Genomic DNA, 112,261 nt, shown 5'->3' with positions numbered 1-112,261 from the left:
GGAGCGGCCGCGGGCACTGGGCAACACGGTCGCCCGGGTGGCGGGCCTCGGCAAGGGGCCTTCGTCGGCCATGAGGGTGAATCCCTACGCGGATCCCCGTATTTCTTGTCCGGAGACGCGCGAACGGCTGGTGTCCGACGCTGGACACCAGCCGTTCGGCCCATCCACGGGGTCCTACAGGCGCGTCGCCAGCAGGCGCCCGTTCCCGTCCAGGAGCTCGCTGCTGGTGCCCGCCGGCGCGCTGCCGCTGCGGACGTTCACGTCCATGCAGGCGTAGAACGCCATCGCGGTGTCGTAGACGTTCCACCGGGCGAGGATCGTGTGGTTGCCGCTCGGCAGGCCGGACAGCGTGTGCCTGACGGTGGGTGCCGGGGTGGCGCCGCCGTCGTTCACCGTCTTGAACAGCCGCCCGTCCACGAAGTACTCCCAGGTGGCCGTGCGGTGGAAGGCCGTCAGCGTCCACTGGAACGTGTGGGTGCTGCTGATGCCCGTGCGCGGCCAGGCGAGCGATCCGTTGTCGAGAGTGGTGAAGCGGCTGCCTCCCGAGCAGAGCATCGAACCCTTCGGGGCCTCGACGCTCTGCGGCTCCCACTCGACGCCGTTGCAGGACCAGCTCACGGTCCGCTTGGCGCAGTGGTCCTGGCGGCTGGGCGGCGACACGACCCAGCCGTGGGCCTCGGCCCGGGGCAACATGGAGCTCGGTGCGGCGACCAGCGCCGTCAGGGTCAGGGCCAGGACGGCCAAGACGCCGAGCAGGACTCTGGCGGCGGGCGTTCTCAGTGCGGTGACTCTCATCGGGCTCACCTCGTGGTGTGTGAAGTTGGAAATCTCCTGAAGTACTCCTGTGTGCTGGGGTGCGACACCACGACGCTAGAAAGCGGGCAGCCCAGGAACAAGTAGGGCTACTACGTAGACGACCCGTACCGGTCAGGCGAGAACGGGGTTATGGCGGATCCGGCGTCGGACCGAACACAACCCCGTTCTCACCTGACCTCAGTACGCGTCAGTACGCGTCAGTACGCGTCGCAGACCTCGAGCAGGCGGAGGCGGAGGGCGTTCGACCGCTGGGTGTACTCGCGCTGCCGGCGGATGTACTCCGCCTTGCCGTGCGGCGTCTCGATCTCGACCGCGGCGACGCCGTACTCCGACACGTCGTACGGGGAGGCGGCCATGTCGGTCCAGCGGATGTCGCGGGCCAGCTCGAACGCGTCGAGCAGCAGGTCACCGGGCACGGCCGGGCCGAGCTTCAGGCACCATTTGTAGAGGTCCATGTTGGCGTGCAGGCAGCCCGGCTGCTCCAGGCCGACCTGCGTGGCACGCGTAGGCCGGAGCTGGTTGCGCCCTGTCGCCTCCGGCGTGAAGAACCGGTACGCGTCGAAGTGGGAGCAGCGCACGGGGTTCGCCTCGACGACGGCGTCCGTCCCGGCATGCCCGAGCCGCAGCGGCAGCGGATGGCGCTGGTCGCGGCCCGCCTCCCGGTCGCGGTAGACCATCGCCCACTCGTGCAGCCCGAAACAGCCGAACGTCCCGGGGCGCGACGCCGTCGCCGACAGCAGCTTGCGCACGTACCGCACGGTGTCGCCGCGGTCGGCGAGGAAGGCGTCGCGGTCGAGCGTGACGATCCGGGGCGCCGCGCGACCGTCCGTCGTCGCGTCGCCCGGGACCGTCGTGTGCCACCGCCACGTGCTGCGGTCCTCGGGGTCGGGCGCGGCGTCACCGGCGTCCGGTTCGGGGGAGCCCGCCCCGCCGTCGGGCAGCACGAGGGCGACACCCGCACCCGGGTGCCAGCGCCGCAGGTGCGTGAGGCGGGTGGGGTAGTACGTGAAGAGGAAGTCCTCGATCGCGTGCTTGCGTCCCGCGTCGCGGGCCGCGCGCCAGACGGCGGTGAGGGCGTCCGCCCGTGCGGCATGCGCGGCCGCGAGCGGCAGCCACTCCTCGGGGAGCAGCACCCGGGCCGGACCCGCTCCGGCGCCGCGCACGACGGTCCGGTGCCCGACGGCGTCGGGCGCACCGGGCGCGATCGGCGCGCCGAGGACTGTGCTCACCGGTCCAGGGTAAGTCCGGCGCGGCACCCTACGAGTGCGGCTGAACGGCCCCCGCCGCCGTCGTAGGGTGCCAACATGTCCGATCTTCCTCTGCGCCGCCTCGGGCGCTCCGGCCTGTCCGTTCCCGTCGTCGGCCTGGGGTGCAACAACCTCGGCCGCACCGGCACCGTCACCGAGACCGCGGAGGGTGCGACCGCCCTGATCGACGCCGCGATCGACGTAGGCGTGACCTTCTTCGACACTGCCGACGCGTACGGCGCCCGCCGCGGCCTGTCCGAGGAGCTGCTCGGCGCCGCGCTGAAGGGCCGCCGCGACGACGTGCTCGTCGCCACGAAGTTCGGCCTCGACATGCAGGGCGCCAACGGGAACGACTTCGGCGCTCGCGGCTCGCGCCGGTACATCGTGCGCGCCGCGGAGGCGTCGCTGCGCCGGCTCGGCACCGACTGGATCGACCTCTACCAGCTGCACACGCCCGACCCGGCGACCCCGATCGACGAGACGCTGGCCGCGCTCGACGACCTGGTCAGCTCCGGCAAGGTGCGGTACGTGGGCCACTCGAACTTCAAGGGCTGGCAGGTGGCCGACGCCGAGCACGTGGCCCGGTCGCTCGGCGGCACCCGGTTCGTGTCCGCGCAGAACGAGTACTCGCTGCTGTCCCGCGGCGTCGAGCGCGAGGTGCTGCCCGCCGCGGAGGCGTTCGGCGTCGGCGTCCTGCCGTACTTCCCGCTGGCGAACGGCCTGCTCACGGGCAAGTACTCGGGTGGGGTCCGGCCGGACGGCTCGCGCCTCGTCGTCGCGAAGCCCCACCTGCTGGAGTCCGCGCCGTGGGAGGCGCTGGACCGGTTCGGCGCGTTCTGCCGCGAGCGGGGCGTGGCCGAGATCGACGTCGCGTTCTCGTGGCTGCTGTCGCGGCCGGAGGTGACGTCGGTGATCGCCGGGGCCACGCGGCCCGAGCAGGTCCGCCGCAACGCCGAGGCCTGGTCGTGGACGCCGACGCCAGAGGACCTGGCGGAGCTGGACGCGATCTTCCCGGCCTGAGCACCTGTCAGACCCCGGCGCACGTGTCAGACGTACAGGTCACTCCGCTGACCTGTACGTCTGACACGTGCCGGTGGGTAGCGTGGGCTCCATGAGGCTCTCGTTTCGGCAGGTCAATGTGTTCTCCCCGACCGCGACCGGCGGCAACCCCGTCGCCGTCGTGCACGACGCCGACGGGCTCACCGACGACCAGATGGCCGCCTTCGCCCGCTGGACCAACCTGTCGGAGACCACGTTCCTGCTCACGCCGACCGGCGCCGGGCGCGACGGCGGGGCCGACTACCGCGTGCGGATCTGGACCCCGGGCGGCGAGCTGCCCTTCGCCGGGCACCCGACGCTCGGCACGGCGCACGCCTGGCTGGAGGCCGGCGGCGAGCCCTCCGGTGAGGGCGTGGTCCAGGAGTGCGGCGTCGGCCTGGTGCGGCTGCGGCGCGACCCCGTCGGCGACGGGCACCGCCTGGCGTTCGCGGCCCCGCCCCTGATCCGCTCGGGCGCGGTCGACGACGCCGACCTCGCGCAGATCGCCCGGTCGCTGCGCATCGACGTGTCCGACGTCGTCCGCTCGGCCTGGGTCGACAACGGGCCCGGCTGGGTGGCGGTCCAGCTGCAGGACGCGGACGCCGTGCTCGCGCTGGAGCCCGACCTCGCGGTGATGGGGGACCTGAAGGTCGGCGTCGTCGGCGAGCTCGGCATCGGAGTGGTGGGGGAGTACGCGACCGGTGAGCCCGCCGTCGAGGTGCGCGCGTTCGTGCCGGGGATCGGCGTGGCGGAGGACCCGGTGACCGGCAGCCTCAACGCCGGCCTGGGGCAGTGGCTCGCCGGTGACGTGCTGCCGACGTCCTACATCGCGTCGCAGGGGACGGCGCTGGGCCGCGAGGGCCGCGTCCACGTCGACAAGCTGCCGGACGGCGAGGTGTGGGTCGGCGGCGACACCGTCACGACGATCGTCGGTCAGGTGGCGTTCTGAGCGGGGGCTGACGTCGGTGCGTCCGGCGCTGCGTCGGGCGCGGTGTCCGGCGTGGTGTCCGGCGCACGGACCGGCGTCGGGAACGTCTTCCGTGCGATCCCCGTGAACACCCGCTCCAGCGGGCCGCGCCCGAACAGCGCCCGCCACAGTGTCGCCCCGGCCAGCGCGCAGAGCACCATCACGCCGAGCGGCCCGTTGTCCGGGTAGACGAGCAGGTCCACGCCGGTGAGGCCCCACCACCAGATGACGACGACCTGCGCGGAGTAGACCGTCAGCGCCATGGCGCCGACGGCGGCCAGCGGGGCGGTCACCACGAGCGCCACCCGTCGCCCGACCTGCCGCACCCGATCGCCGTCGGCGCCTGTGCGGGCCTGCGCTCCGACGAGCAGGCACAGGCCGAGCACGCCGAGCGCGAAGCCCCCGGAGCCCAGGGCCTCGAACATCGTGTCGTCGTGCGGCCCTTCCAGGTACAGGCCCGCCAGGGGCGGCCAGGGGTCGGACAACGTGGGCGGCGTCGACGACGCGTACTCGAACGCGGTCCTCATGAACTCCTGCTCGATGGCATCGGCGCCTCCCGCACCGGCCACCAGGGTGGACGAGACGAGCGAGCTGACGGCGGCGAGCCCGAACCCGCCGGCGACCAGACCCAGGCGCAGCGCCGGCGACCGCAGGTCGCAGCGCCCCACCGCGAGGCCGGCGAACACGTACGCCATCCAGACCACCGCCGGGTAGTGGCCGGTGAGGAGGAAGTCGGTGGCGGCGCCCGAACCGTCGTGCGGCGCGCGCAGGCCCGCCCGCGCCAGGGCCTCCGGCCCGTAGTACGCGAGGAACGGCCCGACCACCGCGATGATCACCGCCATCGTGGCGAGCCGTGCCGGCGACATGCGCAGGAACGGCAGCGCCAGCACGAAGTAGGCGGCGTAGAAACCGAGGATGAGCAGCACGTGCGGGCCGAGCAGGTCGAGCGCCGCGACCAGCGCCAGCAGCAGCACGGCCCGCACCAGGATCCGGGCCCGCGCGGTGCGCATCAGCTCGCCCGTGAACGGCTTGTCGCCGCCCGTGAACAGCGCCAGGGACAGCCCGGCCACGGTGGCGAACAGGATCGACGAGCGGCCGTGCGCCAGGCTCAGCCAGCCCTCCAGCGTGCTGATGTCGTCGGAGGTGACGCCCATGTGCGCCGTGAACATCCCGAGCACGGCGATCCCGCGGGCGATGTCGGCCCCGGGCACCCGGCCGGGACCGCCGAGCAGGTTGCGGCTCATCCGGTCGAGGGCGCCCCGGAACGGTCCGCGGGACACCGCGGACCGCGTGGCGGAGGGCTGGTCAGACGTCGGCATGCGGGCATCCTTGCGTGACGGAGGCGCTGACGCGCGCGGGCCACGCCGTCGGGCCGAATACCGTCGAAAAGCCGCGGGGCCTCGGGACGGGCCGTCCGAGGGATGAGAACGCAGATGTGCCCCACCGCCCGGCGCACATACAGTGCGGCCATGACTGGCAGCGCCAACGAGCACGACATCGCTCGCAGCGATACCTCCCACAGCGACACGTCCCGACACCGGACTCAGCCCGCGGGAACCGACCCCATCGACGCGGTCGACGCCCCCAGCAGCCTGTCGCGGCTGGCCGGCGGCCAGGACAGCCCGGTCGCCGGCACGGACCTGACCAAGGAGTCCGAGTCGTACACGCACGGGCACCACGAGTCCGTGCTGCGCTCCCACCGGCGCCGGACGGCGGCGAACTCCGCCGCGTTCCTGCTCCCGCACCTGCTCTCCGACATGACGCTGCTCGACGTCGGCTGCGGCCCCGGCACGGTCACGGTCGACCTGGCCGAGCGGCTGACGCAGGGCAGCGTCGTCGGCGTGGACGCCTCCGACGACGTGCTCGAGTCCGCCCGCGGCCTCGCCGACGCGCACGGCACCAAGAACATCAGCTTCGAGCACGCCAACGCGTACGAGCTGCCGTTCGAGGACGGCTCGTTCGACGTCGTCTTCGCGCACCAGCTCCTGCAGCACCTGTCCGACCCGGTCGCCGCGCTGCGCGAGATGAAGCGCGTCGCCAAGCCCGGCGGGTTCGTCGCGGTACGCGACGCCGACTACGAGGCCATGACCTGGTTCCCGGAGTCCCCCGAGCTCACCGAGTGGAACATGCTCTACCACGAGGTCACCCACACCTACGGGTTCGAGCCGGACGCCGGACGCCGCCTCGCCTCCTGGGTGCGCGACGCCGGATTCGACCCCGCCACCATCGAACCCGGCGCCAGCGTCTGGTGCTACGCCACCCCCGACGACCGCACCTGGTGGGGCGGCCTGTGGGCCGAACGCTGCACCCAGTCGAACTTCGCGGTGCAGGCCAAGGACTCGGCGCTCGCGGACGACGTCGCGCTGGAGCAGCTCGCCCAGGGCTGGCGGGAGTGGGCCGCGGCCCCGGACGGCTGGTTCGCGGTGCTCAACGGTGAGGTGCTGGCGCGCGCCTGACCGTCGCCTTCTGGGCTGTCGCGGTCCGGAGCCGGACCAGCCGCGCGGTGAGCCCACCGCCGGCGGCCAGGAAGATCGCCAGGCCGAGCAGCACCACCGCCGGGTACAGCCAGAGCACCACGCGGTAGGCCGCCACGGGTTCGGCCAGGCCCATGAGCTGGGCGCCGAGCCAGGGCAGCAAGGCGCCGAGCACGGTGAGCACCGCGAGCGGGACCAGTCGCAGCACGCGCCAGCGCGGTGCACCGGCGGCGCGGCGCACCGCCCACGTCCTCGATCGCACGACGACGACCACCCCGGCCAGCAGCACGAGCGCCGCGATCCCGAGGACGACGGCGTTGAACGGGTCGAACGGGTTGGACGTCGACCGCGGCGTACCGCCGTCCACCGCCACGACGGCGTTGTGCGTCAGCGCCATGGGTTCCCCGGCGGCGTTGCTGAGCACCACGGCGCCCGTCCCCGTGACCGGGGAGAACTCGATCCCGGAGGCGAAGGTCGCGAGCGTGCCGCCGTGCCCGATCAGCGGCGCGGTCTCGTCCTCCGTGGTGGTCCGGTGCCAGCCGTAGCCGTACTCCGCGGCGTCGGCCGGCACGTCGTGGAAGGCGCGGAAGGTCTCGGCGTCCAGCAGGCGCTCGCCCGACGGCGACGCGCCGTCCCCTACCTGGAACCGCAGCCAGGACGTCATGTCCCGAGCCGTGGAGACGATGCCGCCGTTCCCGGCGCAGCCCTGGGGCAGCTCCGGTACCGCCACCAGCAGCGGGCCGAGCCCTGAGAACCCCCGGGCGAGGCCGGGCGAGGGCGCGTCGCACAGCTCGGTCGCCGTGCTGGAGTCCATGCCGAGCGGCGCGAAGACCCGCTGCTCCAGGTACTCGCCGAAGCCCATGCCCGAGGTGTGCTCGACGAGCCGGGCCAGCACCGTGTAGCCCGCGTTGCTGTACATCGCGGTGGTGCCCGGGTCGGCGGCCAGGTCCTCGTCGGCCAGGCGTACGACGGTCGTCGCGGGCGCGGAGGCCGGGTCGGACGAGTACTCCAGCGCCGTCACGGCCAGGCCCGAGCGGTGGTCCAGGAGGTCCTCCACCGTGATCTGCCGGTAGCGGTCGTCGGCCATGCGGAACTCCGGGAGCACCTCCGCGACCGGGTCGTCGAGGTCGAACCGCCCGGCGTCCGCCTGCTGCAGCACGGCCAGCGCGGTGAACGCCTTGCTCATCGAGCCGATCCGCATCGGGGTGTCCTCGCCGACCGGGTCGCCGTCGCCGGTCACGCCGTGCACCCGTACGCGCACGTCGCCGTCGGCGAGCGTCACGAGGGCCACGCCCGGCGCGCGGTGGACGCGTATGTACTCGGCCAGGTAGCCGTCGACCTGGGCCGCGACGTCGTCGGCGGCGTCGTTCGCGACGGCGGTGCCCGCGGCGGCACTCGCGGCGGGTGCCGCTCCTGCCGCCGGCGCCGTCGCCACGAGGGCCGTCATCGCCGCCACCGCCCAGGCCGCCCGCAGAGCTGTGCGCCGCCGCACCCCGGCCCGATAGTTCCTCATGCTCGCTCCTCGTCAGGGCCCGGTGTCTCGACCTGCCGGACCGTCCGTCCGACACGCTATGGACCGGCCAGGGCCCGCGGCATCGGGGATGACCTGGGTCGGAGCCCTTGGCCGACCCTGAACGGACCCCGAGCGCCCGGGTCCGCGGGGCAGGCTTACGCTGGCCCCGTGCGTATAGCTAGATTCACCAACGGAGACGACCCCCGCTTCGCCCTCGTGCAGCAGGAGGGCGACAAGACCTTCCTCGCCGTCCTGGGTGGCGACCCCCTGTACATGCCGGCGATGCCGACCGGCGAGCGCGTCGAGCTGGGCGACGGCGTCCGGCTGCTCGCCCCGGTGATCCCGCGCTCCAAGGTGGTGGCCGTGGGCAAGAACTACGTCGACCACGCCAAGGAGATGGGCGGCGAGGTCCCGTCCAGCCCGCTGCTGTTCTTCAAGCCGAACACGTCGGTGGTCGGTCCGGACGACCCGATCGTGCTGCCGGACTTCACGCAGGAGGTCTCGTACGAGGCCGAGCTGGCCGTCGTCATCTCCAAGGTCTGCAAGGACGTCACGCCGGAGAGGGCGTCGTCGTACATCCTCGGCTACACGGTCGCGAACGACGTCACCGCACGTGACGCGCAGCGCACCGACGGGCAGTGGGCGCGCGCCAAGGGCTTCGACACCTCGTGCCCGCTGGGCCCGTGGATCGACACCGACCTGAACCCGGAGGACGTCGGCGTGCGCTCGCGCGTCAACGGCGAGCCGCGCCAGGACGGCCGCACCCGGGACATGGTGTTCGACGTGCCGTTCCTCGTGTCGTACATCTCCGAGGCCATGACCCTGCTGCCCGGCGACGTCATCCTGACCGGGACACCCGCGGGTGTCGGGCGGATCGACCACGGCGACCGCGTCGAGTGCGAGGTCGAGGGCCTGGGCGTCCTGGCCAACCCGGTGATGCGGCGTCGCTGACGTGACGTCGGACCACGGCGCGTCGCTGCACGACGACGCGTCCCGGGTGCTGCGTGCCTGGACCGGGCCGACGGCGGAGCAGGAGCGGCTCAGGGCGCGGTATGTGCGGCACCTCGACGTGCACGGTCCTTCGGCGGGCATGGAATCCGGCGTGTTCCGTGGCTGCGTGCCCGACCACCTCACGGCCTCCACGCTCGTGCTCTCGCACGACGGCGCGCGCGTGCTGCTGACCCTGCACGGCAAGGCGAAACGGTGGTTCCAGTTCGGCGGGCACCTGGAGGCCGCGGACCGGACGCTGGCCGGAGCCGCCGAACGGGAGGCGCGCGAGGAGTCGGGGCTGATGGCGCTGTCGCTGGATCCGGTGCCGGTGCACCTGGACGAGCACGTGGTGCCGTTCTGCCGCCCCGGCACCGGGGACGCCGCACGTCCGGTACATCACCTGGACGTGCGGTTCCTCGCGGTGGCCGAGCCGGGCGCGGAGCCCGTCGTCTCGGACGAGTCGCTGGACGTGCGCTGGTGGGACGTCGACGCGCTGCCCGACCCCGAGCTGGCCGAGCTGGTGGTCCTGTCGCGGGCGCGGTGGGGTGAAGCGTCGGTACGAGGCGGCGGAAATCGTGGATCTTCCGGCGCGCTTCCGTCACCATGAGCCATGGCGATCATGCGGCGGTTCCTCCTGCTGTCCCCGGTGGCGGTCGTCGTCGGCGCCGTGGTGTTCCTGGTTCTCTACGTCTTCGCGGGCAGCGGTCAGTTCGGCCTGCTGGAGATCGGCCTCGGCCTCCTGATCGCGCTCCTGGCGACCGCGACGGTGCTCGCGGTGATCCTCGTCGCGATCGGTCTGGTCCGCCTCGTAAGGGTGCGGAGCGCCTGGGCCGCCCTCGGCCTGGCGTTCGGCCTGGCCCTCGCCGTCGTGCTGATCATCTACGCGGGCATCGCCGCGTCCATGCAGCCCGGCGACCCGGGGTTCAACATGTCGGCGCTCCTGACGGCCGCCGGCGTGCAGATCCCCACCTGGCTGACGTTCGCCGTCGGCCTCCTGATCACCGGTCGGCGCAGCCGGACGGCGGGGGACAGCACCCTCACTCCCGCCGCCTAGGGTCTGCTTCGCTCCGTGCCCGGCAGGTTCCTCTTGTGAGCCGCTGACCCGTGACATGCGGTGGCCGGGTCCTCGGCCACCGCACGTCGCGGTCCGCGGTACGTTCCGGTCAGCGGTACGTCAGCAGTTGCGGATGGACCACACCGGGTCCCAGCTGGCGCCCTGGTTCCCCGCCGGCGCGGTCGAGGTCCAGAGCGTCCCACCGGCCTGGTCGTAGAACCGGGCGACCGTCCCCCTCGTCTGCTGGTTGGCGTAGAAGCCCTGCCCGGTCCATCCGGACAGGCTGTACCGGGCGCAGTTGTACAGATGGAACACCGCGAACGCGTTGCGGCTGGAGTCCCAGGCCAGGGCGCAGAGCTCGCCGGTGTTGCACGGGTAGTCGCTTCCGGCCGGGACGTAGGTGACCCGCGTGGACGGCGAGATCGAGGGCACCGCGGTGACGCCGAACTCCGCGCCACCCGTTGCGCCGGTGACCGAAGCCGGCGCCGCGGGCGCCGTGTGGATCACCGTCTTCGTGGCTCCCTCTGACGAGGCAGCGGCGGACGTCGTTGCGGCGGTCGCCCCGGTGAGGGTCATCAGCAGCGCAGCGGCCGCGGCCACCACCGGCCGGAGCCGGGATACCCGCGATGAGGCCGTCGATCCAGACATGATGGTCTCCTTCTCGTCGTCTCGGCAGCCGGCCGGTGGGCCGGCGCCGGGATGAAATTTGGCATGGGCGCCGTCGTCCGTGGATGAATTTCGGCCACAACCGAAAGGTGCCGGAGTCCCTGGACACCCCGTCGCCGCGCCGGACGACCTCGGCCACTCCCAGGGGACGCTGCCCGGGGACGCGGCGCCGTAGGCTGGGGCCCGTGACTTCAGTAACCGACACCTCGACCGACCCGGCGGCGAACGCGCCCGTCCGCGTCCGCTTCGCGCCCTCCCCGACCGGCATGTTCCACGTGGGCGGCGCCCGCTCCGCGCTGTTCAACTGGGCAGTGGCGAAGCAGCAGGGCGGCACGTTCGTGCTGCGCATCGAGGACACGGACGCCTCGCGGAACCAGCCCGAGTGGGTGGACGGCATCCTGTCGGCCATGGAGGCCCTGGGCATCCGCAAGGAGGACCCGGCGTTCGAGGGTCCGTACTTCCAGTCGGCGAACGCCGGCATCCAGAAGGACGCCGCCCAGCGGCTCTTCGCCGAGGGCAAGGCGTACTACTGCGACTGCACGCGCGACGCCGTCATGGCGCGCACCGGCAACCAGCAGACCGGCTACGACGGCTTCTGCAGCGCCCGCGGCCTGGAGTACGCCGAGGGCCGCGCGCTGCGCTTCCGCACGCCCGCCGACGGCGAGACGAAGGTCGTCGACCTCATCCGCGGCACCCCGACGTTCCCGAACAAGAACCTCGAGGACTTCGTCATCGCGCGGGGCAACGGCTCGCCGGTCTTCCTGCTGGCCAACGTCGTGGACGACATCGACGAGAACATCACCCTCGTCATGCGCGCCGAGGAGCACCTGCCCAACACGCCCAAGCAGCAGCTGCTGTGGGAGGCCCTGGGCCAGACCCCGCCGCAGTGGGCGCACATGCCCGTGATCGTCAACGAGAAGCGGCAGAAGCTCTCCAAGCGCCGCGACAAGGTGGCGCTCGAGGACTACCTCGCCGAGGGCGTCCTGCCCGACGCGATGGTCAACTACCTGATGCTGCTCGGCTGGGCGCCGGGCAACGACGAGGAGATCCTCCCGTTCGAGGAGCTCGTGCGCCGGTTCCGCGTCGAGGACATCAACTCCTCGTCGGCGTTCTTCGACATCAAGAAGCTCACGGCGTTCAACGGCGAGTACATCCGCGCCCTGAGCGTGCCCGAGTTCACCGAGGCCTGCGGCCCCTGGCTGCACGCACCCCGCGCCCCGTGGAGCGAGGAGCAGTTCGACAGCAAGGTGTTCGACGCCGTCGCGCCGCTCGCCCACTCCCGGGTGGCCCTGCTGTCCGAGATCACGAACAACGTCGACTTCCTGTTCCTCGACGAGCCGGTCATCGACGAGGACTCGTGGAACAAGGCGATGAAGGCGGGCGCCGCCGAGCTGCTCGCCGACGTCCGCGTCGCGTTCGCGGACGTGGCCTGGGAGGCCGAGGTGCTCAAGGACACCGTCACGACGGCGGGGGAGGCGCACGGCATGAAGCTCGGCAAGGCGCAGGCCCCGGTGCGCGTGGCGGTGACGGGCCGCCGGATCGGTCTGCCGCTGTTCGAGTCGCTCGAGGTGCTCGGCCGGGAGCGGACGCTCACCCGGATCGACGCGGCGCAGGCCCGCCTGGCCGAGCTCGCGGCCCAGGCTCCGGGAGAGGTGCCCGCCGCCGCGGAGTGAGGTCGCGGGGTGAGTGCCGAACGAGTTCTGTACGGTGGCGGGCGTGACCGACGCCATGCCGCCTGCCGCCGTACAGAACTCGACAGCGCCGACCTCGCCGGGGACGACCCCGGCTGAGCCGGTGCCGCCGACGCCGACCAGCTCGACGGAGATGACTCCCGCGCCGCGTGAGTACCCGCAGGCCCTGCGCGGGCCGAAGCACCGGTGGTGGCGGCCCCTGATCGGGCTGGGGGTCATCATTGCCGGCCTCGCCGTGGTGACCGGGGCGCTGCTGCTCTTCGTGCTCGCCTTCGTCATCGCCGAGTCGATGGGCGCGGAGCTGCCGGACCCGGCGTCGGACGCCTTCCTCGTCTCGCCGACGGGCATGCTCGTCACCAACCTCGGCCTCGCCCTCGGCATCCCGCTCGCGCTGGCGGCGACCTGGGCGCAGGCCGGCCGCCCGGGCCTGGTGTCGTCGGTGCTGGGACGCGTGCGCTGGCGCCTTCTGCTCGGCGGGCTGGGCCTCGCGCTGCTGCTCCTGGTGCCGCTCAGCGTGGGCGCTGACCTCCTCCTGACGCAGCTCGGCTTTCCCGCCGGCGGCGAGGACGCCGGCGCCGGTTCGAGCACCGACGAGACCGGTCCGTGGCCGCTCACCCCGGCATCCGGCTGGATCGCGCTCTCGATAGTGATCCTGCTGACCACGCCGCTGCAGTCCGCGGGCGAGGAGTACTTCTTCCGCGGCTGGCTGTCGCAGTGGATCGGCAGCTGGCTGCGGTGGCGGTGGCTCGCCGTCGTCGTACCCGCCGTCGTGACGGCACTCCTGTTCGCGCTGGCGCACGGCGCGCAGAGCCCGTGGCTGTTCGCCGACCGGCTGGTGTTCGGCCTGCTCGCGAGCCTGCTCGTCTGGCGTACCGGCGGCCTGGAGATCGCCGTCGCGATGCACGCGGCGAACAACCTGCTGGCGTTCGGCCTCGCCATCGCCTACGACAGGCTGGAGGAATCGCTCTTGATCACCGAGGTGCCGCCCCTCGACGGAGCGGTGAGCCTCGCCATCACGCTCCTCACCGGAGCGGTGCTGCTGTGGTGGGCCCGGCGACACGATCCGGACCTGGTGGTGACCGACCCCGCGCCGCCTGAGCCGATGCTGCCCAGGCCCGGGGCCCTCGCCTACGCGGCGTCTGGTCCTGTTGTGCCCGGCCCTGTGGCATCCGATCTCGTCGCACCCCATCAGACCGCGCCCGGGACAGCGGAAGCCGGCCCGGCGAACGGAGAGACCACATGACGATCGACGGCATCCTGTTCGACGTCGACGACACCCTCGTCGACACCAAGGGGGCCTTCGCGGCGGCGCTCGCGGCCGTGCGGGCCGAGTACCTGCCGCACGTCCCGCCCGAGCGGGAGCCGGAGATCCTGGCGCACTGGCGCACCGACCCCGGCGGCTACTACAGCAGCTACACGCGCGGCGAGACGGACCACGTGACGCAGCGCCGGCTCCGCGCGGCGCTGCTGCACGAGACGTACGGCGGCGCGCCCGTCACGGAGGCTTCCTTCCCCGCCTGGGACGCGCTGTTCTGGGGCACCTTCGAGAAGTCGTGGTCGGCACACGAGGACGCCCGAGCCGCCGTGGACGCGGTGGTCGCCGCGGGGATCCGGGTGGGCGTGGTGACGAACGCCGCCACCGAGCTGCAGGAGCACAAGCTGCGGATGGCCGGTCTGGCGGACCTGCCCGTGCTGGTCGGGGTCGACACCCTCGGCTTCGGCAAGCCCGACCCCCGCGTCTTCCTCGAGGGGGCGCGGCTGCTGGGCACCGACCCGGCCCGGACGGCGTACGTGGGCGACGAGCCCACGGTGGACGCGCTGGCGGCCCACCAGGCGCGCCTGACGGGCGTCTGGCTGGACCGGGTGGGACACCGGCGCGGCCCGGGCTACGGAGGCTCTCCCGCGCCCGACGGCGGCTTCCGCGACGTGCAGGACCCGGACGCCCTGCGCGCGGCGGGTGTCCTGGTGATCGAGACGCTCGCGGAGCTGCCGGCCGCCCTCGGCTACGGCCCCGAACGGCGCCGAACAGGCCCGGAACAGCCCTGAGCCGGACCTGGATCGGTACGCGTGACGGACAGCACGCCCTTTCCGTTTTGACCACCGTCCGAGGTCAGGTAGTGTTCTCCAGCGGTAGGGCCCACACGGAAAGCCTGTCGGAAACAGGTGTATCCAGAAGGTCATTACCCCCATGGGGTATGGTGTAATTGGCAGCACGAGTGATTCTGGTTCACTTAGTCTAGGTTCGAGTCCTGGTACCCCAGCGCAGAGCGCAGCGCACACGTAGCCGATGCGAGTCGGCCTCATGGTGCGCTACGGTTCTCACCGGCAAACCGGTCCGTATCCGGTAGTTCAGGCCCCCATCGTCTAGCGGCCTAGGACGCCGCCCTCTCACGGCGGTAACGCGGGTTCAAATCCCGCTGGGGGTACGCAGGTCCGTCGGCTTCGGCCGGTGGATCCGTTCAGGCCCCCATCGTCTAGCGGCCTAGGACGCCGCCCTCTCACGGCGGTAGCGCGGGTTCAAATCCCACTGGGGGTACAGCAGAAAGGCCCGGTCCATGCGGACCGGGCCTTTCGCCGTCTGCGGGGAGCGTTCCCCTACCGAATCGGGCTGGGGGCCTTCAGCGGATCTTCGGGTCCTTGCCACCCTCGATGAACGGCTCGGGCCGCACCTCGGAGTCCGGGTCGGCGGTGGCCCCACCGGGCACGTGGCCACCGTGGTGCGCGCCGCCGCTGCCGGTAGCGCTGCCGCCCGACGTCGCGGGCGCCGTCGCGCCGCCCGTCGACGACCAGCTGGGGCGGATCGGCTCTCCGCTCGCGGGGGGCGTGCCGTCCTTGGTGGCGCCCTCGTCGGCAGCACCGGCCGGGATCGTGCTGCCCGGGACGGCGCCGGCCTGGCCGGCGTCGCTCCGGGCGATCGGAAGCTCGATGCGCTGCGTCGGCGGGTTGATGCGCCGTCCGATCCGGGGCATGAGTGCGGGCGGCGGCGGGCCGGACGGCGATTCGGCCGACGGCGGGGCCTGCGGCCGGATGTCCGGGTTGGCCTGCGCGGCCGCCTCGGCGTCGGCGGCGTCCGGGTGGAAGAGCGACGCGATGATGAGCCGGTACCGGGAGTCGGGCTGGGGTATCCAGGTGACCCGGTCGAGGGACTGGTCCTGCCCCGCGGTCTCGAAGATGAAGGTGCCGTAGCCGAGCAGCTGACCCATCGGGGTGCGCTCGTACCCGAGGTCGGTCACCTTCTCGGTCGGCATCATCGCCACCCGGTGGATGAGGAAGCCGTCGAGAACGAGCAGCCGGCGGTCGGTCAGGACGAACCAGCGGGCCCGCCACTCCAGCCACTTGTACAGCAGGCGCCCGCCGAGGACGACGAACGGCAGCCATACCCAGCCCATGTCGTTCCGGACGTCGGGGTCCACAGCGACGAGCAGGGTCAGCGCCAGCACGAACGCTCCGGCCGTCGTGAGGAGCGGCTCCCAGAGCATCGACCAGTGCCGGTGTGTGGCGATGATGATCTTCTCGTCCGCCAGGATGTACCGCTGCAGGGCGCGGTTGGGGACGACGAAGTCCGCTGTTGCGCTCATGCGGGTCTCCCCGGGGGTGCGGTCGGATGCGGTGCGCGAGCCGGGACGCGGACGGCCGGTGGATCGATCCGACAGGTTCGATCCGACGGCCCGGTCCGGTGGTCGGGTCTCGCCGCTGACCCTACGTGGTCAGCGGCCGATCGACCCGGTGAAGAGCTCCTCGAAGAACCTGCCGATGTTCGCGATGGCACCCCAGATGACGTCCCAGAGGGCAAGCACGACGTCGGCGGAGCGCTCGGGATCGTTGACGACCGAGTACAGCAAGAAGATCACCACGACCCAGATGATGATGAGCCTCACCTTAGGTGGCATCAGATTCCTCACGACGTAGGGGTGTGTGCCCTGGTGTGCACACGTCCCTCAAGAGGGTACTGACACGACCGGGACCTGGGGAATCACCTGGCTCGGCGTGGCGGGCCAACACTCACCGACCGCTCACCTGCCGCACACGCCGTGCGCACCGCGGAGCCCTGCGAGTGCTGGGCTCCGCGGGGGACGGCTCCGCGAACGAGGGTTACTCGCCCGACCGGTGCAGCACCTCGGTGAGCTTGTTCGCCGCGGCGACGACCGCAGCGGAGTGCAGCCGGCCGGGCTGCCGGGAGAGGCGCTCCACGGGTCCGGACACGCTCACGGCGGCCACCACGCGACCGGACGGACCGCGCACGGGGGCCGAGACGGACGCCACGCCCAGCTCACGTTCTGAGACGGACTGTGCCCACCCGCGGCGTCGGACGCCGGAGAGGATGGTTGCCGTGAAGGTCGCGTCACGCAGGCCGCGGTGGAGGCGATCAGGCTCCTCCCACGCGAGCAGGACGTGCGCCGCGGAGCCGGCGCTCATGCTGAGCGTCGCACCCACGGGGATGGAGTCGCGCAGGCCTACCGGGCGTTCGGCGGCGGCGACGCACACGCGGTGATCGCCCTGCCTGCGGTAGAGTTGGGCACTTTCGCCTGTGTGGTCCCGCAGCGCGATGAGCACGGGGTTCGCAGCCGCCAGGAGGCGGTCCTCGCCGGCGGCCGTGGCCAGCTCGTTGAGGCGCGGACCCAGCACAAAACGGCCCTGCATGTCGCGGGCCACGAGGCGGTGGTGCTCGAGTGCAACGGCCAGGCGGTGCGCCGTCGGGCGGGCCAGACCGGTCGAGGAGACGAGCTGCGCCAGGGTGGCCGGTCCGGCCTCGAGTGCCCCGAGGACGGACGCCGCCTTGTCCAAGACGCCGACTCCGCTAGTATCGTCCATACCGCGATATTGCCGTCTCGGAACGTGAGATTGCAAGTCGAGGCCCAAAGTTGTTTCTGACAGAGGTAGTTACAGGGAGGCGAACCGCAATGGCCGGCACGCTGGCGGAGAAGGTTTGGGAAGCGCACCTCGTGCGTCGAGGCGAGGACGGCTCACCCGATCTTCTCTACATCGACCTGCACCTGGTGCACGAGGTCACGAGCCCGCAGGCGTTCGAGGGGCTGCGGCTCGCCGGACGGCAGGTGAGGCGCCCTGACCTCACCATCGCTACCGAGGACCACAACACCCCCACGCTCGACATCGATCGGCCCATCGCCGACCTGACGAGCCGCACGCAGATCGACACGCTGCGCGCCAACGCCAAGGAGTTCGGCGTCCGGCTGCACAGCCTCGGCGACGCGGACCAGGGCATCGTGCACCAGGTCGGCCCGCAGCTCGGGCTGACGATGCCCGGCCTCACCGTCGTGTGCGGCGACTCGCACACCTCGACGCACGGCGCGTTCGGCGCGCTCGCGTTCGGCATCGGCACGTCCGAGGTGGAGCACGTGCTCGCCACGCAGACGCTCCCGCTGGCGCCGTTCAAGACGATGGCGATCACGGTGAACGGGACGCTGCCCGCCGGCACGACGTCCAAGGACATCATCCTGGCGATCATCGCCAAGATCGGCACCGGCGGCGGGCAGGGCTACGTGCTCGAGTACCGCGGCGAGGCCATCCGGGCGCTGTCCATGGAAGCTCGCATGACCGTCTGCAACATGTCGATCGAGGCGGGTGCCCGCGCCGGCATGATCGCGCCGGACGAGACCACCTTCGAGTACCTCAAGGGCCGTCCCCACGCGCCGGAGGGCGAGGACTGGGACGCCGCCGTCGAGTACTGGAAGACCCTGCGGTCCGACGATGACGCGGAGTTCGACGTCGAGGTCGTGCTCGAAGCGGCCGACCTCGAGCCGTTCGTCACCTGGGGCACCAACCCGGGGCAGGGCCTGCCGCTCTCGGCGACCGTACCCGTCCCGGCGGAGATCGCCGACGAGGGCGAGCGCGAGACCGCCGCCAAGGCCCTGGAGTACATGGGTCTCACCGGCGGCACGCCGCTGCGCGACATCCCTGTCGACACGGTGTTCATCGGTTCCTGCACCAACGGCCGCATCGAGGACCTGCGGTCCGTCGCGAAGGTCATCAAGGGCCGCACGAAGGCCGACTCCCTGCGTGTCCTGGTGGTCCCGGCCTCTGCGCGCGTGCGGCTGCAGGCCGAGGCCGAGGGCCTCGACGTGATCTTCAAGGAGTTCGGCGCCGAGTGGCGCAACGCCGGCTGCTCGATGTGTCTGGGTATGAACCCGGACCAGCTCGCACCGGGGGAGCGGTCGGCGTCCACGTCGAACCGCAACTTCGAGGGGCGGCAGGGCAAGGGCGGGCGCACCCACCTGGTCTCACCGCTGGTCGCCGCCGCGACGGCGATCCGGGGCACCCTGTCGAGCGTCGGTGACCTCGACCTGCCGTACGACGTCGACATCACCACTTTCGACGGCACGCCGCTCGACGGCGTGGGCGCGTCCCCGCTGGGCGAGTCCGTCGTCGACCTGCCCATTCCCGTGGCGATCGGGGCCGCTCCGAGCGGGTCCGCTGCCGGCCAGCCCGCGCTGCGCTGAGAGGAGCACAGACCATGGAGAAGATCCACACCCACACCGGCGTCGGCGTCCCGCTGCGACGCAGCAATGTCGACACCGACCAGATCATCCCCGCCGTGTACCTCAAGCGGGTCACGCGCACCGGGTTCGAGGACGCGCTGTTCGCCGCATGGCGGGGCGACCCCTCGTTCGTGCTGAACCAGGAGGCGTACTCGGCGGGCTCCGTGCTCGTGGCCGGGCCCGACTTCGGCACCGGCTCCTCGCGTGAGCACGCCGTCTGGGCGCTCAAGGACTACGGCTTCCGGGTAGTGCTGTCCTCCCGGTTCGCCGACATCTTCCGCGGCAACTCGGGCAAGCAGGGCCTCGTCGCGGGCGTCGTCTCGCCCGAGGACATCGAGATCCTCTGGAAGATCCTCGAGACCAAGCCGGGCACCGAGGTGACCGTGGACCTCGAGGCCAAGACCGCGACGGCCGACGACGTCACCGTGCCGTTCCAGATCGACGACTACACGCGGTGGCGGCTGATGGAGGGGCTCGACGACATCGGGCTCACCCTGCAGCAGGAGGACAAGATCACCGCGTTCGAGGCGACCCGGGCGTCGTGGCGCCCGAAGACGCTGCCTGCGCGGCACCTGCCGTCCGTCGAGATCGAGGCGGCCCGCCCGGTCTGACCGGGCTCCGTTGGTCGAGCTCGTCGAGACCCGGGTCTCGACAAGCTCGACCAACGTCGTTTCGCCAACGGCCGTTCTAGATGGTCGGCGGGCCCTGGCGCACCTTCTCCAGGAGCAGCTCCGGCGTGACCGTGGCCGGGTCCCACCACGAGTCGATCCACCAGGTGACGCCCGCGTCGGCCATGACGCGGGCCTGCTCGGCAGCCTCGGCAGGATCGGGCGAGAGCTTGCCCTGCAGGATGACCTCGAACGGCCGGTCACTCCGGGCGCCGCCCGTGCCATTCCCCTCGGTCGCGTCCGACCGGTGCGCCGTGAGCCAGTCGACCAGTCCGGTGATGTGCTCCGTCGTCAGATCGTCCGCCGTGCCGCGCAGCTGCGGGACGATCCCGTCCCAGCGCAGCGTGCGCCTCAGGTTCTTGGCGGGCGGTCGCTCGGCGTCCCAGACGCCGACCGGCCACACCGGGATCCGGCCGTTGACCGGCTGCTCGGGGAAGCGGAACGGGCCGGTGCTGATGTGTTCCCCGTGGAACTCGAAGCCCTCTCCGGACCAGGACTGCTCGAGCCAGGCCAGCGTCTCGTCCAGCAGCGCTGCCCGCTCCTTCAGGCCCGTCGCCTGACCCGGTGCAGAGGTGAAGCCGCGGTCGTCACCCACCCCGACGCCCACGGGCAGGACCAGCCGGCCGCCGGACAGACGGTCCACGGTGAGTGCGCGCTGCGCGAGCTCCCACGGGCGGTGTCGCGGTACGGCGAACACCATCGCGCCGAGCGTGATGCGCTCCGTCACCGTGGCAGCGGCGGCGAGGACGGCGAACGGGTCGTAGACCGGCATTGCCCACTCGCCGTCGAGGCTGATCGCGTCCCAGGTGAAGAAGCCGTCCCAACCGTGCTCCTCGCTCTCGCGCGCCAGAGCGATGTGCTGGTCGATCGTGCCGAAGCTGCTGATGAATCCGAACTTCATACCGTTCCTCCGGGTGGCCCAGGTGGTTGTCCGACGTCACCCAGCACGCTACGCCGAGCCTCTGACACTCCCTCAGATGTGAGTGGGGCGCTCGAAGAACGTCTCCAGGACCACTATCGCGTCGGTCCCGGTGACGCCGTCGACGCCGAAGATCTGGCGCAGTGCCTGCTGCAGCTCCTCGGTGGACGCGGTGCGCACCTTGACGAGGACCGAGGCCGCTCCGGCGACGATGTGCGCCTCCTCGATCTCCGCGATCCGGGCCAGCGCCTCGCGGGTGGACGGGTCGCCCATCCAGGCGTTCGCGTCGACCATGACAAAGGCGAGCACGCCGCGGCCGACGGCTCTGGGGTCGATCTCGATGGTCGTCCGCCGGATCACTCCGCGTTCCCGGAGCTTGCGCACCCGGTCGTGAGCCGCCCCGGCGGAGAGCCCTACGGCCTTGCCCAGCGCTGTGTACGGCATACCCGCGTCCTGCTGCAGCAGCTTCAGGAGCTCCCGGTCGACGTCATCCATGGCAGGGACTATACCGACGGTACTGGCTGTACAGGAATCGGTCATTCGGACTAATCTCCGAATCGTGTCTACTTCTGAGACGATTCCTGCCGAGTTCGTCGCGCTGGACGAGCGGTTCGCCGGATGCGATGGCGACTACGTCGTCAAGCGCCACTTCTCCGATGCGAGAAAGACCGAGGGCCCCGCGTACTTCGCGGGCGGGCAGTACCTCGTCTTCAGCGACATCCCGAACGACCGGCTGCTGCGCTACGACGAGACGACGGGCGCTGTCGGCGTCCTGCGGCACGGCTCCGGATACGCCAACGGGAACACCGTGGACCGCCAGGGACGCCTCGTCACCTGCGAGCAGGGCGGCCGGCGCGTGACGCGCACCGAGCACGACGGCTCGGTGACGGTCCTCGCGGACAGCTATCGCGGCAAGCGCCTGAACAGCCCGAACGACGTAGTGGTGCGCGCGGACGGTTCGGTGTGGTTCACGGACCCCACGTACGGCATCACTGGGGACTACGAGGGCAACAAGGGCGACTCCGACTTCGGCGGCGCCTGCTACGTGTTCCGCATCGACCCTGCCGACGGGGAGGTCACCGTCGTCGCGGACGACTTCGTCCGCCCCAACGGGCTGGCGTTCTCGTCGGACGAGCAGCGGCTGTTCGTCGTCGACACCCGTCAGGACCCGAGCCACATCCGCGTCTTCGACGTCACGGACGACGGGCGCCTGACCGGCGGCACGATCCACGCCACGTGCGACGCCGGCCGCTTCGACGGGCTGCGCCTCGACACCGAGGGTCGCATCTGGGCCGCGGCCTGGGACGGCGTGCACTGCTTCGCTCCCGACGGCGACCTGATCGGCAAGCTGCTCCTGCCCGAGTCGGCCGCGAACCTCACCTTCGGCGGGCACAAGCGGAACCACCTCTACATCACGGCGGGCACCTCGCTGTACTCGCTGCGGGTCACCTTCAACGGTGCCGCGTACCCCCGCTGACCACCGGCGAAGCTAGGGTTGCGCCGTGATGCAGACGCGACCCGTGGTGGAGATGTGGACCGATGGCGCCTGCAAGGGCAACCCCGGGCTGGGCGGCTGGGGTGCGCTCCTGAAGGCGGGGGAGCACTCCAAGGAGCTGTTCGGCGGGGAGAAGCTCACCACGAACAACCGTATGGAGCTCAAAGCCGTGGTCGAGGCGCTGCGGGCGCTCAAGCAGCCGAGCGACGTCACCATCCACGTGGACTCGTCGTACGTGATGAACGGTATGAAGACCTGGATCGTGGGCTGGAAGCGCAACGGGTGGAAGACCGCGAGCAAGCAGCCGGTGAAGAACGTCGACCTGTGGCAGGAGCTCGACGCCGAGGTCGCCAAGCACACGGTGCGCTGGGTCTGGGTCAAGGGCCATGCCGGCGACCCGGGCAACGAGGCGGCGGACGCGCTGGCGAACAAGGGCGTCGACAGCGTGCGCTGAGGGCTTGCGCCGACGGCCTGTCGGAAGCCGTAGCGGTAACGAGACCGATGTCACGTCACCACGATTCGCGCACCCTAATACCCTTGTCCCATGGCTTCCCACTACGACGTCGTACTCCTCGGTGCGGGCCCCGGCGGCTACGTCGCCGCGATCCGCGCTGCCCAGCTCGGTAAGTCCGTTGCGATCATCGAGGAGAAGTATTGGGGTGGTGTCTGCCTCAACGTGGGCTGCATCCCTTCCAAGGCTCTGCTCCGCAACGCCGAGCTGGCCCACATCTTCAACCACCAGAAGGACCTCTTCGGCATGACCGGGGACGTCACCTTCGACTTCGGCAAGGCGTTCGACCGCTCGCGCGACGTGGCCGGCGGCCGCGTCAAGGGCGTGCACTTCCTGATGAAGAAGAACAAGATCGCGGAGCTCGACGGCCGCGGCACGTTCCGCGACGCGAACACCATCGAGGTGGCCCTGAACAAGGGCGGCACCGAGACCGTGACCTTCGACAACGCGATCATCGCGACCGGCTCCGAGGTGCGCCTGCTGCCGGGCGTCGAGCTGTCCTCGAACGTCGTGACCTACGAGGAGCAGATCCTCACGCGCGAGCTGCCCAAGTCGATCGCGATCGTCGGCGCCGGCGCCATCGGCATGGAGTTCGGCTACGTCCTGAAGAACTACGGCGTGGACGTCACGATCATCGAGTTCCTCGACCGTGCGCTGCCGAACGAGGACGCCGACGTCTCCAAGGAGATCGCCAAGCAGTACAAGAAGCTGGGCGTCAACCTGCTGACCTCGACCGCCGTCCAGACCGTCAAGGACGACGGCTCGTCGGTCACCGTCACCTACAAGGGCGTCAAGGACGACAAGCCCGGCGAGCTCGTCGTCGACAAGGTCCTCATGGCGGTCGGCTTCGCGCCCAACGTCAGCGGGTTCGGCCTCGAGAACACGGGTGTGCAGCTCACCGAGCGCGGCGCCATCGCGATCGACGACCACATGCGCACCAACGTGCCGCACATCTACGCCATCGGTGACGTCACCGCCAAGCTCATGCTGGCGCACGTCGCCGAGGCGCAGGGCGTCGTCGCGTCGGAGACCATCGCCGGGGCCGAGACCCAGACCCTCGGCGACTACCGGATGATGCCGCGTGCCACGTTCTGCTCCCCGCAGGTCGCGTCCTTCGGCCTCACCGAGCAGCAGGCTCGCGACGAGGGCTACGACGTCAAGGTGTCGTCGTTCCCGACGATGGCGAACGGTAAGGCGCACGGCCTCGGCGACACGACGGGCTTCGTCAAGCTCGTCGCCGATGCGAAGTACAACGAGCTGCTCGGCGCGCACATGATCGGGCCGGACGTGTCCGAGCTGCTGCCGGAGCTGACGCTCGCGCAGAAGTGGGACCTGACGGCTGACGAGGTGGCGCGGAACGTGCACACGCACCCGACGCTGTCGGAGTCGGTGCAGGAGACGGTGCACGGTATTGCTGGGCACATGATCAACTTCTAGTTGGTCGCTCGGCCGCCCTGGGGCGGCCGGCCTGGTCAGAGGCCCGGATCCGCGGAATTCCGCGGGTTCGGGCCTCTTCGCGTGCCGGGGTGTCGTGGACACCTATGGACGTGAGGTGCCCCGAATTGCCCCCCGCAGGGGCACGCAGGGGGCACGCCGAAACGACCAGGAGGGCCGGCAAGACGACGGTACCGGGCTCACATACCACCGCTCTCGCTACTACCAGCCGGCAACGGGGCGATTCATCTCCGAGGACCCCATCGGTTTCGCGGGTGGCTCCAACCTCTACACCTACGGAGCCAACGCACCAACCACGTATACCGACCCCACCGGGAACAACCCGCTCCTGATCGGCTGCCTCGCCGGTGCGGCGATCGACGGCGGAATCGACTACACGGTCCAGCGACTGTCCGGCCGAAAGGTTCAATGGGGACAGGTCGGGGCCGCGGCCGCTCAAGGGTGCGCGCTCGGCATGCTGGGCCCTGTGGCCGGAAGCATCATGAAGACCGGCCGGATCGGAGCGGACGCAAGCGCGGCCGCGCGAGTGGCAGACGAGTACACGACCCTTCCACTTCAGAACATCGCCAACGGCGGCGACACGGTGCTGGGCCACGTTCCTTTCATCGAGAAGGCTCAGTCGCGTGGCGCCAGCTACTTCGATATCGGCAACCAGTGGTATGTCATCGAGGGGCGCGGTGGAAACCCCTGGGTGCTGAACGAAGCATTCCTTCGCGACCGGGTCGCCGCTGGGGATCGAATTCTGCTGTCGGTCCCCAAGGGTAAGATTCGGGAAGGGACTTACCTGCAGAAGGAGATCGAGTACCTGTTGGACAACGGTTATCAGTGTGTCAATCAGTGGGCCCTCAAGCCGAAGGGGTAAGTGGTGGAGCAGATCCTCTAGTTCATCGTGTCGCACATGGGGTACTTGTGGCGCGAGGCGCGATTTCGAATCACGGGGTCGGAGGTCAGTATGTCCAACGGTGGTAACTCGACAGTCGTGATTGAGTCTGGGCTGCTCCGCATTAGGCTGGAGACGGACCGTCGTCAACTTCTTCTGGACTTCCAACCGGTGCACACAAACAGGCTGACTGACTGGTATTCAGTGGACATCGTTCGTCGGTTATACCGTGGTGAGCGAGAGGCCTCCGGAGTAATGGACGAATCCTACGCGGCGTTTGTCGGCGATAATCTGCATGATATCGAATCTCGCTTTTCGCCTGAGCGGTGGGAAGGCACCCGCGAGGAACTGAAAAAGCTCGAAAGAAAGCGATCCAAGGAGATGTGGGGCTGACCGGAGATCTATAGCGGCCGCTGTGTTCAGCGATAGTCTCCACTGCTCTCCCAAGGCCCGTCGCCGGCGTGATGCTGACGCCGGGCTGCCCACAGGTGTCAGCGGTGCAGGGCTGCGTTAGGTAGCGCCGCCGAGACCACGCTGATCTGACTCTGCGCTCGATGTCCCGTTGGCAGTCCGGCAATGTTGACGAGGATGTCGTGACGTTGGCCTCGCCTCGTACTGATGGAGGACGTGTCTAGCGGCTGGCCGGCCGTCGTCGTGCTGGTACCTGAGGTCGGTCAAGTGCGCCGCGATCCGGTCCAGGGGTAGCTCGCCAGCGGGCGTGACAGCCGCGTACGCAAGAACGAGCAGGTCGGCGTCGATGACGAACCGCCTGCGCTCTTGTGGCGGGGTCGCTCCGGTGCGATGGTCGAAGAGCACCGCTGGCTCGTCGCGGGCGGTCGCGCCCGCACGGGTGAGGTGCAGCGCTCCCTTGTACTTGCGCAGCAGTCCGAGGCGCTCGACCATCGCCTCCCGAAGCTCAGCAAGGTCGGAAGGTTGCCGCGGCATCGCTTCGGAGGGCGGTGCGGTGTCGGGGTGATCGCTCACCTGGCCACCGTACCGACCGTATGGCGGGGCAGTGTTCACGGCCGGTGGGACGGGCGCTCCTAGCGTGACGTGGTGACGCGGCCGTCTCCGTCGATGGCCGCGCGGCAAAGAAGGGTTACTCGTTTTCGTCCGACACGGAGTCAGCCACATCGAAGAGGGTCTGGTCGCTACCGGTATCGCGTGCCGGCCGGTTCGCCTTCCGTGCTGCCTGAGCTCGCCGGGCGAAGGCATTCGATTCCGCGAGCACCTCGCGGAAGGTGGTCCAGTCGGTCTCGGAGGCGCTCGTGGCGATGACCGTGGGGTCGTACTGTGTGGTCCAGCCTTTGAGGCTGGACCAGATCGTGGCCCACTGCCGCAGGCTGGAAGCTGAGACAGCACGTCGCGTGCTGTCGGCCTGACTGTTCTCACGATCCCCGACCCTGTCGTTGCTCGGGGCGTGAGGGCGATTCTCGTTCTTCCTGACTGTGCCCAGGAGCTCCTGGACGTCGGAGGCGGTCACGGGTTCGATGGTCTGCTGGTCGGGATCACTTGCGGCCAGAGCTGACCGTACGGCCTCGTACTCGGGATAGACCGCGTTCCCGTCCTCGATCCGTGACAGGGCCTCGGCGGCGAGGCTACGGATGTGGTCCGGTTGGGTAGCGTCTTGGGTGAGGTCGACGAGCATGCTGAGGCGTTCAAGGGTGTTCTGCGACTTGCGGCCGGTGACGATCAGCGCCGCCTGCTCGCGGACCTTGCCCTGCCCAGCGTGATCCTGCGTGACCTCCATCGGGTTGTCGGGTCGTACCGGTGAGGTCCGGTGGACTCCACCAGCGGCGTCTGTCTTGCCGATTTTCTTGTCCTCGTTGCGCCGTGCACCCCCGAACCGGGTCTCGGCCTGGCGACGTGCGGCGTCTTGGCGGAGTAGCTCCTTGATCTCGCGGTAGAGGGCTTCCCTCTCCAACGGGGTGTAGTCCTTGCGTTGGGTGTTCTCGTCGCGCTCGGCCAGCAGAGCTGTGACCGGGTCGGAGATCCCGGAGCGCACCCAGACCTTGATCGACTGCCAGCCCAGGCGCTTGACGGCTTCCAGACGACGCCACCCGCAAACCAGCACGCGGTCCGGTGTGACGGTCACGGGCTGCAGTAGCCCGAGCTGGTCGATCGATGCGGCCAACGCATCCAGATCGCCGGCGTCCTTGCGGTGCCGGGCACCGACGACGATCGAGTCGACAGTCACAGTGAGAGCCCCTGCCGGGGTGCTGGCTTCGTCAGGCATTACGCACCATCCTGGTCGTGATCGGTCGATCTGCTGCAGGGACCGCAGCCCCGTGTCCTGGACGCGCTGAGCGGATGATCTGGTTCACGAGCCGCTGATCCGCCAGCAGAGTGGAGATCGGTTCGCCGGACAGGACGCGGCGAAGGAGACCGGTGACGTGACCGAGGCCGTCGTCTGGTCCCAGAACCAAGCGGCACAGAGCCGTCCACGAGCGGTGCGGAATGTCGAGCAGGGTCAGCGGCGTCAGGTCGCGGCGCAGGTACTCGAACGCGGTGGCAGGGTTGCCGGCCTCGGCCAGGCGGCAGCAGACGTAGTCCAGGCCGTTGGTGGCGACGGAGCGGGGCCAGCCGAGCGTGACGAGCAGCTCGACGATGTTCGCCACGGCCACCGGAACCTCCCCGGGAGCAACACCGTTCACCGAGCTCGCGCGGGTGGGTGAGTCATCGGGCGGTCGACGTCCAACAGCAGTGACCGTGTCGAGGTGGTCCGTCCATGAGCGGTCCCCGTCGTCACGTTCGCCGAACCGGACCACGTCGCGGTGCCCGCCGGACATCAGGCGCCGAGCCTTGCCGGTGGAGCACAGCAGGGCGTCTGCGCGTTCGTTCGCCTGCACGGTCAGCTCCACCGCTCTGGTCACCACCGCCCACGGGTCGACGGCACGCACAGTCGCGGGAGCGCGCAGCACCTCGAACGCAGCCACGGCTGCGTCGTGCGAGGTCTGTCGGTAGCGACGGGCCAGCGCGCCGAACCGGTGGGCGCAGTGGTCGAGCAAAGCCTCGGCCTCCGGGTCGGTGGCCCAGGCATCCGGACCTGCATCACGCAGCCGGAACAGGAGCTGACGTAGGCCTTCCGGCGAAGCGAATTCCCGTGGCCCGGCTGGTCGATCCGGTGGGACCGTCGGCGTCGTGAGATCGGTGGCGTTCATGTCGTGCACCGTGACATGCGCCTGTACCTGTCGAGGTACCCCGTGACGTCCACCCGAGCGCGAATTCTGCGGCTCCGACGACCGGGGGAGATGACGTTTGCGCAGGTCGGTGCACGGGTCATTGATGTCCCCCAACTCGTGGAAATTGGTTGCGGAGGCCGGCGACCGTGGGCCGTGCGGAGTGCCCGGGTTACAGCGCAGAGCGGGACCGCTAAGGGAGCGCGCGGTTTCTGGTTCATAAGGGCGACTGTGTCGATCGGCCGCACGCTTTCCGCACACCTTGGAGCGCACACCAGGCCGCACACCTGCCGGTGTGCGGCACATACGCCCTGGTCAGCTGCTGCACACCAGTTCGTAGGCGGACGCTCCCGAAAAGCCTCGCAGGCACGGGCAATCGGGTGCCATCGTGAGCCGATGAGCGAGCCCCAGGTGCGACCCGCGGTCCTCGACGACGCCGAGGCGATCGCCACCGTGCACCACACCTCCTGGGTGCAGACGTACTCCGATTTGCTCCCGGCCGAGCACTGGGAGAGCGACACGGTCGAGCGACGCGCGCAGCGGTGGCACGAACGGCTGTCCGACGGTCCAGGGAACCTCGCGGTCGCCGTGGTCGACGAGCAAGTGGTGGGCTTCGCCAAGGCTGGCCCCACGCGGAGGAAGAAGAACGTCCCGCCGCCAGTCCGGTCCGAGGAGCTTTGGGCGCTCTACGTGCTCGGCGAGCGTCACGGGACCGGGATCGGCGCGCTCTTGCTCGAGACCATCCTACCGCCCACGGTGCCCGCCGAACTTTGGGTCGCCGATGCCAACCCACGTGCCCGACGGTGCTACGAGAAACACGGCTTCACGCCGGACGGTGCCCGGTTCACGGATGACCTCAACTTCGCCTTGATCCGCATGGTGCGATGACCCCGCGCCGCGGCGCAGGGCAGTCGCTGCGGGCCGTGAGGATGACGCCGAGCGCAACCACGGCCGCAACGGCGTCGCAGAGACTTGGCAGCGAGCACGGGCCTGACAGCGTGAACCGGTGAAAGACTCGTGCGATGGACTCTCTCCACTGGCATGCGTCGATGGACCGTGAGGCGTACGCAGACCCGTTTCTCGCGAGGGTCGACGCGATCGCCGACGCTGCGCGCGCCGGGCGGTGGCGTGACGTGTTCGCCGCGTTGGATACGCAGCCCTCGGACGGAGCCATGTTCCATCCGAATGTCTGGCGGATCGGTGGGGACTCCGGATTCACGCCGCTGCACCAGGCCGCGTGGCACGGGGCTTCGGTCGAGGTCGTCAGGGAGCTCGTTCGGCGAGGTGCGTGGCGGACGCTTCGTGCCGCGGACGGCCTGGACGCAGCGGGTATCGCGCGTGAGCGGGGGCACGAGGAGCTCGTACCAGAACTGCAGTCACCAGGTCCCGCGAGTGACCTTCGGTTCTCCGTGCTGGACGGGCACCTCATGGGTCTGATCGAGGCGCGCGTGCGCCCGGCGCTCGGAATCAAGTTGCGGTACCCGCAGGCCGCCGTCGTCCATGAGGCTGGCACGATCTGGTACCCGGTCCCCGGGATGTACGGCGGGTTCGTGTTCAAGGCGATTCCGGAAGGCGTGGAGGCGGAAAGCTGGATCCGGGTCGTGGGCGGCTCCGGTCAGCGGCACGTCATCAGCCGCAACGGTTGTCACCTGGTGGAGGAGGGGTTCGTGTGAGCCTCTTGGTGTGGCTTTTCAGCCTGTGAACTGGTCGCCGTCCGCTCTACCGTGTGCTGATGACGGCAGATTCCGCCGGGCGTACGATGCCGGCGATCCTCGAGCCCGAGTTCGCGCCGCTGGCCGCCGAACTGCTGCGCGACTACTACACCGGTACCAAGAGCAACGGCCAGCCCTTGTTCACCGGGGCACGGTTCGAGTCCTTGGGCGGGCCGTGGAACGACCCGGCGAACGCGGGCCGGTTCACTGCGGGGGACCTCCTGGCAGTGTCATGCCTGTCGATCGATCTGCCTGGCGCCGCTGCCATTCGGATCCTGGAGACACAGACCGGCCCCATGGGTGAGCGGCTTGCCGCGATGCCTCGGCTCGGCGTTCCCCTCTGGGAGGCCTCCGACTCAGAGATCGGCGGGGATTCTGCCGCTGCCGAGCTCTGGTGGTTGCTGCGCGGGGGACGGGATGGCATCGGCAGGGTGACAGCGAGCAAGCTCATGGCCCGCAAGCGAGCCGACCTGATCCCGGTCTACGACCGCGTCATCGGATCGGCCCTGGGCCTGACGAGCGCTGAGGGCCACTGGGAGACGATGCGCCAGCTGATGCTGACCAGCGTCGACGGAGTGCCTCTCCACCAACGACTCGGCACGATGGCGGTCGATACCGGACTCGCCCCGCTCGTCACCCCTCTGCGAGTCTTCGACGTGCTGGTCTGGTATGCCTACAACCCGAACAGCACGGTCAGGGCCGGGGCGCAACGGCTCGCGGACGAGCTCAGCGAGTCGGGCGCGCTCTCGCAAATCTGGGATGCGCGGGCGTGATCCTGTGCGAGACGCTGGGCCAAGGCTCGGCCTGTAGGCACAGGCGCAGCCGTCCTCGCCTGTGGCGGGTGCAGCCCCGCAGAACGCCAGCTGACAGCGATGCTGCTCAGCACTTCCGGCACTACGGCGACTGCAGGAACATGGGCACCGACCGGTAGGGTCACGCTCCGTGACGCAGCGACCGATGGTGTTTCTGGACATCGACGGGACACTCCTGCCCCTCGGCCCTGGTGACCGGTCGCACGCTGTCGACGACCCTCGCGCGTGGCGGGCACAGTCCAACCCATTGCTGGGCAAGCTGCACAGGGCGCCCAGCATTGGGTTGCTCCGGCTCGGGGCCGAATTGGTGTGGGCCACGGCATGGGGGCAGGACGCGAACGACGTCGTCGCGCCGATCCTGGCGCTGGGGCGCCTGCCGGTCGTCGACTTCGACGCGGACGACGGGCTCGCGGTTCCGGGCGGGCTCCACTGGAAGACAGCATCGCTGGTCCGATACGCGGCAGGCCGCCCCTTTGTCTGGCTCGACGACGAGATCCGCGACCTCGACCGGCAGTGGGTCGAAGTGGCGCACCCAGGTCCGGCGCTTCTGCACAGGGTGAGCCCGACATCCGGCCTGACCGAGGACGACCTCGCCGTGGTCAAGGCCTGGGTGCAGGAGACTGCAGGCCCGCCCCTTCCCGACGTCGTGCCGCCGCACCTGCGGGCGATCATGGACGCCCGGTATGACTACCACGACGGCAGAGGCGTCGCCTTCGAGCCCTATCAGGAGCTAGAACCGGTCCCTGAGACCGGCTGGTGGTTACGGCACTGGACGGGGAATCCGCACATGACCGGGGAGGAGTTCCGTCCGTTCGGGACTGACGGCGGGGGCGGGTATGTGTGCTCGTGGATGATTCGCGAGGATGCGGGCCTGGTGGATCAGCCCGTGGTGTATCTCGGATCGGACGGCGACGTGGCGGTCCTGGCTGCTGACGCCTGGGACGCGCTGTGGTTCTTCGCCCACGGGTTCGGGCCGCACGATGTTCCGACTGAGCTCGAGCCGGGGGAGCGTTGCTTCACACCTGAACCGGATCGGGTCGTGCAGCCGCACGCCGAGCTCACTTCGTCCGCAGTCCGGCTCGCACCGGGACGCCGTCGGCCCATGGAGCAGATCGTCGCCGAGGCAGCGGTTGACGTGCCCGACCTGCGTGTCTGGGTCGATGAGCTCTGTCGTTGAGCGCTGACCACGGATAGCGCAGCGGGAGGTCCGCTACCGTGCGCTGGTGTCTTGGTACTCGTGGAGCGATGACCAGCAGATCTTCATCGCAGATCTTGCCCGGAGCCCAGCCGATGGGAGCCCGCTCGTCGGGCACGTGACCATCCCGCTGCCGGCAGAGCATCGTGGGGCGTCGCTGGTGGATGAGCTCGTGACCATTGGTGACGGTGACCCAGTGTTCACGGCGCAGGATGTGGTAGTCCGTATGGGCGCCGGAGGTGCGGTGGCGTGGTCCCATGATCTCGGGCCCAGTGGACCCCAGCGCGGACTGTCCCACTCGGGCATTGTCGTCAGCCGCGATGACGCCATCGTGTGGGTGTACGCGGCCGACGCCATGGCCGACCGCGGCGACGACGATCGCCTGCTCGTCCTGGACGCGGGCACGGGGGAACTGCTCGCCTCAGCGGCTCTGGACTCGGTGGGGCACGGCGCCGAGCTGCTGGCGCACGCCGACGGGAGCCTGCTCGTCGGCGTCGCACAGGGGCAGGACGGCGGGATCCTCTACCTCGCGGGCTTCGACGACGGCGAACTCACGGTGCAGGAGCTGGACGGCGCGCTGGACGGTGACCGGGTGCCGTGCGCGTTCTCACCCGACGGCACGCGTCTGCTGACGTGCGACTACGACGGGCCTGACGACGTCGCGGTGCACTCCTGGCCGGACGGTGCGGTCCTGGCGACGTTCACGGCCGAAGATCTGGTGCCCGAGTCGCTCGACGGTGAGATGCCAGTCCTGGAGTACGGAGCCGGGTTCCTCGACGATGGTCGGGTACTCGTGACGGTCAAGGGCGAGGTCGAGTCGGAGGAGAACTTTGTCGAATGGGCGGTGCCGGTGGTGATCGACCTGGCGTCCAGTACAGCGGGGGCTGTGGCGGCCCCTGGGCCGGCGCAGAGGCAGGGGCCGGTCGCGCTCGGCGACGGGACTTGGGTCGCCGTCGACCGTCGGCCTGAGGGAAGCCAAGCACCCCTGGTTCACCGTCGGTACTCGACCAGTGACGGACGTTCCGCGAGCGACCGGCAGTGAGCGACGTCGACCTGCTGCTGGCGCAGCGTCGTTGGCTCGCACAAGACAGTGTCTATGCGGGCTCACCCGAGCCCCATCAACTTGTTGAACTCACGGGTATGCCTGTCATGTCACGGCTACTTACCTCAGCGACCGTCACGCCGGTCCGGATCAACGGCGTCGATCATGAGCTGCTCGCGTGGGGACAGGCCACGGACCGCCGCGGATGGTTGTGCCGCCTTCCGGAGCCTCGTGACGACGACGGAGCGATTCCGAAGGTGCTGCGGACCGTCTTGGCCGCCACTGGCGGGATCGTCGAGCACTTCGGGGGTGTCTCCGACTCCTGGTGGTGGCTCAACTGCACCGACGTCCTGACTCGCGAGGCGGCAGGATGGCCGGTGGAACAGATGCTCGGCGCCTACGAGTGGATATGGACCGACGAAGGGCTCCGCATGCCGATAGCGGCCGCGGACTATGTGCCGGTCGCCCGAGAGGCAAACGGCAACCTCACCCTCACGCACCGGCGTACAGGGCAGGTCGTCTGGTTCGCGCCGGACCACGCGGCGTCAGGTGTCACAGTGTTGCCGGGTTGCCCCGAGTACTCCCTGTATACGTTCGACGGTGCGCCGGATCTGGCCTCGTGGATCGAGACGGGCGCTCTCCAGTGGGCGCAGTGAGCTCGTCCCTGATGGTGGGCGATCCGCATGTCGTGCCGGCTCGACAGGACCCCACACGACGGGAAATACGGCGAGAGGTGAGGCAATCGCTATCAGCTCATGCGAAGGAACCACATCTCAGCGCTTGCTGTACTGCGGTGCGTGCGCCCGGATGAGGTCGCCTGCTGGACCGATGTCCTCGGGTTGCAGAGCGCGTTTGGGCACCAGGATCGGTGTCGACAGGACAGCGGGCGATACGTGAAACACGAAAGCGCGCTTGCCCTCGATCGCTAGGACCACCGAAGCCCACGTGAACATGGACGATGCGACAGCCTGTTCGACCGTGATGCCGTCGACGGCGATCCGGACGCTCGTGGGACGCCGGGCTGCGCTGTTAGCGCGCCAGATCAGCCGCGGGACAAAGATGGGGGCAAGCAAGGTGGCCCAGAGCAGTACCGCCGTCGATGCCAACACAAGCGTGAAGGAGAAAGACCTTCCCACGGGGTCGTTCCGCCAGCCGATCGACAGCACTATCCCGATCGCCCAGAGTGCGATGAAGAACAGAAGGAACGAACGGGGTACGCCGGCCAGTCTGATGAGCACGACGATGTCTCGCCGTTCGGGTGTCTCGCCCCGGGTCTGATGGAGGCCCTCATTCCAGGGAAGGATGAGAGCTATGGCTGCACCGAGGAAGTACCCCGAGGAGCTTCGGGAGCGAGCGATCCGGATGGCGGTGGATCTGCGGAAGGACCCGGCCACGAAGCCTGGTGCGCTACGTCGGGTGGGTGAGCAGCTCGGGATCCACCCGGAGACGCTGCGGAACTGGGTCAACCAGGCCGAGATCGATGCTGGTGACCGGCCGGGCACGAGCAGCGACGATGCTCAGCGCCTGGCGGAGCTGGAACGCGAGGTGCGCGAGCTGCGGCGGGCGAACGCGATCCTGCGTAGCGCGTCGGCTTTCTTCGCGGCGGAGCTCGACCGCCCACAAAGATGATCGTCGACTACATCCGGGCCCACCGGCAGGAGTTCGGGGTCGAGCCGATCTGCGCGGTGTTGCAGGTCGCCCCGTCGACGTACTACGCGGCCATCTCCCGCCCGCCCTCGGCCCGATCGGTCACCGACGCGGCCAGGACCGCGGTGATCGAGCAGATCCACGGCGCCAACTACGGTGTTTACGGCGCCCGCAAGGTGCACGCCGAACTGCGCCGGCAAGGCCACCAGATCGCGCGCTGCACCGTCGAACGGCTGATGCGATCCGCGGGGTTGCGGGGCATCACCCGGGCCAAAGGGCCTCGCACCACGGTGGCCGGCACAGGCCCGGAGACACGCCCGGATCTGGTCGAGCGTGACTTCACCGCCACTGGCCCGAACCGGTTGTGGGTCGCGGACATCACCTACTGCCGGACGTTCTCCGGCTGGGCGTATGCCTCGTTCGTGATCGACGTGTTCTCCCGCCGGGTGGTCGGCTGGCAGGTCTCGAGGTCGCTGCGCACCGACCTCGCGTTGGACGCGTTGGAGATGGGGCTGTGGAACCGCACCCGGGCCGGTCAGGACGTGACCGGGCTGACGCACCACAGCGACAAGGGCGTGCAATACGTCGCTGTTCGCTATACCCAGTGGCTGGCCGAGGCCGGCGCGGTCGCCTCGGTCGGCTCGACCGGCGACTCCTACGACAACGCCCTGGCCGAGGCGTTCAACTCTTTGTTCAAGGCCGAGCTCGTGCGCAACAAGGGACCGTGGAAGAACATCGACGACCTTGAGCTCGCAACCGCCGAATACATCGACTGGTTCAACCACCATCGCCTGCACGGCGAGATCGGCCTGGTCCCACCGGCCGAGTCCGAAGAGGCTTATTACCGAAACAACAGCGCCCCGACTACCGTCGGAGCGTCAGAACCGAGCCTCCACTAAACCCGGGGCGAGACAGCCCGGATCCGCGGAATTCCGCGGGTTCGGGCCTCTACGCATATCAGGTGTCGTGACCACGTTCAGGTCGATCGGCCTGGTTCCTCCGGCCAGACGATTTGGCGTGCTCGCGGAGCTACGCCCGATTCGTGGAGACTGCCATCCGCACGTCGTTCCCAGCCGAATCCGTGAGCGTCGCGGAACGTTGCATGTGACACGCTGCTCGACCCGACATGACGAAAAAGGTGAGTCACCGATTCGTTGGGATTCAGGATGTGGACCTGCGGTCCGCGGTTCGGTTGGGATGATCGGTGCGGGCAGAACAGGGTCAGGTCAAACACCGGCATGTCGGAGTAGTTGCTGACGGTTACCTCAACCTCGTTCGTGCCGAAGCGGCCTTCCACAACGGTCATGACGTCCTGGAGTACGATGCGTCGCGCCTGCGCCTCGCGCTGCCTAGTGATCGCTGTCTGTTCAGCCTTGTCGCGCTCCTGCCGAGCCTCATCGCGTTCTTGACGAAGCCGTTCGAGTTCGGCGCGCTGCGCTTCAGCACGATCTCGTGCCTCCCGCCGTCCCAACATGAGCGCGACCACGACAGCGCCGACAGTTGCTCCCGATCCGACAATGGATGCGACTGCAGCGACAACCTCCCATGCGTCGTGCCATCGTTCGACGTATTTGATCAGAATCGACATGTCCGGAATGTATCGCCGTGTCTATTCTCCGGCCCGGTGTGATGTGATGCGCCGTCAGGGGCGCCGCTCAAGCGCCAACGGTTCTGCGGCACCGACGCTCGACAACTACAAAGTGACGCGGGCCCAGGCGCCGGCGCGCTCACCAGGGCGGGGTTGTCGACACTGGTCGAAGGTCTCTCGCCCCGGCGCTGATGAGGTCAGGAGCGATCGAGCGGGGACAGCTCGCGGTGTTCGCGCCAGTGGTTGTCGAGCCACTCGACCTGCTCGGTTCGGAGCTGGGTCGCGAGAGGTTGGTCGTGAAGTCCGGCGTACTGGGGGTACTCGGCCAGGTCGGAGGCGACGTCGATCCGGAGCCTCGTGGGGTCTACCGAGAGCAGGCCGTCGTCGAAGAGCCGATGGATGTCCCTGCGTAGCATCAACCCACCGTGCTCGAAGTGCTCCCCGAGCTGGGCGTAGCTGTACAGGTGTCCCGCTTCAAGAACGCGCGGGGGAGCGGAGCCGGTAAAGGCGCAGTTGCTCCCCTGGCTGGCGAGGATGTGTTCCCGGAACTTCCGTTGTCCCCGGCGGACACGAACGATCGAGTGCTTGAAGCCGTGGACGAGTTCGATGTGCGGTTCGGTCGTCGTCGGCCACGACAGGTCTGGCACGCGCGCGAGCACTCGGTCGAGTGCCCGGTGGGCGTTCTTGTTCGCCAGAGCCTGTTGAAAGGCGGGCCACTCGATCTCCCGGATGGAGTTGAAGCTGCCGCTCTTGAGGATGAACGGCCGGATCTCGCCCTCGTCGAGGAGCCCGTCCAGCGCAGTCCAAGCAGCGTCGTAGCGAGCCGTGTACATCGTCACGTCGACCTTCTCAAGGTGCGGCGTGTCGAACTCCGACCTGCATGCGGTGTTCGAGCACCGGAACCGTGGTTTAGCCTTCGACGGCGGATTCGGGCGGGTCTTCCCGCACCTGGGACACCGCTGCATCGTCTTGGTGCCAGGAATTTCCTTGATCTGCTCGATCACCGAGATCCCGAGGAGCCTTTCACCGTCCCACAGGGCGATCGGGTCGCCCACCTGCAGACGCTTGTGGTTCTGGACCTTGCTGTCGTACAGATACTCGATGCCGAGCTGGTCGTCATAGCGCGACCCGCCGTCGGTGGTCATCAGCAACCAGGCGCGTCGGGGCCCAGGAGCGTCCATGCGCACAGCTTTGCACGAGCGGACTCGTTGTGGCCGTCAGGTGGGTTCGGGGATCGGGGAATCACCCGGGACTGCTGCACCTTCTGGTGTGCGGCGCGTACGTTCTGGTCGGGAGCGCACACATGTCCATCGTCGCGGAGCCCGCTTCGCAGACGCAGCCCCTTGAGCTTCGCCTCGTGGCTGCCACATTCTCCTGGGCTGTATGCGTCCTTGCGCATCGTGCGCCTTCCCGCCGGGTCTGGAAGGCAGGCGCGCGCGCTCGTCGTACGAGTGTGCTTGGACGGCCTGTGCCCGGATCTGCGTCCATCATTGCTCGAGGAGGACCTGCCGACCCGGATGCCCCGGATGTTCCGGACTCCCCGGACGCTCCCAGTCAGCCTGCGCGGCGGCGATGTCTAGCAGGCATAGCACCTGGTGTAGCCCGCATTGCGTCGATGAAAGGCCCAAGATGTCCGGTCCCCACCACACTGTGCCGCCGCAGCACAAATTGCACCTGGCGCTCGCCTGTACTCGAGGCGCTTCGTAGCCTCAAGCCCGGTGAAAGGAGCCGTACATGACCGATACATCGGGCACCGATGGAGATGCGCAGCCCGTGACGCTTCTGGGCACAGCGGACGAGGTCAACGGCGGCATGTCGCTGGATCAGTCTTCCGAATCCGGACCTTTGGATCATGTCGCGGAAGCGGAACCACCAGTTGCTAAGCCCGCCAGGAGAGCTGCCCGTAAGCCCGCGAAGGGCCGCGGCCGAAAGGCACCGGCGCGCAAGGCGGCCGTACGCAGATCGACGGCTACCGCGAAGCAGGCAATATTCCCGAGGCATGCCGTCGAACGGGCTTTACGCATTCCGAAGGCAATTATCGATCAGAATGCAGGCAGGCCAACGTCGGTCGCGGATGCGGCGAAGTATGCGACGGGCGGATCAGCGAATGGCGCCTTCCGTACCGAGGTGTCATCGGCAAAAAAATACGGATTCCTCAAGAGTGACAATGGTGTCCTCACGCCACAGGACCGAGCGCGCAGGATTCTCTATCCGCAATCTGAGAACGATCGGATAAATGGACTCCGCGAGGCTGTTCTGGATGCCCCGAACATTGCGGAAGTGTACTCCCACTATCGAGGCGAGAATCTCCCGGACCGGGAGTTTTTCACGAACGCGCTGCGGGATAATTTCAAGATTCCGGCGGAGAAGATTCAGGAATTTCTCGCCGTCTTCGACGAGTCGATGAGATCAGCCCAGTTAGTCGATGCGAGCGGTGAACGTCAACGGTTGATCGATGTTGGAAGGGACGAGCGTGTTCCAGGTGCGGTAGCAGCCGCTCCACCGAAGGTCTCCGTGGCCAGTGGAACAACCTGCTTCGTGATGCAACCCTTCGGCGGGCATCTTGGCACCTACTACGAAGCCATATTCAAGCCTGCGATCGAGCAGGCCGAGTTAACCGCAGTGCGGGCTGACGATGACATCTTCGCAACGGGCAACATAATGGATCAGGTCTGGCGTGGGATCTTGCATGCCAAAGTCCTTGTGGCCGAACTGACGTCGAAAAATCCGAACGTTCTCTATGAACTCGGGCTCGCGCACGCATTGGAGAAGCCGGTGATCCTTGTTTCCTCCAACGAAGAGGATGTCCCCTTCGACCTCCGGCATATTCGAACGATCCTGTACGACAAGAACGACCCGTTCTGGGGTCAAAAACTGATCGATAAGATCGCGGACAACATCCGATCTGCACTCTCTAATCCTGAGGAAGCTATCTTCCAGTGGAGGGCAAGAGCCAACCGTTGATTTCGGAGCGGAGTCTGCTGCAGGCCCATCCAGGCCGTCGATGCCGCGCGTCGGCGGTATTGCGTCGAGCGGCACGCCCCCAAAGCGGCGCATGCTTGGCGGTCGGACGGCACACCCCCGGGGATGGCCGCTGTATGTGAAGCGGCCAGGAATTGGTGCGCCCGGCCGTCTGATCAGTAGCGGCTACGTCTGTGGCCTGCTACTGATCGACTGCTTGTCCCAGTAGCCGCCGAGGCGGCTGCGGGACACGGAACTCGCGACCGGCTCGTTCGATGAAGTGTGCGCCGCAGTGGTCCAACGCGCACGGCGCGCACGCGCCCCTCGCTGGCGCACGGCCCCTACGCTTTCTAGTTGGTCGCTCGGCCGCCTGGGCGCGGCCGGCCTCTTCGCGTACCAGGCCCAGATCACGACACAGCGAGGGCGCGGACCGCACGCTCGATCGCCGGCCGCAGGTCAAGACCGGGGTCGACCGTGAGCCGGTGCAGGAGCAGTCCGTCGCAGAGCGCCATGATGGCCCGGGCCGCCGGCGCAGGGTCGGTGATGCCGACGGCAGCCACTATCCGCTCGGTCCACCGCTCGAACTCGCGGCGCTGTCGCCGCAGTGGCTCGCCGAGCTCGGTGTCGCCCGCGAGCTCGAGGAAGAGGGCGTAGCGCGCGCGGGTACGCGCGGCGAACGGCCCGGTCTGCACCTCGGCCATGACACACAGGCCCTCGATCAGCCCGTCGAGCCCCGTGATCACCGGCATCGCGGCCGGGTCGAAGTCGGCGCGCTCGCGCTCGGCGATCCAGTCGACCACGCCGCCGAGCAGCGCCCGCCGGGTGCGGAACCAGTTCGACGTCGACCCGGGCGGCAGGCCCGCCCGTTCATCGACCCGCGCATGGGTCAACGCGCGCACGCCCTCCGCGCCGAGCAGCTCCACGGCCGCCTCGAGTCCGCGTTCGCGGGTAGCCGCAGGCATGGACACCCCTTTCCGAGAGATCTACTATGAACATAGTATTTCCACCCCAGCAAAGAGGGTCGCCATGCCCGCGCCTGAGCCCCGCAGCACACGTTGCGCCGATGCCGCGGTCTGGTCCCCGCCGCTGCCGGAGGCCCCCGGCTTCGACCATCTCGTCGTCGAGACGCCCGGCCTGCACACCCATGTCGCCGTCGTCGGAAAGGGCGATCCGGTCGTCCTGCTGCACGGATTTCCCGAGCACTGGTGGCAGTGGCACGCCATAGCTCCGGTGATTACTGCGGCTGGATACCGCGTCATCTGCCCTGACCTGCGCGGGGCCGGCTGGACCGTGGCCGACGACCCGCACATCGAACGTAAGACCCGGCTCCGCGACCTGCTCGCGCTCCTCGACGTCCTCGACATCGAGCGTGCCCACGTCGTCTCCCACGACATGGGCACGATCACCGCGATGCAGCTGACCTACGAGCACCCCGAGCGCGTTCGCGCGGCGGTGCAACTCTCGGTGCCGCCGGGCTTCATGAGTTTCAGCCCGAAGCTCCTCCCCGGCTTCGAGCATCTGCCCGCGTTCATCTGGCACCGCCCGGGTGCCTCGGTGCGCGGAACGTTCTCTGAGCGGTACGCCGCCCGCCCGATGTCGGAGGCAACCGTCGACGCGCACCTTGCCCCGATGCGTCTGCCCGAGATCGACAGCGCGGTGCGGCCACTCTGCCGCCGCATGATCCTGCCAGAAGCCCTGCGCATCATGCGCGGCATCTATCGCCGTAGGCGGCTAACCGTGCCCACCCTCGCCGTGTTCGGCCGCCGCGACCGCCCCTGGACCGAGGAGAACATGGGGCGCGCCTGCCGGGATCCGGAGCGATACGCCGATCGCTTCGAGCTCGCCTATGTGGACGACGCAGCGCACTTCATCACCGACGACGCCCCGGCCGCCGTCGCCGACGTCACGCTCGACTGGTTCGAGCGGGCAGCATGACGAATGACCTGGCTGTCCTTGAGTACCGTTCGGACCGCGAAGAACGAAGGCGGGCCCTGACCAACGCCAGGACCCGCCTCCACCAGACCTACCCCAGGATCAGGGCTGGATCGTAGGAACGAAGTTGTTCAGCAGGAACTTGCCCTTCTTCCCCGGCGGCAGCTCACCCATGAACCGAGTGACGACGCCCGTGCGCTCCGACTTGACCCACAGCTGGAAGTCGATCGTCTTGACCGAAGGGTCGCCCCAGTGGTCGGTCTGCGCGGCCACGAGCACAGCCTTCGTTGCGCCCTCGACCTTGACGTACGAGGCGTAGTAGCCGAGCTTGTTCAGCTCCTTCGGCTTCGGCATCGTCTGGTCCACGAAGGGCGACTGGACGAGGATCCGCCAGTGCTGGTCGGACCCCTCGGAGGTGGCCTGGGGGGAGGTCCACTCGTGGCCCTTGCCGCCGTCGCCCACGATCTTCTCGCCGGTCCACTTGGCCGGGACCTTGTAGTGGACGCCGTTGGTCTTGGTCTTCTGCCACTTGTCGGTCGCGCCCGGGGTGGGGGCACCGAGCTTGACCTCGGTCCCGACCTTGGGGCAGTCGGCGGCGACCGAGCAGGACACCGACGCCGTGCCGGCAGTGGCGGTCGTCGCCGTGCCCGCCGTCAGGCCCACGAGGAGGCCGGCCAGCAGAACCATCGAACCTATCTTTGCCTGTGTGTTTCGCATGACTTCTAAGACGCGCCGGCCGACAGGATGGTTGTGCCTGATCTGAAACTTGTGCGACGTACTGGCAGGTCGGGTGGCCTTTCTGGCTGTTTCACAGGCATCGGCGGCGCCGATAGAGTCGCAGCATGACCGGCCCCCGCCGCTACCGTGACGTCCGCGCAGCCACGCTCGCAGCTTCGCCGGAGGTCGTGTGGCGCGCCGTCCTCGATCAGGTCGAGGTGCTCGGGCAACCGTCCTGGTACGTGCGCATGATCGGCTGCCGCGACAGGCAGGCCTCAGGCCCGCGACCACTCGCGGCAGGTTCGGTGGTCCCGGGATTCAAGGTGACGACGGCGGATCCGCCCACCCAGCTCGTGCTCGACGGCGTCCACCGGTTCTCGGTCTACACGCTCACCTTCCGCGCCGTCGCGACAGATGCGGGCACGCGTCTGGAAGCGCACACCGACGCGACCTTCCCGGGCTTCCTAGGTGCCGTCTACCGGCTGCTGGTGATCGACTCGCGCTTCCACAAGCTCGCGACCCGGAGCATCGTGACGCGCATCCGCCGACGGGTAGAGCACGCCACACGGCCCTGACGAGAGCCGCCAGTAGAGTTTGCTTCTCGACCAACGGGGGAGAGCGCCATGACCGGAGACCCGAACGCCGACCACAGCCCGCACTCGCCGTCCGACGAGGAACGCCTGGCCGCCCTGCGGGCGCACTCGCCACGCGCCGCCCTGATGGACCGTCTGAGCCTCCTCGAGGGCGGGATCCCCGGCATCGCGGCCTACCAGGCCGCGCTACGCCTCCTGCCCAACGGTGCCCGGTCCTCGGGAACGAAGCCCCCGCCCGGAACGCGCTGGAACAGGGCCGAAGGCGCGTGGGAGGTCGACCACGTGGCCGCGATGCGGCTCTGGGAACCACGGGATGGTGTCGGGCTGCCGCCTCGGGAGATGGTGGACGCGTTCCTGACGGGCTATGCCGAGCGCACCGGGGACGACGGCGAACGTCAGCTGGTCGAGCAGCTCTACGCCGAGGCGGAGCGGCGGCTTGCCGAAGGGAGCGGCGCGCCGGAGAGCTCTTCGGGGATCAGTCCGGCTGAGGCGTCCGCCGTCGCCGCGCGGTACGGGTACGGCGAGCTCGTGGAGACGGTCACGTTCGACGCCTCGTCGAGGACGATCGGTTTCACCCTGCTCCTGGCCTTCGTGCCTGCTGTCTTCGCGTACCTGCTCTTGACCCAGGCGGACGGGGAGACGCTCCCGATAGTCGGCGGGACAGCCCTGCTCGTCGCGGCGGTCGCGGCGCTCCTCTGGGGCCTCGTGCCCCTGCGCCGGGTGCGGCAGGCGGCTCCGCAGCTGTTCGTGTTCAAGGACGGCGTCGTCTTCGCCGTCGAAGGGTTCCTGGATCCGTACGCGTGGCAGGACGTGGACCTGCACGAGACGACCGTCACCTCCACCGTCGGCTCGGACCAGCGCGAGGTCAGGGAGGACCTGCTCCTGATCGGCCCGCGCGGCAAGAGCGCACAGTTCCTCGTCCCGATGCGGCACCGCAGGACCATCGCCGCGGCGGCCAGGGCGGGTGGCGCGACGATCGGCTGACCCACGACGAGCCACGGGTCGGCCCGCTTCACGAAAACGGGTGGGTCGACCAGGTGGCGTGCGCAAGGATGACGAACGTGGACCCACGAGCTGACGCCGCCGCCCTGGTCGCCGACCGCTACCCGGACGCGCGCTGGGCGCTCCTGGCCGGCAGCGTGCTCGACCCGGGGTCCCGGACGGCGGGTTCGGACCTCGACATCGTGGTGTGCGTGCCCGACGACGCCGTCGGGCACCGCGACGCCACGCGGTGGCGAGGCTGGCCGGCCGAGCTTTTCGTGAACACTGAGGCCGGGCACCGCTGGTTCGTCGCGCAGGAGACGGCGCGGCGGAAGCCGACGCTGGCCCGGATGATCGCCACGGGCGTGCCGATCGTGGGGGAGGCCCACGTCCTCGGGCTGAAGGCCGAGTGCCAGGCGGTGCTGGAGGCCGGCCCCGGACCGGCGTCGGACACCGCGCTGGAGGACGCCAGGTACGGCGTGACCGACCTGTTGGACGACCTCGCGTACGCGCGCGACGGCGGCGAGGCCGACGTGGTGCGGTCGGTGCTGTGGGAGCGGGTCGGGCACCTGGCGCTCGCGGCGGCCGGGAGGTGGGACGGCGGCGGCAAGTGGCTGCTGCGCGAGCTGCGTGCCTGGGATCTCGGGTACGCCGCCCGGTGGGTGGCCGCCCGGCACGACGACCAGACGATGGTCGCCGTGGCACGGGCGACGCTCGACGCGGCGGGCGGGCCGTTGTTCGAGGGGTACCTGCGGCAGGCGCCCGTCGTCGACGAGCTCTCCGCGACCTCCACCCCACCGTCGGAGGTGGTGCGCCGCGCGGCGCGCGCGATCCTGCTGGACGACGAGGGCCGTCTCGTCGTGATCAAGCGGACGGTCCGGGGGCGCGCCCCGTACTGGGTCACCCCTGGTGGCGGGGTCGAGCCCGAGGACGCCTCGGTCGAGGACGCGCTGCACCGCGAGCTGTACGAGGAGCTCGGCGCGACGGCGCGCATCGTCCGGCAGGTGTTCCTGACGTCCCAGCCCAAGGACACCGGGATCAGCGTGCAGCACTACTTCCTCGCGCGGGTCGTCTCGATGGACCTGGCGCTGCGGTCCGGTCCCGAGTTCCAGGAACCGGTGCGCGGCACCTACGACGTCGAGCACGTCGACCTGCGCGACAACGCGGCGCTGGCCGGCATCGACCTGGTCCCCGCCGCGCTGAAGGCCTTCATCCGGACCAACCGTGACGCGTTGCTCGCCGACGCCGGGGCCTCCTGAGGCACCGCTTCATCACCCAGGGTGTCCTGCACCTCCCGAGACCATGAGGGCCTCTCCGACGTCGGTCAGGAAGTGGTGCGCTCGACCGTCCCGCCGGACGGTGGTGATCAGACCCGCGGCGCGCAGCTTCGCGGCGTGCTGACTGATCGCTACCGTCGTCGTGCCCGCGGCGGAGGCGAGGTCGCGCTGGGTGCGCTGCCCCCGCGCCATCGCGGCGAGCATGGTCGCTCTGGTTCCGCCCAGCACGCCCGCGAGGTCGGCGACCCGGGGCGATGGAGGGTTCCCGGCGACATCGACGTCGCGCGCCAGGGGGTAAGTCAGGACCAACGGCGCGTCCGGCTCGAGCGGGATGTGCACGGTGACTCGAGTGGCGAAGTAGCTCGGGGCCACGACGAGACCTCTGCCGCTCAGGTCCACTGCATAGTTGGCGCGCTGGTCAACGGTCAGCGTCGAGGTGTCCTGGTCCCACCCCACCGTTCCGTGAAGACGCCGGAGGACCTGGCCGAGCCCGTCCGTGGCCAGCTCGGCGGTCCGAGACCGCAGGTCGGCGGAGAGGTGGTTCTCGATCCTCGTCCACTCGTCGCCGATCAGACCATGGGCATAACGGTGGAGCGCGCGGAGGAAGGCGCGGCGTTCGGCGTCGCTGGTGAGCATGTGCCCGAGCCGCGTCAATGACGGATCACCGAAGCGGCTGAGGTGGTCCACCTCGGCTCTCAGCCGCTCCGCGGGGGCATCGAGGAACGCGGCGGCCGTGCCGGCCGCCGTCGGCGTCGGGCCCGTGACGCCCACGAGGTCGAACATGCAACCGGTACGTGACGCGAAGCTGTTGATCTCCAGCTCGTCGGGCGCCGCGAGCGACCGGCGCATCCGGTCCCTCCACGCCAGCCAGCGCCGTCCGGGGTGTGGTTCGCGCAGGACCGTGATGCTCTCCCACGCCTCGGCCAGCGGCCCGATCGTCGGGACGAACCTGACCTTCGTGAGGTCGGCAGGGGTCAGGTGAAAGCTGATCATCGATCGACGTGTCCTCGGGTCCGCGCTTCGGTGGGAAAGCCCGAAACAGGAACGGTCCAGGCGAGTCCACGATTCCCCGGGCGATAAGGCCAGGCTTTCGACTCTCGACCGGCCGGGAGTCCCCGGGCGACGGTACCCCGATGCAGCTCAGACCACTCGGACGGACCGGTATGACCGTGTCCTCGTATGCCCTCGGCACGATGATGTTCGGCGCGGCCGGCAACCCGGACCATGACGAGTGCGCGCGCATCGTCCACGCAGCCCTGGATCACGGCATCAACTTCATCGACACGGCGGACATGTACTCCGGGGGCGAGTCCGAGGAGATCGTGGGCAAGGCGCTGCGTGGTAGGCGCGACGACGTCATCCTGGCCACCAAGGGGCATTTCGCGCTCGAGGAGGGGCCGAACCGCAGCGGCAACTCGCGTCGCTATCTCAGCCGAGCGGTGGAAGCCAGCCTTCGCCGCCTGGACACCGACTACATCGACCTCTACCAGGTCCACCGGCCCGACCGCGAGACCGACCTGGAGGAGACGCTCGGCGTGCTCACGGACCTCGTTCGCGAGGGAAAGATCCGGACGTTCGGTACGTCGACCTTTCCGGCACACGAGCTCGTCGACGCACACCGCGTCGCCGAGTCGCGCGGCCTGATGCGACCTCGCACCGAACAGCCGCCGTACAACCTCCTCGCCCGAGGCGTCGAACGGGACGTCCTGACCGTCGCCCAGCGCTGGGGGACGGCGGTGCTGACCTGGAGCCCGCTCGCGTTCGGCTTCCTGACCGGGCGGTACCGCAAGAGCGGGACGGCGCTCCCGGAGGGCCGGGCGGTGCTCCGGCCCGCCTGGTTCGACCCGGCAGACCCGGTGACCGCCCGCAAGCTCGACGTCGTCGAGGAGCTCGTGCGGATCGCCGAGGAGGCGGGCTGCTCGCTGCCGGAGCTGGCCACCGCCTTCCCGCTGGTCCATCCGGCGGTGACGTCGGTGATCATCGGGCCCCGTACGCTCCCGCAGCTCGAGGCGACGGTCGCCGGGGCCGGGCTGCGGCTCGACGACGCCGTCCTGGACCGCGTCGACGAGATCGTCCCGCCCGGGACCAACGTCTACGAGCCGAACGGGGCCTTCGACGCCCCGCTGCTGGCTGACCCGGCGCCGCGTCGGAGGCAGCCGGCCGAGCGGGCCGCGAGCTAGTTCTCACTCGGTGCCCGCAACCGCGTGGGAGGAGACGCCTGTCTAGTGGTCGTGCTCGTGGCCGCGGCCTGGGACCACCCGAGTGGCCCCCGGCCGCGTCCACTGCGGCACCGCCCGGCGCGTCTTTCCCCAGGTGGCGTTGCCGTCGGCGTCCGTAGCCCAGTACCAGCAGGAGTCCTTGCCCGCGGGCCAGCCCTCCGGCATGTCCTCCCAGGCCTCACCGCGGCCGTAGGGCGTCATGTCGAGCAGCCCGAAGATCCCGGAGGCCGGCTCGTTGCCACGGCCGGTCGTCCGGTAGGTGAGGAACACGCGGTCGCCGTCGCGCAGGAAGCAGACGATGTGGCCCATGTCGACGCCGACCGGCGCGTCGAGGCCACGCACCGAGTACCAGGGCTCGGTGTAGCCCATGAACTCCAGGTAGGGAGCGACCTCGTCCCAGGGACCCTCGGTGAGCATCGCGAACGAGACCCCGCGCGCCGCGAGATACGGGGCGGACTGCTGGATGTGCCACGTGTTGATGGTGCAGCCGGGGCACTGGCGCTCGAACGGCTCGCCGTCGTGCCACATGTGCTGGTAGACGACCAGCTCGTCGCGGCCCTGGAACAGGTCTATCAGCGGCACGGGACCGTCGGCCCCCGTGACCTGCAGGCCCGGGTCGATCTCGACCATCGGCAGCCGGCGCCGGGCAGCGGCGAGGGCGTCACCGGCGCGGGTGTGCTCCTTCTCCCTGGCCAGGAGCTCGTCGCGCGCCGACTGCCAGCTCTCCCAGTCGACGACGGGCGGGCGAGCGGGCCGGTCGGTCGTCGTGGATATCTCGGTCACGGTGTCCTCCAACGTGTCGGGTGCGGCGCGCGTGGCGCCCCGTACCTACCGACGACCGACCGGTCACTTATTCATCGGCGCCGCACTCTCGGCGCGGCCGCATCACCCCACGGCGGTCCCTTCCAGCTCGACCAGCTGCCCGGGGATCGCCAGCCGGGTCACCCCGAGCATCGTGGTCGACGGCGACACCTGGGCAGCGCCCAGGCGCGACGCCAGCACCCCGTAGTGCTGGAAGAGCAGGTCGACGTCGGTGGTGTAGACGTTGAGCCGGACGAGGTTCGCCAGGGACATTTCGGCGTCACCGAGCACCGCCTCCAGGTTGGCGAGGCTCAGCGCCAGCTGCGCCGCCATGTCCCCGTCGTGCTCAGGCTTGCCGTCGGCGGTCATCGCCGTCTGCCCCGAGCAGTACAGGGTCCGGGTGTGCCCGGCGACCAGCTCGCCCTGGTTGAAGCCCATCGCCACCGACCACGTCACCGGGTTGATCGCAGTTCGTTCCATCGCCACATCAGCTCCATCTTGATTTCTGGGGAGATCCCTGGGAGCACGAGCCTCTCCACAAATCACGACACCCTGTGTCAGGTATTCCGTAAGATCTTCGGATGCGAGCGGATCGCCTGGTCTCCCTGGTGCTGCTGCTGCGCCAGCGCGGCCGGCTGTCCGCGGAGACGCTGGCCCGGGAGCTCGAGGTCTCGACCCGCACCGTGCTGCGGGACATCGAGGCGCTCTCGGCCGCAGGCGTCCCGGTCTACGCCGAACGCGGCCGCCACGGCGGGTTCGCCCTGCTGCCCGGGTTCCGGACCGAGCTCACCGGGCTCAACCACGAGGAGGCCCTCGCCCTGCTGACCGCCGGCTCGGGCAGGGGCGAGCAGGTGTTCGGTCTCGGCTCGGCGCTCGCGTCGGCCATGCGCAAGGTCGTCGACGCGCTGCCGGAGGGCCACCGGGCCACCACGAGCGACGCGGCGCAGCGGTTCCTCGTCGACCCGGAGACGGACCTGCTCTCCCGCAGGGCGCCCGCCGACGAGGTGCCCGGCACCGCGATGGCCGAGGTCCGGCGGGCGGTGCTGGCCGGACACAAGCTGCGCATCCACTACGCACCGGTGGACCGGCCGGCGAGCTGGCGCACCGTGGACCCGATCGGCCTGGTCACGGTGCGCGACAAGGGCTACCTGCTGGCCACGACGTCCGGCGCGGACCGCACCTACCGGCTGTCGCGGATCATCGCCGCCGAGGAGCTCGCCGAACCCGCCGAGCGCCCCGACCAGGTAGACCTGGACCGGATCTGGCAGGAACGCAGCACCCGGTTCCGCACGGGCGGGGACCAGGTCGCCGTGCTCCTCCGGATGGACCCGGCCCGGCGCGAGGAGCTCGTGGGCACGGCGCTCGCCGTCCTCATGGAGGCGGCGGACGACGACGGCCGGCTACGGCTCGAGGTGACCTTTCAGGACCTCCGGCACGCCGTGTGGGCGCTCTGGCAGCTCGGCACGGACGCGGAGGCGCTGGCCCCGCCGTCGTTGCGCACCGCCCTCCGGGACCGCGCCGCCGCGCTGGCCGCCCGCTACGCGGCGCCGTCCGCGTCCCGGTCCGACGGCGCGCGCTGAGCATCCGTCGGGCGCTGCCCTCAGCGGGCCGCGGCCGCCTCGCCGGCTGCCTCAGCGGCCTTCGCGAGCAGCGTGTACCCGCGCTCGTGCGCGATGGTGCGGGCGCGCTCGGCCGCGAGCCGTGCCGGCTCGTCGTCGCCCCTCAGGTGGAGCGAGCGGGCCAGCCCGAGCTGGGCTCTCGCCTCGAAGTAGGTGAAGGAGTGCTCCACCGCGATGTCGGCGCTGGTCCGCAGGTGGTCGACCGAACCGGCGATGTCGCCGCAGTTCCGGAGCGCGTCCCCGAGCGTGCAAGCGGTCATGACGCGGGCACGGTTGTCGTTCACGCGAAGCGCGAGCTCGTAGGCCTGCCTGGCCAGGCTCAGCGCCTGCGGGTGGTCCTCGTGGTCCGTCGCGAGCAGGCTCAGCTCGTCGAGCGTCGAGAGCTCACCCCGGACGTCGCCACGACGGCGGTAGCCCTGCAGCGCGACGTCGAGGTGCCGCGCCGCCTCGTCCAGGTCACCGCGCCGGCGCAGCGCGCTCGCGAGGTTGCCGCGGTTGGCGAGGGCGGAGGACTCCCTGCCCGCGGCCTCGTTGATCGCCAGGGCTGCGCCGAGCTGCTCGGCGGCCTTGTCGAGAGATCCCCTGTCGAGCTGCACCATGCCCGACCCGTTGAGCGACGCCGCGCGCACGTGCCCCTGCGGATCGTCCATGGTCAGCTCGAAGGCCTTGCCGAACCAGGTGTCGGCCTCAGCCGGCATACCGAACTCGAAGTACTGCCAGCCGACGTTGTGGGCGAGGTAGGCCGCAGCGGCACCCCAGGCGCAGCGTTCGGCCATGCTCTGGGCCTCGAGCATGACGTCGAGCGCCTCGGCGTCGCGGCCGACCGCGCTGAGGGCCTGTCCCCGGCCGAGCAGGGCGGCGACGCGTACCCGTAGGTCGGGCGATCCGGCGGCGGCTCGCCACCCGGCCTCCGCGACGCGGGTCCAGCCGTCGAGGTGGCGCCGGATGAGGAAATAGCCCCGCAGCTGGTCGGACACCGTCCAGGCGAAGGACGCCCGGCGGTCGTCGTCCGCCGCCTGCTCGACCAGGCGGATCAGGGTGCCGGACTCCATGTCGAGCCAGTCGAGCGCCTGTGGCTCGTTGTCGAACCACCGCTCGCGTTCGGGGTGGCCGCCGAGCCGGACCAGCTGCGGGTACACCCATTCCATCGCCGCGGTGACCAGCTCCGCGTACCACTCCATGAGGCGGTCCAGCGCTTCCTCCGCCTCGTTCCGCTCGTCACCGCCGCCGGCCAGCCTGCGGGAGTACAGCCGGAGCAGGTCGTGAAAACGGAACCGGTCGGGGGAGTACTGCAGGAGCACGTTCGCGTCGAGCAGCTCGTCGAGCAGACGTTCCGCGGCGGCCAGGTCGACGTCGAGGAGAGCGGCGGTCGCCGGGACCCCGAAGTCCTCGCCGGGGTGCACGGAGGCGAGCCGGAAGGCCCGTCGCGCGGAGTCGTCCAGCCGGTCGTAGCTGAGCTGGAAGCTCACGAGCACGCTCGACGTCCCGTCGTCGAGCTGGGCGAGCCGCCCGTTCTCGTCGCGCAGCCGGTGTGCCAGGTCGCTGACGGCCCACGACGGCCTGCTGGCGAGCCGCCCTGCCGCGATGCGCAGCGCGAGCGGGAGGTGCCCGCAGGCCGCGCCGAGCTCGCTCGCGGCAGAGCCGTCGACGCCGGTCCGGTCCCTGCCGGTCACGAAGGCGATGAGGTCCACCGACTCCGCGGGGGACAGCGCACCGAGCCCGATCACCGCAGCGGCGTCCAGCCCCCGGATCAGGTGACGGCTGGTCACCAGGACGTCGCTCCGGCCGGTCCCGGGAAGCAGGTGGCGCACCTGGTCCGCGTCCCGCGCGTTGTCGAGCACCACGAGCATCCGGCGGTCGGCCAGCTCGCTGCGGAAGTGGGACGCCGCCTCGTCGAGGTCGCGGCCCACCTGGTGCCCGGGGACGCCCAGCGTGCGGAGGAAGCGGTCGAGCACCGTCATCGCCTCGACCGTCGCGCCGGACGAACCGCCGAGGTCGGCGTAGAGCTGACCGTCCGGGTACTGCGGCCGGAGCCGGGTCGACGCCGCGTGCGCGAACGCCGTCTTGCCGATGCCTGCCGGGCCGTGCACCAGGACGAGCCGGGACGAGGACTCGTGGGCGTCGGACTCCGGCCGGGCGAGGCTCGCGGCGATGCGGGAGAACTCGTCGCTCCGTCCGACGAACCCGGACGGCGCCGCAGGCACCTGCTGGATCACCGGGCGGGCACGGGCCTCGGACAGGTGCCATCCCTGACGCAGGACGCCGAGATGGGTCTCGCGGAGCTCCTGCCCGGGGTCGAGGCCGAGCTGGTCGGCCAGGTGGGCCCGGATCCGTTCGTAGGCCGCCAGCGCCTCGGCCTGCCGGCCGCTCGCGGCGAGCGTGATGATGAGCTCGGCGTGCAGGGGCTCGTTCAGCTCCAGCCGCGCGGCAAGCCGGCGGAGCGGCCCGAGCGCGCGTTCCGGCCGCCCGACGTCGCGTGCGACGGCCGCGAACTGGCGCAGGACCGCCACGTACTCGTCGGTGATCGCGGCTGCCGACGGCGTCTCCTGCAGCTCGTCGAGATCAGGATCGCCCCGCCACAGGCCGACGGCCTCCAGGAGCAGGGCGAAGGCCGCCTCGGGCGGGACGCTCTCGGCCTGCCGGGCGAGCGCCTGGAACTGCAGCAGGTCGAGCTGGTCGGGCGTGACCTCGAGCCGGTATCCGGTGTGTGTCGCGGCGATCAGCTTCGTGCCGGAGGGACCCAGCAGGCGGCGGAGGCGGGCGATGTGCGTCCGGAGGAGCTTGGTCGCCTCGTCGGGCGGCTCCTGCTTCCAGAGCAGGTCCACCAGCTCGTCCCTGCCGACGGGCTGGCCGGTGCTGATCGCCAGCCGGGCCAGGAGGAGATGCTGCATCGTGGAACCGAGGGCCGTGCGGGTGTCACCGTGCCACAGCTCCACCGATCCGAGGACCTTGATCTGGACCGGCTCGCTCGCCACGGGGTTCCGGTTCGGTCGCTGCTCGGGTGCGGCGTCGGCGAGCATCGCCCGGAGGGCCGCCAGTGCCGCCGGGTCGAGGTCGAGGGCCGTGGCCATCGCCTGGACGGAGCTCTGCCGGGGATGGCCGCTCCTGCCCTGCTCGATGTCCCGTACCGCACCGACGCTGAGCTCGGCCCGTTCGGCAAGCTCCCGCTGGGTCAGCCCGATCCGACGTCGGTGGGTGCTGAGCAGCTCGCCGATCGTCGTCGTGTCCTCGGAGCTCCCTGCCACATCTTGCTCACGATTGACGACCACAGCAGCGATCGTAGGTCAGGATCTGGCGCTTTCTAGGGCATATCCCGGTAATTCACCCATGCTTGGGCGCGCCTGAGGCCGGGCCGACAGGGTGTCTGTCGGCCCGGCCTGGGGCATGTCGGAAGTCAGCGACTACGCGCTCTGCCCCGCGGTCAGCGCCTCCGCGAGCACCGCCCGCATGTCGCGAGGCGCGCGCCCGAGGACCTGGCGAACGCCGTCGGTCGGCGACTCGTTGCGGCCGTCGAACACCTCGCGGCAGAGCTCGGTGAGCAGGGTCGCGGTCTCGGGCCCCGCCTCGGCGGCGACCGCGGCGTGGAACTCGTCGAAGGTCATCGGCAGGTACCGGACGTCACGACCGCTCAGCTCGGTGAGCAGGGCGGCGACCTCGGCCAGCGTGAGCGACTCGGGACCGGTCACCTCGTACCGGCGGCCCGCGTGCCCGTCGCCTGTGAGGGCCTCGGCGACCACGGCGGCGACGTCGTCGACGGAGATGAACGGCTCCCGCACGTCTCCGGCGGCCAGCGCGAGCACCCCGGTCTCCAGGGCTCCGGCCAGCATTCCCTCGGTGAAGTTCTGGGTGAACCAGCCCGCGCTCACCACCGTCGAGGGGATGCCCGAGCCGAGCACGATGTCCTCGCAGCGGCGGGCGCCGAGCTCGCCGCGCCCGGAGAGCAGCACGATGCGCTGCACGCCGGCCTCCCTGGCGACCTCGGTGAGGCGGGTGATCACGACGTCCGCGCCGGGTGCCGCGAGGTCTGGGACGTAGGTGACGTAGAGGCGGTCGACGCCGTCCAGGGCCTGGGCCCAGCCGTCGGGCTGCTCCCAGTCGAACCGCGGGCTGGTGCCGCGTGCGAGCCGGCGGACGGTGTGGCCGCGAGTCTCGAGAAGGGCCGACACGCGCCGTCCGGTCTTGCCGGTGGCGCCGATCACGGCGAAGGTGGGCTGCTGCGTGGGGTGTGTGTTGGTAGCCATGCGTCCATCGTGGGTCTGGTATGCCGGACGCAACATCCCCTCACGTCCTGAGGTCTGTGCCGTTCGTCCAGAGTCTCGGATGTATTCCGGACGTACGGTAGATCGGCATGTCAGGCTGGACGCATGATCAACTCGCGCCCTGCCCCGGACACCGGTCTGCCCGTGCCGAAGATGCTCCTGACCGGACCGCAGGACGACGCGTCGCCGATCGGCGACGGTCTCCATCTGCTGCGCTTCACCGGGGCGCTGTACTGCCAGGCCGACCTCACGGCGCCCTGGGGCGTGGCGTTCCCCGCCATCGAGCCGTGCATGATGCTGCCGGTGGTGCTCTCGGGTCGGTGCGTCCTGGAGATCGGCGGCGACGTACACACCCTGGAGGCGGGGAGCGCCGCGCTGATCACGCGCGGCGTCCCGCACCGGCTGCTGAGCGAGCCCGGCGCGCCGAGCACCGGGCTCCTCGACATACCGGTCGAGCGGGTGGGGGAGACCTACGAGCGCATGCGGTTCGGTGGCGGCGGGGAGCGCACGCAGATCGCCTATGCCGCGATGACCGTCGACGAGCCGCTGACCGCGCGACTGGTCGCCGAGCTGCCCGAGCTGATCCGCGTGGACGCCTGGGACGGCGGCCGGTCCGGCGCGTTCGGGACCGTGCTGCGCCTGCTGGCCGACGAGGCGCGGACGCTGGAGCCGGGAGGCGAGGCGGTGATGACGAGGCTCGCGGACGTGCTGGTCATCCACGTGCTGCGGCAGTGGCTGCGCACCTCCTCCGATGCGAGCACCGGCTGGCTCGCCGCCCTGCGGGACCCGCATGTCGGCCGCGCGCTCGCCGGGCTGCACGCCCGCCCCGAGCACGACTGGAGCCTCGTGGAGCTCGCCCGGCAGGCGGGCATGTCGCGGTCCGCGTTCGCCGAGCGGTTCACGGCGCTGCTGGGTGAGCCCCCGATGCGCTACCTGGCCGGCTGGCGCCTCGAGCAGGCGTACACCGCGCTGACCACCACCACCGACTCGGTCGCCGCGATCTCCCGCCAGGTCGGCTACGGCTCCGAGGCGGCGTTCGGCAGAGCCTTCAAGCGGCACCACGGCACGTCGCCCGGAGCGGTGCGCCGATCCGGGCCGGCCCGGTCCGCCGGGTCGCTGCGGACGGCGTCGGACGCCGTCCGCTGAGGTCACCGTTCGGTCAAAACCGCGTCCACTTTGTGGCGGCCGTCACATACCCGGAGGTACTGTCGCGGATCAGTACACGGATCAACCTCTGCCGGATCAACGATGATCGGAGACGGACATGAATCCCGCTGGACCCCGGAAGGTGGCCGCGCGCATCGGTGCGCTGACCGGCCTCGGTCTCGTCCTGGCCGCCTGTTCCTCTGGTGGTGGCGGCGACCCCGCCGCCTACCCCGAGGACGACATCGAGGTGATCGTGCCATTCTCCGCCGGCGGCCCCACCGACACCGTGACGCGCATGGTCGCCGAGCCCATGTCGGAGGACCTCGGCGTGCAGCTCGTGGTGCAGAACGTCGACGGCGCGGGCGGCACCGTCGGTGCGGGCCAGGCCGCCACGGCCGACCCGGACGGCTACACGGTGCTCATGCACCACATCGGCATGTCCACGGCGCCCGCGCTCTACGAGGACCTCGCCTACGACCCGGTGGCCGACTTCAAGCCCGTGGGCCTCGTCACCGAGGTACCCATGACGATCATCGCGCGCTCCGACTTCGAGCCGGAGACGTTCGAGGAGTTCGTGACCTACGTCCAGGACAATGCCGACACGGTGACGATGGCGCATGCCGGCGAGGGCTCGGCGTCCAACCTGTGCGGCCTGCTCCTGACGGACGCCCTCGGCGTCGAGGTGACGGCGGTGCCGTACGACGGCACGAGTCCCGCGATGACCGAGCTCGTCGGCGGCCAGGTCGACTTCATGTGCGACCAGACCACGAACACGACCGGCCAGATCACCGGGGGCAAGGTGAAGGCGTACGCGGTGACGACGCCGGAGCGCATCGAGGCGCTCCCGGACCTGCCCACGACGGCCGAGGGTGGCCAGCCCGGCATCGAGGTCAGCGTGTGGCACGGGCTGTACGTCCCGGCCGAGACGCCCGACGAGATCGTCACCAAGCTCACCGACTCGCTCCAGGTCGCTCTGGCCGACCAGACGGTGATCGACCAGATGGCAGACCTCGGCACGGCGCCCGTGAGCGAGGACCAGGCCACCCCGGAGGCGCACGCGGCACTGCTCGAGGAGCAGATCGCGACCTGGGGCGAGATCATCGGCGCCGGACAGGGAGGCTGACATCCGTGCCCTCCGGCCCCGCTCGACGAGCGACCTCGTCTCGGGCCTGATCTTCGTCGGGCTCGGTGCGGCCTTCGCCGTCGGGGCGCTCGGGTACGACCTCGGCTCCCTCCTCGAGATGGGGCCGGGGTACGTGCCGCTCGCCCTGGGCCTGGTGCTCGCCGCGCTCGGCGCGGTCATCGTCGCCAAGGCGTACGTCGCCCCGGACCTCGCGCCGGGCGCGGTGTCGGACGACGCGGCGTCCGACGCCCCGCCGTCCGCCACACCGCCGTCCGCCACACCGCCGTCCGACCGTGCGAAACCCGACCCGGACGCACCCGACCCCCGGCCGCTCGCCGGGATCCAGTGGCGCCCGACGGTGGCGATCTTCGCCGCCGTGGGCTTCTTCGCGCTCACCGTCGACGGTCTCGGCCTGCTGCCCGCGACCTTCGGCACCGGCCTGCTCGCGGCCATGGCGCGGTCCGGCACCAGGCCGCTGCGGGCCCTCGTCATCGCCGTCGGCCTGACGCTGGCGAGCTGGATCATCTTCGTGGTCCTCCTGCAGCTGCGGCTCGCGCTGTTCGGCGACTGGCTCGGCGGGTAGGAGGCCCCGATGGACCTGGTCGACAACCTCACGCTCGGGTTCTCCGAGGCACTGCAGTGGCAGAACGTCCTGTTCTGCCTGCTCGGCGTCGCGCTGGGCACCGCCGTCGGCGTGCTGCCCGGCATCGGGCCGACGGCGACCATCGCGCTGCTGCTCCCGATCACGTTCGGGTTCGACGACCCGACGTCGGCCCTCATCATGCTCGCGGGCATCTACTACGGCGCCCAGTACGGCGGGTCGACGACGGCGATCCTGCTCAACCTGCCGGGGGAGTCGTCGGCGGCGGTGACGGCGATCGACGGGCACGAGATGGCGCGCGCCGGGCGGGCCGGCGTGGCGCTCGCCGTCGCGGCGATCGGGTCGTTCGTGGCCGGGACCGTCGCGACCGTGGTGCTCGCCGTCGCCGCTCCGGTGCTGGCCCGCGCCGCGCTGTCGTTCGGCTCCGCCGAGTACTTCTCGCTGGTGGTCCTCGGCCTCATCGCGTCGATCGCGCTGGCGAGCGGGTCCACGCTCAAGGCGCTCGCGATGATCGTGTTCGGCATCCTGCTCGGCACGCTGGGACAGGACACGTACACCGGCACGCCGCGGTTCACGTTCGGCGTGCGCGAGCTGTACCAGGGCCTGAACTTCGTCGCGGTCGCCGTCGGCGTGTTCGGCATCGCGGAGATCCTGCGCAACCTGCACGACCCGCGCACCAGGACCCGCGTGGTGAGCCGTGTGGCGAACCTGTGGCCCAGCCGGACGGAGCTGCGGCAGATCGTCGGACCGGTGCTCCGTGCGACCGGGCTCGGCTCCCTGCTCGGTGTGCTGCCGGGCGGCGGGCACATCCTCGCCTCGTACGCCTCCTACGCCGTGGAGAAGCGGGTGTCGCGGAACCCGGGAGAGTTCGGGCACGGTGCGATAGCGGGCGTGGCCGGGCCGGAGTCGGCGAACAACGCGGCGGCGCAGACGTCGTTCATCCCGCTGCTGACGCTCGGCCTGCCCGCCAACCCCGTGATGGCACTCATGGCCGGGGCGTTCATCATCCAGGGCATCACGCCGGGGCCCGACGTGATGACCGAGCAGCCCGCCCTCGTCTGGGGCCTGATCGCGTCGATGTGGATCGGCAACGTGCTGCTGGTGCTGCTCAACCTGCCGCTCGTCGGGCTGTGGGTGCGCATGCTCTCGGTGCCGTACTCCGTGCTGTTCCCGGCCATCGTGGTGTTCGCCTGCATCGGGACCTACTCGCTGAGCCAGAACCCGTACGACGTGCTCGCGGTCGCCGTCTTCGGCGTGCTGGGCTTCGTGCTGATCCGGGCCGGGTGCGAGCCGGCACCGCTGCTGCTCGGGTTCGTGCTCGGACCCCTGCTGGAGGACAACCTGCGCAGGGCGCTGCTCCTCTCCCGCGGCGACCCCACCGTCTTCGTCACACGGCCCATCTCCGGGGTCCTGCTGGCGCTCGCGGCGGTCGTGCTGGTGGTCACGGTGCTGCCGATGATCCGGCGCAAGCGGGACGTGGTCTTCGCCGAGGACGAGTGACCTGTCAGACACCCCCGCACGTGTCAGACGCTCAAGTCACCCGAGTGACCTGTACGTCTGACACGTCCGGGAGCGTCTGACACGTGGGGAAGCTCAGATCGTGAGCAGGCCCCTCGCCAGGGCTGTGACCGCGCCCGCCACGGCTATCATCAGCGCGATGGCCGACGCGGCCCGGGTGGGGATCCGGCGGGCCAGAAGGGCCCCGAGGCCCACGCCCGCGAGAACGCCGGCCAGCAGCAGCGGCCAGACCCACCACGCCGGGAGGTGGCCGGCCGGGATCGCGCCGAAGGTCAGCTTGGTGGCCACCGACATGGTGTTCATGACGACGAGCAGCGGCTGCAGGGTCGCGGCGAACGACCGGTGGTCCCAGCGGGTGGCCAGCGCGTAGGCCGTCCACGCGGGTGCGGCCACACCAGACGTCGTGTTCATGAAGCCCGCCGCCAGGCCGGTCGCGACGGCCACGGACCGGCCCTTGATCCGGACCCGCCGGCGGAGGACCGCCGACGCCGCCAGGGCGAGCAGCACGGACCCGCCGACGATGACGTCGAGCCACGCGGCGTCGGCCTCGCGCACGGTGAGGGCGCCGAGCACCGAACCCACGAGCATCAGCGGCAGGATCGTCACGACGCGCCGCCACTCGACCCGGTCGCGCAGCGCCCGCAGGATGAGCAGCGCCGTCACGATGGCAGCGACGTTGCTGACCAGGACGCCCACCGACGCCCCGAGGAACACGGTGAGCACCGGGGCGGCCACCATGCCGAGGCCCATCCCGGCGACCCGCTGCAGGCCGGCCCCGAGTACGACGGCGACGCAGGCTGCGATCAGGGCCGTCGTCTCCACCCGGCCACGCTATCCCGCCGCCGGACGTAGGCGGATAAGCCGAACGTAGGCCCGGTCGCGCTCTGTGCACTCATAGCGCGACCGGGTCTACGTTCGACCAGACCTACGTTCGGCGTCGGTGGATGGCGCCGTGTGGGGTCAGGCGCTCACGTTGGTGTCGTACTCGACGTCGCGCGTCTCGCGCGTCATGAGCAGGGCGACCAGCGTGATGACCGCCATCGCGGACAGGTAGACGCCCACCAGGACGGGGGAGCCGGCCTGGGCCCAGAGCCACACCGCGATGAACGGGGCCACTGCCGCGCCGAGCACCGACGACAGGTTGTACGCGACGCCGGAGCCCGTGTACCTGACGTTGGACGGGAACAGCTCCGGCAGGACGGCGGCCATGGGGCCGAACGTGAGGCCCATGAGCGTGAAGCCGAGGATCAGCAGCGTCTGCACGCCGAGGTCGCCCGCCGCGAACAGCGGCACGAACGACCCGCCGAACAGGATGATCGCCACGGTGACCCAGATCAGGTGCTTGCGGCGGCCGAACCGCTCCGCCAGCGGACCGGACACCAGCGTGAAGACGCCGAAGAACACGACGCCGATGATCAGCATCCAGAGGAAGTCGATCTTCTCGTAGCCCAGGCCGGCCGGGGCGCCGTCGGTGGGCGCGGTCGGGGCGACGCCGTAGTTCAGCGTGAACGTCGTCATCAGGTAGAACAGCACGTAGGTGGCCAGCATGATGAAGGTGCCGGACACGATCTGCTTCCAGGACGTGCGGAACACGCGAGCCACGGGCACCTTGGTGACGGCCTCGGCCTCCAGCACCTTGCGGAACGCCGGCGTCTCCAGCAGCGAGAGCCGCACCCACAGGCCGACGATCACCAGGATCGCGGACGCGAGGAACGGGATGCGCCAGCCCCAGTCGGCGAACTGCTCCGGCGTGAGGGCGGTCGACAGGGCGATGAACACCGTGTTGGCCAGGATGAAGCCGATGGGGGCGCCCAGCTGCGGGAACGTGCCGTAGATGGCGCGCTTGCCCTGCGGGGCGTTCTCCGTGGCGAGCAGTGCGGCACCGCTCCACTCGCCACCGAGGCCGAGGCCCTGGGCGAAGCGGCAGAGCACGAGCACGGCCGGCGCGGCGAAGGCCCAGCCGGGCGTCGACGCCGCAGGGATGAGGCCGATCAGGATCGTCGCGATACCCATCGTGAGCAGCGACGCCACGAGCGTCGTCTTGCGGCCGATCCGGTCACCGAAGTGGCCGAACAGCACCGAGCCGAGCGGCCGCGCGACGAACGCGACGCCGAACACGGCGAAGGACGACAGGAGCTGCGTCGTCGGGTCCTCGGCGTTCGGGAAGAACAGCGCCGGGAACACCAGCGATGCCGCGGTCGCGTAGATGTAGAAGTCGTAGAACTCGATGGAGGTGCCGATGAGGGACGCGACGACGACACGGCCCCTGGGGTTGCCGGCCGGCGGCTCGCCCTGCCCGCCGGAGGCGGTCCCGGCGGTCGATGCTGCGGAGGTGCTCATGCCTGGGACATTAGGAGGAGGTCCGCGATCCGGAAAGGCCGTCTCATTGTGTGGATGGCCCCTTGACGTAGGCTGCCGAGCGCGACCTCACGCGTGGGTGCGCACCTGGCGTGTCGTGATGCGGCAGCGTGCGTCGCGAGTGAAGGTGTAGTGAACGGTGAATACTCCCGCCCGTGCCCGTGTTGGCACGACCGGCGGTGGGGGACAAGGATCAGGACCGACCGGGCGCCCTCAGCCACTGAGAGCCCGACCCCGCCATCGGAAATCCATCATCGGTACAACGAGATGACGACGAGGATATGAACGATCTGCTGTATGTGAACGGCGGCACCCCGTTGAACGGGACCATCACCGTTCGAGGCGCAAAGAACTTCGTGTCGAAGTCCATGGTGGCTTCCCTGCTGGGGGAGACCCCCAGCGTGCTGCGGAACGTACCGCAGATCCGCGACGTCAAGGTCGTCTCGGGGCTCCTGGACCTGCACGGTGTGAATGTCAAGTACGACACCGACGCGGGCATCCTCGACCTCGACCCGTCCAACGTGGAGTCGGCGCACGTGGCCGACATCGACGCCCACGCGGGTTCCAGCCGCATCCCGATCCTGTTCTGCGGGCCGCTGCTGCACCGGCTCGGCGAGGCATTCATCCCCGACCTGGGCGGCTGCCGCATCGGCGACCGGCCGATCGACTACCACCTCGACATCCTGCGCCAGTTCGGCGCCGTCGTCGACAAGCGGCCCAACGGCATCCACCTGCGGGCGCCGCGCCGTCTCCAGGGCACCAAGATCTCCCTGCCGTACCCGTCCGTGGGCGCCACCGAGCAGACGCTGCTCACGGCCGTCCGCGCCGACGGCATCACCGAGCTCTCGGGCGCGGCGATCGAGCCGGAGATCATGGATCTCATCGCGGTGCTGCAGAAGATGGGCGCCATCATCTCGGTCGACACCGACCGCGTGATCCGCATCGAGGGCGTCGACCGACTCGAGGGCTACAGCCACACCGCCCTGAACGACCGGATCGAGACCGCGTCCTGGGCCGCGGCGGCCCTCGCCACGGGCGGCGACATCACCGTCAAGGGCGCCACGCAGCCCGAGATGATGACGTTCCTCAACACGTTCCGGAAGGTCGGCGGCCGGTTCGAGGTGCAGGACGACGGCATCCGCTTCTGGCACGCCGGCGGCGACCTGAAGTCGATCGTGCTCGAGACCGACGTGCACCCCGGCTTCATGACCGACTGGCAGCAGCCGCTCGTCGTCGCGCTCACGCAGGCCACCGGCCTGTCGATCGTGCACGAGACCGTTTACGAGAACCGCTTCGGCTTCACGGACGCGCTGCGCAAGATGGGCGCGACCATCCAGGTCTACAAGGAGTGCCTGGGCGGGCGCGACTGCCGGTTCGGCCAGCGCAACTTCCACCACTCCGCCGTCATCTCCGGTCCGACGCCGCTCTCCGCGGCCGACATCGTGGTGCCGGACCTGCGCGGCGGGTTCAGCCACCTCATCGCGGCCCTGGCTGCCAAGGGGCAGTCCACGGTGCGCGGCATCGGTCTGATCGACCGCGGCTACGAGAACTTCCAGGACAAGCTGCTCGCCCTCGGCGCCGACGTAACCCGCGGCTGACTCCCAACCGGTGAGAGGTCTGCCGAAGTAGAGCGCTTGTCCGAGTCTCCCCGGGGTAGCCCAGGAAGACTCGGACAAGCGCTCTACTTCGCCGGACCTCTCACGGCCACCCGGCGCAGCAGGGCCGAGTATCCTTTCGGACCGTGTCCATCCCACGCCCTGAGTCACGCATGTACCGCTTCATCGCGTTCATCGTGCGGAACCTCATGTTCGCGCTGTGCAAGTACGAGTGGAAGGGTGGGGAGAACTTCCCGGCCAAGGGCGGATTCATCGCCGCGGCCAACCACGTCACCGAGCTCGACGCACTGACGCTGGCGCACTACCTCTTCGACATGGGCCGCGAGCCGCGCATCCTGGCCAAGCGCGGCCTGTTCACCTCGCCGCTGACGGGGTGGGCCCTGCGGGGCACGAAGATGATCCCCGTCGACCGCGAGTCGGCCAAGGCGACCGAGTCCCTGAAGGACGCGGCGAACCAGCTCGGCGACGGCGCCTGCGTGGCGATCCTGCCCGAGGGGACGCTGACGCGGGACCCCGACTACTGGCCCATGGAGGGCAAGACCGGTGTGGCCCGGATCGCCCTGACGACCCGCCTGCCGGTGCTCCCGGTGGCGCAGTGGGGCGTCACGGAGATCATGCCGCGCTACGGCATGCTGCGCTGGCCGTGGCCGCGCAAGAAGGTGACCATCCAGACCGGCCCGCCCGTCGACCTGAGCGACCTGTACGACCGTCCGCAGGACACCGCCACGCTGCGCGAGGCCACCAGCCGCATCATGGACGCCATCACCGCCGAGCTGGAGCAGGTCCGCGGCGAGGTGGCGCCCAAGCCGAGGTTCGACCTGCGCAAGCACCCCGACTACGAGGCCAAGATGACTACCTACCCCCCGGTGGAGCGCCCGTGAGCGCCACCCCGCCCGTCAGCCTGCCCGAACCGACCAAGGTCGCCGTGCTCGGCGCCGGCTCGATGGGCACGACCTTCGCCATGGTCCTGGCCGACGCCGGGTGCGACGTCACCCTTTGGGGTCGCGACGCCGTGGTGCTCGACGCCGTGGACCAGACGCACCGCAACGAGAAGTACCTGCCCGGCGTGCAGCTGCCCGCGATGCACGGCACGACCGACCCGGCGGTCGCCCTCAAGGGCGCGTCGATAGTGGTGGTGTCGGTGCCGTCCCAGGTCGCCCGCGCCACCCTGTCGTCGATGAAGGACCTGGTCGAGCCGGACGCCGTCGTCGTCTCCCTGATGAAGGGCGTCGAGCTCGGCACGGACAGGCGCATGAGCCAGGTGATGGCCGAGGTGCTGGACCTGCCCGACGAGCGAGTCGCCGTCGTCTCGGGGCCCAACCTGGCGCCCGAGATCGCCGAGCGGCAGCCGACGGCGACCGTGGTCGCCTCGCGCAGCGAGGCCACCGCCCAGCTCGTGGCGGACGCCTGCTCGACCGGGTACTTCCGCCCCTACACGAACACCGACGTGGTCGGCGTGGAGCTGTGCGGCGCGGTCAAGAACATCATCGCGCTGGCGGCCGGCATGGCCCAGGGTCAGGGGTTCGGCTGGAACACGCTGGCGACGCTCATCACGCGCGGCCTCGTGGAGATCACGCGCCTCGGCCTCGCGCTCGGGGCCGAGCCCGCCACGTTCTCGGGGCTGGCCGGCATGGGGGACCTGACGGCGACTTGCGCTTCACCACTGTCGCGTAACCACCGGCTCGGCAAGCACATCGGCGAGGGGCTCACGCTCGCCGAGGCGATCAAGGTGACCGGCGGCACGGCCGAGGGCGTGAAGTCGTCGGAGTCGGTACTGGAGTTGGCCCGGGCGCACGACGTCGAGATGCCGATCACCGCAGGCGTCGTCGAGGTGCTGGCGGGCAAGTTGCCGCTGGCCGACCTGGCGGCCACGCTGCTGGCACGGCCCAAGAAGTCGGAGGTCGCCGGCTGACGGCGTCCGGCGTCCGTGTCAGAAGCTCAGGTCACTCGAGTGACCTGAGCTTCTGACATGTCGCAGGGCGGGACGGTCAGTGCTGGACGTCGACCACCACGCGCGTCGGGTTCTCCAGGAGGAACACCCGGAACGGCCGCTTGCCCTCGTCGATCCCGATGAACGCGGTCGTGTACCCCTCGAACCAGTAGCGGTACACGATCTCGTTCACCGACTCGGTGTCGGCGGGTGCTATGCGGTCGCCCGGGAACTCCTCGACGCCGCTGTCCATCGGGTTCGCGGTGCCGGAGAGCGACACCCGCAGGATCGCGTCGCCCTCGACCTGGACGTCGTGCCCGGAGCCGTCGTCGGTCGCCTGGTCCACGTACTCGACGCGCCAGCCCGGCTGGCCGCTGCCCGTGCCGTCGAGGTCGAACACGACGCGGTCGTAGCCGTCGTGCTCGGCGACACGGATGTCGGTGACGGACAGGAACGTCTCGCCCTCGCCCGTCGGCTCGGCGGTGTCCGGCTTGGTGTCGGCGGCGAAGGGCGGTCCCGCGGCCGTCTCGGTGGCGGTGGCGCCCGGCTCGGGTGCGTCGTCGCCGGTCCCCGGGTCCTCGGTGGCCTTGGTGTCCGACGGCGTCGGCTCGGCAGTCTCCGAGACGACGGGCGCGGGATCGGAGATGCCCGGCAACGGCTCGTCGGGCCCCGCCTGACCGCTCGTGCACCCGACCAGGAGCAGCGCAGCGAGCAGCACGCCGGCCTGCGTGAACGTGGCAGTCCTCCGTCGTGTCCCCATGGATCGAGGCTAATCCGATCCGGGGCCGCACGGGCGGGTGAAGCCCTCGACGGCGCCGAACCGCAACCTACGCCTTCAGGCCGCCCCGTGGAACGTCCGGCGGTAGGCCGTCGGCGTCACGCCGAGGGTCGCCTGCACGTGTGCGCGCAAGGACTGCGCGGTGCCGAAACCGCACCGCCGCGCCACCTGCTCGACCGGTAGGTCGGTGGACTCCAGCAGGGTCCGCGCGTGCTCGACCCGTTGCCGCAGGAGCCACTGCCCGGGGCTCTCGCCGGTCTCCTCGCGGAACCGGCGGGTGAACGTCCGCACCGACATCGCGGCGTGCCGGGCCATGGCGGCCAGCGTCACCGGCTCGGCCAGCCGTTCCGCGGCCCAGGCGCGGGTCGCGGCGGTGCCGGGCCCCTCGGCGTCGGGCATGGGCCGGGCGATGTACTGGGCCTGGCCACCGTCCCGGTGCGGCGGCACCACGGTGCGCCGGGCGACGTCGAGCGCGACGGCGGCGCCGTGGTCGCGCCGCACCACGTGCAGGCACAGGTCGATGCCAGACGCGACGCCCGCCGCGGTGAGCACGTCGCCGTCGTCCGTGTACAGCACGCCCGGATCCATCTTGACCTGGGGAAACAGGTTCTGGAAGTGCTCGGCCGAGCTCCAGTGCGTGGTGGCGGGGCGGCCGTCGAGGATCCCGGCGGCGGCGAGCGCGAACGCGCCGATGCAGATGGACATGATCCGGGTGCCCGGCCGGATGCGCCGGAAGGCGTCCGCGAGCTCGGGCGTGAGGCGGCCCACGTCGTACACCGGCCCGAACTCGTGCGACGCGGGGACGACCACCGTGTCCGCCGTCTCCAGCGCCTCGGGGCCGTGCGCCACCTGCACCACCACGTCCGAGTCGGACTGCACCGGGCCTGGCGCGCCGGCCGTGCAGGTCACCACCTCGTAGAGGGGCCTGCGCTCGCTGTCGCGCGCGATGCCGAAGATCCGGTGCGCTATCCCGAGCTCGAACGGGATGAACCCGTCGACGATGAGCACGGCGACACGGTGCGGTGCGGTCATGGCCCGATCCTATTGGACAGTGGCCTTCCGGTCACTGTCACCGGTCGCTCGGTCCCAGCAGACTGAGCCCCGTGACACAGATCAGCACGCCCGTGCCCGACGCCGGTGGCGCGTCGGCCCCGCCGTCGGCCCCCCGCTCGCGGACGCCCCGGATCCACCCTGCCTGGTGGGTCGCCGCGGTCAGCTTCGTGACCGTCATGAGCGCCGCCGCGTTCACGGCCGCGCCCGGCCTGTTCGTGGAGCCGCTGAACGCGGAGCTCGGCTGGTCGCGCGCGACCATCGGCTTCGGCGTCGGCCTGCAGGTCATCCTGTACGGGCTGACGGCGCCGTTCGCCGCGGCGCTCATGGACCGGTTCGGGATGCGTCCGGTGGTCACGGCCGCGCTGGTCGTCATCACCGTGGGCGCGCTGTCGACCGTGTGGATGTCGGAGCCGTGGCAGTTCGTCCTCGGCTGGGGGCTCCTGGTCGGGGTGGGCAGCGGCAGCATGGCGCTGGCGTTCACCGCGACGGTGACCGGGCGCTGGTTCGTCGCCCGGCGCGGCCTGGTCAGCGGCGTGCTGACGGCGGCAACTGCGTCGGGCCAGCTCGTGTTCCTGCCGCTCCTCGCGTGGATCGTCGAGAACCAGGGCTGGCGGCCGGCGTCGGTCACGGTGGCCATCGCCGCGCTCGTGGCGATCCCGCTCGTGCTGTTCCTGCTGCGCGACCACCCGGCGGACCTGGGCCTCGCGCCCTACGGCGGCGAGTACGTGCCCAAGCCCGCACCCGCCCGCGGCGCCGCCAAGCGCGCGGTCACCGCGCTGTTCGACGCCGCCCGCACCGGCCCGTTCTGGCTGCTAGCCGGCGCGTTCGCGATCTGCGGCGCGACGACGAACGGGCTGGTCCGGACGCACTTCGTCCCCGGTGCGCACGACCACGGCATGCCGATCACGGTCGCCGCGAGCCTGCTCGCGGTCATCGGGGTCGTGGACGTGATCGGCACGATCGGGTCGGGCTGGCTGACCGACCGGTTCTCGCCGCGCGTCCTGCTGGGCGTCTACTACACGCTGCGCGGCGTCGCGCTGCTGTTCCTGCCGTCCCTCATGGCGCCCTCCGTGGAGCTGCCGATGGTGTTCTTCATCGTGTTCTACGGGCTGGACTGGGTGGCGACCGTGCCGCCCACCCTCGCCCTGTGCCGCGAGTTCTACGGCGAGGACGCGCCCATCGTGTTCGGCTGGGTGCTCGCCTCGCACCAGGTCGGGGCCGGCGTCGTCGCGTTCGCGGGCGGCCTGGTGCGCGACGTCACCGGCTCGTACGACGCCGTCTGGTACGGCGCGGGCGTCCTGTGCGCGGGCGCCGCGCTCATGTCCCTGGTGGTCCGGAAGCGGCAGGCGACCCCCGACGTGTCAGACCTGTGAGTCACCCGAGTGACCTGGGGGTCTGACACGGCGCCTGCTGTGTCGGGTTGCCCTGCGGACGGCCGGGGCGCCGGCAGCAGGGCCGCCGTATTCTCCCGACCATGAGCACCACCCCTGAGCACCCCGAGCCGTCCACGCTCGCGCCCGCCACGATCGTCGTCTCCGCCGGGCGTCCCGCCCGCGCCCAGGGCGGGCACATCAACCCGTCCGTCCCGATGAACTCCACGTACGTCTCGCGCGGTGTGGTCACGCCCGACGAGCTGTCGTACGCGCGCGGCGACAACGACGCCTGGCACCCGTTCGAGGAGGCGCTGGCCGCCCTCGAGTGCGGCGGGGGAGAGCCGGGCGAGGCGCTCGTGTTCTCGTCCGGGATGGCGGCGATCGCGGCAGTCTTCTCCCTGCTGCCCGAAGGCGGCACGCTCGTGCTGCCCCGGCACGCCTACCAGGCCGGCATGGTGCTGGCGCGCCAGATCTCGGAGCGGCACGGCGTGACCCTGCGGTACGTCGACATCGCCGACACCGACGCCGTGGTGGCGGCCCTCGACGGCGCCGACCTGCTGCTCGTCGAGTCGCCCACCAACCCGATGCTGGAGGTCGCGGACCTGCCCGCCGTGCTGGGCGCTGCGCGTGCCGCGGGCGTCCGCTCGGTGGTCGACAACACGTTCGCGACGCCGCTGGGCCAGCGCCCGCTGGAGCACGGCGCCGACGTGGTGCTGCACTCGGTGACGAAGTACCTCGCGGGCCACTCCGACGTCGTGCTGGGCGCGCTCGTGACGCGCGACGCCGAGCTCGCCGCGACCCTGCGGGAGCACCGCACGCTGCACGGCGCGATCGCCGGACCGTTCGAGGTGTGGCTGGCGCTGCGCGGCCTGCGCACGCTCGCGCTGCGGTTCGAGCGCGCCCAGGCGAGCGCGGCAGTGCTGGCCCGGCGCCTCGTGGAGCACCCCGAGGTCGCCGAGGTGCGGCACCCCTCGCTGCCCGGCGACCCCGGCCACGACCGGGCCAAGGCCCAGATGACCGGGTTCGGCGCGATCATCGGCGTCCGGCCGAAGGGGCGGGCGGGATCCGCCGACCCGGTCGGCCGGGCCGACGCCGTCGTCGACGCAGTGCGCCTGTGGCTCCCCGCGACGTCGCTCGGCGGGGTGGAGTCCATGCTGGAGCGTCGCCGCCGCTGGGGCACGGAGGCGCAGACCGTCCCCGAGGACCTGCTGCGCCTGTCGGTGGGCATCGAGGACGTGGAAGACCTCTGGTCAGACCTGGACCAGGCCCTCCGCACCCCCTGACCCGCCCGACCCGCGAAGTAGAGCGTGCGTCCGGACACCCGCTCTACCTCGCGCCCACCATGACGCCGAAGTAGAGCGGGTGTCCGGACGCACGCTCTACTTCGCGGAGTCGTCAGTCCAGGGGGCCCAGGAGGGACTGGGCGATCGTCGCGTGGGCGGAGTCGTCGCTGGACGGGTGGAAGATCCCCGCGAGCACGTCGCGGTAGAGGCGGCCCAGCTCGGACCCGTTGAAGTAGGTGGAGCCGCCGGACACGCGGACGGCCTGGTCCACGACCTCGCGCGCCGTCTCGGTGACGCGCACCTTCAGCCCGGCGGTCGCCCGGAACCAGCCCGCGCCCCGGTCCAGCGTGCTGTCCGACGCCGAGGCGTCGAGGTCGCGGGTGATCCCGTCGATCTGGAGCCAGACGCTGTCCTGGGCCAGGGCCATGTCGGCGATCCGACGGCGGACGTCCGGGTCCTGGCTGTACTTCTTGCCCGTCTTCATCGACGTGCGACGCTCCGCCGCCTCGACGGCGAGCTCCAGCGCCCGGTCCGCGATCCCCGCGTAGACCGAGGAGAGCAGCACCTCGAACGACGTGAAGATGCCCAGGACGTAAGGGTCGAGCGACGGCCCGGGCGGCAACAGCCGCAGCACCCGCTCCGCGGGCGCGTGCGCGCCGTCGAGCAGCGTGGACCGCGACTGCGAGGCACGCATCCCTATCGTGTCCCAGTCGTCGAGGATCTCGAACCCGCCGCCGTCACGCGTGACGAAGGCGTGCACGAGCCGGGGCTCGGCGCGCCGTCCGTTCTTCGACGAGTCGAGCCCGAGCACGCCCAGCCGGGTCCAGGCGGGGGAGTTCGACGTGAAGATCTTGCGGCCGTGGAACGAGTAGCCCCCCGCGCCGTCGGGCCGCGCCTCCGTGCGTGAGCCGAGCAGCACCAGGTCGTTGCCGGGCTCGGAGTAGCCGAAGCCGAAGATCTCTCCCTCAGCCGCCTCCGTCAGCAGCCAGTCCAGCGACGAGTCGCCGCGTTCGTGCAGGTAGCGGCCGACGCCTACCCACACGTGGTGCATGTTCACGGCCAGCGCCGTCGCGGGCGCGTGGGCGGAGAGCCTGGCCTGTTCACGAGCCGTCTCGCGGAGCGTGCGGCCCGCACCGCCGAGCGCTGTGGGGACCATCGCACCGAGGTAGCCGGCGGCCTGCAGATCGGCCAGGTCCTCGACGAAGAAGGCGTTGTCTCGGTCGTAGTCGGCGGCGCGCTCGCGCAGGGTGCCGAGCAGCTCGTCGGACAGGAGAGGGGTCACGTCCTGAGGTTAATGCGCAGGGCCAGGCCATGGGGTCGGAACGGCCATCGAATATCACCCTGCTCGTAGCCGCGCGGCGCTCCGGCGAGGCTAGGCCGGCTCGCCCTGGAGGCGGAGCGCCCGCACCGCCGTGTACAGCTCGGCCGCGGCCCGGGGGTCGTTGATGTCGCGGCCCGTCAGGTCGGCGACCCGCGCGAGCCGGTTCAGCACCGTGTTGCGGTGGCAGTGCAGCGCCGCCGCGGCCCTGGTGCCGGACCCGCCGTGCTCGAACCAGGCCTCGACGGTGGCGAGCAACAGCTCCTCGTCCCGCGGGTCACGGCCCCGGAGCCCGCTCAGCACCGTCGTCGCGAGCTCGGCGGCACGTTCGCCGTCGGCCACGAGCAGGGCGTCCAGCGGACGGTCGCCGTAGCGGGCGAGCCCCACCCGGCCCAGGGGCAGGGACCGCACCGCCGTGCGGGCCTCGACGAGAGCGGCGGGCGCGTCGGCCAGCCGGGTGAACGGCCGGCTCGCGCCGGTCCGGCTGTGTGCGGCGAGGCCCGTCAGGGCGTTGTACGTGTCCTCGGAGGTGCGCGCGGCCACGAGCGTCAGCCGGGCGCCCTCGTGCGTGAGCCAGCGGACGGTCGGCCGATCCGGTTCCGCGGCGCGGCCGTTCGAGGCCGGAGTCGTGCCCGTAGCGGGAACGGCGGGCATGCCGGGTGCCGTGACGGCGACCACGAGCATCACGTCGGCGGGGAGGGCGAGCGCGCGCCGGGCGGTCTCGAGGTCGTGCACCGCGCCGGTGAGGACGCCGCGCAGGAGCTCGGTGCGGGCCATGTTCTCGCTCAGGCCGGCGCTGGACTCGAGGTGGGTCCGCACCGCCACGTTGGACGAGCGGTCGATGGCGAACCAGACGCGCGACGAGGCGCGGAGCAGCGCGGTGGTGTCGGTCCGGGAGCGCAGCCGGCGGGCGAGCTCCTCCCAGATGCGCAGGCCGGCCAGCCGGTAGGCGTGCTGCAGCTGGTCCAGCGGCATGCCTTCGGCGGCGGTGACGCGGCCGGTCTCCCGCGCCGGTTCGAGCGACGACGGCTCGCCGGCGAGCGCGGCGAGGATCTCCGCCAGATTGGCCCGGACCAGGGGCTGGACGAGGGCGGCCGGGAGGTGGGCATCGGGATCGACGGGCTCGGCGTGCAGGATCTCGTCGGCGACCTGCTCGCTCAGCAGGTCGAGCGCGTCACGCAGGTCGTGCCGCCCACTGACGGCCCCACTGACGGCGATGTCCGACATGCCAGGCAGCCTAACGGCGGCGGCCGCACTGTGCACTGAAGGTCGAGATGTAAAGTCCGGGGGTCTCGCCCGGGGTTGTCGGCACCCCTAGGCTATTGCAGAGCGGGTCAGTGAGTGCGGGCCCGTACGGTCGGACGCAGTGCGGTCGAAGGAGACAGCTGATGAGCGTGACGGACACGCGAGCCACCACGGAGCGCGAGCTCGACAAGGCGGTCGAGGAGCTCAAGGCCGGTGCCGAACGGTGGGCACGGCTGCCGGTCGCGGACCGCGGTGCGCTGTTCCGGAGGGTGCACGCGGCGATCGCCGACGTCGCCGAGGAGTGGGTGACCGCCGCCGCCGAGGCCAAGCACATCGCGCCGTCCGCCCCCTACACGGGCGAGGAGTGGATGACCGGCCCGTACGGCGCGCTGGAGAGCGCAGCCACCTACGCGCGGTCCTACGAGGCGCTCGCGGCGGGTGGGTCGCCGCTCGAAGGGCTCGCCGTCGGGACCGCGCCGGGTGGGCGCGTGGCGGTGCGGGTGCTGCCGCGCACCGCCAAGGAGTGGGTGCTGTTCAACGGCTTCAAGGCCGAGGTGTGGATGCCGCCGGGCGTGCCGGAGCGGCAGGTGCGTGACGAGGCGGGCCTGCGGGCCGGCACGGTGGGCGAGTACGGCGGTGTCGGGCTGGTGCTCGGCGCCGGCAACGTGTCGTCCATCGCGCCGCTCGACGCGTTCTACGAGCTCGTCGCCCACAACCGCGCCTCGCTCGTGAAGCTCAACCCCACCTTCGCCGGCCTGCTCGACGTGTACCGCACGGCCCTCGCGCCCCTGATCGAGGCCGGCGTGGTCCGGATCGTCAACGGCGACGCCGCCGTCGGCGCCTATCTCACGCGGCACAGCGGCGTCGACAAGGTGCACATCACGGGCTCCGCCGTCACGCACGACGCGATCGTGTGGGGCACCGGCGAGGAGGCCGAGCGGCGTCGGGCGGCGGACGACCCGAGGCTCACAGTGCCGATCACGAGCGAGCTGGGCGGCGTCGCGCCCGTCATCGTGGTCCCCGGCCGGTGGAGCGCCGCCGACCTGCGGTTCCAGGCCGAGCACGTGGCCACCATGCGGCTGCACAACGCCGGGCACAACTGTGTGGCGGGCCAGGTGGTCGTGCTGTCGGCGGACTGGGCGCAGAAGGACGCGTTCCTCGCCGAGCTGCGGCGCGCCCTGGCGACGACGCCGCCGCGCGGCACCTGGTACCCGGGCGCCGACGCCAAGGTCGCGCGGGCCGCCGAGGCGCACCCCGACGCCGAGCGCATCGACGGCAGCCTCCTGATGGAGATCGCCGCGGACGACCCGGCGTGCGCCGACGAGTACTTCGCGCCGGTGCTCGCGTGGACGCAGCTTCCCGGGCAGGGCACGGCGTTCCTGCGGGCCGCCGTCGGCTTCGCCAACGACTCCCTGTACGGGACGCTGGGCGCCAACGTGCTGGTGCGGCCCGAGGACCGCAGGGCCGCAGGCGCCGTGTTCGACGCCGCGATCGCCGACCTGCGCTACGGCAACATCGCGATCAACGCGTGGACCGGCATGGGCTTCCTCCTGTCGGGCGCCACGTGGGGCGCGTTCCCCGGGCACACGGTGTCCGACGTCGGTTCCGGGATCGACGTCGTGCACAACGGGCACCTGCTGGCAGGGCCCGAGCGCAGCGTCGTGACGGGGCCGTTCCGCGAATTTCCGCGCAGCGTGCTGCACGGCGAGCTCTCGCTCTTCCCGAAGCCGCCGTGGTTCGGTAGCTCCCGGAGCGTGACCGACACGGGCCGGGCGCTCACCCGCTACGCTGCGGCGCCGTCGTGGAAGCGGCTGGTGCCGGTGCTGCTCGCGGCCTTCCGGTCGTGACGGCGGTCCGGCGCCGGGCCTGCGGGTGGGCTCGTGCGCGCGGAGCGTTCTGACGCAACAATGCTCGTGCACCGGGCCAACGGCGGCCCGGTGCCAGAGAAGAAGGAGACCGACGATGGTTGTCCGGAGCATGCTGCCCGACGTGGAGATCCCGCCCGTCAGCGTCCACGAGTACCTGTTCGGTGACCTCACCGGGGACGAGCTGGACCGCGTGGCGGTGGTCGACGGCGTCAGCGGGGCTCAGACGTCGTTCCGCTCGCTGCTCGCGCAGATCGACGCCGTGGCGGGGGCCGTAGCGGCGCGAGGCTTCGGCGTGGGCGACGTCGTCGCGCTGCACGCGCCGAACGTCCCCGCCTACGTGCCGGTGTTCCATGGCCTGCTGCGTGCGGGCGTGACCGTGACCACCATCAACGCCCTGTCGCCGAGCCCGGACATCACCAAGCAGCTCCTCGACTCGGGCGCCCGGCTCGTGATCACCGTCTCGGCGCTGCTCCTGGCGGCCGAGGCGGGCGCGAAGGGCGCGGGCCTCGCGCACGAGCACCTCGTGGTGCTCGACGGCGACTCCGCCGTGGCTGCCGAGTACACCTCCCTGGCCGACCTGCTGGCCGACCCGCACCCGGCCCCCGAGGTCTCGTTCGACCCGGCGACGCACCTCGCGGTGCTGCCGTACTCGTCGGGCACGACGGGGCACCCCAAGGGCGTCATGCTGACGCACACCAACCTCGTGGCGAACGTGGCGCAGTGCTTCGCGATCGGGGTGGAGCGCGACGACGTCGTGCCGTGCGTCCTGCCGTTCTTCCACAACGATGGTTCCAGTGAGACTCTGGAGTCATGGACACACGCACGCGACCACGGGTAGCCATCTACCTACGTCAGTCGATCACCAAAGATGACTCCTATTCTTTCGAGATTCAGGAAGCCGCATGCCGCGAACTTGCCGACCGTGAAGGATGGCAAGTTGTCGATATCTTCCAAGAGGCAAAGAGCACTTCCGCATCCAAAGGCGGAAAGGGCAACGCAGCCAAGCGTCCGGAGTTGGTTGCATTCCGTGAGGCATACGACCGGGACGAATTCGACTTTGGTCTAGTCCACGAAACCGCACGTCTCGCACGCAACATGGCGGACGGCGCACAGATCGTTTCTGACATGTACTACGCCTCTGTACTGGATGGCGTGCGGTACTTGGATGAAGACTCTGACGACTTCTCCCCACTGTTGAACATGTTGCTTGCGCACAAGTTCGCAAAGGACATCGGCAAGCGTTGGCGAGAGGCGCACAAGCGACGCTTTCTCCTAGGGCTTCCTCCCACGGGCGGGCACCAGTACGGCTACGTACAGGAGAAGGGTGCTTACCTTCCCGGGCCGGATGCTCCCAAGTTGACAGAGGCGTACCGACGCTTCATCAACGGTGCTGGCTTCCGTGTGGTCGCTGAGGTAATGGGCGTGGATATCCGCGTGGCACGTCGTGCGCTGGATTCAGGCTTTGGCGCTGGACTGTTCCTGTGGCAAAAGAAGCACTGGAGCGGCGCACACACAGCCGTAATCACTCACGGAGAGTGGCAGGCCTACCTCAAGGTCCGTGCGGAGCGTGCTGACATCCCTACGCGCTCACGTAACCCCAAGTACTGGCTCTCAGGTGTGGCGCACTGTGGCAAGTGTGGGGCGACGATGGTTCGCAATGGGCGCGGGATGCGCTGCACTGCATATGTCACCCGTGGAAAGTCCGTGTGCTCCGGCACGTGGGGTGACCTTAAGAAGATCGAGCGCAAGGCGTGGATGTACTTGGGTGCTCACTCCAAGGAATGGGCCGCAGCCATGCCCGCATTCGAGGATGAGGAGCAGCGAGCAAACGCAGCGCTGCTAGATGCCACAGCCGAGCGGGACGCAGCACAGGAGCAGTTGGACGGAGCCGTTAAGCGCGTGCTGTTGGGTGTCGTCACGGAGCAGGAAGCCGCGCCCATCCTCGCGGAACTCCGTGCATCGGTGAGTGAGGCTCAGGAGAAGATGAATGCCGCTGAGGCTGCACTAGCAATGGCGCGGCCTGCCGATGACTGGAGCGCAATTCTCCGTGTGGTGGGCTACAACGACGAAGAGGGGGACATCTTCGATGAACTCGAACCGGAGGAGTGGAACGCGGTATTGAAGCGGCTAATGCGGATTACCGTGTACAACTACGAACACATTGAAATCGGTCCCGCAACGGCCTAAACACACGGTTTCAGCAAGGGAGCCTCTGGCATTTCGCCGGAGGCTTTCTTATGCCCTTATTCTAAATGCCTATGTGCTATAATAATACCTAAGCCGGAAAGGATTAAAGAATGGCAAATTTAAGAGATGAAGTCTCAGTACTAAAGCAGCGCAAGACACGAGCGCTACAGGCAGCCGAGAGGCTAGAAGCACAGGCACGCGGCAAGCGAGACCTAGCCGACGACCTAGCACTACAAATCGCGTTCGCAGAGGCTGAGCCTGTGCGCATAGAGGGCGGCTACCAGCGTGGCGGTGCAGCGTGATGGAAGTAATAGCAATCGCACTCGGAGTAGTGGCGCTAATCCTCCTCAACGTGAGGATCTACCAACTCACCAAAGAGCGGGACCATGCGGTATCCCATCTCGCGGATTACAGAGCGACGATAGATCGACTCGAAGAAAAGACCCGTGAGGCTGAGAAGGAACTCCGTAAGGCTTGGGCAACTTTAGATGAGCAGGCGTCAGAATGATTACGGCACTAGCGGTAGTCGGAGCAATAGTCGCCGGTACGTATGCCGGGGAAGCAGTAGTAAGAGTTATAGCAAAGGAAACAAAATGAGAAATATGATCAGCGAAGCAAAAGTAATCGAGGCACTAGAAGTTCTAGGTTTCAACTTTGGGCCTGACGAAAACACGGAATACAGCGTAAACATCCGCCTAGGTCTCAGCCGTAGTGACATTGAGTACACCATAGCGGAGATAGGAAAGAACGTCACACATGAACGCATCTACATCATGAACACGGACCGAGTAGGAGAACAAGTTGCGTCTCTTGAGAAAACATCAAGGGTGTTACAGGCAGAGATTAGAGAACTTGAGGAATTCAAGGCTCACGAGTTAGAAGCAAAGGAAGAAACAAAATGACAGAACAAGAACAAGATGCAGCGCTAGCGCTACTCAGAGAGCACCTAGATTTACTGCTCCGATTCACCACGGGAGCGCAGCCGTTCACGTGGGAAGAGTTAGCGGATTACGTTAACAACCCGCCTGAGTGATTTAGGGCAAAGAGAAGCCCTCCGGGAGTGGGAGACCGGAGGGCAGAAATGCATAGTTTAGTGACACTGAAAGACGTAAGAAGGATCTGAACTGCTTACGTAACTATTATATCATAAGGCCCTTGGGCCAGAAGGATTCGAAATGGAATACAGAAAGTACATGCAAGACCCTGAGGTGCAGCGAGTCATGAATGCTTCCAATGAGGAAGTGCGAGAACTCATAGACGAGATGCAACAGCAGGAGAAGCAGCAACAAGGAATCAATCTCACGGTCAACGTGAACACAGGGGAGAAGAGCCTTAACGAACGTCTAGTTGAGACTGCCGACCCTACCAAGCGTGACAAGTTGCAAGAGGCTCTAGCCTCGGAAGGACCGCAGCCCAACCGCCTAGCCAAAGACAAGATGGATTGGCTACTCAGTGAGCCGGATATCTCGATGCTCATTGACGGGAAGATCCACGCAGCCGGTATCGGCCAACTGTTTGGACCCTCCTACACAGGAAAGACAATCATCTGTCTCGACCTAGGGCTATCCATCGCAGCAGGGCTCAAGTCCTGTGCACTGGGAGACCTGGAATTAACTGGAATGGATGTTGTCTACTCCGCTATGGAAGGTGGAGCAGCATTCCGAAAGTACGTACGTGCTTGGTTCGCTGCACATGAAGAGGCAGACGTAGAAGAAACCATGTCCCGATTCTGGGTGCTTGACGGCGCGATGAATGAGGGAGTCATGGTAGGTGGAGAGGCTTCCGCAGAGTTCGGCATCGGACGCCTAGAAGCGGAGATAGCCGAACTCGGTATTACTCCGGCTCTGGTCATCTACGACACACAGATTGACACGCTCGCTGTAGACGAGAACAACAACACAGAAGCCGCTGAGGCTCTGCGCACGTTGAAGCGCTATCACGATGCAGCCGGATCGTTCGGGCTGCTTATCCACCACACAGGCCACGACAAGACCCGTGCCCGTGGAGCGTCATCCTTCCGAGGAAAGTTAGACATGATGGTTGGTCTTGAGCCTGGCAATAGAGGCTCCGTCAAGGTCCGTTGGACCGACAACGAGAACTCCAAGGTCAAGGGGTTCGAGCGTCCCGACGCTGACACAGTTCTCCGTATCGAGACGGCTCACCACATGGGCCAGCCGGTAGGCGGGTACGTGAAGCGCCTAGACGGCCTAGAAGCCGCTCTAGCGGGACGTAGCGCAGCCGATGACGCTAGGGACGCTCAACTCTCCGCCGACCGTACGAGCGTGCTTGATGCGATCCGTGAGGCTTACAACTCCAAGTCTGCTATCAAGACAAAGACAGGTCTCACACGTCCACGTATGGACAAGGCCATTGACTCCCTGATTGATGAGGGAACCATCTATGACGCGGACTCACGAGACACACGCTCCGAGTATCGCATTAGGCAGTAATGGTTATGCTGTTGTGCAGGGGCTAAAGCCCCCCTGCATAACAGAACAACCAACCACGTTATGCAGTTGTGCATAACAGGTTGTGCAGCATAACGACATAACCAAGAGTAGGACTAGGCACAGAGCCGAGAGAATGACGGAGAGACGTTCACCTAAACAGGAGAACGAGAAATGTACGAAGAAGATGTAATTGCTTACGCGATATGGGAGTTAGAACACCTTGCCAACGGTGAGGGTAAGTGGCACAGGCTATATCGCCACGCTGTAATTGGATATGGAGTAGAGGAAGATAGATGAGGGATGCAACGCAGAACAGGGCAGAGATGTATCAGAAGGTCTATGAGGAGAATGAACTAGCAGCACCAGCGGTTGCAGCATTCATAGACAGCCTAGAGATAATCATGCTAGGTCACCAAGAAAGATACGGAGTCGAACTACACGACCCGATGGTGGTTCATGAGATGGTGTGGTTATATGTAAGCAACCTTAGGAACAAGGAGAAGCGATGAAGAAGCCGGTTGTGTGGTTCATATCGATTGTGTCTGCGTTGCTTGCGTATGGCGGAGCATCGTGGGCTTGGGCAGAGTTCGGACCTGAGGGACAGAAGGAGGACGCAACAGAGCAGTGCATAGCCGGGCGTATCAAGATGATTCCGGAGTGGACATTGGAAGAGATAATGGCCGACTGTTCGGAAGAGAACGGGTACACAATCAAGTAGGCAGCAGTAACGACTCAAGGCCGGGGCATTAGCCCTGGCCTTTGTCATGCCCGGAAGTGCTCACGGATTAAGACGGATTGAGGGATAATTAGGAGGGATTAGGAATGTAGAGGATTCATGCCACGAAAGGACACACGCCGTAACACAGATTGGAACGGCAGCAAAGTAAGAACAGCCCGTAAGTTCTGGGCTACTCAACTACCCCTTGGTTGCTACCAGTGCGGCAGGCCTGTGCTGCCTGAGCGCGCATGGGTAGTGGAGCACATCATGCCCCGTGCATTAGGCGGAGGAGATGGGGTAGAGAACCAATGGGTATCTCACCGCACTTGCTCCAACAAGTCAGGCTCCAAGGTTCGCGCGGCTAAGAACTCCAAGGAGATTCGAACACAGGCAGTGGACTCACAACGAAGTGAGGGACTGCAACCGTGGTAATCACGCAAGATCCGTCGCAATCCGTCGAAGTTGCGGACGTTTTTTTAGAAACCGTTGACAGCCCTCGCTTGAGTGCCTCTGCCTTTTTTTTCGTAGCCGACTCCGAAAGGAGCCGACGCGGGGCGGATCTACTCGGAATGACAGCACATCCGCACCAATTAGCACTAGGCGCGATGTTGGACAAAGGCGTAGAGACCAACGCCATCTGTTGGGGACGCCGTAACGGCAAGACTGAGGCTGTATGGATGTGGCTTCTAGGTCTTCTCGACTCGGAGCCGGACACGTTCGTTGTCATGACAGCCCAGACAGCCGTTAAGGCACGTGAACGCTTCATGGCTCACGCACGCCGCTTGGATCGCCACTATCCGGAGGATGCCGGAGGACCAAAGATCCGCAAGGGTGCCGTAGTTGACATGGACTTCCAGAACGGCTCTCGCCTTTGGGTGGTCGCTCCGGATGAGGATTCATTCCGTGGAGACGAAGCACGCGTTGTGTTCTTTGATGAGGCACAGTCCTATGACAAGGAACGCGGCGAGTCGTTGAAGCAAGGCGCGATGCCGCTACTTGACTCCGTAGACGATGGGCAAATCATTCTCGCCGGTACCCCCGGCAATGTTCGCGCGGGTTGGTTCTGGGATGCGCTAAACCTAGGAGCCAAGGAAGAGCCTGGACACGTCTCCTCATGGCTCTCAGCCGGAGATGACATCGCGGCAGTCGATCTTGACGACGAAGACGTATGGCGCTCTGTGCTTCCCGGCATCGGCACCATTACGACTCTCGACAAGATGCGTGCACGCCGCGCGGGTCTGAGTGATCCGGCATGGGCACAGGAGTACCTAGGCATCTGGCCCAAGGTTCTCGGAGAGACAGCGATATCGGCTGAGGCATGGGAGAACACCTGCCTTGCCGCTGACGGCTTCCCGGAGCTGCCAGACGCGTTCGCGCTCGCTCTGTCGGTACTTCCGCCCAACGACGCGGCTAGCAGCCTCACAGCGGCGTACAGAGACGCTGACGGGCACGGCTACGTCACGACGCTGCACCACCAAGGCGGGACCGCCGGCCTAGCCCGCGTCGCCGGCGAAATTCTGACCAAGTACCCAAGAGTGCGTCTGGTCTATGACGGCATCGGAGCGAACAACGAACCAATCAAGGTTCTTGAGCGTGACACACGCCTACGCAGCCGAGTTCACAAAGTGACAAGCGGAGATGTGCAAGCGGGGCAAGCCGCACTTGTGCGTGAACTCCATGAGGGAACTGTCTTCCATCGTGAAGGGCAATCCGGCATGGACACCGCCGCAGAGTCTTTGCGCTGGAACGAAGCCGCAGACAAAGGCCGATGGTTCGGCTTCAAGAAGTCAGGAGCGGACATCTCTCCGCTTTCTGGTGCAGCACTAGCGCTCTGGGACATAGACCAGAACGTTCCACGCAAAACAATCACGAAAGTGCACAAAGCGTAGTAAAATGTATTTAGAAAGGTACACGTACGTAAATGGTTAACCTAAACCCCTTCAAAGGATTCCGAAACAGCGCAGAACTCCTCAGCCCCTTCACACCGACTGGGCTGCAAAGTGTTGCTATGGCTGACATATTCGGAGACCTAGAAAGATTCCCCCCTACTCGCGCTGACGCGATGCTTTGTGGCCCAGTCGTAAAAGGCCGCGCACTCATTGCAGGGACTATCTCCCGCTTGCCGCTATATGCCGCGCGTGGAGAAGAGCAACTATCTCAGAAGGAACAACCAACGTTCCTCTACCGCTCCAATACCGCGATGGGTCCACGCCTACGACTTTTGCTCACAATGGATGACTTGCTCTTCTATGGCGACTCTCTGTGGGCAGTAGAACGCGGTGCAGCCGGACAAATAGTGGATGCATACCGCGTAGACCGTAGCCGTTGGTATTACGACACCAACGACGGAACCACAATCCTCCTAGACGGCAAGGACGTAGACAGCCGCAAGATAATCCACTTCATCGGTCCACAAGAGGGCCTGTTGGATATCGCCGGTATTGAGATTCGCTCATATATCGATCTTCTTAAGGTTCGTGCCGCTCGCTTGCGTAATCCCGCACCAGCGACACGCCTTGTTGAAACTCAAGAGCAGAGATACACACCTGAGGAACTTGACATCTTGCTAGATGGTTACAAGACCAACCATAAGGCAGATTCAGACTCTGTTGTTCACGTTCCTTTCGGTTTGAACCTAGAAGAAGGTGCGACACAGACTGTTGAAATGTTCGATGGTCAAGCCAACCAACTTGCACTTGCTTTCGCAGAGAAGATGTCAATTGAGCCTGAATTAATCGGTGGCGCATTAGATGTGTCGTCCATTGAATACCAGAATCAACAGGGTAAGCGCTCATGGTTCATCGATATGAACCTTGCGTATTGGCTAGATCCAATACTTGAAACGCTCTCCAAGGACAACGTAGTACCGAAAGGACAATCGGTACGCGCTGACCTTTCCGGATTGGTAGCACTACCTCAGCCGGAGAATACAGAAGTACGTGAAGACTAAATGCAACTATTTGGAACATTGCTAGCGGCAGATACCGATAGCAGAACTCTTAAGTACCTCCTACTTCCATACGGCAAGGCTGGCAGCACATCTGCCGGTCTGGTTCAAGCAAGTGAGGGAGCGGTCACCGTTCCCCAGATTGCCGACCTTGAGCCGTTGAACATGGAGCATGACCACACCCGACCTGTAGGCCGCTTCTCCAGCGTCACAGAGACTCCTGAGGGCTTGGTAGCAGAGGTAACACTCTCCACCACCACAGCAGCCAATGACGCTCTCCTAGAAGCACGTGAGGGACTACGTAGAGGTATCTCCGTAGAACTCCGTGACGTAGTGATCCGTGCAGGCCGATTGGTCAGCGCTGTTCTCTCCGGAGCAGGCCTAGTTGCCCGTCCCGCTTTCTCTGACGCTTTGCTAATCGCGTCAGACCAGGGAGTGGAGCGCGTAGCCGTAGATACAGAAGATCTACCAGAAATTTCCGAGGCATCCTCTGTCGCGGACGAGGAAGAGGCAGAAGCCGAAACCTCTAATGAAGAAACAGAAATCGAAACCACAATGGAAAACGAAATCACCCCTGAGGCAGAGGAAACATACCTCGCAGCCTCTGCACCTGTTGGTCTTCCCTTCAACAAGGGAAACCACAACAAGCCAAACCTCACAGCGAATGATGTATTCAAGGCTGTACAGGATGGCAACGCAAAGGAACTTACCGCTGCACTTGCACAGACAAACTCCGCAGACCTAACAGCACCTGTTGGCGCTGACACATGGCTAGGAGAAATCTGGAACAAGGTCGAGCGTAAGGACATCGTTGCTGACCTAGTAACCGTCAAGCCTCTTAACTCCCGCAAGGTCAAGGGCTACCACATCACTAACGTTGATGAATTTATTGCGACCGATTGGGCGATGGATGGCTCAGAAATCGCTTCTGTTGAAGCCGAGGTAGACGACGATGAAGCAACAGCGACTCGTTACGGTCTTGCTCTTTCCGTAGATCGCTCATTCCAGGATCTAGGAGAAGAGGAATTCGTAGAGTCCTACTCTCGCAAGGTTGCTAACGCAGTCTCCAAGCGTCGTGACGCAAAGGTTCTTAATGCCCTTACTAACCTCTCTGCTTCTGTGACCGCTAACCCTGGTGCAGTTCCTGCCGGAGTGGACCCAACTCTAGTCCGCATCGTTGACGGAATCCTTTACCTACAGGATCGCGACCTAGCACCCGCATATGTACTTCTAGGTGCAACTGCATTCCGTAACTACAGCCTTATCTCTGTAGACGACCGCCGCGCATTCCTTACAGAAAGCCTTGGTCTAGATGGTGGAGCACTTGACGGAGTAAAGATCCGCAGAGTTCCTGCAAACCACCCAACATTCGGCGCTGAGACTGTCATTGTCGCTACCAAGACTGCTGTAACTCTTCACGAGCCAGCCGGTACCCCATTGCGCGTTGACGCAACAGCACTCTCCATCGGACAACTTGAGCGCGCATTCTTCGGATACGCCGCAATCCTTGTCAACGAGGGTGAAGCCGTACAGATCAACGCAACAGCGTAAGGAGGTTAGGGCATGGCTTGGAATGACATAGGTTCCGCGCTAATCACGGAGGTATGGGCCGATGCCCCTACCTTCAATGTGAATGCCCTTACTGCATACCTTGAGGCGGCGCACACACAGTGCGTCGCCTACGCCCCGGCTTTGGTTGACGATGCGGATATTCCGCAGAGTTACCTACTAGCCGAGATTATGCAGGCAAGAGCACTCGCTAACAGCATGACCGCTGGAACTGCTGACCAATTCGGAGATGGCTTTGCTGTCACCGTCTACCCGATGGATTGGAACGTTAAGAACCTACTCCGTCCAAAGACACAGATTAGGTTCCACTAATGGAAAGCGGAAGAAAGAAGATCGTTGAGGCACTAGAGACACATGCTCCGTCACTCACGGTTTATCCGTATGACGCGGGGATTAGTGCAATTGGCTCTCCTGTTGTGTTGGTCTACATGTCCAGTAGGGCACGTACTAGCGGTCTACAGATGCTCGATTCCGTGCGCGTTGTGATTGTTGGTCCCTGGCAAGACTTGGGAACAAAGGTCACTTCGACACAAACAGGAATTGATCTACTGGAAGACCTCATTGACGAAGTCACCGAGGCTATCGAAAAAAGCGGCATCTCAATATGGAGCACTGCCGATTACGTCATCTACAAGGAGACGTTGCCCGCGTTCGAAATTAACGTGGACGTACCCACACGAAAGAATTATTCATAATGGCAACACTAGATATTCAACCCCTAGTAATGCTTGACGTCATCTGCAATATCAGCCTTGCGCCAACTGGCGGAGATGACTTCTCAAAGCACCTTGACGCGGTAACCCTTACACCTACCGCATCTGCAATCACATGGACCGGTCTTGGAAAGAATACCTTCTCCGCTACACAGACCGCTACTTGGTCTGCTGTTCTCAACTATGCACAGGATTGGGAGAGCGCTGTAGACGAAAGCCTCAGCCGCTTCCTATTCGACAATGAGGGTGTAACCCTCTACATCGAATTCCGCCCAATGCGTGGCGCTGGAACCACCTGGACCATTGAGGCAACCGCTTCTCCTGGTGCAATTGGTGGAACTGTCGGAGCAGTTGCAACAGCATCTGTAACTCTCGGCTGCACTAAGCCAGTACCGAGCGTCTAATGGAAACCAACGGCGCGGAGAAATTGCGTAGTGCTGCTACTGCACTCCGTGCCGTTGGGCCGGATGTGCGTAAGCAAACGCAGTCCGCAATTCAGCAGAACGTATCTCCGATGTGGAGCCAGGCTATCAAGAGCCGCACCCGCACTAAGACAGATACACGCATCCTCGCAGGTAACCCAAAGGTCACCGGAGGAGCAAAGCCAACTCTGACAGCCGCTAACTCAGCGGCGCGTCTAGGTGGTCGCACGCCTGCAAAGAGCCTGTGGCCACAGTACGAGTTCGGAGACGGCAACAAGACTTACAAGACCTATGACCGTAAGGGACACAAGGTCCGTAGACGTACCCAGAACCAACTACCCAACCGCAAGAAGAGTGGACGAGTTCTGTATCCAGCCTTTGCGGAGATTGCTCCGCGTATCGCGTCACTGTGGACTCAAACAGTGATCCGAACAATTTATGAAGCATTAGGAAAGTAGCATGGCCGATTTCAAGATTGAACTTGATTTAGACGAGACTCCTGCCGTTAAGGCAGCGGGTAAGGTCGGTGACGCTTTAGAGCAGGTTGGCGACGAGTTCAAGAAACTCGAACAGGCTGACATAGATTCCGGCCAACTAACAGATGTAGCAGACGAAGCGGGTAAGGCTGACAAAGCCACTCGCGAACTTGCCGACGCCATGGATAAGGCGGAGAAGAGTGCAGGCCTTTCTAACTCCGAGTTCAAGGCAGCACAGGGAGTTCTACGCCTAGTTAAGCAACAAGCCGAGGAAACCGGCCGCAGCCTTGAGGAAGCGTTCAACGACATTGAAACCTACGCCGAGAAGGCAGGTAATGCGCTGGATGAACGCGTGCTCGCAAAGGCTAAGGAACTCGGAAACCGTGGACCAACTGAAATCGAGAAGGTCCAAAATGCTCTCAAGGATATTCAGACGGCCGCAGATGACATTGATATCGATGTTGACACGTCGGGTATCAAGAGACTTGATGATGAATTCGACAGGGCTGCTAAGGGAGTAGATGACTTTAAGGATGAGGCAAGCGGAAGCATGCGTGAAGCCGCTGCATCATTCGACGGTTCCGCAGAGTCGATTCAAGGCGTATTCCAGGAAATCTCTGCTAGCGCTCTTGCCGGATTCGGTCCGGCTGGTGCTCTTGCTGGTCTAGCAACTGCTGTTGGTGCTGGTGCGCTGTTCAACTACATCAACGCTGAGGCAGAGAAGACAAAGGAACGTCTCGCAGAGGCATTCCAAGACATGGTGGACAACGCCGCTGGTGCGTTCTCTCAGGGATTCATTGAGGGAAACCTAGCGAACATCTTTTCTGGTGCAGATGAAGCCGTGGTGAGCCTTGAGAAGTTGAAGCGTACTTCCGAGGAAACCGGAGTGTCGGTTGAACTCCTAGCCCGCGCATATGCAGGCGACATGTCAGCAATGGAAGAGGCTACGGAGCAACTACAGCGCAAGATCGGTGACGATTCCGAGATTCTTGGGTATGAGGCTGCAATGAATACAGCAACCGGTCACACCCTAAGAGACCTTGAGAAGCAACGTAGAGACTGGAACTCAACAACTAGCCGAGTTCAAGGATACGAGCGCGCAATCAGGGACATTCCTAATAGCAGCCGTACCGATGTCAGAGTTACTGACAATGGAAGTGCCCGTAAGACGAGAGGCGAGATTAGGGATCTTGCCGAATATGCAGGAATCAAGAGAACTTCAGAAATGGGCGTTCGACTTGATCCTACTCAGGCATACATAGATGCTGCGAACATTCGTGAGCACATCTACAGAACGCCTGCAATAGTACAGGTAAAGGCAGTTTAAGTAATGGCAACAATTACAGCAGATAGCGCAACGGAGGTTGGCGTACGAATCAATGGGACACCCGACCCACGATTGACCGCAACGACAATGGCTTTGAGCGGTGCAACTGCAACGGACACTCACCCGGCTACTGGCGCGCCAGACGGAGGCTCTTATTTCCGTAGAACAATCTCAGTAGCCAACACAGGTTCTCCAATGACAATGAACCTGTCGCCGGGAACTACCAGTTCAATCCCAGTTATCGCGGGGGAGTCCTACACAGGCTCTTGGTACGCCAAGAAGAGTGCAGGAACCATCAATACCTACATGGCTGTTACGTGGTTCTCCTCCGTTGGTTCCATCATCACGGGTAACACGGGGAGCAACTACGCGCCTACAACTACGTGGACTCGCTACTCCGAGACTTGGGAAGCGCCAGAGCACGCAGCATTTGCACAGCCGTCTATTCGTTGGTCAGGTACGGCGACGAGCGGTCAGACTCTCGACTTTGCACAAGCACAGTGGGAGAAAACCGCGACTCTAGATGACTACTTTGATGGCGACTATCCAGATAGCGAGTGGAGCGGAACTCCTAATGCGTCGTCATCCGTGACGGACATCAGCAACATTGTTCGACACACTCCGGCTCTGGTATTCGACTACAGCACAACTCGTGGAGCCGGAAGCATCGTTCACGAGACGTTGGCATCTGGGTACCCCTACACATCCCTACGCGCTCCACAGAGCCGTACAGGCACGCTCTCGACTGTCTGGGACAGCAGGGCTGCCGCTCTGGCTGCTGAGGCTGCTCTGAGCGTCCCTGAGCGCTTCCAGTTCGAGGAGCCGGAAGAAGACATTGACTTCTTCTTCATCGTCTCCGGTGACCTCACGCTAGAGGCTATTCCAGGCACTGACTATTGGATCATCCGCATTAACTTCCGTGAGGTGAGTCCATAGTGATTACCTCAACCCCTACATGGACATTGACGATGGGCTACGTACAACTGCCTATCCTCTCTGGAACTCTCAACATCAGCGCTCAGGCAATGCCTGCCGTTGGTGGTGGTTTCGTTGTTCCGTTCGATCAACAAATTTATGATGCGTTGGATGCACGTAGTTTTACTCTTAATGAGTTGACCGTTCGTGGTGAGCGAACCTATTGGACAAGCAACTCACTTGCCTATCTGTCGGAGATGTTCGAGGGAATGACTCTAGGAGAGGTGTCCGCAGCGTTTGACGGAATGACTCTAGGAGATGTCTCCGAGATGTTTGGAACTCCACTTACAGAAGGTGCTCCGGCTGAGAATGAATCCATCGATTTGACTCTATACAGTCGTGGCGTCTCCAAAGACCTTAGAAGCGGCACTATGACAATTATTGTCAGTTCATCTGAGGTATGGCTCACTGACTGGGCTATTGCCAACTCTGCGGACGTTGCTGCATTGGATGAAGTGAAAGACTCTCTTGCTCCGAACACACTACGTTGGAACGTGGAGCCTGCTGTTTCGGTTGCAATTGGCAAGGATGTTGACTTTGGCCCGTATGGCGGCAATGCAATGTCAGGAGAGTATGAAGTACCAGACCTCAAGGGAATGACAGCATTTGAGGCAATCCGTGGAGCACTAGAAGACAAGGACTTGTCTTTGCGTGTGCAACCCAACGGAGACTTTGTACTCAAGCCGCCAATGTCCAACATCACGGGCAACCTTGATTGGTTCGAGTTCTGGCCTTACGACACCATCGACGTGGTAGAGGAAGTGAACCGTAATGGTGACTGGTACGACTCCGCTTATCTAATCTCTCGACAGGACAGCGGAGCACTTAAGACAGCCGGTTACCCGTCAACGTTCCACTCCCGTACATGGGTGGAGTACATGCCTGACAACACAAAGCCGACTACGGCAATGGCGCAAGCAATCGTGAACAGAACCAAGAAGCGTGGACACACGATCACGCTTACTGCTCCCGCACGTATGGGAATCTGGTACAGAGATTACTTTGTCTATTGGCCCGTGCTGGAGCCTGTGGAATCAGAAATTGTCTGGCAAGTGGACAGCGTCTCATATGACTTGTTCACAGATCGAATGACTCTAACCGGAATAATCCCGGATTAGCAGTACAGGGCAGTAGCCCTAGCAGTACAGAATTAAGGAAAGCAATTATGGCTCTAGATTCGAATGGAGTATGGCAGTACACGGCGGATGAGACAGCAAGTCCATTCCCTGAAATGTTGAACCGTGGTATGGAGAGTGTCAGTGACGCTATCGGCCCGCATGTAGTTGACTCGGGTTGGATTTCGGTTTCCAGTTTTGAGACTGGATGGGGCAGCCTAGGTGCAGTCGGAAGTAGTACTCACGTTGAATACCGACGTGTTGGGTATTTGGTTGAGGTTCGTGGTCTGGTTGAAAGAACTGGTGCCGACATTGGACCGAGCGTATCCGCAGACCTGTTTACGCTTCCTACCGGTTATCGACCTAGCCGTTCGATACACGATATCCAACTCTCCAATGCACAGTTGGTAACCCAAGGTGCATCTACCGGAACAGCCCACACTCACGCCGTTATGACTTCATCCACATCAGGTCCCGGGCTTCGTGGATCACTTTCCAATAGTACGGGGTTGTTCTCAGTGGTTTTCCCCGCTGGTGTAACTCTCGTCACGGGAAAGTGGATTTCCGCACATCTAATGTTCTTGGTGGACTGAGCCATGACCGCAGAAGATATAGCAACCGTACTCACAGCAGTAGGCGACTCATGGCCTGCCGCTATCGTGGTTCTCGCATTCGTCATTGGGTTTGTGTTCTGGAAGGCTCTGCCTTACCTCAAGGACATTGCACACGAGTTGCACCCGAATAGTGGCCGCAGTTTGCGAGATGTCGTAGACCGCATAGAGCGTGACGGTAAGGAAACGCGTACCAAGTTGGAGGAGCACATTGCCGCATCCGAGGAACGTGGAGCCAAGACCATTGAGAAGATCGAGGAACTAACTCCATAAGCCGCCGCATAGGTCTCTTGCCATTCCCTATGCGGCTACGGTCCCTGTTGGTGTTTGCTCCTGGCAGGGACTACCCCAAGATATAATGAGAGTGTGCCTACCTCAGAAGGCACGTATCTTGTTTATTACTTTTTACAGAAGCACAAAGCCGCCCCGCGAAACCTAAGTAGCGGGGCGGCTTTTCTGTGCTCACTCGGAGACGTACGTTCCCTTGCCCCGTACGGTCTCGACTAGGTGGCGATCACGGAGAACTTGAATGGCCTGCCGAACTGTAGGGCGGGATACGTCGAACTCTTCTGTGAGTTCTGTTTCTGACGGGATGCGGCGACGCGGCGGGTATGTCCCGTCCGTGATCCGGGCAGCGAGCACGGCAGCAATCTGCACGTACAAGGGCTCCGGCCCGTCTAGGTCCAACGTCGTCATGTTTCGACATTAGGTGTCCTGCGACAGTGCTTCTCGTCAGGTGACGACACCTGACAGGACATGACAAGTTGGGTAGGTTTCTCCGCATGACTTCCCCAGAGATGCCGCCCGAGGGCACAGAGGCGCGGTGCGAGTTCTGCCGCGAGACAGTGATGTTGGTTCCGGTACCGTCGAGAGAGCGGCACTGGCTACACGAGCGCGACCCAATCGACGGACAGCGACACTGCCGGGGAGGTGTACGAGATGGGCTGCTCACGCTCCACAAGCCCAGGGTGTTCGCCTGGATGTACGACGAGACCGGGCACCCGCTTACGTCCACAGGGCAGCCCATGCCGCGCCGGTCGGCCTAGCGTCTGGGCTGCTCAGAGGCGCGTCTCACTTGGACCACAGTTGCACATCTACGGCATGACGGTGCTGCTCAACGTCGCGCTGCGCACCCGGGCGAAGCTCGTCACGCTGCCGCGGTTCGACCTGGCGCAGTACCTCGGCGTGATCCAGGACCACCGGGCGAGCTTCCTGTTCGTGGCGCCGCCGATCGCGCTCGCCCTGGCCAAGCACCCGCTGGTGGACTCGTACGACGTGTCCAGCGTGCGGGCCGTGCTGTCCGGTGCCGCGCCGTTCGACGAGAAGCTCGCGGCAGCGGTGGTGGCCCGGCTCGGTGACGAAGTCCGGGTGCTCCAGGGCTACGGCATGACGGAGATGTCGCCGGTCTCGCACGTCATCCCGTTCGGCCGCCGCGACATCTCGGCCGGGTCGGTGGGGCTGCTGGTGGCCAACATGGAGGCGAAGATCGTCGACCCGGCGACGGGCGCCGAGATCGAGCAGCCGGCCGAGGGCGTCTCGGGTCCCGGTGAGCTGCTGTGCCGCGGGCCGAACGTGATGGCCGGCTACCTCGGCAACCAGCGGGCGACGGAGGACACCCTGGAGCCCGACGGGTTCCTGCACACCGGCGACATCGTCACGGTCGACGCCGAGGGCGTGTTCCAGGTGGTCGACCGGCTCAAGGAGCTCATCAAGTACAAGGGCTACCAGGTGCCGCCCGCCGAGCTGGAGGCGCTGCTGCTGTCCCACCCCGGCATCTCCGACGCCGCGGTGATCGGGGTACCCGACGAGGAGGCCGGCGAGATCCCCAAGGCGTTCGTCGTGACCGCGCCCGGGGCGACCCTGTCCGAGGGCGAGGTCATCGCGTTCGTCGCCGAGCAGGTGGCCCCGTACAAGAAGGTGCGGGCCGTGGAGTTCATCGACGCGGTGCCGAAGTCCGCGTCCGGGAAGATCCTCCGCAAGGATCTGCGGGCGACCCGGTAGGTGCGCGGTGGACGGGCCGGGTCAGGCAGGCCCCGGTAGGTTGAGTGCGATGTCGCACCACACCGAGCCGGCCTCCGGCGTGGACTCCACGAGCTCTGCGCCGAGATCTGTACCGACGTCGGACGCCGCCCGCAGGATCCGCGTCGTCGTCCTGTTCGGGGGACGTTCCGGCGAGCACGGGATCTCCGTCGCGACCGCCGGTGGCGTGCTGGGCGCCATCGACCGCTCGAAGTACGAGGTGGTGCCCGTGGGCATCACGCCGAACGGGCAGTGGGTCATCGCCGCCGACGAGCCCGGGCGCTGGGCGATCACCGACGGCAAGGTGCCCGAGGTCCCGGCCTCCGCCGCCGAGGTGGTGCTCCCGCTGACCGTCGGCGACGCCGCGCTGCGGGTTCTCGAGCCGGGCCGGGTGCCGACCGTCCTCGCCGACGTCGACGTGGTGCTCCCGCTGCTGCACGGCCCGTACGGCGAGGACGGGACCGTCCAGGGCCTGCTCGAGTTCGCCGACACGCGGTACGTCGGCTCCGGCGTGCTCGCGTCCGCCCTCGGGATGGACAAGCACTTCATGAAGCTGGTGTTCGCGGGACACGGCCTGCCGATCGGCCCGTACGCGGTGATCAGGCCGGGCGACTGGCCGGTCCGCCGCGACGTCGTCCGCCAGACCGTCGAGACCCTCGGGCTGCCGCTGTTCGTCAAGCCGGCCCGGTCCGGGTCGTCGCTCGGCATCTCCAGGGTGGTCTCGCTGGACGACCTGGACGCCGCGGTCGAGGAGGCGCGCGAGCACGACCCCAAGGTGATGGTCGAGGCGGGTATCGCCGGCCGTGAGATCGAGTGCGCGGTGCTCGGCGGCAGGGGCGGGGCGCGGCCGCGCGCGTCCGTTCCTGGCGAGATCGTCGTCACCGACGAGACCAGGCACGGCTTCTACGACTACGAGGCCAAGTACTTCGACGAGGCGGCCGTGGAGCTCACCTGCCCGGCCGACCTGCCGGACGACGTCGTCAAGGAGGTCCAGGAGATCGCCGTCCGGACGTTCGAGGCGATCGGCGCCGAGGGTCTGGCGCGCGTGGACATGTTCCTGACGCCCGAGGACGGGGTGCTGGTCAACGAGATCAACACCATGCCGGGCTTCACGCCGTTCTCGATGTATCCGCGCATGTGGGCGGCCTCCGGCATGAGCTATCCGGAGCTGATCGACGAGCTCGTCCAGCTCGCGCTCGAACGGTCCACCGGCCTGCGCTGAACGCCTGTACTCTGCCTCTCGCGACTGGTCGTCACCTCGTCGGCGGGTCGGAAAAGGGTGTCTGAGGAGGCAAGATGTGGGGCGAGCCCCGCTACACCTACGCCGCGCGTGACGTGCGGGTCGCGAACGGGACCCTCACCATCGGGCTCACCACCTTCGCCCTGAGCAACGTCATGCGGGTGGAAGTGGTCGGTGTGGCGAGCCCGAAGCCCATCGGCGCCTGGGCGAACCAGGTGGCCTACCCCTTCTTCATCGTCGCGGTGATCGTCCTGCTGCTCCGCCTGGTGGGGGCCGACGGTGTTCCCTGGGAGGCCGCGCTCGCCATGGCCTGCGCGGGCCTGGCCTGGCCGGTCGCTCGCGTCTGGCAGCGGACCAAGTTCTGGAAGCCGCTGTGGAAGTACCCGGTGTACGCCCTGCAGATGGTCACCGCCACCCAGCACGTGCACCGCATCTGCGCGCACGACATGCGGCACCTCGCGGCGCTCGCCGACCTGGTGGGCGCGGCGATGAAGGACCCGAAGATCTCCTACCACGGGACCGTCCAGCTGATCACGAACGCGGACAAGCTGCACACGCTGGACGCCGGCCGGGAGTCGATGGTGCGCTGAACCGGCGGTGCGCTGAACCGGCGGCGCGCTGAACCGGCGCGCCGGGCCCGTGCTCAGCGGACGGTCGGGTGCGGCTCCAGGCCCATCTGGACCAGCAGCGAGGAGACGAGGTCCTCGTGGAGCGCCACGTGGTCGCCGAACGCGAACTCCTGGTGGCCGTAGACGGCCATGCACTGCAGCCCGTAGACCTGGCGCCAGCTCGTCACCATGAGGTGGGCGACCCCGAGCGGCAGGTCGTGTCCGCCCACCGCGTCGCGGTAGCGGCGCACCTGCTCGGCGAGCTCCGGGCCGAGCTCGTGGGCCGGGCGCGGGATGTCCGCCGCCGCCAGCTCGCGGAAGAGCGGCACGTAGTGGCCGCCGACCATCTCGGCCATGCGGCGCTGGAGGGCGTGGCTGTCGCTGAGCTCCGCGCGGATGCCGGAGCCGATGATGAGGTCGAACTCCGCCGGGTTGCGCACCGCCCAGTCGAGAGAGGTCCGGGTCGAGGCGACCAGGGCGGCGGCGATGTCACCGGGCTCCTGCCGGGCTACCGCCACGGCGAGCAGCTCCAGCACCTCCTCGACGATCAGCACGCAGAGCTGCGCGATGACGTCCTGCCGGTTCTCGAAGTGCCGGTACAGCGCCGGCGGCGTGACGCCGACCTCCTTCGCGACGGCGGCCATCGTGAGCTTGCTCAGCCCGTGCTGCCCGGCGAGCTGGTGGCGTGCGGCGGCGAGCACCTCGCGCCGCAGCTCGTCACGCAGGCGTTCGCGGCGCGACTGCACCGGCCCATGCCCTGTCGGCGCGGGACCCGCTGCTGCATGGTCCGTCGGTGCGGGCGCTGCTGGTACTGATACAACCGGGCTCACTGACACTCCTTCGTGGCAGGTACCTGTGTCACGGCATCGGCGAGGTCGGTGATGAACGACGTCGAGTGGTTCTCGGTGACCGCCGGCGGCACGATCACCTCGGCCGCGGGCTCACGGCCGTAGGTGACGAACGACCACGTGCCGGCGCCGTCGGTGGTGACTATCCAGTCGACCGTCGTCCCGTCTGCCGAGGGCACGCTCTGGCAGTCCGCGGCGGGCCCGACCTGGTCCACGCCGCAGCGCATGGTGACCGCGGCTCCCGGTTCGCCCCATGCCGCGGTGGCCTGGGCGTTGGTCGGTACCTTCGGCAGGTCCGGACCGAGCTCGTCCGGGACGGCGAGCATGACCTCGGCGCACTTCGGGTCGGCGGCGTTCGGCGCGACCTCCACGCCGATCGTCCGAGCACAGCCGCCGAGCGCCAGGACGGCGAGAACGGCGGCGGTCGTTGCGATCACGGATCGGGCGGGAAGCACGGAGATACGTTACCCGTACCGGATAGTGCCCGGCCCCGATGCCCGGTTGCTGCCGTTGTGCGGCTCGCGCACCAGCCGGTATGCGGCCTCCGGCCCGCGCTGGGCTTTAGGGTCTACCGGTGACCCGCGTCCGTGACCTCTCCGAGGAGCAGATCCTCGAACGCATAGTGCCCCTGCTGCCCCGGGGGAGTGCCACGCTGCTCGGCCCCGGCGACGACGCAGCCGTGCTCGCGGCACCCGACGGCCGGTTCGTCGTCTCGACCGACGTGCTGGTCGAGGACCGCCACTTCCGCGCCCGCTGGTCCACCGGCTACGACGTCGGACGGCGGGCCGCCGCACAGAACCTCGCCGACATCGCCGCGATGGGTGCGCGACCCACCGGGCTGGTCACGTCCCTCGTCGTGCCGGGTGACACCGAGCTGGACTGGGTGACGGGCTTCGCCAGGGGGCTGGCCGACGGCTGCGCGTCGACGGGTGCGGGCGCCGTCGGCGGGGACCTGTCCGGTGGTCCGTGCCTCGTCGTGAGCATCACCGTGCACGGTGACCTGGAGGGACGTTCGCCGGTGCTGCGGTCGGGCGCCCGGCCCGGCGACGTCGTCGCGCACGCCGGGGTGCGCGGGTGGTCGGCCGCCGGGCTGGCGCTCCTGGAGACGGGCCTGGTCCGCGTGCCGCTGTCCTCGGCCCCGCTGGAGGTCACCGACGGCGTGCTCCTCGAGGACGAGTGGGAACGGCTCGTCACCGCCTACCTCCGGCCGGACCCGCCACTGGCGGCGGGCGTCCTGGCAGGTCAGGCGGGCGCCACGTCGATGCTCGACCTGTCCGACGGCCTGCTGCGCGACGCCGGCCGGGTCGCGCGTGCGAGCGGTGTGCGGATCGACCTCGACGCCGGGGCGTTCGCGAAGGACCGGGAAGTGCTGCGTTCCGCGGCGCGTGCGGTGGCCGCGGCCACCGGCCTCGGCGACCCCGGCTGGGGGCCGGGGAACGCGGACATCGACGGCCTGGTCGGCAGGTGGATCTGGGCGGGCGGAGAGGATCACGGGCTGCTCGCCACGTTCCCCGCCGGCACCCGGCTGCCGGCGGGCTGGACCGCCGTCGGACAGGTGCACGCCGCCGGCCAGGAGGACGACGGTGGGGAGGCCGGGCCGGCCGTCACGATCGGTGGCGAGGCGCTCGACGTCGGCCCGGGCTGGGACCACTTCCGCGCCTGACCGGTGCCGGGCAAACCTCTGGCGAGGTAGTCACCCGGGTGATCACCTCGCCAGAGGTCTACCGCGACGGTCTACCGCGGCGGTCTACTGCGACGAAGTCAGCGCTTGCGGAAGCGGAGCTGTGTGAGCGGCCGTCCGCCTATGTCGTCGATGCGCTCGGTCCCGTCGTGCTGGAACCCGTGCCGCCGGTAGAAGTGCTGCGCGCGCTCGTTGCCCTCGAGGATCCAGAGCGTCACGACGGTGCCCGGGGTGAGCCCGTCGAGCACCGTGCGCATCAGGTCACGGGCCACGCCGGTGCCCCAGGCGCGGGGATGCAGGTAGATGGCGTAGATCTCGAGGTCGCCCGGTTCGGCGTCCTCGTCGCGGGACGGGCCGACGCTCGTGAAACCTACGGTGCCGCTCTCGTCCTCAGCGACGAGCACGGTGACGTCGCGCGCGGCCACTGCCGCGTTCCACCGCCCGGTGCGTTCGCTCACGTCGAGCGAGGACAGGTACGAGTCGGACAGGATCTCTGAGTAAGCACCACGCCAGGAGGCGATGTCGACACGAGCGATGGCTTCGGCGTCGGCCGTCGTTGCTGGGCGGATGGTCACGTCTTCAGGTGCCATCATGATTTCACCTTTTCACCCTGTGGGTGCGAGGCGCAACCACTTCTGTGGGTCCGTTCGAAGGCTACGGGAACGCCGAAGACGCCCGCCAGGTGCAAACCCGACAGGCGTCTTCGTCTAACGTCTTCGTCCAAGCATGACGGGTCGCGTCAGCGACCCGGCTGCGGCAGCGTCAGGCCGAAACCTTGCGCGTGACCTTGCCGGCCTTGAGGCAGGAGGTGCACACGTTGACGCGCTTGGGAGTCCCGCTCACGATCGCGCGGACGCGCTGGATGTTCGGGTTCCAGCGGCGCTTGGTGCGGATGTGAGAGTGCGAAACAGAGTGCCCGAAGCCGGGGCCCTTGCCGCAGACGTCGCAGTTGGCAGCCACGGTGTCTCCTGAATGTCGTGCACGCCTGTGCAGAAAGACAGCACGACGTGATGGATGGTCAAAAAAGGGGGAGCCCGGACGCTTCAGAGCGATCAACGCTTCGTAGCGGACCAGGCAACTTTCACAGAGTACCCGATCCCGGGCCGGGCCCTCAAACCGTAACGACCGCGGGGTGCGTCACACCGTCGGCAGCGGGCCCGAGCCCGGTATCGGGCCTGTGGACGGCCGGACGCGAGCGGTCCTGCCGCTGGGTACGGTGGGATCCGTCCGGGCGGGCGTCCGGTCTGTGGTTCAGCCTTGTGTGTCCAGCCATACGCAGGAGGGCAGAGCGTGACCGACGTCGACAGCAGCAGCCGGCCGGCAGATTCTGGTCCGGGGTCGTTCCCGGACGGCGTCGGTCTCGAGGACCCGGGACTGGTGCGGGTCTGGACCCGTGGCGCGACGGCGGCCCTGCGGCGCGAGCGTGCGGCGATCGACCGGGTGAACGTGTTTCCCGTCGCCGACGCCGACACCGGCACCAATCTCTACCTGACCCTCCGCGAGGGAGATCTCGCCGTTGCGGCCGAGCCTGCCGAGGCGACCGGTGCGGATCTGCTGACGACGCTCGCCAGGGCAGCCCTGCTGGGGGCTCGCGGCAACTCCGGCGTGATCCTCAGCGAGTGGTTGCGCGGCCTGGCGGTCGCGGCGCGGCGCGGCGGAGGCACGGCCGACCTGCTCACGCGGGCGGCGACGTCCGCCAGGTCCGCGGTGGCGCAGCCCGCCGAGGGCACGATCCTCACGGCGGCCGACGCCGCGGCGGCGGCCGCGCGCGCCGTCGAGAGCTCGGTCGACGGGGATACCGGACCGCTGGCGGTCGTGTCCGCCGCCGCGGCCGCCGCGCGTGCCGCCGCTCGCGCCAGCCGGGACGAGCTCCACCACCTCCGTACGGCGGGTGTGCTCGACGCCGGAGCCCTCGGGCTGGTCCTCGTGCTCGACGCGCTGGTCGTCGCCGCTGCGGGGGCCACCGCAGGGGCTATGAGCGGAGCTACGGCCGGGGCAGCCGCCGGAGTGTCAGAGGCGGACGGCAGCATGGACTCCGTGAACCTGGACCAGCTGCTCGAACCCGCCTCGTCGTCGCCCGTGCGCGGCGTGCCGGCGGTCGGCGGGACGGAGCCCGGCGCCCTGGCGCACGGCGCCGAGGCCGGTGCGGGCGCCCTCGAGCTCATGTTCGTGCTCACCGGGCCGGTAGCGGCCACTGCCGACACCGTGGCGGCCGGGCTGCGCACCGCGCTGGGCGAGGTGGGCGACTCGGTGGTCGTGGTCGGCGGGGACGCGGGCACCGGAACCGGCGTCTGGCAGGCACACGTCCACACCGACCACCTCGACCAGGCGCTCGCCATCGCCGCGGAGGCCTCGCGCACGGGCTCGCTGGCCCAGGTGCACGTGCGGCACCTCGAAGCCGTGGCGCAGCACGAGTGGGGCGTCGTCGCGGCGACGTCGGCCCCGGCGCTCGCCGGGGCGCTCGCGCACGCGGGCGCCGTCGTCCTGCTCACGGGAGGGCTCGGCAGCACGGTCGAGGCGCTGACGGCCGACGACGTCGGCCGCGTCGCCGCATCGACCGGAGCCCGGCGCGTGCTGCTCCTCGGGGTGCCGGACGGGCCCGCTGACGTGCAGCAGCATCTCGACGTCGACGAGGTGGTCGCCGTGCGGACACCTACCGACGTGCACGCCGTCGTGGCGCTGGCCGCGCTCGGGACGCTCCTGCCGATCGGCCTGTCCGACGAGCCCGACGCCGACGTACGCGGGACGGTGGAGGAGGCGCTCGCGGGGCTGACCGTGACGTCCGTGCGCAGCGACGCAGCCGTCGAGGCCCTGCGCGCCGCGGCCGGACCGGCGACCATCGTGGTGACGGCGCTGCTCGACGCCGAGGTCCCGGACGGACTGCCCGGCCTGCTCGCCGCGGCGCTCACGGAGCGTGCGCCGGAGGCGGAGCTCGTCGTCCTGGCGACGGGCCGCCCGGGCGACGGCGTATACCTGGGCATGGAGGAGGAGCACGCATGACCGAGCGGGCGGACGAGCGCCTGGAACGGGCCTTCGACAAGCGGACGGCGACCGCCCTGGGCAAGCTCGGGCTGCAGACCGTAGGCGACCTGCTGGGCCATTACCCGCGCCGGTATGCCGACCCGGGCGCGCTCACGGACATCGCGGCGCTCGAGGTGGGTGAGCACGTGACCATCATGGCCCGCGTGGAGCAGGCGACCGTGCGACCCATGCGCAACCGCACGGGCGCGCTCATGGAGGTCGTGGTGACGGACGGGAAGAGCCGGCTGTCGCTCACCTTCTTCGGCAAGCACCGCGGCTCGCTCTTCAACCACGAGAAGCGGCTGGTCCCGGGAGCAAAGGGCCTGTTCACCGGAACCGTCGGCCTGTACAGGGGGTCGCGGCAGCTCAGCCACCCGGACTTCACGCTGATGGGGGAGGAGTCCGACCTCGACAGCGACGAGGCGCTCCTCGAGCACGCGACCAAGCCCATCCCGATCTATCCGGCGGCCGCAGGCATCCCGAGCTGGAAGATCCAGGCCGCCCTGCGCGTGGTGCTCGACACGCTGGCCGACGCCGACGTGCCCGATCCCGTGCCCGATGAGGTGCGGGAGCGTCAGGGTCTGCCCCCACGCGCAGGTGCGCTGCGCAGCCTGCACCGGCCGGCGACGCTCGAGGAGGCCTACCGCGCCCAGCACCGGATGCGGTTCGAGGAGGCGTTCGTGCTCCAGGCGGCGCTCGCGCAGCGCCGGGCACGGACCGCCGCCGAGGACGCCACCGCCCGGCCACCGCTACCCGCGGGGAAGTCCGGCCTCCTCGCGGACTTCGACGCCTCGCTGCCCTTCGTGCTCACCGACGGCCAGCGTGAGGTGGGCGACGAGATAGCCGGCGAGCTCGCCAGCCCGCGGCCGATGCACCGGCTGCTCCAGGGCGAGGTAGGCAGCGGCAAGACGGTGGTCGCGCTGCGCGCCATGCTCCAGGTGGTCGACGCCGGCGGCCAGGCCGCGCTGCTCGCCCCCACCGAGGTGCTCGCGTCGCAGCACGCCAGGACCCTGCGCGCCCTGCTCGGCCCGATGGCCGAGGGCGGCACCCTCTTCGGCGCTGAGCGCACCGGCGCGAGCACCCGGGTGGCGCTGCTCACCGGCTCGCTCGGCGCGAAGGCCCGCAAGGAGGCGCTGCTCCAGGCCGCGAGCGGCGAGGCGGGCATCGTGGTGGGCACGCACGCGCTCCTGTCGGAGCAGGTGCAGTTCGCCGACCTCGGTCTCGTCGTCGTGGACGAGCAGCACCGCTTCGGCGTCGAGCAGCGGGACGCGCTGCGGGCCAAGGGGCGGGTGTCCCCGCACCTCCTCGTCATGACGGCCACGCCCATCCCGCGCACCGTGGCGATGACGGTCTTCGGCGACCTGGAGACGTCGTCCCTCACCGAGGTGCCCGCCGGACGCGCTGGCATCACGACCGTCGCCGTCCCGGCCGGCAACACCCGCTGGACCGACCGCACCTGGGCCCGCGTGCGCGAGGAGGTCGACGCCGGGCGCCGCGCCTACGTCGTCTGCGCGCGGATCCACCCGGACGAGGAGGCGAAGGCACCCGCCAAGGACTTCGACGACCTGCCGGAGTTCCTGGACCCGTCCGGGCCCGGTGCTGAGGGCGCCAGCGACCGGGCGCCGCTGCGCGCCGTGCTCGAGGTCGTCGAGGAGCTGCGCTCCCGGCCCGAGCTGGCGGGCATCGAGGTCGGAACGCTGCACGGGCAGCTGCCGCCCGACGAGAAGGAGGCGGCCATGGCCCGGTTCGCCTCCGGTGAGGCTCCGGTCCTGGTCGCCACCACCGTGATCGAGGTGGGTGTGGACGTCCCCGAGGCCACGGCGATGGTGATCTTCGACGCCGACCGGTTCGGCATCTCGCAGCTGCACCAACTGCGGGGACGCGTGGGACGCGGCACCGACCCAGGCCTGTGCCTCCTCGTGTCCGACGCCGAGCCCGGCACGCCGGCCTTCGCCCGCCTGGAGGCGATGACCCAGACCACCGACGGTTTCAAGCTCGCGAACCTCGACCTGGAGCTGCGCAGCGAGGGCGACGTGCTCGGTGCGGCGCAGTCCGGCCGGACCAGCTCCCTGCGCCTGCTGCGCGTGGTCAAGGACGCCGGCCTCATCGAGGAGGCGCGCGCCGCGGCCGTCGATGTCGTCCGGGCGTCTCCCGACCTGACGGAGTTCCCCGAGCTCGCGAAGGCGATCCGCGCGCAGCTCGACGAGGACCAGGAGGAGTTCCTCGAACGGGCGTGAACGGTCCCAGGTGGGGACTGGCCAGGTTCCAGCGGGGTGAATTGAATCGGGTGAAAGGAATGACCTACTCCTTACGCCCGAAACGCACAGCCGATAGAGTCCCCGCCGATGACGGACGCAAAGCATGCGATCCATACCGGCCCGCCGGGAAAGAGCGCGTGGCAGCGCGGGAGGCTGCTGGCGCTCGGTTCCCTGGTGGCCGCGGTGCTGCTCGTCGCCCACGATGTCGTGCCGAACCGGTGGGGAAACCTCGGCAGTCTCGTCCAGTCGTTCCTGCCCTGGCTCGGGCTCGCGGTCCCGCTCGGGATCCTCGCCGCACTGCTGCGGCGTTCGGCGCTCGCGATCCTCGCCGTGCTGCTCCCGCTCGCCGCCTGGATCTGGGTCTTCCTGCCACAGGTGCGTCCGGTGGATCCGGAGCCCGGCGACCTGACGGTGGTGCAGCACAACGCCAGCGACACCAACTCCTCCGTTACGGGTACCGCGGACGTGCTCCTGGCTGCCGAGCCGGACGTCGTGACGCTGACCGAGGTGTCCGACACCGTGGCGGAGCAGTACACGCAGGCGTTCGGCGAGACGCTGCCGCACCACGAGACGCAGGGCACCGTCGGTGTCTGGTCCAGGTTTCCGCTCGAGGGCGCCACCGCCGTCGACATCCGGCCCGAGGGCATCGACGCCTCCTGGGACCGGTGCATGCGCGTGGTGATCCAGCGGGAGGGCGGCGCGGTCGCCCTGTTCGTCGCGCACCTGCCCTCGGTCCGGCTCGGGAGCGGCGGGTTCGAGACGGAGCTGCGGAACGCGAGTGCGCTCGCGCTGGCGGACGCCGTCGACGCCGAGGAGAGCGAGACGGTGATCGTCGCGGGGGACCTGAACGCGGTGCTGGCGGACGGTGCGATCGCGCCCCTGACGAACCTTGTCACCGCCCCCACCACCGGCTTCCAGTTCACCTATCCCGAGGTCTTCCCGGTCGCCCAGATCGACCACGTGCTCGCGCGCGGAGCCACGGTGACCGAGGTCCGCACCCTGCCCCGGACACCCAGCGACCACCTCCCGCTGGTCGCGCAGATCGACACCCCGTGGTCCTGACCCCGCCCTCCGTTGAGTGCTGGATATCTGCCCTCTCGTCGGCTGTTCGGGGGCGAATATCCAGCACTCAACGGGACGGGGGGCGGGTTAGGCTCGCGGCGTGACCAGGATCGTGGCCGGGGAGCTCGGCGGACGCAGCATTGCCGTGCCGGGTAAGGGCACCCGGCCTACCAGCGACCGCGTCCGCGAGGCGATCTTCTCCCGGCTGGAGCACCTCGGGGTGCTCGACGGCGCCCGCGTGCTCGACCTCTACGCCGGCTCTGGCGCGCTCGGGCTGGAGGCGGCCAGTCGCGGCGCCGTGTCCGTCACCCTGGTGGACAGCGCGCGGCCGGCGGCCGACGTCGCACGCCGCAATGTTGCCGGGCTGGGCCTGACCACGGTGCGTGTCGTCGCGGAGACCGCCGAGCGGTTCGCGGCGGCGCTGGCGGGTGCCGGCTCTCGCCCCGGTTCCGGTGCGGTTTCGCGCGCGGCGTCCGGCACGACGGCGGCCCTGGACCTGGTCTTCCTCGACCCGCCCTACGACCTCGACGAGGATGCGCTCGTCACCGTGCTGACGCACCTGGCGGCCCCGGGCGTCCTGGCCGACGGCGCGGTGGTCGTCGTCGAGCGCTCGATCCGCACTCCCGAGCCCGCCTGGCCCGCCGGGCTGGCCGCGTTCGCCCGCAAGGACTACGGCGACACGGCGGTCTACTACGCGGAGCCCTCGGCCACGGAGCCCTCGGCCACGGAACCGTCGGCCGCCGAGCCCTCGGACGCGGACCCGTCGGATAGCGTGGACGCGTGACCACCGTCGTCTGCCCCGGGTCGTTCGACCCCATCACCCTCGGCCACCTGGACGTCGTGCGCCGCGCCGCCACCCTGTTCGACGACGTGGTGGTCGGCATCGCGAAGAATCCCGGCAAGTCCGGCCTGCTCGACCTGGAGACGCGCGCCGAGCTCGTGCGCGCGGCGGTGCACGGCCTCGCCCAGACGGAACCCGCGATGTCGCGGGTACGGGTCGACGTCGTGCCGGGGCTGCTGGTGGACTTCTGCCGGGAGATCGGCGCGGTCGCCGTCGTGAAGGGCCTGCGCGGGGGCGGCGACTTCGACGCGGAGCAGCCGATGGCGCTCATGAACCGGCACTTGTCAGGCGTCGAGACGATCTTTCTGCCGGGCGACCAGCGGTACGCGCACGTCGCGTCGTCGCTGGTGAAGGACATAGTGCGGCACGGGGGACCGGTCGACGACCTGGTGCCGGCGGGCGTCGTCGCGGCACTGCGGACAGCGCTGCGTCAGTAGCCGGGCCGGCCGGCGGACCAGCCCGTGAGGGCTGTCACCCCGCACGGGCGCGCGTGAGCCCCGTTCCATGTCGTAGGATTGGTTTTTGGCCCGTGGCGTGATCACTCGCGCCGGGTCCACCCCCCTTCACCGTCCTCTCGGACACTGCCTTTCATGGAGTCTGTTATTTCCCGCGAACCGAACTCGCCGCTCGTGCTCGACACGCACGAGCTGTCTCGGCGTGCCGGATCCATGCGTACGCACAGCGCGACCGTGCAGGCGCCGTCGGATCTCGGTACCGCTGTGATCGGTATCCCGGAAGGCTCCGACCTCGAGCTGGATCTTCGACTCGAGTCCGTGATGGAAGGCGTGCTGGTCTCCGGCACGGTCCGCGGCACGGCAAAGGGTGAGTGCAGCCGCTGCCTCGACGACATCACCCGTGATCTCACGGTCGACGTCACCGAGCTGTTCGCGTACCCCGAGAGGGCCGCGGCGTCGGCCAAGGCGGGGGACGTCGACGTAGAGGACGAGGAGTCGGTCCTCGACGACGACGACAACGCCGACCTGGAGCCTGCGCTTCGGGATTCGGTAGTGACTGCACTACCATTTCAACCGCTGTGCCGGGAGGACTGCCCGGGCCTGTGCTCCGAGTGTGGAGCGCGCCTGGCTGACGACCCCGGTCATCAACATGACGTAGTCGACCCTCGTTGGTCGGCGCTTCAGAGCATGCTCGAATCTACGAGCGTGTCGGACGAGACGAAAGAGAGCTAGCCGTGGCTGTTCCGAAGCGCAAGATGTCGCGCAGCAACACCCGTGCGCGTCGCTCGCAGTGGAAGACCACCGCAGCGACCCTCACGACCTGCCCGCAGTGCCAGGGCAACAAGCTGCCGCACACGGCGTGCCCGACGTGCGGCACCTACAAGGGCCGCACGTACCGCGACGCCCTGAAGACCGTTCACGCGGGCTGACGTGGCCAAGGGCGGGACGTCGCCGGCGAGGCCGGAACCTACCGCGCTGCTCGAGAAGCTCGGGGTCCATCTGGACCCCGAGCTTCTTGTGCTGGCACTGACGCACCGGTCGTTCGCACACGAGGCCGGTGGCATCCCCACGAACGAGCGCCTGGAGTTCCTCGGCGACACGGTGCTGGGGCTCGTGGTCACGGAGGCGCTGTTCCGGCGTCACCCCGACCTGTCGGAGGGCGACCTCGCGCGCATGCGCGCGGCGACGGTGTCGCAGCGTGCGCTCGCCGCGATCGCGCGCACGCTCGGCCTGGGCAAGTACGTGCTGCTGGGCAAGGGCGAGATCCGCACGCGCGGTTTCGAGAAGGACTCGATCCTCTCCGACACCGTCGAGGCGCTGATCGGCGCGACCTACCTGTCGCACGGCCTGGAGACGTCGCGTGCGCTGGTGCACCGGCTCGTGGACTCGACGCTCGACGTCGCCGCGGGCCTGGGCGCGGGGCTCGACTGGAAGACCTCGCTGCAGGAAGCCTCGGCGGAGCGTGGGCTGGGTTCGCCCGACTACATCGCCACGTTCGAGGGCCCGGAGCACGCACGGGTCTTCCACTCGACGGTAGTGATCGACGGCGTCACCTACGGCTCCGGCTCGGGGAGTGCGAAGAAGCACGCCGAGCAGGGAGCGGCCGAGGAGACCTACCGGGCCCTGCTGGAGAAGTTCCCGCTGTCCAAGCCGGGGGACGACGGCGCGCCGGCCGCCGGCCAGGTCTCGGGGAACAAGGCGCCGGCCGCCGGTGCCTGAGCTTCCCGAGGTCGAGACCGTCCGCGACGGTGTCGACAGGCTGGTCGTCGGCGCGGTGGTGCGCGATGTCGAGGTGTTCCGCGAGTACAGCGTCCGTCGGCACGACGGCGGTCCGGAGTCGTTCCGCGACCAGCTCGTCGGACGGCGGTTGAGCGCCGCCGTCCGCCGCGGCAAGTTCCTCTGGCTCCCGCTGGAAGACCCGACCCCGGCCCCGCTGGTCGAGCCGGCCCCGCCGGTCGAGCCGACCCCGCCGGTCGAGCCCGTCGAGACCCACCCGGCAGCGGCACTCCTCGCACACCTCGGCATGTCGGGACAGCTGCTGGTCCGGGGCGCCGTGGCGGGCGACGATCCAGGGCACGCGTCGAGCGTGGTGCTGGGTCTGGAGCAGTTCGGCGCGGAGGCGGGTCCCGGGCCGAGCCCGGCGGTGGGCACGGCAGCGGACGACTGGCGCCATCCTCACCTCCGGGTTCGCCTCCACCTGACCGGCGCCCCCTCCGGCGCGCGCTACCTGGACTTCGTGGATCAGCGCACGTTCGGTCACCTGAGCGTGCAGGACCTGGTGCCTGGCGACGGCGAGGCGCCCGCCGACGGCGAACCGACGTCGAACATCCCGGCCGGCTACGGCTCGGACCTGCCCCTCCTGCCGCAGCCGGTCGCGCACATCGCCCGTGACCTGCTCGACCCGAACCTGGACCTGGACGCCCTGGTCCGCCGGGTGCGCCGCCGTCGGACCCAGGTCAAGCGCGCGCTGCTGGACCAGACGGTCGTCTCCGGCGTGGGCAACATCTACGCCGACGAGGCGCTGTGGCGCGCCCAGGTGCACTGGGCCCGGCCGACCGACAAGCTCAAGGCCGCGGACGTGCGCCGGGTGCTGGACTCGGCCGCCGAGGTGATGCGCGAGGCGCTGGCCCAGGGCGGCACCAGCTTCGACGAGCTGTACGTCAACGTGAACGGGGAGTCGGGATACTTCGACCGCTCGCTCGCGGTGTACGGGCAGGAGAACGAGGCGTGCCGACGCTGCGGTGCGCTGGTGCGCCGGGACGCGTTCATGAACCGCTCGTCGTTCAGCTGCCCGATCTGCCAGCCGGCCCCCCGGGCGAGGTAGAGCATGCGTCCGGACACCCCCTCTACCTCGACAACAGGCTGATGCCGAAGTAGAGGGGGTGTCCGGACACCTGCTCTACTTCGCGGCACTACCTCGTGGCCACGTTGCGGAGTTCCGCGCCCGTGCGCCAGGCCGTGAGCTGGTCCGCAAGGAAGCGGGCGGCGCCTCGCGGACGGCCACCCGCCACGTGCGGCGTGAGGATCAGGTTCGGGAGGTCCCAGAGCGGGGAGTCCTCCGGCAGCGGCTCCGTCTCCATGACGTCGAGCGCGGCTCCCGCGAGCCGCCCGGACCGCAGCGCGTCGGCGAGCGCGTCCTCGTCCACCGTCGCACCTCGGCCGACGTTCACGAACCGGGCAGTCGGCGGGAGCAGGCCCAGCAGGCGGGCGTCGAGGATGTGCCGCGTGGCGGGGATCGCGGGCAGCAGCGAGATGAGCAGGTCGGTCTCGGCGAGCAGGGCGTCCAGGCCGTCCGGCCCCACCACGGGGTACCCGGAGCGTTCGCCCGCACGTGAGGCGACACCGGTGACCCGCGCACCGAGCGCGGTCAGCAGCGGCGCCAGCCGCAGGGCGATCGACCCGAAACCCCAGATCGTGACGCGTGCGCCGTCGAGCGTGTACTCGCGGCCGGTGACCGGGTCGGCCTGCGCGAACGCGATCTCCTTGGCCCAGTGGTGCTCCCGCTGCGCCGCGAGGGAGACGTCGATGCGGCGAACCGTCGCCAGGACCAGCGCCAGGGTGTGCTCGGTGACCGTGTCGTCGTGCAGGGACTGGCCGGAGGAGATGACGACGTCGGGCCCGAACCCGGCGCGCAGCGCGACGTCGGGCCCCGCGGAGAGGGTCTGCACCCAGCGCAGCTGGGGAAGCCGGCGGGCGGCGTCGGCGAGGATCTTGGGCGGGCTGGACCAGGTGACCAGCATCTCGGCGTCGGTGTGCTCCTCGGGGACCGGCTCGTTCATCGCATAGGCGACGACGGTGTCGGCGCCGCCGGGTGCGAAGGAGGCTCCGCCGTCGGGCAGCAGGGACGGGAAGTCGAGGTCGAAGGGCACGTCCGGTACGAGGATCTTCACGCCCGGGACGTTACCGGACCATGATCCCGAACTGGTCCGGGACGAGCACGAGGTGTGTCGCGCCAGGGGGCTGGCGCGACACACCTCGCGGTCTGGAGTGGTCCGGCGTGGGGGAGTAGGCGTCAGCCCGTCACCCGGATGAACACCGGGTTGTTCTGCCACATCTCGCCGTACTGCACGGGGGTGCCCTGCTGCTGGGCCTCGACGACCATGCCGTCGCCCGCGTAGAGGGCGACGTGGCCCGGCGTCCACACGATGTCGCCCGGCTGGGCGGCGGCGGCGGAGACCTGGTATCCGATGGTCGAGATGGCGCTCGAGCTGTGGGGGACCGAGATGCCGAGCTGGCCGTAGACGTACTGGATGAGCCCGGAGCAGTCGAAGCCGCTGGGGGAGGCTCCGCCCCACACGTAGGGCACACCGACGTACTCGAGTGCGAGGTTGACGGCCTGCTGGCCCAGCCCCGACGAGGAGGATGCGGCTGCTGCCGCTGCCTCGGCGGCTGCCTCGGCCTCCGCGGCGGCTTCGGCTGCCTCAGCCTCGGCCTCAGCCTCGGCCTTTGCCTTCGCCTCGGCTTCCGCCTTGGCACGCGCTTCGGCCTCCGCCTTGGCCTTGGCCTCGGCGATGCCCTCCTCGGTCTCCGCGTACGGCGTCACGGACACGCGTCCGCGCTCGGCGTAGAAGTCGGCGTCCTGGGTGACCTTGACCTTGGTCACCAGGTTCTCGGCGAACCCGGCGCGGGTCGTGCTGTCGACCGTGTTGCTGATGGTGTTGCTGACCGGCGTGGCGTTCGCGAGCGCGGCCTGCGTGTGCGTCTCGGCGGGCGCGGTGTGGGCGGTCTGGGTGAATACCGACGCCAGCATGCCGGACGTGACGACCGCGATGGCGCCGGTCCGGGCAGCGTTCTCGGCAGCGGTCTGGGTCAGTGCGGTGAAGGGGGTGAGCGCGGGGCCGTCGGCGCGGTGCCTGCCCCGGTTGCTGGGACGGTTTGCCTGGTCGTCCGCCCAGTCGTGGGTGCGGTCGGTGAGTACGGTCACCAGTGATCTCCTCGGACGCCTACGAAGTGAGCTGTCGGGTTCGGATGGGAGAGCGATTCACCCGGCCTCGCAAGGAGGCTTCACCCCAAGGACACTCACGTGCCCGCTTACTTGGTTCCCCCGCCCCTGTCACGGTTCTGGCTGCCAAGGTCCGGTGACAGGGTTCGGCGTCCGGGCCTGGACCTCCCCGTTGCTGGAGAGGCGAGATTGACCGTACCTGCCCCTCGCGCAAATGTCACGATTAGGTCACATAGCGACCTGTGATGGAACGTCCTTGGCAATCTGTGCCCCATGCCACTATGGCGTCCATGACCGATTCGATGCGTTCCCGGTACGACGTCGTGGTGGTAGGCGGGGGTCACAATGGCCTCACCGCCGCGGCCTATGCCGCCCGTGGCGGCCGGTCCGTCCTCGTCCTCGAACGCGCGGACCACGTGGGCGGCGCAGCCGTCTCGGCCCGCCCCTTCGCCGGGGTGGACGCGCGGCTCTCGCGCTACTCCTACCTCGTCTCGCTCCTGCCTCGCCGGGTGATCGACGAGCTGGGGCTGCCCATCACGCTGAAGCGCCGCCGCTGGTCCTCGTACACACCGGTGGCCGACGGCGGCCTCCTTGTCGACAGCCAGGACGACGCCGCCACGCGCGCCTCGTTCCGGCGTCTCACCGGATCGGACGCCGACTTCGAGGCCTGGGGCCGCTTCTACGCCATGACCGCGGAGGTCGCCCGCCGGCTCGCGCCGACGCTCACCGAACCCCTGCTCCCGCGCTCGACGGTCCGGGACCTCGTGGTCGACGGGGTCGGCGAGGAGGCCTGGCGCGCGCTGTTCGAGGAGCCCCTCGGGGAGGTGCTGCGCCGCACCTTCGCCGACGACGTGGTCCGCGGGGTCGCGGCCACCGACGGCCTGATCGGCACGTTCGCCGACGTCGACGAGCCGTCCCTGCGGCAGAACCGCTGCTTTCTCTACCACGTCATCGGCAACGGGACCGGCGACTGGGACGTGCCGGTGGGCGGCATGGGCGCCGTCTCGGGCGCCCTGCGCGATGCCGCGGTGGCGGCCGGCGCGACGATCGTCACTTCGGCGACGGTGACCGCCGTCGATCCCGGGACCTCCGGCGGTTCCGGCGCGGAGGTCGCCTGGACCGACGCCGACGGGCGCACCCAGGGCGTCACGGCCGGCCACGTGCTCGCGGCGTGCGCCCCGGCGGAGCTGGACCGGCTGCTGGGCGGCGACCCCTCGACGACTGCCGACTATCCGGAGGGCGCCCAGCTCAAGGTGAACATGCTGCTGACCCGCCTGCCCAGGCTGCGCGACGACGTCGACCCCGTCGCGGCGTTCAGCGGGACCCTGCACGTCAACGAGTCCCTGACGCAGCTCCAGGGGGCGCACGCGCAGGCCGCCGCCGGGCGCATCCCCGACCTGCCGCCCAGCGAGATCTACTGCCACACACTCACCGACCGGACGATCCTCGGTCCCGGGCTCGCCGGGACGGACGCGCAGACCATCACGCTGTTCGGGCTGCACATGCCGGCGCGGCTCTTCCGCACCGCACCCGACGCCGCCCGCGACCAGGCGCTCCGGGCCACGCTCGCCTCCCTCGACTCCGTGCTGGCCGAGCCGATCGAGGACGTGCTCGCGCTCGACGCCGACGGCGCCCCCTGCCTCGAGGTGCGCACCCCCGTCGACCTGGAGCGCGAGGTCGGGCTGCCCGGCGGGCACATCTTCCACCGCGACCTGAGCTGGCCGTTCGCCGAGCCGGACGCCGGCGACGGGTCCGGCCCCTGGGGCGTCGCGACCGGGCATCCCCGGATTCTCCTGGCGGCTGCCGGCGCCCGGCGTGGTGGTGGCGTGAGTGGTATCCCCGGCCGGGCGGCGGCCATGGCGGTGCTCGGGAGCGACGCCGGCTGACGGCCTCCGCCGTCGGCCCACGGCCTAGGATGTGGCGGTGCATATCCGACGCGCCCTTCCCGTCGACGCCCCTGCGATCGCCCCGCTCCTCGGTCAGCTCGGTTACCCCAGCACCGCGGAGGACGTCGCCGCCAGGTTCGCCCGTGTCGCGGGCAGCGAGACCGATGAGGCCTGGCTGGCGGTAGACCCGGACGAAGCCGATGCGGAAGCGGTGATCGGGTTCGCCTCAGGTCACGTCCGCTGGGCCTACGAGCTCGATGCGCCAGTGGCTCAGCTCACCGCACTCGTCGTCGCCGAGACCAACCGCGGCACCGGCGCAGGCCGCGCCCTCGTCGCGACCTTCGAGGAATGGGCGACGGCCGCGGGCGCCGCACGGGCAACTGTCTCGTCGTCCTTTCGCCGCACGGGCGCGCACGCCTTCTACGAGCGCCTGGGCTACGAGCAGCTCTCGAAGAAGTTCGACAAGCGCCTCTGACGCTCTGCCCGCCCTCTCCAGCGACCCCGATCGACCACAGCAGCTGCTGCCAGAAAGGGCCTCGGTCTGGCAGCAGCTGCTGTGGTCGACGCCGTGGCTCTAGGCGGCTGGGGTCTCCTGAGCTGTCGACCAGGCGTAGGAGGGGTCGGTCGCGAGGAGGTGCTCGTGACTGCCGCGGGCCACGACGGTCGCCGGGACCGCGCCCATGGTGGCACCCGCGATCGCGGCGAGCGTGTCGTTCCCGAGCAGGAGGACCTCGTCGGCGGCCGCGAGCGGCGTGAGCCGGTGGGTCGCCAGCAGCAGCGCCCGCCCCGTCTCCCGCGCGTGGCCGGCAAGGGCGCGGACCAGGGCGTCCGCGGTCTCGCCGTCGAGGTGCTCGGCGGGCTCGTCCACGAGCAGCACCCGGGCCGGGGCGAGGAGCGCACGAGCGACCAGGAGCCGACGGCGCTCCCCGCCCGACACTGCCGCCGCGTCCGTGCCGACCAGGGTGTCCAGCCCTTCGGGAAGCGCAGCGAGCCAGCTGCCCAGCCCGACGGCGGCGAGCGCGGCCCGGGCCTCGGCCTCCGTGACGTCGCCACGCGCGACCCGCAGGTTCTCCAGCACGCTGGTGTCGAAGACGTGCCCGTCCTCGGCGACGAACAGCCGGTCGATCGGCGTGGTCGGCAGAACGTCAGGTGATCGGTAACCCGGACTGCCGACCTCCTGACGTTCTGCCGACCACCCGCCCACGCGGCCAGCCAGCGGCGGGATCAGGCCCGCGGCCGTCATCAGCAGCGTCGTCTTCCCGACGCCGGACGGCCCCGCCAGCGCCAGGACCGACCCCGGCCGCAGCGTGAGGGACACCCCGTCGACGGCGGCGCGTGTCCGGCCGTCGCCGTCGGGCCAGCCTGCGGCGACGTCGTCGAGCACGAGCAGGGCGTCATCCTCCGACCCCGACGTGTCAGACCCTGCGGTCACTCGAGTGACCTGTAGGTCTGACACCGGAGCCGACACCGGAGCCGACACCGGAGCCGACACCGGAGCCGACACCGGAGCCGACACCGGAGCCGACACCGGAGCCGACACCGGAGCCGACACCGGAGCCGACACCGGAGCCGACACCGGAGCCGGGCCCGGCAGCAGCTCCAGCAGCCGCCGCGCGGCCTCTCGCGACCGGTGCAGCTGGACCGCCGCAGCCGGGAGCCCGGCGGTCGCCTCGAACACGGCGAGCGGCGTCAGCACGACCACAGCCAGAGCCTCCACGGACAGCGAGCCCGACAGCGTCGCCGGGATCCCCAGCGCGATCGACGCGAGCACCGCGAGACCCTGCGCCAGCGCCCCCAGGGCCGCGGCCAGCCCGGACGTGCGGGCGCCGTCGTCAGCGACGGCGGACAGGCGGGCGTCGGCGGCGTCCAGGTCCGCCAGCCGCGCGCCGAAGCGCCCGGAGACGCGCAGCGGCGCCGACTCCTCGAGGATCTCCAGGGACAGCGCGGTCACCTCGCCCCGGGCTGCCGCGCCCCGCGCCTCCGTCCGCGCAGCGGCCCGGGCTGCGAGCCACGGCGTCACCACACCGGCCAGCACCAGGCACAACGCCAGCGCCACCCCCGCCGCCGGCAGCAGCACACCCAGCAGGATCACCGAGCCGAGCGACGTCACCACCGCGACACCCGCCGGCACCATCGAGCGGACCACCACGTCGCCGACGTCGTCCACGTCCTGGCCGATCCGTGCGAGGAGCTCGCCCCGCCGGACCGTCACCGGACGGTCGTCGGCCGCGAGCCTGTCGTACAGGTTCGCGCGGAGCGCCGCCATGCCACGCAGCGCGACGTCGTGGGAGGCGAGGCGCTCGCAGTAGCGCAGGACGCCGCGCCCGATCCCGAACGCCCGCACCGAGACGACCGCCACCGAGAGGGTGAGCACCGGGGGCATCTGCGAGGCCCTGGCGACGAGCCAGGCGGCGACCGCCGCGAGCCCGATCGCGCAGGCGAGGGCCAGGACGCCGAGGCCGATCGCCGCCGCGACCTTCACCGGCCGCACCTCCAGCAGCGGCAGCACGCGGCGCAGCGGATCGGTAGTACCCCTGGTCAGTCGCGGTACCGGAGCGGTCCGTGCCGGAGCACCCGGCGTCTGGATGTTCATCGTGCCTCCGGTTCTGCCGCCGAGCGGACGTCGATCACCTGGTCGGCGAGCCCGAGCAGCGAGGTCCGGTGCGCGACGACGAGCACGGTCCGCCCCGCGTCGCGCCACGCACGCACGGTGTCGAGCACCGCCTGCTCGCCGCGCGCGTCGAGGTGCGCGGTCGGTTCGTCGAGGATCACGAGCGGCTTGGTCGCGGCGTCGTCGAGCAGGGCGGACGTGAGCGCCACGCGCTGACGCTGGCCCACCGACAGCCCCACGCCGCCGAGCCCGACCCGCGTGTCCCAGCCGTCGGAGAGCGAGTCGACGACGACGTCGAGCCCGGTCAGCCGCGCCGCCTCGGCAAGCGCCGCGTCACCCGCTGCCGGCTTGCCGTCCAGCACCACCTCCCGCAGCCGCCCGGGCGGCAGCGAGGGCCGCTGCGGAACCCAGGTCAGCGCCCCCCACCAGCTCTCCAGCCCACCCGCCGAAAGCTCGTCCAGCCCCCGGAAAGCACCACCACCGGCCGGAACCAGCCCCACCCGCCCGTCATCCGGCACCAGCAACCCGAGCACGACGAGCACAGCAGTCGACTTACCCACCCCGCTCGCACCCCGCAACGCGACGACCCGCCCACCCCCGCCAACCCCGGACCCGAGCGCCACCCGAGCCGACAGCCGCGACGGCGCGACAACC

The 112,261-nt window shown here is 68.6% G+C and carries 108 protein-coding genes, 3 tRNA genes, 1 riboswitch and 1 other annotated feature; of the genes, 73 read left to right on the top strand and 38 right to left on the bottom strand.

Going from position 1 to position 112,261, the window contains the following annotated elements:
* Nucleotides 1-174: 174 nt before the first annotated feature.
* Together ACFO6V_RS28410 and ACFO6V_RS28405 are read right to left on the bottom strand one after the other, a co-directional pair.
* Entirely contained in the window at nt 175-795 is a 621-nt protein-coding gene (locus ACFO6V_RS28410; protein WP_377142588.1) for a lytic polysaccharide monooxygenase auxiliary activity family 9 protein, read from the bottom strand.
* 218 nt (nt 796-1,013) lie between these two features.
* On the bottom strand, nt 1,014-2,045 hold the full coding sequence (locus ACFO6V_RS28405) for a 3-methyladenine DNA glycosylase (RefSeq protein ID WP_377142586.1): 1,032 nt from the start codon (nt 2,043-2,045) through the stop codon (nt 1,014-1,016).
* Nucleotides 2,046-2,120: 75 nt separating this feature from the next.
* Between ACFO6V_RS28405 and ACFO6V_RS28400 the strand changes: the two genes are divergently transcribed.
* Complete coding sequence (locus ACFO6V_RS28400) at nt 2,121-3,083, top strand: aldo/keto reductase (protein WP_377142584.1); 963 nt, start codon at nt 2,121-2,123, stop codon at nt 3,081-3,083.
* Between the two features lie 91 nt (nt 3,084-3,174).
* Nucleotides 3,175-4,050, top strand: coding sequence for a PhzF family phenazine biosynthesis protein (locus ACFO6V_RS28395; protein WP_377142582.1), 876 nt, complete (start codon nt 3,175-3,177; stop codon nt 4,048-4,050).
* Here the strand turns inward: ACFO6V_RS28395 and ACFO6V_RS28390 are convergent.
* Nucleotides 4,035-5,387: a heparan-alpha-glucosaminide N-acetyltransferase domain-containing protein gene (locus ACFO6V_RS28390; RefSeq protein WP_377142580.1), complete on the bottom strand. Its 1,353-nt coding sequence runs from the start codon at nt 5,385-5,387 to the stop codon at nt 4,035-4,037. The two genes, ACFO6V_RS28395 and ACFO6V_RS28390, sit on opposite strands and share 16 nt — an antisense overlap.
* 150 nt (nt 5,388-5,537) lie before the next feature.
* On the opposite strand from ACFO6V_RS28390, the gene ACFO6V_RS28385 reads away from it, so the two are divergent.
* On the top strand, nt 5,538-6,524 hold the full coding sequence (locus tag ACFO6V_RS28385; protein WP_377142578.1) for a class I SAM-dependent methyltransferase: 987 nt from the start codon (nt 5,538-5,540) through the stop codon (nt 6,522-6,524).
* Here the strand turns inward: ACFO6V_RS28385 and ACFO6V_RS28380 are convergent.
* Nucleotides 6,496-8,055: a serine hydrolase domain-containing protein gene (locus ACFO6V_RS28380; RefSeq protein ID WP_377142576.1), complete on the bottom strand. Its 1,560-nt coding sequence runs from the start codon at nt 8,053-8,055 to the stop codon at nt 6,496-6,498. The genes ACFO6V_RS28385 and ACFO6V_RS28380 overlap by 29 nt on opposite strands.
* 168 nt (nt 8,056-8,223) lie before the next feature.
* On the opposite strand from ACFO6V_RS28380, the gene ACFO6V_RS28375 reads away from it, so the two are divergent.
* From ACFO6V_RS28375 to ACFO6V_RS28365, 3 genes are read left to right on the top strand one after another with little or no spacing between them, the layout of a single operon-like run.
* Nucleotides 8,224-9,006, top strand: coding sequence for a fumarylacetoacetate hydrolase family protein (locus tag ACFO6V_RS28375; protein ID WP_377142574.1), 783 nt, complete (start codon nt 8,224-8,226; stop codon nt 9,004-9,006).
* A 1-nt stretch (nt 9,007) separates the two neighbouring features.
* Nucleotides 9,008-9,652 (top strand): NUDIX hydrolase, encoded by a 645-nt coding sequence (locus ACFO6V_RS28370; RefSeq protein ID WP_377142572.1) that lies wholly within the window; start codon nt 9,008-9,010, stop codon nt 9,650-9,652.
* 3 nt (nt 9,653-9,655) lie between these two features.
* A complete protein-coding gene (locus tag ACFO6V_RS28365; protein ID WP_377142570.1) occupies nt 9,656-10,099 on the top strand; it encodes a hypothetical protein in 444 nt (147 codons plus the stop codon).
* Between the two features lie 120 nt (nt 10,100-10,219).
* Here ACFO6V_RS28365 and ACFO6V_RS28360 read toward each other — a convergent pair whose 3' ends face one another.
* The gene (locus ACFO6V_RS28360; RefSeq protein WP_377142568.1) at nt 10,220-10,747 is read right to left on the bottom strand and encodes a hypothetical protein; all 528 of its coding nucleotides are present in this window, start codon (nt 10,745-10,747) and stop codon (nt 10,220-10,222) included.
* A 203-nt stretch (nt 10,748-10,950) separates the two neighbouring features.
* Between ACFO6V_RS28360 and gltX the strand changes: the two genes are divergently transcribed.
* The 6 genes from gltX to ACFO6V_RS28330 all read left to right on the top strand — a co-directional run bounded on the left by gltX (nt 10,951) and on the right by ACFO6V_RS28330 (nt 14,992).
* The gene (gene gltX, locus ACFO6V_RS28355) at nt 10,951-12,438 is read left to right on the top strand and encodes a glutamate--tRNA ligase (RefSeq protein WP_377142566.1); all 1,488 of its coding nucleotides are present in this window, start codon (nt 10,951-10,953) and stop codon (nt 12,436-12,438) included.
* Between the two features lie 43 nt (nt 12,439-12,481).
* Nucleotides 12,482-13,699, top strand: a complete 1,218-nt coding sequence (locus tag ACFO6V_RS28350; protein WP_377142564.1) for a CPBP family intramembrane glutamic endopeptidase — start codon at nt 12,482-12,484, stop codon at nt 13,697-13,699.
* Nucleotides 13,696-14,502: an HAD family hydrolase gene (locus ACFO6V_RS28345; protein ID WP_377142562.1), complete on the top strand. Its 807-nt coding sequence runs from the start codon at nt 13,696-13,698 to the stop codon at nt 14,500-14,502. The genes ACFO6V_RS28350 and ACFO6V_RS28345 overlap by 4 nt, the downstream gene beginning before the upstream one ends.
* Before the next feature lie 143 nt (nt 14,503-14,645).
* A tRNA-Gln gene (locus ACFO6V_RS28340) sits at nt 14,646-14,717 on the top strand.
* Nucleotides 14,718-14,809: 92 nt separating this feature from the next.
* Nucleotides 14,810-14,882, top strand: a tRNA-Glu gene (locus ACFO6V_RS28335).
* A gap of 37 nt (nt 14,883-14,919) precedes the next feature.
* Nucleotides 14,920-14,992 (top strand) — tRNA-Glu (locus ACFO6V_RS28330).
* An 82-nt stretch (nt 14,993-15,074) separates the two neighbouring features.
* Here ACFO6V_RS28330 and ACFO6V_RS28325 read toward each other — a convergent pair.
* The 3 genes from ACFO6V_RS28325 to ACFO6V_RS28315 all read right to left on the bottom strand — a co-directional run bounded on the left by ACFO6V_RS28325 (nt 15,075) and on the right by ACFO6V_RS28315 (nt 17,268).
* On the bottom strand, nt 15,075-16,034 hold the full coding sequence (locus ACFO6V_RS28325; protein WP_377142560.1) for a PH domain-containing protein: 960 nt from the start codon (nt 16,032-16,034) through the stop codon (nt 15,075-15,077).
* Between the two features lie 129 nt (nt 16,035-16,163).
* Nucleotides 16,164-16,346, bottom strand: coding sequence for a hypothetical protein (locus ACFO6V_RS28320; protein WP_377142558.1), 183 nt, complete (start codon nt 16,344-16,346; stop codon nt 16,164-16,166).
* Between the two features lie 202 nt (nt 16,347-16,548).
* Nucleotides 16,549-17,268, bottom strand: coding sequence for an IclR family transcriptional regulator (locus ACFO6V_RS28315; protein WP_026365378.1), 720 nt, complete (start codon nt 17,266-17,268; stop codon nt 16,549-16,551).
* Nucleotides 17,269-17,357: 89 nt separating this feature from the next.
* Between ACFO6V_RS28315 and leuC the strand changes: the two genes are divergently transcribed.
* Nucleotides 17,358-18,914 (top strand): 3-isopropylmalate dehydratase large subunit, encoded by a 1,557-nt coding sequence (leuC, locus tag ACFO6V_RS28310; RefSeq protein WP_377142556.1) that lies wholly within the window; start codon nt 17,358-17,360, stop codon nt 18,912-18,914.
* Nucleotides 18,915-18,928: 14 nt separating this feature from the next.
* On the top strand, nt 18,929-19,564 hold the full coding sequence (leuD, locus tag ACFO6V_RS28305) for a 3-isopropylmalate dehydratase small subunit (protein ID WP_357510914.1): 636 nt from the start codon (nt 18,929-18,931) through the stop codon (nt 19,562-19,564).
* Between the two features lie 76 nt (nt 19,565-19,640).
* Here leuD and ACFO6V_RS28300 read toward each other — a convergent pair whose 3' ends face one another.
* Together ACFO6V_RS28300 and ACFO6V_RS28295 are read right to left on the bottom strand one after the other, a co-directional pair.
* Nucleotides 19,641-20,522: an LLM class flavin-dependent oxidoreductase gene (locus ACFO6V_RS28300; protein ID WP_377142554.1), complete on the bottom strand. Its 882-nt coding sequence runs from the start codon at nt 20,520-20,522 to the stop codon at nt 19,641-19,643.
* Nucleotides 20,523-20,594: 72 nt separating this feature from the next.
* Nucleotides 20,595-21,035: an Lrp/AsnC family transcriptional regulator gene (locus tag ACFO6V_RS28295; protein ID WP_377142552.1), complete on the bottom strand. Its 441-nt coding sequence runs from the start codon at nt 21,033-21,035 to the stop codon at nt 20,595-20,597.
* 64 nt (nt 21,036-21,099) lie between these two features.
* On the opposite strand from ACFO6V_RS28295, the gene ACFO6V_RS28290 reads away from it, so the two are divergent.
* The 5 genes from ACFO6V_RS28290 (at nt 21,100) to ACFO6V_RS28270 (ending at nt 25,274) form a co-directional block, all read left to right on the top strand.
* Entirely contained in the window at nt 21,100-22,017 is a 918-nt protein-coding gene (locus tag ACFO6V_RS28290) for an SMP-30/gluconolactonase/LRE family protein (protein ID WP_377142550.1), read from the top strand.
* 28 nt (nt 22,018-22,045) lie between these two features.
* Nucleotides 22,046-22,489 (top strand): ribonuclease HI, encoded by a 444-nt coding sequence (gene rnhA, locus ACFO6V_RS28285; protein WP_377142721.1) that lies wholly within the window; start codon nt 22,046-22,048, stop codon nt 22,487-22,489.
* A 90-nt stretch (nt 22,490-22,579) separates the two neighbouring features.
* Nucleotides 22,580-23,983 carry a dihydrolipoyl dehydrogenase gene (gene lpdA, locus ACFO6V_RS28280; RefSeq protein ID WP_377142548.1) on the top strand — a complete coding sequence of 468 codons (1,404 nt, stop codon included), beginning with the start codon at nt 22,580-22,582 and terminating at the stop codon, nt 23,981-23,983.
* A gap of 94 nt (nt 23,984-24,077) precedes the next feature.
* Complete coding sequence (locus ACFO6V_RS28275; protein WP_377142546.1) at nt 24,078-24,863, top strand: RHS repeat-associated core domain-containing protein; 786 nt, start codon at nt 24,078-24,080, stop codon at nt 24,861-24,863.
* Between the two features lie 273 nt (nt 24,864-25,136).
* Complete coding sequence (locus ACFO6V_RS28270; protein ID WP_377142544.1) at nt 25,137-25,274, top strand: hypothetical protein; 138 nt, start codon at nt 25,137-25,139, stop codon at nt 25,272-25,274.
* A 117-nt stretch (nt 25,275-25,391) separates the two neighbouring features.
* Here the strand turns inward: ACFO6V_RS28270 and ACFO6V_RS28265 are convergent, their stop codons facing one another.
* The 3 genes from ACFO6V_RS28265 to ACFO6V_RS28255 form a co-directional block, all read right to left on the bottom strand.
* Nucleotides 25,392-25,865, bottom strand: coding sequence for a hypothetical protein (locus ACFO6V_RS28265; RefSeq protein ID WP_377142542.1), 474 nt, complete (start codon nt 25,863-25,865; stop codon nt 25,392-25,394).
* Nucleotides 25,866-25,980: 115 nt separating this feature from the next.
* Nucleotides 25,981-27,117 carry a ParB N-terminal domain-containing protein gene (locus ACFO6V_RS28260; RefSeq protein ID WP_377142540.1) on the bottom strand — a complete coding sequence of 379 codons (1,137 nt, stop codon included), beginning with the start codon at nt 27,115-27,117 and terminating at the stop codon, nt 25,981-25,983.
* Nucleotides 27,110-28,333, bottom strand: coding sequence for a hypothetical protein (locus ACFO6V_RS28255; RefSeq protein ID WP_377142538.1), 1,224 nt, complete (start codon nt 28,331-28,333; stop codon nt 27,110-27,112). Before ACFO6V_RS28255 ends, ACFO6V_RS28260 begins: the two co-directional genes overlap by 8 nt.
* Before the next feature lie 123 nt (nt 28,334-28,456).
* Between ACFO6V_RS28255 and ACFO6V_RS28250 the strand changes: the two genes are divergently transcribed.
* From ACFO6V_RS28250 to ACFO6V_RS28225, 6 genes are all read left to right on the top strand, one after another.
* A complete protein-coding gene (locus ACFO6V_RS28250) occupies nt 28,457-28,948 on the top strand; it encodes a GNAT family N-acetyltransferase (RefSeq protein WP_377142536.1) in 492 nt (163 codons plus the stop codon).
* 134 nt (nt 28,949-29,082) lie between these two features.
* The gene (locus ACFO6V_RS28245) at nt 29,083-29,733 is read left to right on the top strand and encodes a hypothetical protein (RefSeq protein ID WP_377142534.1); all 651 of its coding nucleotides are present in this window, start codon (nt 29,083-29,085) and stop codon (nt 29,731-29,733) included.
* Nucleotides 29,734-29,792: 59 nt separating this feature from the next.
* Nucleotides 29,793-30,545 carry a DUF6308 family protein gene (locus tag ACFO6V_RS28240; RefSeq protein WP_377142532.1) on the top strand — a complete coding sequence of 251 codons (753 nt, stop codon included), beginning with the start codon at nt 29,793-29,795 and terminating at the stop codon, nt 30,543-30,545.
* A 169-nt stretch (nt 30,546-30,714) separates the two neighbouring features.
* Nucleotides 30,715-31,761 (top strand): HAD domain-containing protein, encoded by a 1,047-nt coding sequence (locus ACFO6V_RS28235; RefSeq protein ID WP_377142530.1) that lies wholly within the window; start codon nt 30,715-30,717, stop codon nt 31,759-31,761.
* Between the two features lie 349 nt (nt 31,762-32,110).
* A complete protein-coding gene (locus ACFO6V_RS28230; protein ID WP_377142528.1) occupies nt 32,111-32,821 on the top strand; it encodes a WD40 repeat domain-containing protein in 711 nt (236 codons plus the stop codon).
* Nucleotides 32,818-33,477, top strand: coding sequence for a hypothetical protein (locus tag ACFO6V_RS28225; RefSeq protein ID WP_377142526.1), 660 nt, complete (start codon nt 32,818-32,820; stop codon nt 33,475-33,477). The genes ACFO6V_RS28230 and ACFO6V_RS28225 overlap by 4 nt, the downstream gene beginning before the upstream one ends.
* Nucleotides 33,478-33,594: 117 nt before the next feature.
* On the opposite strand, the gene ACFO6V_RS28220 is transcribed toward ACFO6V_RS28225, so the two are convergent.
* Nucleotides 33,595-34,059 carry a YcxB family protein gene (locus ACFO6V_RS28220; protein ID WP_377142524.1) on the bottom strand — a complete coding sequence of 155 codons (465 nt, stop codon included), beginning with the start codon at nt 34,057-34,059 and terminating at the stop codon, nt 33,595-33,597.
* Nucleotides 34,060-34,132: 73 nt separating this feature from the next.
* On the opposite strand from ACFO6V_RS28220, the gene ACFO6V_RS28215 reads away from it, so the two are divergent.
* Nucleotides 34,133-35,367, top strand: a protein-coding gene (locus tag ACFO6V_RS28215) for an IS3 family transposase (RefSeq protein WP_377142522.1) whose coding sequence is annotated in 2 segments (ribosomal slippage) — nt 34,133-34,412 and nt 34,412-35,367 — 1,236 coding nt in all. Because the reading frame shifts where the segments join, the coding sequence is not laid out codon by codon here.
* Nucleotides 34,411-34,524, top strand: a sequence feature (AL1L pseudoknot). Its footprint overlaps the gene before it by 114 nt.
* 77 nt (nt 35,368-35,444) lie before the next feature.
* Here ACFO6V_RS28215 and ACFO6V_RS28210 read toward each other — a convergent pair.
* Both ACFO6V_RS28210 and ACFO6V_RS28205 read right to left on the bottom strand, forming a co-directional pair.
* Nucleotides 35,445-36,056, bottom strand: a complete 612-nt coding sequence (locus tag ACFO6V_RS28210) for a hypothetical protein (protein ID WP_377142520.1) — start codon at nt 36,054-36,056, stop codon at nt 35,445-35,447.
* Between the two features lie 197 nt (nt 36,057-36,253).
* On the bottom strand, nt 36,254-37,201 hold the full coding sequence (locus ACFO6V_RS28205) for an HNH endonuclease (protein WP_377142518.1): 948 nt from the start codon (nt 37,199-37,201) through the stop codon (nt 36,254-36,256).
* A gap of 589 nt (nt 37,202-37,790) precedes the next feature.
* On the opposite strand from ACFO6V_RS28205, the gene ACFO6V_RS28200 reads away from it, so the two are divergent.
* Nucleotides 37,791-39,020: a hypothetical protein gene (locus ACFO6V_RS28200; protein ID WP_377142516.1), complete on the top strand. Its 1,230-nt coding sequence runs from the start codon at nt 37,791-37,793 to the stop codon at nt 39,018-39,020.
* Between the two features lie 404 nt (nt 39,021-39,424).
* Here the strand turns inward: ACFO6V_RS28200 and ACFO6V_RS28195 are convergent, their stop codons facing one another.
* Nucleotides 39,425-39,979: a TetR/AcrR family transcriptional regulator gene (locus tag ACFO6V_RS28195; RefSeq protein ID WP_377142514.1), complete on the bottom strand. Its 555-nt coding sequence runs from the start codon at nt 39,977-39,979 to the stop codon at nt 39,425-39,427.
* Here ACFO6V_RS28195 and ACFO6V_RS28190 point away from each other — a divergent pair.
* Complete coding sequence (locus ACFO6V_RS28190) at nt 39,978-40,952, top strand: alpha/beta fold hydrolase (protein WP_377142512.1); 975 nt, start codon at nt 39,978-39,980, stop codon at nt 40,950-40,952. The genes ACFO6V_RS28195 and ACFO6V_RS28190 overlap by 2 nt on opposite strands.
* 99 nt (nt 40,953-41,051) lie before the next feature.
* Here the strand turns inward: ACFO6V_RS28190 and ACFO6V_RS28185 are convergent, their stop codons facing one another.
* Complete coding sequence (locus ACFO6V_RS28185) at nt 41,052-41,636, bottom strand: hypothetical protein (protein ID WP_377142510.1); 585 nt, start codon at nt 41,634-41,636, stop codon at nt 41,052-41,054.
* 155 nt (nt 41,637-41,791) lie between these two features.
* Here ACFO6V_RS28185 and ACFO6V_RS28180 point away from each other — a divergent pair, with 155 nt between their 5' ends.
* The 3 genes from ACFO6V_RS28180 to ACFO6V_RS28170 all read left to right on the top strand — a co-directional run bounded on the left by ACFO6V_RS28180 (nt 41,792) and on the right by ACFO6V_RS28170 (nt 44,499).
* The gene (locus ACFO6V_RS28180) at nt 41,792-42,241 is read left to right on the top strand and encodes an SRPBCC family protein (protein ID WP_377142508.1); all 450 of its coding nucleotides are present in this window, start codon (nt 41,792-41,794) and stop codon (nt 42,239-42,241) included.
* Nucleotides 42,242-42,289: 48 nt separating this feature from the next.
* Complete coding sequence (locus ACFO6V_RS28175) at nt 42,290-43,243, top strand: hypothetical protein (RefSeq protein ID WP_377142506.1); 954 nt, start codon at nt 42,290-42,292, stop codon at nt 43,241-43,243.
* A gap of 77 nt (nt 43,244-43,320) precedes the next feature.
* Nucleotides 43,321-44,499 (top strand): NUDIX hydrolase, encoded by a 1,179-nt coding sequence (locus ACFO6V_RS28170; RefSeq protein WP_377142504.1) that lies wholly within the window; start codon nt 43,321-43,323, stop codon nt 44,497-44,499.
* A gap of 12 nt (nt 44,500-44,511) precedes the next feature.
* Here the strand turns inward: ACFO6V_RS28170 and ACFO6V_RS28165 are convergent, their stop codons facing one another.
* Nucleotides 44,512-45,510 (bottom strand): ArsR/SmtB family transcription factor, encoded by a 999-nt coding sequence (locus ACFO6V_RS28165; RefSeq protein WP_377142502.1) that lies wholly within the window; start codon nt 45,508-45,510, stop codon nt 44,512-44,514.
* Between the two features lie 140 nt (nt 45,511-45,650).
* Between ACFO6V_RS28165 and ACFO6V_RS28160 the strand changes: the two genes are divergently transcribed.
* Complete coding sequence (locus ACFO6V_RS28160) at nt 45,651-46,697, top strand: aldo/keto reductase (protein WP_377142500.1); 1,047 nt, start codon at nt 45,651-45,653, stop codon at nt 46,695-46,697.
* Nucleotides 46,698-46,739: 42 nt separating this feature from the next.
* Here the strand turns inward: ACFO6V_RS28160 and ACFO6V_RS28155 are convergent, their stop codons facing one another.
* A complete protein-coding gene (locus ACFO6V_RS28155; RefSeq protein ID WP_377142498.1) occupies nt 46,740-47,519 on the bottom strand; it encodes a DUF899 family protein in 780 nt (259 codons plus the stop codon).
* 102 nt (nt 47,520-47,621) lie between these two features.
* Nucleotides 47,622-48,017 (bottom strand): RidA family protein, encoded by a 396-nt coding sequence (locus ACFO6V_RS28150; RefSeq protein ID WP_377142496.1) that lies wholly within the window; start codon nt 48,015-48,017, stop codon nt 47,622-47,624.
* A 101-nt stretch (nt 48,018-48,118) separates the two neighbouring features.
* Between ACFO6V_RS28150 and ACFO6V_RS28145 the strand changes: the two genes are divergently transcribed.
* Nucleotides 48,119-49,117, top strand: a complete 999-nt coding sequence (locus tag ACFO6V_RS28145; RefSeq protein ID WP_377142494.1) for a helix-turn-helix transcriptional regulator — start codon at nt 48,119-48,121, stop codon at nt 49,115-49,117.
* Nucleotides 49,118-49,137: 20 nt separating this feature from the next.
* On the opposite strand, the gene ACFO6V_RS28140 is transcribed toward ACFO6V_RS28145, so the two are convergent.
* Both ACFO6V_RS28140 and ACFO6V_RS28135 read right to left on the bottom strand, forming a co-directional pair.
* Nucleotides 49,138-52,425 (bottom strand): BTAD domain-containing putative transcriptional regulator, encoded by a 3,288-nt coding sequence (locus ACFO6V_RS28140; RefSeq protein WP_377142492.1) that lies wholly within the window; start codon nt 52,423-52,425, stop codon nt 49,138-49,140.
* Nucleotides 52,426-52,557: 132 nt separating this feature from the next.
* A complete protein-coding gene (locus tag ACFO6V_RS28135) occupies nt 52,558-53,397 on the bottom strand; it encodes an NAD(P)H-binding protein (protein ID WP_377142490.1) in 840 nt (279 codons plus the stop codon).
* A gap of 123 nt (nt 53,398-53,520) precedes the next feature.
* Here ACFO6V_RS28135 and ACFO6V_RS28130 point away from each other — a divergent pair, with 123 nt between their 5' ends.
* From ACFO6V_RS28130 to ACFO6V_RS28115, 4 genes are all read left to right on the top strand, one after another.
* Nucleotides 53,521-54,561, top strand: coding sequence for an AraC family transcriptional regulator (locus tag ACFO6V_RS28130; protein ID WP_377142488.1), 1,041 nt, complete (start codon nt 53,521-53,523; stop codon nt 54,559-54,561).
* 118 nt (nt 54,562-54,679) lie between these two features.
* Nucleotides 54,680-55,684, top strand: a complete 1,005-nt coding sequence (locus ACFO6V_RS28125; protein ID WP_377142486.1) for a tripartite tricarboxylate transporter substrate-binding protein — start codon at nt 54,680-54,682, stop codon at nt 55,682-55,684.
* 1 nt (nt 55,685) lies between these two features.
* Nucleotides 55,686-56,267, top strand: coding sequence for a tripartite tricarboxylate transporter TctB family protein (locus tag ACFO6V_RS28120; protein WP_377142719.1), 582 nt, complete (start codon nt 55,686-55,688; stop codon nt 56,265-56,267).
* A 9-nt stretch (nt 56,268-56,276) separates the two neighbouring features.
* On the top strand, nt 56,277-57,785 hold the full coding sequence (locus ACFO6V_RS28115; RefSeq protein ID WP_377142484.1) for a tripartite tricarboxylate transporter permease: 1,509 nt from the start codon (nt 56,277-56,279) through the stop codon (nt 57,783-57,785).
* Between the two features lie 93 nt (nt 57,786-57,878).
* Here the strand turns inward: ACFO6V_RS28115 and ACFO6V_RS28110 are convergent, their stop codons facing one another.
* A complete protein-coding gene (locus ACFO6V_RS28110; protein ID WP_377142482.1) occupies nt 57,879-58,625 on the bottom strand; it encodes a sulfite exporter TauE/SafE family protein in 747 nt (248 codons plus the stop codon).
* Between the two features lie 138 nt (nt 58,626-58,763).
* Nucleotides 58,764-60,143 carry an MFS transporter gene (locus tag ACFO6V_RS28105; protein WP_377142480.1) on the bottom strand — a complete coding sequence of 460 codons (1,380 nt, stop codon included), beginning with the start codon at nt 60,141-60,143 and terminating at the stop codon, nt 58,764-58,766.
* 299 nt (nt 60,144-60,442) lie between these two features.
* On the opposite strand from ACFO6V_RS28105, the gene murA reads away from it, so the two are divergent.
* The 3 genes from murA (at nt 60,443) to ACFO6V_RS28090 (ending at nt 63,689) form a co-directional block, all read left to right on the top strand.
* Nucleotides 60,443-61,759 (top strand): UDP-N-acetylglucosamine 1-carboxyvinyltransferase, encoded by a 1,317-nt coding sequence (gene murA, locus ACFO6V_RS28100; RefSeq protein ID WP_357448492.1) that lies wholly within the window; start codon nt 60,443-60,445, stop codon nt 61,757-61,759.
* Nucleotides 61,760-61,902: 143 nt separating this feature from the next.
* Nucleotides 61,903-62,658 (top strand): lysophospholipid acyltransferase family protein, encoded by a 756-nt coding sequence (locus ACFO6V_RS28095; RefSeq protein ID WP_377142478.1) that lies wholly within the window; start codon nt 61,903-61,905, stop codon nt 62,656-62,658.
* Nucleotides 62,655-63,689: an NAD(P)H-dependent glycerol-3-phosphate dehydrogenase gene (locus ACFO6V_RS28090; protein ID WP_377142476.1), complete on the top strand. Its 1,035-nt coding sequence runs from the start codon at nt 62,655-62,657 to the stop codon at nt 63,687-63,689. Before ACFO6V_RS28095 ends, ACFO6V_RS28090 begins: the two co-directional genes overlap by 4 nt.
* Nucleotides 63,690-63,765: 76 nt before the next feature.
* On the opposite strand, the gene ACFO6V_RS28085 is transcribed toward ACFO6V_RS28090, so the two are convergent.
* Both ACFO6V_RS28085 and ACFO6V_RS28080 read right to left on the bottom strand, forming a co-directional pair.
* Nucleotides 63,766-64,467 carry an AMIN-like domain-containing (lipo)protein gene (locus tag ACFO6V_RS28085; protein ID WP_377142474.1) on the bottom strand — a complete coding sequence of 234 codons (702 nt, stop codon included), beginning with the start codon at nt 64,465-64,467 and terminating at the stop codon, nt 63,766-63,768.
* A 75-nt stretch (nt 64,468-64,542) separates the two neighbouring features.
* The gene (locus ACFO6V_RS28080) at nt 64,543-65,517 is read right to left on the bottom strand and encodes a GlxA family transcriptional regulator (protein ID WP_377142472.1); all 975 of its coding nucleotides are present in this window, start codon (nt 65,515-65,517) and stop codon (nt 64,543-64,545) included.
* An 80-nt stretch (nt 65,518-65,597) separates the two neighbouring features.
* Here ACFO6V_RS28080 and ACFO6V_RS28075 point away from each other — a divergent pair, with 80 nt between their 5' ends.
* Complete coding sequence (locus ACFO6V_RS28075; protein ID WP_377142717.1) at nt 65,598-66,911, top strand: MFS transporter; 1,314 nt, start codon at nt 65,598-65,600, stop codon at nt 66,909-66,911.
* 101 nt (nt 66,912-67,012) lie between these two features.
* Nucleotides 67,013-68,194 carry a trans-sulfuration enzyme family protein gene (locus ACFO6V_RS28070; RefSeq protein WP_377142470.1) on the top strand — a complete coding sequence of 394 codons (1,182 nt, stop codon included), beginning with the start codon at nt 67,013-67,015 and terminating at the stop codon, nt 68,192-68,194.
* A 112-nt stretch (nt 68,195-68,306) separates the two neighbouring features.
* Here ACFO6V_RS28070 and ACFO6V_RS28065 read toward each other — a convergent pair whose 3' ends face one another.
* Both ACFO6V_RS28065 and ACFO6V_RS28060 read right to left on the bottom strand, forming a co-directional pair.
* Entirely contained in the window at nt 68,307-69,476 is a 1,170-nt protein-coding gene (locus tag ACFO6V_RS28065; protein ID WP_377142468.1) for an acyl-CoA dehydrogenase family protein, read from the bottom strand.
* A gap of 90 nt (nt 69,477-69,566) precedes the next feature.
* Entirely contained in the window at nt 69,567-70,739 is a 1,173-nt protein-coding gene (locus ACFO6V_RS28060) for a PucR family transcriptional regulator (RefSeq protein WP_377142466.1), read from the bottom strand.
* Nucleotides 70,740-70,900: 161 nt separating this feature from the next.
* Between ACFO6V_RS28060 and ACFO6V_RS28055 the strand changes: the two genes are divergently transcribed.
* From ACFO6V_RS28055 to ACFO6V_RS27980, 16 genes are all read left to right on the top strand, one after another.
* A complete protein-coding gene (locus ACFO6V_RS28055; protein WP_377142464.1) occupies nt 70,901-72,604 on the top strand; it encodes an aldehyde dehydrogenase family protein in 1,704 nt (567 codons plus the stop codon).
* A 115-nt stretch (nt 72,605-72,719) separates the two neighbouring features.
* Nucleotides 72,720-73,463: an AMP-binding protein gene (locus ACFO6V_RS28050; protein WP_377142462.1), complete on the top strand. Its 744-nt coding sequence runs from the start codon at nt 72,720-72,722 to the stop codon at nt 73,461-73,463.
* Nucleotides 73,436-74,812, top strand: a complete 1,377-nt coding sequence (locus ACFO6V_RS28045; protein WP_377142460.1) for a recombinase family protein — start codon at nt 73,436-73,438, stop codon at nt 74,810-74,812. Before ACFO6V_RS28050 ends, ACFO6V_RS28045 begins: the two co-directional genes overlap by 28 nt.
* A 602-nt stretch (nt 74,813-75,414) precedes the next feature.
* Nucleotides 75,415-75,714, top strand: coding sequence for a hypothetical protein (locus tag ACFO6V_RS28040; protein ID WP_377142458.1), 300 nt, complete (start codon nt 75,415-75,417; stop codon nt 75,712-75,714).
* Nucleotides 75,715-75,987: 273 nt separating this feature from the next.
* Nucleotides 75,988-77,262, top strand: coding sequence for an AAA family ATPase (locus ACFO6V_RS28035; protein ID WP_377142456.1), 1,275 nt, complete (start codon nt 75,988-75,990; stop codon nt 77,260-77,262).
* Nucleotides 77,263-77,555: 293 nt separating this feature from the next.
* Nucleotides 77,556-77,771: a hypothetical protein gene (locus tag ACFO6V_RS28030; protein WP_377142454.1), complete on the top strand. Its 216-nt coding sequence runs from the start codon at nt 77,556-77,558 to the stop codon at nt 77,769-77,771.
* Entirely contained in the window at nt 77,768-77,980 is a 213-nt protein-coding gene (locus tag ACFO6V_RS28025) for a hypothetical protein (protein ID WP_377142452.1), read from the top strand. Before ACFO6V_RS28030 ends, ACFO6V_RS28025 begins: the two co-directional genes overlap by 4 nt.
* 117 nt (nt 77,981-78,097) lie before the next feature.
* The gene (locus tag ACFO6V_RS28020; protein ID WP_377142450.1) at nt 78,098-78,412 is read left to right on the top strand and encodes an HNH endonuclease; all 315 of its coding nucleotides are present in this window, start codon (nt 78,098-78,100) and stop codon (nt 78,410-78,412) included.
* A 137-nt stretch (nt 78,413-78,549) separates the two neighbouring features.
* Entirely contained in the window at nt 78,550-79,869 is a 1,320-nt protein-coding gene (locus ACFO6V_RS28015) for a hypothetical protein (RefSeq protein WP_377142448.1), read from the top strand.
* A 119-nt stretch (nt 79,870-79,988) separates the two neighbouring features.
* Entirely contained in the window at nt 79,989-80,930 is a 942-nt protein-coding gene (locus tag ACFO6V_RS28010) for a phage portal protein (RefSeq protein ID WP_377142446.1), read from the top strand.
* On the top strand, nt 80,931-82,478 hold the full coding sequence (locus ACFO6V_RS28005) for an HK97 family phage prohead protease (protein ID WP_377142444.1): 1,548 nt from the start codon (nt 80,931-80,933) through the stop codon (nt 82,476-82,478). It abuts the gene before it with no gap.
* Between the two features lie 12 nt (nt 82,479-82,490).
* On the top strand, nt 82,491-82,808 hold the full coding sequence (locus ACFO6V_RS28000) for a hypothetical protein (RefSeq protein ID WP_377142442.1): 318 nt from the start codon (nt 82,491-82,493) through the stop codon (nt 82,806-82,808).
* Nucleotides 82,809-83,190: 382 nt separating this feature from the next.
* Entirely contained in the window at nt 83,191-83,613 is a 423-nt protein-coding gene (locus tag ACFO6V_RS27995) for a hypothetical protein (RefSeq protein WP_377142440.1), read from the top strand.
* A gap of 477 nt (nt 83,614-84,090) precedes the next feature.
* Nucleotides 84,091-85,434 carry a hypothetical protein gene (locus ACFO6V_RS27990; protein ID WP_377142438.1) on the top strand — a complete coding sequence of 448 codons (1,344 nt, stop codon included), beginning with the start codon at nt 84,091-84,093 and terminating at the stop codon, nt 85,432-85,434.
* Between the two features lie 195 nt (nt 85,435-85,629).
* Entirely contained in the window at nt 85,630-86,370 is a 741-nt protein-coding gene (locus ACFO6V_RS27985) for a hypothetical protein (RefSeq protein ID WP_377142436.1), read from the top strand.
* Nucleotides 86,370-87,527 carry a hypothetical protein gene (locus tag ACFO6V_RS27980; protein ID WP_377142434.1) on the top strand — a complete coding sequence of 386 codons (1,158 nt, stop codon included), beginning with the start codon at nt 86,370-86,372 and terminating at the stop codon, nt 87,525-87,527. The genes ACFO6V_RS27985 and ACFO6V_RS27980 overlap by 1 nt, the downstream gene beginning before the upstream one ends.
* 1,070 nt (nt 87,528-88,597) lie before the next feature.
* On the opposite strand, the gene ACFO6V_RS27975 is transcribed toward ACFO6V_RS27980, so the two are convergent.
* Complete coding sequence (locus tag ACFO6V_RS27975; protein ID WP_377142432.1) at nt 88,598-88,831, bottom strand: GntR family transcriptional regulator; 234 nt, start codon at nt 88,829-88,831, stop codon at nt 88,598-88,600.
* Between the two features lie 243 nt (nt 88,832-89,074).
* Between ACFO6V_RS27975 and ACFO6V_RS27970 the strand changes: the two genes are divergently transcribed.
* From ACFO6V_RS27970 to ACFO6V_RS27960, 3 genes are all read left to right on the top strand, one after another.
* Nucleotides 89,075-90,136, top strand: a complete 1,062-nt coding sequence (locus ACFO6V_RS27970; protein ID WP_377142430.1) for an AMP-binding protein — start codon at nt 89,075-89,077, stop codon at nt 90,134-90,136.
* Nucleotides 90,137-90,185: 49 nt separating this feature from the next.
* A complete protein-coding gene (locus ACFO6V_RS27965) occupies nt 90,186-91,376 on the top strand; it encodes a D-alanine--D-alanine ligase family protein (RefSeq protein WP_377142428.1) in 1,191 nt (396 codons plus the stop codon).
* Between the two features lie 74 nt (nt 91,377-91,450).
* Nucleotides 91,451-91,984, top strand: coding sequence for a hypothetical protein (locus ACFO6V_RS27960; RefSeq protein WP_377142427.1), 534 nt, complete (start codon nt 91,451-91,453; stop codon nt 91,982-91,984).
* A 53-nt stretch (nt 91,985-92,037) separates the two neighbouring features.
* Here the strand turns inward: ACFO6V_RS27960 and ACFO6V_RS27955 are convergent, their stop codons facing one another.
* Both ACFO6V_RS27955 and ACFO6V_RS27950 read right to left on the bottom strand, forming a co-directional pair.
* Nucleotides 92,038-92,748 carry a TetR/AcrR family transcriptional regulator gene (locus tag ACFO6V_RS27955; RefSeq protein WP_377142425.1) on the bottom strand — a complete coding sequence of 237 codons (711 nt, stop codon included), beginning with the start codon at nt 92,746-92,748 and terminating at the stop codon, nt 92,038-92,040.
* Nucleotides 92,749-92,828: 80 nt separating this feature from the next.
* On the bottom strand, nt 92,829-93,305 hold the full coding sequence (locus ACFO6V_RS27950) for a DUF3515 family protein (protein WP_377142423.1): 477 nt from the start codon (nt 93,303-93,305) through the stop codon (nt 92,829-92,831).
* A 119-nt stretch (nt 93,306-93,424) separates the two neighbouring features.
* Here ACFO6V_RS27950 and ACFO6V_RS27945 point away from each other — a divergent pair, with 119 nt between their 5' ends.
* Nucleotides 93,425-94,513, top strand: a complete 1,089-nt coding sequence (locus tag ACFO6V_RS27945; RefSeq protein WP_377142421.1) for a thiamine-phosphate kinase — start codon at nt 93,425-93,427, stop codon at nt 94,511-94,513.
* Between the two features lie 98 nt (nt 94,514-94,611).
* On the opposite strand, the gene ACFO6V_RS27940 is transcribed toward ACFO6V_RS27945, so the two are convergent.
* Together ACFO6V_RS27940 and rpmB are read right to left on the bottom strand one after the other, a co-directional pair.
* Complete coding sequence (locus ACFO6V_RS27940) at nt 94,612-95,124, bottom strand: GNAT family N-acetyltransferase (protein ID WP_377142419.1); 513 nt, start codon at nt 95,122-95,124, stop codon at nt 94,612-94,614.
* A gap of 169 nt (nt 95,125-95,293) precedes the next feature.
* Nucleotides 95,294-95,491: a 50S ribosomal protein L28 gene (gene rpmB, locus ACFO6V_RS27935; RefSeq protein ID WP_357448457.1), complete on the bottom strand. Its 198-nt coding sequence runs from the start codon at nt 95,489-95,491 to the stop codon at nt 95,294-95,296.
* A gap of 330 nt (nt 95,492-95,821) precedes the next feature.
* On the opposite strand from rpmB, the gene ACFO6V_RS27930 reads away from it, so the two are divergent.
* The 9 genes from ACFO6V_RS27930 (at nt 95,822) to mutM (ending at nt 104,992) form a co-directional block, all read left to right on the top strand.
* Entirely contained in the window at nt 95,822-97,531 is a 1,710-nt protein-coding gene (locus ACFO6V_RS27930) for a DAK2 domain-containing protein (RefSeq protein ID WP_377142417.1), read from the top strand.
* Complete coding sequence (locus ACFO6V_RS27925) at nt 97,528-99,789, top strand: ATP-dependent DNA helicase RecG (protein WP_377142415.1); 2,262 nt, start codon at nt 97,528-97,530, stop codon at nt 99,787-99,789. Before ACFO6V_RS27930 ends, ACFO6V_RS27925 begins: the two co-directional genes overlap by 4 nt.
* Nucleotides 99,790-99,897: 108 nt before the next feature.
* On the top strand, nt 99,898-100,872 hold the full coding sequence (locus ACFO6V_RS27920) for an endonuclease/exonuclease/phosphatase family protein (protein WP_377142413.1): 975 nt from the start codon (nt 99,898-99,900) through the stop codon (nt 100,870-100,872).
* A gap of 100 nt (nt 100,873-100,972) precedes the next feature.
* Nucleotides 100,973-101,656 carry a 16S rRNA (guanine(966)-N(2))-methyltransferase RsmD gene (gene rsmD, locus ACFO6V_RS27915; RefSeq protein ID WP_377142411.1) on the top strand — a complete coding sequence of 228 codons (684 nt, stop codon included), beginning with the start codon at nt 100,973-100,975 and terminating at the stop codon, nt 101,654-101,656.
* Nucleotides 101,653-102,150: a pantetheine-phosphate adenylyltransferase gene (gene coaD, locus ACFO6V_RS27910; protein ID WP_377142409.1), complete on the top strand. Its 498-nt coding sequence runs from the start codon at nt 101,653-101,655 to the stop codon at nt 102,148-102,150. Before rsmD ends, coaD begins: the two co-directional genes overlap by 4 nt.
* Nucleotides 102,151-102,303: 153 nt before the next feature.
* Nucleotides 102,304-102,900 carry a YceD family protein gene (locus tag ACFO6V_RS27905; protein ID WP_357505232.1) on the top strand — a complete coding sequence of 199 codons (597 nt, stop codon included), beginning with the start codon at nt 102,304-102,306 and terminating at the stop codon, nt 102,898-102,900.
* Between the two features lie 2 nt (nt 102,901-102,902).
* On the top strand, nt 102,903-103,097 hold the full coding sequence (rpmF, locus tag ACFO6V_RS27900; protein ID WP_108495103.1) for a 50S ribosomal protein L32: 195 nt from the start codon (nt 102,903-102,905) through the stop codon (nt 103,095-103,097).
* A gap of 1 nt (nt 103,098) precedes the next feature.
* Nucleotides 103,099-103,887, top strand: coding sequence for a ribonuclease III (gene rnc, locus ACFO6V_RS27895; RefSeq protein ID WP_377142407.1), 789 nt, complete (start codon nt 103,099-103,101; stop codon nt 103,885-103,887).
* Nucleotides 103,880-104,992 carry a bifunctional DNA-formamidopyrimidine glycosylase/DNA-(apurinic or apyrimidinic site) lyase gene (gene mutM / locus ACFO6V_RS27890; RefSeq protein ID WP_377142405.1) on the top strand — a complete coding sequence of 371 codons (1,113 nt, stop codon included), beginning with the start codon at nt 103,880-103,882 and terminating at the stop codon, nt 104,990-104,992. Before rnc ends, mutM begins: the two co-directional genes overlap by 8 nt.
* 88 nt (nt 104,993-105,080) lie before the next feature.
* Here the strand turns inward: mutM and ACFO6V_RS27885 are convergent, their stop codons facing one another.
* Nucleotides 105,081-106,058, bottom strand: coding sequence for an NAD(P)-dependent oxidoreductase (locus tag ACFO6V_RS27885; RefSeq protein WP_377142403.1), 978 nt, complete (start codon nt 106,056-106,058; stop codon nt 105,081-105,083).
* 122 nt (nt 106,059-106,180) lie between these two features.
* Nucleotides 106,181-107,092: a C40 family peptidase gene (locus tag ACFO6V_RS27880; protein WP_377142401.1), complete on the bottom strand. Its 912-nt coding sequence runs from the start codon at nt 107,090-107,092 to the stop codon at nt 106,181-106,183.
* Nucleotide 107,093: 1 nt separating this feature from the next.
* A riboswitch (cyclic di-AMP (ydaO/yuaA leader) is annotated at nt 107,094-107,245 on the bottom strand.
* A gap of 155 nt (nt 107,246-107,400) precedes the next feature.
* On the opposite strand from ACFO6V_RS27880, the gene ACFO6V_RS27875 reads away from it, so the two are divergent.
* The gene (locus tag ACFO6V_RS27875; RefSeq protein WP_377142399.1) at nt 107,401-108,996 is read left to right on the top strand and encodes a phytoene desaturase family protein; all 1,596 of its coding nucleotides are present in this window, start codon (nt 107,401-107,403) and stop codon (nt 108,994-108,996) included.
* Nucleotides 108,997-109,033: 37 nt separating this feature from the next.
* Nucleotides 109,034-109,471, top strand: a complete 438-nt coding sequence (locus ACFO6V_RS27870) for a GNAT family N-acetyltransferase (RefSeq protein ID WP_377142397.1) — start codon at nt 109,034-109,036, stop codon at nt 109,469-109,471.
* Nucleotides 109,472-109,570: 99 nt separating this feature from the next.
* Here the strand turns inward: ACFO6V_RS27870 and cydC are convergent, their stop codons facing one another.
* Both cydC and ACFO6V_RS27860 read right to left on the bottom strand, forming a co-directional pair.
* A complete protein-coding gene (cydC, locus tag ACFO6V_RS27865; protein ID WP_377142395.1) occupies nt 109,571-111,589 on the bottom strand; it encodes a thiol reductant ABC exporter subunit CydC in 2,019 nt (672 codons plus the stop codon).
* A partial coding sequence (locus ACFO6V_RS27860; protein ID WP_377142393.1) for an ATP-binding cassette domain-containing protein occupies nt 111,586-112,261 on the bottom strand: 676 nt, incomplete at its 5' end. The genes cydC and ACFO6V_RS27860, both read right to left, overlap by 4 nt.

It is taken from the genome of Promicromonospora alba, from assembly GCF_042654905.1.
In the GTDB taxonomy this organism is placed as follows: domain Bacteria; phylum Actinomycetota; class Actinomycetes; order Actinomycetales; family Cellulomonadaceae; genus Promicromonospora; species Promicromonospora alba.
This window is presented reverse-complemented; position numbering and strand designations above follow the sequence as displayed.

Bases quoted from the DNA above. Each gene is read 5' to 3' on its own strand.
- ACFO6V_RS27970 (WP_377142430.1), top strand. From the start codon at position 89,075: ATGGGCTGCTCACGCTCCACAAGCCCAGGGTGTTCGCCTGGATGTACG.
- ACFO6V_RS28150 (WP_377142496.1), bottom strand. From the start codon at position 48,017: ATGGAACGAACTGCGATCAACCCGGTGACGTGGTCGGTGGCGATGGGC.
- ACFO6V_RS28400 (WP_377142584.1), top strand. From the start codon at position 2,121: ATGTCCGATCTTCCTCTGCGCCGCCTCGGGCGCTCCGGCCTGTCCGTT.
- murA (WP_357448492.1), top strand. From the start codon at position 60,443: ATGAACGATCTGCTGTATGTGAACGGCGGCACCCCGTTGAACGGGACC.
- cydC (WP_377142395.1), bottom strand. From the start codon at position 111,589: ATGAACATCCAGACGCCGGGTGCTCCGGCACGGACCGCTCCGGTACCG.
- ACFO6V_RS28175 (WP_377142506.1), top strand. From the start codon at position 42,290: ATGACCGGAGACCCGAACGCCGACCACAGCCCGCACTCGCCGTCCGAC.
- ACFO6V_RS27920 (WP_377142413.1), top strand. From the start codon at position 99,898: ATGACGGACGCAAAGCATGCGATCCATACCGGCCCGCCGGGAAAGAGC.
- ACFO6V_RS28160 (WP_377142500.1), top strand. From the start codon at position 45,651: ATGCAGCTCAGACCACTCGGACGGACCGGTATGACCGTGTCCTCGTAT.
- ACFO6V_RS28250 (WP_377142536.1), top strand. From the start codon at position 28,457: ATGAGCGAGCCCCAGGTGCGACCCGCGGTCCTCGACGACGCCGAGGCG.
- ACFO6V_RS27995 (WP_377142440.1), top strand. From the start codon at position 83,191: ATGGCAACACTAGATATTCAACCCCTAGTAATGCTTGACGTCATCTGC.
- ACFO6V_RS28260 (WP_377142540.1), bottom strand. From the start codon at position 27,117: ATGCCTGACGAAGCCAGCACCCCGGCAGGGGCTCTCACTGTGACTGTC.
- ACFO6V_RS28325 (WP_377142560.1), bottom strand. From the start codon at position 16,034: ATGAGCGCAACAGCGGACTTCGTCGTCCCCAACCGCGCCCTGCAGCGG.
- ACFO6V_RS27925 (WP_377142415.1), top strand. From the start codon at position 97,528: ATGACCGAGCGGGCGGACGAGCGCCTGGAACGGGCCTTCGACAAGCGG.
- ACFO6V_RS28045 (WP_377142460.1), top strand. From the start codon at position 73,436: ATGGACACACGCACGCGACCACGGGTAGCCATCTACCTACGTCAGTCG.
- ACFO6V_RS28000 (WP_377142442.1), top strand. From the start codon at position 82,491: ATGGCTTGGAATGACATAGGTTCCGCGCTAATCACGGAGGTATGGGCC.
- ACFO6V_RS28210 (WP_377142520.1), bottom strand. From the start codon at position 36,056: ATGTCGATTCTGATCAAATACGTCGAACGATGGCACGACGCATGGGAG.
- ACFO6V_RS27875 (WP_377142399.1), top strand. From the start codon at position 107,401: ATGACCGATTCGATGCGTTCCCGGTACGACGTCGTGGTGGTAGGCGGG.
- rnhA (WP_377142721.1), top strand. From the start codon at position 22,046: ATGCAGACGCGACCCGTGGTGGAGATGTGGACCGATGGCGCCTGCAAG.
- ACFO6V_RS28105 (WP_377142480.1), bottom strand. From the start codon at position 60,143: ATGAGCACCTCCGCAGCATCGACCGCCGGGACCGCCTCCGGCGGGCAG.
- ACFO6V_RS28395 (WP_377142582.1), top strand. From the start codon at position 3,175: ATGAGGCTCTCGTTTCGGCAGGTCAATGTGTTCTCCCCGACCGCGACC.
- ACFO6V_RS28050 (WP_377142462.1), top strand. From the start codon at position 72,720: ATGGTTGTCCGGAGCATGCTGCCCGACGTGGAGATCCCGCCCGTCAGC.
- ACFO6V_RS28035 (WP_377142456.1), top strand. From the start codon at position 75,988: ATGGAATACAGAAAGTACATGCAAGACCCTGAGGTGCAGCGAGTCATG.
- ACFO6V_RS28085 (WP_377142474.1), bottom strand. From the start codon at position 64,467: ATGGGGACACGACGGAGGACTGCCACGTTCACGCAGGCCGGCGTGCTG.
- ACFO6V_RS28270 (WP_377142544.1), top strand. From the start codon at position 25,137: ATGGACGAATCCTACGCGGCGTTTGTCGGCGATAATCTGCATGATATC.
- ACFO6V_RS27940 (WP_377142419.1), bottom strand. From the start codon at position 95,124: ATGATGGCACCTGAAGACGTGACCATCCGCCCAGCAACGACGGCCGAC.
- ACFO6V_RS28240 (WP_377142532.1), top strand. From the start codon at position 29,793: ATGACGGCAGATTCCGCCGGGCGTACGATGCCGGCGATCCTCGAGCCC.
- ACFO6V_RS28010 (WP_377142446.1), top strand. From the start codon at position 79,989: ATGGCTGACATATTCGGAGACCTAGAAAGATTCCCCCCTACTCGCGCT.
- ACFO6V_RS28390 (WP_377142580.1), bottom strand. From the start codon at position 5,387: ATGCCGACGTCTGACCAGCCCTCCGCCACGCGGTCCGCGGTGTCCCGC.
- ACFO6V_RS28015 (WP_377142448.1), top strand. From the start codon at position 78,550: ATGACAGCACATCCGCACCAATTAGCACTAGGCGCGATGTTGGACAAA.
- ACFO6V_RS28200 (WP_377142516.1), top strand. From the start codon at position 37,791: ATGACCGATACATCGGGCACCGATGGAGATGCGCAGCCCGTGACGCTT.
- ACFO6V_RS28295 (WP_377142552.1), bottom strand. From the start codon at position 21,035: ATGGATGACGTCGACCGGGAGCTCCTGAAGCTGCTGCAGCAGGACGCG.
- ACFO6V_RS28070 (WP_377142470.1), top strand. From the start codon at position 67,013: ATGAGCACCACCCCTGAGCACCCCGAGCCGTCCACGCTCGCGCCCGCC.
- ACFO6V_RS27965 (WP_377142428.1), top strand. From the start codon at position 90,186: ATGTCGCACCACACCGAGCCGGCCTCCGGCGTGGACTCCACGAGCTCT.
- ACFO6V_RS28180 (WP_377142508.1), top strand. From the start codon at position 41,792: ATGACCGGCCCCCGCCGCTACCGTGACGTCCGCGCAGCCACGCTCGCA.
- ACFO6V_RS28365 (WP_377142570.1), top strand. From the start codon at position 9,656: ATGGCGATCATGCGGCGGTTCCTCCTGCTGTCCCCGGTGGCGGTCGTC.
- ACFO6V_RS28195 (WP_377142514.1), bottom strand. From the start codon at position 39,979: ATGCCTGCGGCTACCCGCGAACGCGGACTCGAGGCGGCCGTGGAGCTG.
- ACFO6V_RS28115 (WP_377142484.1), top strand. From the start codon at position 56,277: ATGGACCTGGTCGACAACCTCACGCTCGGGTTCTCCGAGGCACTGCAG.
- ACFO6V_RS27960 (WP_377142427.1), top strand. From the start codon at position 91,451: ATGTGGGGCGAGCCCCGCTACACCTACGCCGCGCGTGACGTGCGGGTC.
- ACFO6V_RS28205 (WP_377142518.1), bottom strand. From the start codon at position 37,201: ATGACCACCGACGGCGGGTCGCGCTATGACGACCAGCTCGGCATCGAG.
- ACFO6V_RS28130 (WP_377142488.1), top strand. From the start codon at position 53,521: ATGATCAACTCGCGCCCTGCCCCGGACACCGGTCTGCCCGTGCCGAAG.
- ACFO6V_RS28040 (WP_377142458.1), top strand. From the start codon at position 75,415: ATGATCAGCGAAGCAAAAGTAATCGAGGCACTAGAAGTTCTAGGTTTC.
- ACFO6V_RS28190 (WP_377142512.1), top strand. From the start codon at position 39,978: ATGGACACCCCTTTCCGAGAGATCTACTATGAACATAGTATTTCCACC.
- ACFO6V_RS28300 (WP_377142554.1), bottom strand. From the start codon at position 20,522: ATGAAGTTCGGATTCATCAGCAGCTTCGGCACGATCGACCAGCACATC.
- ACFO6V_RS28020 (WP_377142450.1), top strand. From the start codon at position 78,098: ATGCCACGAAAGGACACACGCCGTAACACAGATTGGAACGGCAGCAAA.
- ACFO6V_RS27905 (WP_357505232.1), top strand. From the start codon at position 102,304: ATGGAGTCTGTTATTTCCCGCGAACCGAACTCGCCGCTCGTGCTCGAC.
- ACFO6V_RS27990 (WP_377142438.1), top strand. From the start codon at position 84,091: ATGGCCGATTTCAAGATTGAACTTGATTTAGACGAGACTCCTGCCGTT.
- ACFO6V_RS28055 (WP_377142464.1), top strand. From the start codon at position 70,901: ATGAGCGTGACGGACACGCGAGCCACCACGGAGCGCGAGCTCGACAAG.
- ACFO6V_RS28060 (WP_377142466.1), bottom strand. From the start codon at position 70,739: ATGTCGGACATCGCCGTCAGTGGGGCCGTCAGTGGGCGGCACGACCTG.
- ACFO6V_RS28315 (WP_026365378.1), bottom strand. From the start codon at position 17,268: ATGGACGATACTAGCGGAGTCGGCGTCTTGGACAAGGCGGCGTCCGTC.
- leuD (WP_357510914.1), top strand. From the start codon at position 18,929: ATGGAGAAGATCCACACCCACACCGGCGTCGGCGTCCCGCTGCGACGC.
- ACFO6V_RS28345 (WP_377142562.1), top strand. From the start codon at position 13,696: ATGACGATCGACGGCATCCTGTTCGACGTCGACGACACCCTCGTCGAC.
- ACFO6V_RS28410 (WP_377142588.1), bottom strand. From the start codon at position 795: ATGAGAGTCACCGCACTGAGAACGCCCGCCGCCAGAGTCCTGCTCGGC.
- ACFO6V_RS28135 (WP_377142490.1), bottom strand. From the start codon at position 53,397: ATGGCTACCAACACACACCCCACGCAGCAGCCCACCTTCGCCGTGATC.
- ACFO6V_RS28360 (WP_377142568.1), bottom strand. From the start codon at position 10,747: ATGTCTGGATCGACGGCCTCATCGCGGGTATCCCGGCTCCGGCCGGTG.
- ACFO6V_RS27975 (WP_377142432.1), bottom strand. From the start codon at position 88,831: ATGACGACGTTGGACCTAGACGGGCCGGAGCCCTTGTACGTGCAGATT.
- ACFO6V_RS28025 (WP_377142452.1), top strand. From the start codon at position 77,768: ATGAAGAAGCCGGTTGTGTGGTTCATATCGATTGTGTCTGCGTTGCTT.
- ACFO6V_RS28385 (WP_377142578.1), top strand. From the start codon at position 5,538: ATGACTGGCAGCGCCAACGAGCACGACATCGCTCGCAGCGATACCTCC.
- ACFO6V_RS28320 (WP_377142558.1), bottom strand. From the start codon at position 16,346: ATGCCACCTAAGGTGAGGCTCATCATCATCTGGGTCGTGGTGATCTTC.
- lpdA (WP_377142548.1), top strand. From the start codon at position 22,580: ATGGCTTCCCACTACGACGTCGTACTCCTCGGTGCGGGCCCCGGCGGC.
- ACFO6V_RS28380 (WP_377142576.1), bottom strand. From the start codon at position 8,055: ATGAGGAACTATCGGGCCGGGGTGCGGCGGCGCACAGCTCTGCGGGCG.
- ACFO6V_RS28145 (WP_377142494.1), top strand. From the start codon at position 48,119: ATGCGAGCGGATCGCCTGGTCTCCCTGGTGCTGCTGCTGCGCCAGCGC.
- ACFO6V_RS28125 (WP_377142486.1), top strand. From the start codon at position 54,680: ATGAATCCCGCTGGACCCCGGAAGGTGGCCGCGCGCATCGGTGCGCTG.
- ACFO6V_RS28245 (WP_377142534.1), top strand. From the start codon at position 29,083: ATGGACTCTCTCCACTGGCATGCGTCGATGGACCGTGAGGCGTACGCA.
- ACFO6V_RS27985 (WP_377142436.1), top strand. From the start codon at position 85,630: ATGACAATGAACCTGTCGCCGGGAACTACCAGTTCAATCCCAGTTATC.
- ACFO6V_RS28030 (WP_377142454.1), top strand. From the start codon at position 77,556: ATGAGGGATGCAACGCAGAACAGGGCAGAGATGTATCAGAAGGTCTAT.
- ACFO6V_RS28185 (WP_377142510.1), bottom strand. From the start codon at position 41,636: ATGGTTCTGCTGGCCGGCCTCCTCGTGGGCCTGACGGCGGGCACGGCG.
- leuC (WP_377142556.1), top strand. From the start codon at position 17,358: ATGGCCGGCACGCTGGCGGAGAAGGTTTGGGAAGCGCACCTCGTGCGT.
- ACFO6V_RS28080 (WP_377142472.1), bottom strand. From the start codon at position 65,517: ATGACCGCACCGCACCGTGTCGCCGTGCTCATCGTCGACGGGTTCATC.
- ACFO6V_RS28005 (WP_377142444.1), top strand. From the start codon at position 80,931: ATGCAACTATTTGGAACATTGCTAGCGGCAGATACCGATAGCAGAACT.
- ACFO6V_RS28165 (WP_377142502.1), bottom strand. From the start codon at position 45,510: ATGATCAGCTTTCACCTGACCCCTGCCGACCTCACGAAGGTCAGGTTC.